The 115,343-nt window shown below is 38.6% G+C and carries 70 protein-coding genes and 2 tRNA genes (2 of these 72 only partly in view); 19 read left to right on the top strand and 53 right to left on the bottom strand.

Going from position 1 to position 115,343, the window contains the following annotated elements; genetic code table 11:
• A protein-coding gene (locus tag C9J51_RS03270; RefSeq protein ID WP_244907460.1) for an AraC family transcriptional regulator crosses the window boundary here: on the bottom strand, positions 1-895 show its 5' portion. Its footprint begins 53 nt before the window's first position; 895 of the gene's 948 nt are visible here — the first part of the coding sequence; its start codon is at positions 893-895; its stop codon lies beyond the left edge, outside the window.
• 210 nt (positions 896-1,105) lie between these two features.
• Between C9J51_RS03270 and C9J51_RS03265 the strand changes: the two genes are divergently transcribed.
• Positions 1,106-2,257, top strand: a complete 1,152-nt coding sequence (locus C9J51_RS03265; protein ID WP_045040904.1) for an iron-containing alcohol dehydrogenase — start codon at positions 1,106-1,108, stop codon at positions 2,255-2,257.
• Positions 2,258-2,640: 383 nt separating this feature from the next.
• On the opposite strand, the gene C9J51_RS03260 is transcribed toward C9J51_RS03265, so the two are convergent.
• Positions 2,641-3,648, bottom strand: a complete 1,008-nt coding sequence (locus tag C9J51_RS03260; protein WP_107274863.1) for a transposase — start codon at positions 3,646-3,648, stop codon at positions 2,641-2,643.
• A gap of 194 nt (positions 3,649-3,842) precedes the next feature.
• A complete protein-coding gene (locus tag C9J51_RS03255) occupies positions 3,843-4,310 on the bottom strand; it encodes a GNAT family N-acetyltransferase (RefSeq protein ID WP_107274862.1) in 468 nt (155 codons plus the stop codon).
• Positions 4,311-4,609: 299 nt separating this feature from the next.
• Here C9J51_RS03255 and agaV point away from each other — a divergent pair, with 299 nt between their 5' ends.
• From agaV to agaF, 4 genes are read left to right on the top strand one after another with little or no spacing between them, the layout of a single operon-like run.
• On the top strand, positions 4,610-5,083 hold the full coding sequence (gene agaV, locus C9J51_RS03250) for a PTS N-acetylgalactosamine transporter subunit IIB (protein ID WP_045040111.1): 474 nt from the start codon (positions 4,610-4,612) through the stop codon (positions 5,081-5,083).
• 12 nt (positions 5,084-5,095) lie between these two features.
• On the top strand, positions 5,096-5,872 hold the full coding sequence (gene agaW, locus C9J51_RS03245; protein WP_045035506.1) for a PTS N-acetylgalactosamine transporter subunit IIC: 777 nt from the start codon (positions 5,096-5,098) through the stop codon (positions 5,870-5,872).
• Positions 5,862-6,752, top strand: a complete 891-nt coding sequence (agaE, locus tag C9J51_RS03240; protein ID WP_045035505.1) for a PTS N-acetylgalactosamine transporter subunit IID — start codon at positions 5,862-5,864, stop codon at positions 6,750-6,752. Before agaW ends, agaE begins: the two co-directional genes overlap by 11 nt.
• A gap of 10 nt (positions 6,753-6,762) precedes the next feature.
• Entirely contained in the window at positions 6,763-7,203 is a 441-nt protein-coding gene (agaF, locus tag C9J51_RS03235; protein ID WP_045040110.1) for a PTS galactosamine/N-acetylgalactosamine transporter subunit IIA, read from the top strand.
• Between the two features lie 64 nt (positions 7,204-7,267).
• On the opposite strand, the gene lptA is transcribed toward agaF, so the two are convergent.
• Positions 7,268-7,756, bottom strand: a complete 489-nt coding sequence (gene lptA / locus C9J51_RS03230) for a lipopolysaccharide transport periplasmic protein LptA (protein WP_045040109.1) — start codon at positions 7,754-7,756, stop codon at positions 7,268-7,270.
• Between the two features lie 283 nt (positions 7,757-8,039).
• On the opposite strand from lptA, the gene C9J51_RS03225 reads away from it, so the two are divergent.
• The 5 genes from C9J51_RS03225 (at position 8,040) to C9J51_RS03205 (ending at position 12,432) form a co-directional block, all read left to right on the top strand.
• Complete coding sequence (locus C9J51_RS03225) at positions 8,040-9,089, top strand: HlyD family secretion protein (RefSeq protein WP_045040108.1); 1,050 nt, start codon at positions 8,040-8,042, stop codon at positions 9,087-9,089.
• A 13-nt stretch (positions 9,090-9,102) separates the two neighbouring features.
• Positions 9,103-10,089, top strand: a complete 987-nt coding sequence (locus tag C9J51_RS03220) for a DUF2955 domain-containing protein (protein ID WP_045040107.1) — start codon at positions 9,103-9,105, stop codon at positions 10,087-10,089.
• A complete protein-coding gene (locus C9J51_RS03215) occupies positions 10,089-10,553 on the top strand; it encodes a MarR family winged helix-turn-helix transcriptional regulator (protein ID WP_045035500.1) in 465 nt (154 codons plus the stop codon). The genes C9J51_RS03220 and C9J51_RS03215 overlap by 1 nt, the downstream gene beginning before the upstream one ends.
• Before the next feature lie 178 nt (positions 10,554-10,731).
• Positions 10,732-11,394: a DUF1007 family protein gene (locus tag C9J51_RS03210; RefSeq protein ID WP_045040106.1), complete on the top strand. Its 663-nt coding sequence runs from the start codon at positions 10,732-10,734 to the stop codon at positions 11,392-11,394.
• 21 nt (positions 11,395-11,415) lie between these two features.
• Positions 11,416-12,432 carry a nickel/cobalt transporter gene (locus C9J51_RS03205; protein ID WP_322788496.1) on the top strand — a complete coding sequence of 339 codons (1,017 nt, stop codon included), beginning with the start codon at positions 11,416-11,418 and terminating at the stop codon, positions 12,430-12,432.
• Positions 12,433-12,583: 151 nt separating this feature from the next.
• Here the strand turns inward: C9J51_RS03205 and C9J51_RS03200 are convergent, their stop codons facing one another.
• Positions 12,584-13,888 (bottom strand): lipopolysaccharide biosynthesis protein, encoded by a 1,305-nt coding sequence (locus tag C9J51_RS03200; protein WP_107274861.1) that lies wholly within the window; start codon positions 13,886-13,888, stop codon positions 12,584-12,586.
• A 112-nt stretch (positions 13,889-14,000) separates the two neighbouring features.
• A complete protein-coding gene (locus C9J51_RS03195) occupies positions 14,001-14,219 on the bottom strand; it encodes a hypothetical protein (protein ID WP_045040104.1) in 219 nt (72 codons plus the stop codon).
• Positions 14,220-14,479: 260 nt separating this feature from the next.
• Here C9J51_RS03195 and C9J51_RS03190 point away from each other — a divergent pair, with 260 nt between their 5' ends.
• A complete protein-coding gene (locus C9J51_RS03190; RefSeq protein ID WP_045035497.1) occupies positions 14,480-14,956 on the top strand; it encodes a GNAT family N-acetyltransferase in 477 nt (158 codons plus the stop codon).
• A 66-nt stretch (positions 14,957-15,022) separates the two neighbouring features.
• Here the strand turns inward: C9J51_RS03190 and C9J51_RS03185 are convergent, their stop codons facing one another.
• Positions 15,023-16,372, bottom strand: a complete 1,350-nt coding sequence (locus C9J51_RS03185) for a sensor domain-containing diguanylate cyclase (protein ID WP_164838164.1) — start codon at positions 16,370-16,372, stop codon at positions 15,023-15,025.
• A 380-nt stretch (positions 16,373-16,752) separates the two neighbouring features.
• Between C9J51_RS03185 and C9J51_RS03180 the strand changes: the two genes are divergently transcribed.
• A tRNA-Gly gene (locus tag C9J51_RS03180) sits at positions 16,753-16,826 on the top strand.
• A 301-nt stretch (positions 16,827-17,127) separates the two neighbouring features.
• On the opposite strand, the gene C9J51_RS03175 is transcribed toward C9J51_RS03180, so the two are convergent.
• Positions 17,128-17,604 (bottom strand): hypothetical protein, encoded by a 477-nt coding sequence (locus C9J51_RS03175; protein ID WP_045035495.1) that lies wholly within the window; start codon positions 17,602-17,604, stop codon positions 17,128-17,130.
• 478 nt (positions 17,605-18,082) lie between these two features.
• Between C9J51_RS03175 and C9J51_RS03170 the strand changes: the two genes are divergently transcribed.
• Positions 18,083-18,739 carry an acyl-homoserine-lactone synthase gene (locus C9J51_RS03170; protein ID WP_045035494.1) on the top strand — a complete coding sequence of 219 codons (657 nt, stop codon included), beginning with the start codon at positions 18,083-18,085 and terminating at the stop codon, positions 18,737-18,739.
• A 63-nt stretch (positions 18,740-18,802) separates the two neighbouring features.
• Here the strand turns inward: C9J51_RS03170 and C9J51_RS03165 are convergent, their stop codons facing one another.
• The 21 genes from C9J51_RS03165 to C9J51_RS03070 all read right to left on the bottom strand — a co-directional run bounded on the left by C9J51_RS03165 (position 18,803) and on the right by C9J51_RS03070 (position 42,465).
• Complete coding sequence (locus C9J51_RS03165; RefSeq protein ID WP_045040102.1) at positions 18,803-19,105, bottom strand: hypothetical protein; 303 nt, start codon at positions 19,103-19,105, stop codon at positions 18,803-18,805.
• A gap of 265 nt (positions 19,106-19,370) precedes the next feature.
• Positions 19,371-20,465 (bottom strand): hydrogenase nickel incorporation protein HypB, encoded by a 1,095-nt coding sequence (hypB, locus tag C9J51_RS03160; RefSeq protein WP_045035492.1) that lies wholly within the window; start codon positions 20,463-20,465, stop codon positions 19,371-19,373.
• 1 nt (position 20,466) lies between these two features.
• Positions 20,467-20,808 carry a hydrogenase maturation nickel metallochaperone HypA gene (gene hypA / locus C9J51_RS03155; protein WP_045035491.1) on the bottom strand — a complete coding sequence of 114 codons (342 nt, stop codon included), beginning with the start codon at positions 20,806-20,808 and terminating at the stop codon, positions 20,467-20,469.
• Between the two features lie 2 nt (positions 20,809-20,810).
• On the bottom strand, positions 20,811-23,210 hold the full coding sequence (gene hypF / locus C9J51_RS03150) for a carbamoyltransferase HypF (protein WP_045040101.1): 2,400 nt from the start codon (positions 23,208-23,210) through the stop codon (positions 20,811-20,813).
• Positions 23,211-23,228: 18 nt separating this feature from the next.
• On the bottom strand, positions 23,229-23,816 hold the full coding sequence (locus C9J51_RS03145) for a HupE/UreJ family protein (RefSeq protein ID WP_045035489.1): 588 nt from the start codon (positions 23,814-23,816) through the stop codon (positions 23,229-23,231).
• Positions 23,817-23,928: 112 nt separating this feature from the next.
• Positions 23,929-24,762, bottom strand: coding sequence for a formate dehydrogenase accessory sulfurtransferase FdhD (gene fdhD / locus C9J51_RS03140; protein WP_045040100.1), 834 nt, complete (start codon positions 24,760-24,762; stop codon positions 23,929-23,931).
• A gap of 50 nt (positions 24,763-24,812) precedes the next feature.
• The gene (locus C9J51_RS03135; protein ID WP_107237318.1) at positions 24,813-26,945 is read right to left on the bottom strand and encodes a sigma 54-interacting transcriptional regulator; all 2,133 of its coding nucleotides are present in this window, start codon (positions 26,943-26,945) and stop codon (positions 24,813-24,815) included.
• Positions 26,946-27,209: 264 nt separating this feature from the next.
• The gene (gene fdhF / locus C9J51_RS03130) at positions 27,210-29,354 is read right to left on the bottom strand and encodes a formate dehydrogenase subunit alpha (protein WP_082064109.1); all 2,145 of its coding nucleotides are present in this window, start codon (positions 29,352-29,354) and stop codon (positions 27,210-27,212) included.
• Positions 29,355-29,412: 58 nt separating this feature from the next.
• On the bottom strand, positions 29,413-29,961 hold the full coding sequence (locus C9J51_RS03125) for a 4Fe-4S dicluster domain-containing protein (protein WP_045035485.1): 549 nt from the start codon (positions 29,959-29,961) through the stop codon (positions 29,413-29,415).
• A gap of 258 nt (positions 29,962-30,219) precedes the next feature.
• A complete protein-coding gene (gene hycI / locus C9J51_RS03120; RefSeq protein WP_045035519.1) occupies positions 30,220-30,714 on the bottom strand; it encodes a hydrogenase maturation peptidase HycI in 495 nt (164 codons plus the stop codon).
• Between the two features lie 32 nt (positions 30,715-30,746).
• Positions 30,747-31,196, bottom strand: coding sequence for a formate hydrogenlyase maturation HycH family protein (locus tag C9J51_RS03115; RefSeq protein WP_045035484.1), 450 nt, complete (start codon positions 31,194-31,196; stop codon positions 30,747-30,749).
• The gene (locus C9J51_RS03110) at positions 31,193-32,032 is read right to left on the bottom strand and encodes an NADH-quinone oxidoreductase subunit B family protein (RefSeq protein WP_045040099.1); all 840 of its coding nucleotides are present in this window, start codon (positions 32,030-32,032) and stop codon (positions 31,193-31,195) included. The genes C9J51_RS03115 and C9J51_RS03110 overlap by 4 nt, the downstream gene beginning before the upstream one ends.
• A complete protein-coding gene (locus tag C9J51_RS03105) occupies positions 32,032-32,580 on the bottom strand; it encodes a formate hydrogenlyase complex iron-sulfur subunit (protein ID WP_045035482.1) in 549 nt (182 codons plus the stop codon). The genes C9J51_RS03110 and C9J51_RS03105 overlap by 1 nt, the downstream gene beginning before the upstream one ends.
• Positions 32,581-32,588: 8 nt before the next feature.
• Positions 32,589-34,343 (bottom strand): hydrogenase large subunit, encoded by a 1,755-nt coding sequence (locus C9J51_RS03100; protein WP_045040098.1) that lies wholly within the window; start codon positions 34,341-34,343, stop codon positions 32,589-32,591.
• 9 nt (positions 34,344-34,352) lie between these two features.
• Positions 34,353-35,306 (bottom strand): respiratory chain complex I subunit 1 family protein, encoded by a 954-nt coding sequence (locus tag C9J51_RS03095; protein ID WP_045040097.1) that lies wholly within the window; start codon positions 35,304-35,306, stop codon positions 34,353-34,355.
• Positions 35,306-37,237: a proton-conducting transporter transmembrane domain-containing protein gene (locus C9J51_RS03090; RefSeq protein WP_045040096.1), complete on the bottom strand. Its 1,932-nt coding sequence runs from the start codon at positions 37,235-37,237 to the stop codon at positions 35,306-35,308. Before C9J51_RS03090 ends, C9J51_RS03095 begins: the two co-directional genes overlap by 1 nt.
• Positions 37,234-37,848, bottom strand: a complete 615-nt coding sequence (locus C9J51_RS03085) for a 4Fe-4S dicluster domain-containing protein (RefSeq protein WP_045035478.1) — start codon at positions 37,846-37,848, stop codon at positions 37,234-37,236. The genes C9J51_RS03090 and C9J51_RS03085 overlap by 4 nt, the downstream gene beginning before the upstream one ends.
• A 365-nt stretch (positions 37,849-38,213) precedes the next feature.
• Positions 38,214-40,055, bottom strand: a complete 1,842-nt coding sequence (gene selB, locus C9J51_RS03080) for a selenocysteine-specific translation elongation factor (protein WP_045040095.1) — start codon at positions 40,053-40,055, stop codon at positions 38,214-38,216.
• Complete coding sequence (gene selA, locus C9J51_RS03075; RefSeq protein WP_045040094.1) at positions 40,055-41,464, bottom strand: L-seryl-tRNA(Sec) selenium transferase; 1,410 nt, start codon at positions 41,462-41,464, stop codon at positions 40,055-40,057. The genes selB and selA overlap by 1 nt, the downstream gene beginning before the upstream one ends.
• Before the next feature lie 100 nt (positions 41,465-41,564).
• Positions 41,565-41,656: transfer RNA gene (locus C9J51_RS19450), tRNA-Sec, on the bottom strand.
• 206 nt (positions 41,657-41,862) lie between these two features.
• Complete coding sequence (locus tag C9J51_RS03070; RefSeq protein WP_045035475.1) at positions 41,863-42,465, bottom strand: hypothetical protein; 603 nt, start codon at positions 42,463-42,465, stop codon at positions 41,863-41,865.
• Positions 42,466-42,527: 62 nt separating this feature from the next.
• Here C9J51_RS03070 and C9J51_RS03065 point away from each other — a divergent pair, with 62 nt between their 5' ends.
• Positions 42,528-43,649: an SEL1-like repeat protein gene (locus C9J51_RS03065; RefSeq protein WP_107274860.1), complete on the top strand. Its 1,122-nt coding sequence runs from the start codon at positions 42,528-42,530 to the stop codon at positions 43,647-43,649.
• Between the two features lie 119 nt (positions 43,650-43,768).
• Here the strand turns inward: C9J51_RS03065 and C9J51_RS03060 are convergent, their stop codons facing one another.
• The 9 genes from C9J51_RS03060 to C9J51_RS03020 all read right to left on the bottom strand — a co-directional run bounded on the left by C9J51_RS03060 (position 43,769) and on the right by C9J51_RS03020 (position 91,736).
• Complete coding sequence (locus C9J51_RS03060) at positions 43,769-46,528, bottom strand: hypothetical protein (protein WP_045040093.1); 2,760 nt, start codon at positions 46,526-46,528, stop codon at positions 43,769-43,771.
• Positions 46,529-46,545: 17 nt separating this feature from the next.
• On the bottom strand, positions 46,546-47,067 hold the full coding sequence (locus tag C9J51_RS03055; RefSeq protein ID WP_045040092.1) for an OmpA family protein: 522 nt from the start codon (positions 47,065-47,067) through the stop codon (positions 46,546-46,548).
• A gap of 17 nt (positions 47,068-47,084) precedes the next feature.
• Positions 47,085-53,666, bottom strand: a complete 6,582-nt coding sequence (locus C9J51_RS03050) for a hypothetical protein (RefSeq protein ID WP_107274859.1) — start codon at positions 53,664-53,666, stop codon at positions 47,085-47,087.
• A gap of 142 nt (positions 53,667-53,808) precedes the next feature.
• Positions 53,809-57,075, bottom strand: coding sequence for a beta strand repeat-containing protein (locus C9J51_RS03045; protein WP_045040091.1), 3,267 nt, complete (start codon positions 57,073-57,075; stop codon positions 53,809-53,811).
• An 88-nt stretch (positions 57,076-57,163) separates the two neighbouring features.
• Entirely contained in the window at positions 57,164-57,646 is a 483-nt protein-coding gene (locus C9J51_RS03040) for a DUF11 domain-containing protein (protein WP_045035469.1), read from the bottom strand.
• Between the two features lie 469 nt (positions 57,647-58,115).
• Complete coding sequence (locus C9J51_RS03035; protein ID WP_107274858.1) at positions 58,116-67,055, bottom strand: GEVED domain-containing protein; 8,940 nt, start codon at positions 67,053-67,055, stop codon at positions 58,116-58,118.
• Between the two features lie 516 nt (positions 67,056-67,571).
• Positions 67,572-90,371, bottom strand: a complete 22,800-nt coding sequence (locus C9J51_RS03030) for a GEVED domain-containing protein (protein WP_146144929.1) — start codon at positions 90,369-90,371, stop codon at positions 67,572-67,574.
• 245 nt (positions 90,372-90,616) lie between these two features.
• Complete coding sequence (locus tag C9J51_RS03025) at positions 90,617-91,264, bottom strand: helix-turn-helix transcriptional regulator (RefSeq protein ID WP_045035467.1); 648 nt, start codon at positions 91,262-91,264, stop codon at positions 90,617-90,619.
• A gap of 271 nt (positions 91,265-91,535) precedes the next feature.
• On the bottom strand, positions 91,536-91,736 hold the full coding sequence (locus C9J51_RS03020) for a hypothetical protein (protein ID WP_045040088.1): 201 nt from the start codon (positions 91,734-91,736) through the stop codon (positions 91,536-91,538).
• A 641-nt stretch (positions 91,737-92,377) separates the two neighbouring features.
• Between C9J51_RS03020 and pdxY the strand changes: the two genes are divergently transcribed.
• Positions 92,378-93,235, top strand: a complete 858-nt coding sequence (gene pdxY / locus C9J51_RS03015; RefSeq protein WP_045035465.1) for a pyridoxal kinase PdxY — start codon at positions 92,378-92,380, stop codon at positions 93,233-93,235.
• 66 nt (positions 93,236-93,301) lie between these two features.
• On the opposite strand, the gene C9J51_RS03010 is transcribed toward pdxY, so the two are convergent.
• The 6 genes from C9J51_RS03010 to C9J51_RS02985 all read right to left on the bottom strand — a co-directional run bounded on the left by C9J51_RS03010 (position 93,302) and on the right by C9J51_RS02985 (position 101,424).
• Positions 93,302-94,081, bottom strand: coding sequence for an ABC transporter permease (locus C9J51_RS03010; RefSeq protein WP_107249917.1), 780 nt, complete (start codon positions 94,079-94,081; stop codon positions 93,302-93,304).
• Positions 94,078-94,743, bottom strand: coding sequence for an ABC transporter ATP-binding protein (locus tag C9J51_RS03005; protein ID WP_045040087.1), 666 nt, complete (start codon positions 94,741-94,743; stop codon positions 94,078-94,080). Before C9J51_RS03005 ends, C9J51_RS03010 begins: the two co-directional genes overlap by 4 nt.
• A gap of 209 nt (positions 94,744-94,952) precedes the next feature.
• On the bottom strand, positions 94,953-95,162 hold the full coding sequence (gene cspE, locus C9J51_RS03000; RefSeq protein ID WP_036792221.1) for a transcription antiterminator/RNA stability regulator CspE: 210 nt from the start codon (positions 95,160-95,162) through the stop codon (positions 94,953-94,955).
• 485 nt (positions 95,163-95,647) lie between these two features.
• The gene (locus C9J51_RS02995) at positions 95,648-97,639 is read right to left on the bottom strand and encodes a bifunctional metallophosphatase/5'-nucleotidase (RefSeq protein ID WP_045035463.1); all 1,992 of its coding nucleotides are present in this window, start codon (positions 97,637-97,639) and stop codon (positions 95,648-95,650) included.
• 159 nt (positions 97,640-97,798) lie between these two features.
• Positions 97,799-99,205, bottom strand: a complete 1,407-nt coding sequence (locus C9J51_RS02990; RefSeq protein WP_045040086.1) for a cytochrome-c peroxidase — start codon at positions 99,203-99,205, stop codon at positions 97,799-97,801.
• 377 nt (positions 99,206-99,582) lie between these two features.
• Positions 99,583-101,424 (bottom strand): hybrid-cluster NAD(P)-dependent oxidoreductase, encoded by a 1,842-nt coding sequence (locus tag C9J51_RS02985; protein ID WP_107274856.1) that lies wholly within the window; start codon positions 101,422-101,424, stop codon positions 99,583-99,585.
• Positions 101,425-101,622: 198 nt separating this feature from the next.
• Between C9J51_RS02985 and C9J51_RS02980 the strand changes: the two genes are divergently transcribed.
• The gene (locus C9J51_RS02980; protein ID WP_107274855.1) at positions 101,623-102,195 is read left to right on the top strand and encodes a cytochrome b/b6 domain-containing protein; all 573 of its coding nucleotides are present in this window, start codon (positions 101,623-101,625) and stop codon (positions 102,193-102,195) included.
• Between the two features lie 71 nt (positions 102,196-102,266).
• Here the strand turns inward: C9J51_RS02980 and C9J51_RS02975 are convergent, their stop codons facing one another.
• The 8 genes from C9J51_RS02975 to katG form a co-directional block, all read right to left on the bottom strand.
• A complete protein-coding gene (locus tag C9J51_RS02975) occupies positions 102,267-103,031 on the bottom strand; it encodes a TerC family protein (protein ID WP_045040085.1) in 765 nt (254 codons plus the stop codon).
• Positions 103,032-103,290: 259 nt separating this feature from the next.
• On the bottom strand, positions 103,291-103,938 hold the full coding sequence (locus C9J51_RS02970; protein WP_107274854.1) for a hypothetical protein: 648 nt from the start codon (positions 103,936-103,938) through the stop codon (positions 103,291-103,293).
• A gap of 383 nt (positions 103,939-104,321) precedes the next feature.
• Entirely contained in the window at positions 104,322-105,329 is a 1,008-nt protein-coding gene (locus tag C9J51_RS02965; protein ID WP_107274853.1) for a transposase, read from the bottom strand.
• A 275-nt stretch (positions 105,330-105,604) separates the two neighbouring features.
• Positions 105,605-106,135, bottom strand: a complete 531-nt coding sequence (locus C9J51_RS02960; RefSeq protein WP_045040084.1) for a phosphoribosyltransferase — start codon at positions 106,133-106,135, stop codon at positions 105,605-105,607.
• Positions 106,136-106,181: 46 nt separating this feature from the next.
• The gene (locus C9J51_RS02955) at positions 106,182-106,604 is read right to left on the bottom strand and encodes a VOC family protein (protein WP_045040083.1); all 423 of its coding nucleotides are present in this window, start codon (positions 106,602-106,604) and stop codon (positions 106,182-106,184) included.
• 43 nt (positions 106,605-106,647) lie between these two features.
• The gene (locus C9J51_RS02950; protein WP_045040082.1) at positions 106,648-107,016 is read right to left on the bottom strand and encodes a hypothetical protein; all 369 of its coding nucleotides are present in this window, start codon (positions 107,014-107,016) and stop codon (positions 106,648-106,650) included.
• A gap of 573 nt (positions 107,017-107,589) precedes the next feature.
• Positions 107,590-108,474, bottom strand: a complete 885-nt coding sequence (locus C9J51_RS02945) for a hypothetical protein (protein ID WP_045040081.1) — start codon at positions 108,472-108,474, stop codon at positions 107,590-107,592.
• Between the two features lie 507 nt (positions 108,475-108,981).
• Positions 108,982-111,165 carry a catalase/peroxidase HPI gene (gene katG / locus C9J51_RS02940; RefSeq protein ID WP_045040080.1) on the bottom strand — a complete coding sequence of 728 codons (2,184 nt, stop codon included), beginning with the start codon at positions 111,163-111,165 and terminating at the stop codon, positions 108,982-108,984.
• A 417-nt stretch (positions 111,166-111,582) separates the two neighbouring features.
• On the opposite strand from katG, the gene mltC reads away from it, so the two are divergent.
• Positions 111,583-112,713, top strand: a complete 1,131-nt coding sequence (gene mltC / locus C9J51_RS02935; RefSeq protein WP_045040079.1) for a membrane-bound lytic murein transglycosylase MltC — start codon at positions 111,583-111,585, stop codon at positions 112,711-112,713.
• Positions 112,714-112,789: 76 nt separating this feature from the next.
• On the opposite strand, the gene murQ is transcribed toward mltC, so the two are convergent.
• On the bottom strand, positions 112,790-113,695 hold the full coding sequence (gene murQ, locus C9J51_RS02930; RefSeq protein ID WP_045040078.1) for an N-acetylmuramic acid 6-phosphate etherase: 906 nt from the start codon (positions 113,693-113,695) through the stop codon (positions 112,790-112,792).
• 197 nt (positions 113,696-113,892) lie between these two features.
• On the opposite strand from murQ, the gene C9J51_RS02925 reads away from it, so the two are divergent.
• Both C9J51_RS02925 and C9J51_RS02920 read left to right on the top strand, forming a co-directional pair.
• Positions 113,893-114,735, top strand: coding sequence for a MurR/RpiR family transcriptional regulator (locus C9J51_RS02925; RefSeq protein ID WP_045040077.1), 843 nt, complete (start codon positions 113,893-113,895; stop codon positions 114,733-114,735).
• A gap of 234 nt (positions 114,736-114,969) precedes the next feature.
• Positions 114,970-115,343, top strand: partial view of an AsmA family protein gene (locus tag C9J51_RS02920; RefSeq protein ID WP_107274852.1) — the beginning only. The gene runs 3,541 nt beyond the window's last position; only the first 374 of its 3,915 coding nucleotides appear in the window; the start codon lies at positions 114,970-114,972; the stop codon falls past the right edge of the window.

Here is a 115,343-nt window from a genome sequence, read left to right as displayed (position 1 = left end):
AGCGTTTAAATTCACGGCTAAACTGCGCGGGGCTCTCATACCCCACCAGCCCCGCTGCAATATTAGCAGCCATACCTTGTTGTAAGATTAACGTCTTGGCATTATTTAATCGTATTTTCTTAATATATTGCAACGGTGGATCAGTCACGACCTGTTTAAACACTTTATGAAAAACAGACACACTCATACCCGCCATTGCCGCTAACTCATGCACTTGTAATTTAGTATCATAATGTAATTGTACATAATCAATTACTGATGAAATTTTAGCTAACGCACTATCCTGTTCACAATATTGCGCTAATAAATACCCCTGATCGCCTTGCAGTAAATAATAAAATAACTGTCGAATCAGTGATGGGCCCACAACCATCGCATCAAGAGGATCGTGCAATACTTCTAATAATTGCTCGACACTACGATACATACGTTCTGTCATCTTTGCGGTCGCCACACCACAACTGCCCTCATAATTAAATTGATGTTGTTGGTCAGATTCAATCATGGTGACTAACTGGCGAATAACGGTTAGATCAAAATCAATATTAATTCCAATCAATGGTTGCTGTTGAGAGGCAAAGGTTTCACAAACAATGGGATAAGGTGTGGTAACTAATAAACATCGCTGTGGATCATAATTAAATTGATGTTGATTTAAATGGCCTGTTTTGTGGCCTTGAAGAATAATAACAATACCTTGCTCATACATTTGCGGACTATATTTATGATAACTATCAATCCTAAATAACCGTACTCCAGCAAGATTGGTATCCACGCGAGCAGATTGGTGCGCTAACCCATAATACTCACATAACGAATAGGCTAAAGTTATTATAGATGAGGGTATAACGGCGGATTGAGGTTCAGCCATCTTTGCAATGCTTTCACTTTTCATGATTACCTACCCACGAATTTATTTTCATCACCTTAGCAGATATTCACTATTAATAGCAGTAACAAAAGAGGAATAGGCAAGCATTAAAGAGAATTATGTATTAAGTAAAACCGTATTATCCCCTAGACTGGAGACATCTAAGATACTCAGTATCTGATAACTAAAATCATTATAATAATCAGCTCAGTTTGCTGTTCTAAGGAAAATAAAATGGACAAATTTACGTATCAAAGCCCTACAAAAATTCATTTTGGTGAAGGTCAAATTGCTGAAATTGCCAATGATATTCCGAAAGATAAGAAGATCTTAGTCATCTACGGTGGCGGCTCAATTAAAAGTAACGGTGTCTATGAGCAAGTTTCTGCTGCGCTAACTGGTTTTAATTGGAGTGAGTTTTCAGGCATCGAGCCAAACCCACAATATGACACTCTAATGCAAGCTGTTGCTAAAGTGAAAGCAGAAGGCTATGACTTCCTATTAGCAGTGGGTGGTGGTTCTGTGGTTGATGGCACCAAATTCATTGCCGCTGCTGCATGTTATGAAGGCGCTGATCCATGGGAAATTTTACATGACCAAGCACCAGTAACAGCTGCGCTACCTATCGGTTGTGTATTAACATTACCAGCAACAGGCTCTGAAACTAACGGTGGTGCCGTGGTTTCTCGTGGTCACGATAAGCTGTTCTTTGGCTCAGCATTAGTGAAGCCTACGTTTGCTATCTTAGATCCACAAACTACATTAAGCCTATCTCCTCGCCAAGTGTCTAATGGTGTTGTGGATGCTTTTGTTCACACCATGGAGCAATACTTAACTTTCCCTGTGAATGCTAAAGTCCAAGATCGTTTTGCTGAAGGTCTATTGCTAACGCTTATCGAAGAAGGCCCGAAAGCACTAGCAACTCCAGATGATATCGCGGTTCGTGCCAATATCATGTGGTCTGCAACTCAAGCGTTGAATGGCTTAATTGGTGTGGGTGTTCCACAAGATTGGGCTACACATATGATTGGCCATGAACTTACTGGTAACTACAGTATCGATCATGCCCGTACATTAAGCATCGTGCTACCTGCGGTAATGCAAGTGTGTCGTAAAGAGAAACAAGCAAAATTAGTTCAATATGCAGAACGCGTATTTGGTATTACTACCGGCACAACTGACGAGCGTATTGATGCAGCAATCGCACGCACAATTGCTTTCTTTAAAGAAATGGACGTTCCAACGTCACTGGCTGATGTTGAACTAGGCACTGCTGATATTGATGTATTAGTTGCTAGCCTTGAGAAACACGGAAGAACAGCACTCGGTGAACACGGCAAACTGACTATTGCAGACAGCCGCAAAATTTTAGAGACTGCGTTATAATCATCACTGAATGATATAACCATAAATTTAAAGGCTAGGTATTTTATATCTAGCCTTTTTTATGCGTGGTTTTCAGAGTTTATAATAAACATCTTAGACAAAACATTTTGGAGACAAAACATTTTGGACAGCCAAATATTTCTAGCGGTACAACTGACGGCAAGAGAACATCTTAGAACATCTTGGACAGCCAAATGTTTTAACCCTTAAATAGAGTCCTCAAAAAGCAAACCATTCCACCAGCAATAATCTCTCAAATCTAAAATTTACAGCTCATTATTTATAATTCTTCGTTAAATCGATTCTGTTACCATATTTCAGGATCGACAGAACCCACAATCCTGACGGTTATTGCAGTATTTTCTTTCGATTATAAAAAGTATTTAACTAGGATGTAACTGATGACTCGCTGATTTCCCTTTACACCAATGCCCACCTGCATGTTGTTTAAATGCACACATTCGGGACCATTTACCGCTTACATTGGCGTAATGTTCCATAAATTGTTCACTGTGCTCAAGCCAAGCATCCGGTGTTATTCCCATTTTCTGTAAAATCTTTGGCTGATTAGGTGCAATAAAACCTTTTTTATCATTTCGAATACACCGACCAGTCCAGTCAATCAGTTCAAGATAATCGACAAAAGCAAAGTTTATTCCCGCTTTTTTAGCTTGATGTTCAGCACTAACAAAGGGTAATAATTGAAAACGAGAGGTATTTGATGATGATTGTTGTGTAGGTATTTTCGTTTGATGATGTTCACGAATACGTTGTTGAATAGAGGTAAAATCTGATTGATCTAGTGACGGTGTAATGCCTGCTCTAATAGGATTTAAGTCAACGTACATCATGCAAGATAATAACGCTTGCTCATCCAGTAGTGCCTGAGACTTAAACCGCCCTTCCCAAAATGCACCTTTACATTGATCTTCTTTATTGGCTTTTCGCGCGATTTCTTCATTAAGACAGCGCATAAACCAGCTAATACTGCCTAATCGTTGCTGCCATTCAGTCACTAATGTTGATAGTGCTTGTTGTTTATCTGCGGCTATTTGACCCTCTTTTAAAAAATCGACCGCGATAGGATGACCATTAAATAACTGTAACCAACGCGATATCACCGCTTCCGGGGTTAACTTTTGTTGTTGCTCGGTATCTATTCTTAGCACTAAATGATAATGGTTACTCATCACAGCATAAGCACACACATCAATACAAAACACAGCGGCTAATTGTTTGATTTTATTTACTATCCAACCGCGACGGTGTTGATAGTTTTTACCATTATACGGATCATCCCCACACAAATATGCACGACGTACACAACGATTAATCACATGATAAAAAGGCGTAATTTGAGGCTCGATCAATTTGCGTCTTGAGATTGTCATTCGTTTCACCATAAGCAACTTGAAGCTTAAGTGTAGTTACTCATAGTTGATGTGCAAAGTTATGGCTGTCCTTTAATCTGTTTAATCTTAAATAACGCTCATCGGTTTAAAATATCTCAGCTAAAATAAAACCCCTATCATTGAATAAATAATAGGGGTTTTATTTAATATATTACTATTTAAGCAACTGCGAATTAAGCGGTGGTTTTAAAACATTGGCGGGTGACATCACCCCAGTATTCATCGTGATAAATGTCTTCAACAAATACTTCATTGGTGTAACTGCCAATCGCACGTCGCCAAAATGCAATCGCGTGATCAGCGCCTGCAATCTGCTTGCTTTGCCATAGACCCGGCATCATATCAAATAGCGTATGGGCAAAACGTTGACCAGCTTTGTTCTTACGAAATACGGGTACAACGTAAAAATCACACACTTCGTAATGATCAACACTCTCGTTAGCAATAGCAGCTAATCCTGCGGGTTTACCTTCGATATACAATAAATAACCAGTGACATTACCCTCAATTGAAGTGTCTAAAGCAAACTTACCCTCATCATCAGGCATTTTTTTTGTTAACGGTGAAAATTCAGCTTCATAAGCTTGAGTTAAATTTAAATAGATCGCTAGATTGCTCGCATTCACTGTAACTAATTCCACTGTGTATCCTTTTTTATTGGTAAATCCTCGTCATAGAATACCGCATATAACAAAATCAAACAGCTTCATCTGCTCACATCATAACCACACCTGCTCAATTAACATTCATATTCATCAAGTTCCTGATGCTTTATTTATTTAGTGACACACATCAAAAGCAAAAGCACAAAAACAACAAAACGAAAGGTGTATATTTTCGAATTACTTCAAACTGTGATGTAAAATACAAAAAACGATCGAAAAACATGTTTTTATAAAAATAAGAAAACAAATGAAAACCAAACAACAGAGGTCTATATATGTCAAATATAGTGTTAAGTCGTATCGATGAGCGTTTAGTTCATGGTCAAGTAGGTGTGCAATGGGTTGGATTCGCTGACGTAAATATTGTCGTTGTTGCCAATGATGAGGTTGCCAATGATGAAATACAGCAAAATCTAATGGAGATGGTTATTGCTGACGGTATCAGTATTCGATTCTGGACCCTTCAAAAAACAATTGAAACCATTCATAAAGCTAACGATAAGCAAAGAATTTTACTTGTTTGTAAAACACCAACAGATTTTCAGTACCTTATTGAAGGTGGTGTACCCATTACTGCGATTAATGTTGGCAATATGCATTATTGTGCCAATAAAAATCAAATAGCGAAAACAGTCTCGGTTGATAACGATGATATCGCCGCTTTTCATTACCTTAAAGATCATCAAATTGCATGTTATATCCAAGGTGTTCCAACAGAAACGGCAACGGATATTTTTACTCTACTGTAAAAGGATAACGTCATGGAAATAGGATTTCTACAAGCAGTACTACTCGGTATTCTCGCCTTTTTCGCAGGGCTAGATTTATTTAATGGCTTAACACATTTCCACCGTCCCGTTGTTCTCGGGCCACTTGTCGGACTGATACTTGGCGATCTTCAAACTGGTATTTTAGTTGGCGGTACTTTAGAACTGATTTGGATGGGATTAGCTCCACTAGCAGGCGCACAACCCCCTAATGTCATTATTGGCACTATCGTAGGTACCGCTTTTGCCATTACAACAAAGGTTGAACCTAATGTAGCAGTTGGTGTAGCGGTGCCTTTCGCTGTTGCCGTACAAATGGGGATCACCTTACTGTTCTCAGCAATGTCAGCCGTGATGTCAAAATGTGACCAAATGGCAGAAAATGCAGATACCAAAGGAATTGAAACCGTTAACTATTTAGCATTATTAGTGCTTGGATCTTTCTATTTCTTATGTGCATTCTTACCTGTGTACTTTGGCGCTGAACATGCGGGTACCATGGTGCAAATGCTACCTCAACAACTGATTGATGGTTTAGGCGTTGCAGGAGGCATCATGCCTGCGGTTGGTTTTGCGGTATTAATGAAAATCATGATGAAAAATATCTACATTCCTTATTTCATCCTTGGATTCGTTGCCGCAGCTTGGCTACAACTTCCTATTCTAGCCATTGCCTCCGCCGCGACAGCAATGGCAATTATTGACTTCATGCGTAAACCCGAACCAGCACAACCAACTAAACCACAAGAGGATTGCGAAGATGGTATCTAATACTCACACTCACCCAGCAACTTCTATTCCTGCCGAAAACCCTGATGTACGTCCAGCACCTGGTATTGGTGAAGATGAATACGAAGATAAAAGCACAGGCGCAGAACTCACATCTGCTGATATAAACCGTATGGCATGGCGTTCAATGCTACTCCAAGCATCATTTAATTATGAACGTATGCAAGCTTCTGGTTGGTTATATGGTTTATTGCCCGGTCTATCTAAAATTCATACCAATAAAGCTGACTTAGCCAAATCAATGAAAGGTCATATGGGCTTTTTCAATACTCACCCATTTTTAGTAACATTTGTCATGGGTATTATTTTGGCAATGGAGCGTTCAAAACAAAACGTTAACAGTATCCAAAGCACGAAAATCGCCGTTGGCGCACCGATGGGAGGTATTGGTGACGCTATGTTCTGGTTAACACTACTGCCTATTTGTGCCGGTATTGGTGCTGATCTTGCTTTGCAAGGTTCAATCATGGGGGCGGTTGTATTCTTATTGTTATTCAATAGCGTACATTTTGGATTACGATTCGGACTCGCACACTATGCTTACAAAATGGGCGTGGCTGCAATTCCAATGATCAAAGCAAATACTAAAAAAGTAGGTCATGCTGCCTCGATTGTCGGAATGACCGTTATTGGTGCATTGGTTGCCACTTATGTTCGTCTATCAACAACGGCTGAAATTGAAGCAGGCGATGCCGTTGTGAAATTACAGGCAGATGTACTGGATAAGTTAATGCCTGCATTTTTACCTTTGCTGTACACCCTACTCATGTATGCCTTAGTTAAACGGGGTTGGAGCCCACTAAAACTTATTGGTGTAACGGTTGTAATAAGCATTGCAGGACGTTTTGGTGGCATTCTTTAAGGAATAAACAATGATATCTATAATTATTACAGGTCACGGCGCTTTTGCATCTGGCATGGAACAAGCATTACAGCAAATCATTGGCCACCAGCCTCAACTTACCTGTATCGATTTTCCAGAAGCCATGAGTACAGCGCAGCTAGAGCAAAAAATAGAATTGGCACTCAATCAATTACCACTTGATGATGGTGTTGTTTTTATGACAGACCTATTAGGAGGTACGCCTTTTAGATGTGCGTCACTTCTCAGTCAGCATAATGAAAAGATAAAAGTATTAACAGGTACGAATCTACAAATGGCAGCAGAAATGCTACTTGAGCGAGATGAATATACTTTAACTGATTTTTGCCAACAAGCATTAACATCTGCACATAGAGGAATAACAAGTTTAGATAAACAACTTCAGCAACAAAAGAAACCCAAATTAGTTCCTGAAGAAGATGGTATCTAAAGACATTAAAAAAGCACCGTTAATTCGGTGCTTTTGTATAGTGGCAGTCTGCTCTGAAATATATTTACTTCGTTTCTGGTAATAATTTGGTTTTAACTTGCTGAGACTTAGTACCTGTCGCCTTCATAAACTGCGCTTTAAGATTATAACTGATGGTATTGGCGCGAATAATATTACCATCTTGGGTTATTTTAGCGTTTTTCTTTAATACCATCATGCTATTAGAAGGGGTATAGATGCCGTAACTCGATTCACCATTAATGACTTTGCCGTCTTTCATTACACGTTTGAAGTGAGCATGCTTGCCATACACTTCAATCGTTTTTAATTCTTTAGTTTTACTATTTAATTTAATTACCGCTTTATCTGCTTTAATGGTGATACCACCTTGAACAATATCCACTTTACCAATTAACGTCGTCGTATTATTTACAACATCTACATCTTGAGTAACAGATGATAATTGGATTGGCAGTGCTGTTTCTGCCGTTGCCGCAAAGACAGAGGCACTCAAAAGTAAGAGTAACGTCGCAGTAAATAGCTTTATTTTCATTATTTATTATTCTCATCATGTGATGCTAATTTTCCGCGATAATTCCAAGAAAAGTAAGACGCTATAGCCCCTCTTCTTTATACACTTAAAATATATCGCTCTTCTTATATTCTAACTGATTTTTACAGTTTTATCTTAAAGCTATTTTTTTGTTTCATTTTATGCCTTATCACCAATAAAATATTCCATATAATCAATGCGTTATAAAATCATGTCAATTTATTGTTGCACACACAACAAATTAGCGTTAGATTACCACCTTTATTGTTGTATAGGTAACAAAATGAAAGAAAAAATGTATCAATATATTATTTATAGCGTACTCACTATCGTCGCTTGTTTTTCCCTCTTTTTATTGATCAGTGATAACGTGGCCCCCTTTACAACCCAATCAACCTTGTACCGAGCGGTTGCTAATATCTCACCACAAGTTTCAGGTGTGATCACCAATGTGGCAGTTGAGAATGGTCAAAAAATCAATAAAGGTGAGCTACTGTTTACCATTGATCCTGCTCCCTATGCGCTTAAAGTACGTCAAGCACAAGCAGATTTAGCCCAAGCGGATCAAAATTATTCAGCACAAACTCAACAGTTAGTTACAGCTAATCAATTATTAAAACAACGCCAATTACAATCACATAATGCGGCTATCTCATTAGCTAGATTTGAACGATTAATTAATAAAGGCTTAGTGACTCGCCAACAATTTGATGATGCACAAACACAAGCAGCAGTCGCAAAAAGTGCTTATCAGGGGGCTAAAGCGGAAGTATTACGTATAAAAGCGTTGTTAAATGGAAAATCTAACAATGCCGCTGTTGAATTGGCCCAAGTTAAACTTGCTCAGGCACAATTAGATTTAACACATACCCGTGTGATTGCCCAAACCACAGGTACGATCACCAACCTACAACTACAAGTGGGGAGTTATATTAATCAAGCTACCCCCGCTCTGTTTATCGTTAATGAAAACAATGTCTGGTTAAGTGCCGATTTTAATGAAAAAGGGATGACTCAGTTACAACCTCAACATTTAGTCTACATTGCGTTTGATGCGATTCCTGGCAAAGTATTTACGGGTGAAATAAGCAGTCAAGATAGGGCTGAATTTGATGCTGAAAATCCTAATAACCAACTTTCAAGCGTGACTAACGATAAGCATTGGATCCGTGAACTACAGAAAATTCGCACTCGTATTTCGGTTAAAGATCTTGATCCTGCTTTGATTTCAGGTGCTCGTGCCAGTGTTATGGTGCAAAGCAATAATCCAATTATCAATACAATAGCGCAAGTGTGGATCAAGTTAGTCGCTATTTTTCACTATATTTACTAGCGAGTAAGGCGTTATGACGTTTAATAAAAATGACACGAATAGCGCACTACGGATCGCGCTAACCATCACCTTTTGTATGTTAATTGGCAAGTTGGCTAATTTTAATTCACCGGTTTATTTTGCACTTTATCCAACACTATTAATGACCAAAGGACGTCAATTTTCATGGTCTGGTATTGCCACCATGTTTTTACCCACATTTATGGCGGCAAGTGCAGCATTAATAGTCAATAATCTTTTTTATAATCACCCCTTTATTATTTGGAGTATCAGCTTATTTTTCTTTGATTTTATGCGGCGTCGAGCCAATACGCCGGCGAAATTAAATCAACTATTAATGCCAACGTTTAATTGGATTTTAATCATTATTTTTGCTCAACATACTGATATGAATATGCCCATGAGGATCCATGAAATATTACTGGCGATGATTATTACTGCGGTAGTTGCCAAAACAATGATATGGCTATTTCCGGTTACTCAAAAACAGCCACCCTTTACCCCGATGCCAACATTTAATATCAGTTATCAACATCGTTTTATTACTCTAAGTTTGCTCGGTATTAGTGTCGCATTTCTTATGGTTGTTAATTTAATTTCAGCTGTCTTCTGTCTGGTACCTGTTATTGCCGCAGCAACACAAATAAGTCGAGCTAATTATATAAAAACCGTGAAGTTACGATTCATCACGCAGATTGGGGGTTGTATGATTGCCCTGATTTTTTCAGTTATCATAATGGGACATCAGACCATTATTCCTTATTATGCATTTATTCTTGGGGGGCTGATCTTTACTTTAGCGATGATGATGAGTACCAGTAACGGCCCAGAACGAGATATTCATGCTGATACTATTTTAGCGACAGTCTTACCGATTCAGCTCTATTTAGGGAATAATACTCTTAATTTAAACAGTACCTTTCTACGCAGCTGGGAACTGGCGGTGACTTTAGGTATATTGTTTTTGATCCATTTTTTATGTTCAACAAAGAGAACCTAATGCATTCTGTTATTACTAATATACCCGAATTGGATAGTAGCCTAAGCTTTACCATTGGGATTACTTACAAACAATTTAGAACCCTTGCGAACCAATCACTCAGTTCTAAATTTGATATTACTCTTGAAATGTTAGGCGCATTACGGGTATTAGATCATTTAGGTGAAATTCCTCAGCAAACCGTTGCCGAAGCATTACAACGAGAGCGTTCAGTAACAAAACGTTTAATCGATAATTGTATTAAACGTGAATTAGTTGAAGCAAAGAAAAGTGCTGACAATAAAAAAGCCCGTTATTTAACGCTTACGCCGAAAGGGATAACGGTCAAGCAACAAGCAGATATCATCATTAAAGCGCTTACAGTTGATTTTTATGCTCCCCTTAACGCACAAGAGTGTGAACAATTATTATCCCTTTGCCGCCGGCTAGTAAAAACCGATTTCATTTTAGGCAATGACAATTAATCCCTTTAATAATGCAATGAGCTGTTAGTACTCTATAGTTAACAGCTCAATATTCTTCAAATAATGCCCATATCTTCATCTAGATTCATTAATAGCTCTATGTTATAACATAACAAGAATATTGCTATTTACCCTGAATCATTATCACTCATCAATGATGAATATGGAGTCTACTTAGATGCGTTTGAATGCCCTTCCCTGTTTTATATTATCCATTGCAGCGTTATTACCGATAACCAGTCAAGCACACCCCCATTCTTGGATAAGTATGAAAACCTACATTGAGGGAAATAGCACTCAAATTACAGGGTTTAAAATGGTATGGACATTTGATGCCATGACCACCGCCTATATGCTTGATGGTGAGAATATGTCGCCCGAACACAAAGACCAAACATTAAAAGACACCGCGCAATCTGTGATGGAAAACATGAAAAATGCGCACTATTTTACCTATTTTTATGATAATGAAACCCCCATTAAATACCATATTCCTGCTGGTGGTGAATTGGTTAAACCTCGCGCCAAAGCCACACTGACCTTTGAATTACCACTAGCAAAACCTAAAACTATCACTAAAGATTCGTTAAAATTATTGATCTTTGAACCAAGCTATTATGTTGATATGTCATGGGATAATAAAAGTGACATTATCTTGTCACCCGAATTAGCAAAAACATGTCGTTTTACATTAGTTGAGCCAAATCCAACACCAGAACAAGTTACTTTTGCGATGTCGATTCCAGCAGATGCCGATCCTGATAATCAATTAGGGCAAGTGTTTACACAATCAGTAAAACTACACTGCGATGTCAACACCACGACACCTTCCACCAAATAGTTTTAATTTAGGATCTACCCCATGAAATCCGGCAATCATTTACCTTTAGAGGCTGATAATCCCCCGTCAATATCATCTTGCTCTCATCACCAACATTCCCATGAACAAGCAGAGACGCGCGCTACACCGATCTCATGGGTAATACGAATGAGTGTTCTAGTGTTATTTATAGCGACTGGCTATGTTTTATGGCAACAATGGCCAACAATGCTAATGGAAAGTATTAAATGGCAACGCGATATTAATGGTCAATTAAGTGATTTACTTTACGATGCGCAACAAAATATCACCGCCGCTTATTCATTGGCGGGCTTGAGTTTTCTGTACGGTATTTTTCATTCGCTAGGCCCCGGTCATGGCAAGATGATTGTCACTACTTATCTCGCTACTAACCCTGCAAAAATAAAAGCCAGTTTGATCATGACCGTGGTTTCGGCTTTTGTACAAGCCGTTGTTGCTATTACACTCGTTAGCATTCTGTTGGTGTTTTTCAAATCATCAATGCGACAAGTAAACGATGCGGCTGATCAATTTATTAGCTACAGCTTTATGGCAATGTTATTACTTGGGGTGATTGTTATTTACCGTAGCTTAAAGCAAGCATGGCAACTTAGAACGGCACAGCTGCACCACCATGATCATGGCGATAACTGTGGTTGTGGTCATAAACATTTCGCGAATGCTGATGAAATCAATCAGGCTACCAGTTTACGAGAATATATCGTCATCATATTCAGTATTGGTATCCGTCCCTGCACTGGCGCTATTTTAGTATTGTTATTTGCCAATATGGTTGGACTGTATTGGCTAGGTGTTATAAGCGCAATACTAATGGCTGTAGGGACAGCGCTGACTACATCAGCCATCGCATTACTGACCTTATCCGGTAAAAAAATCGTGAGTCGCTATTTAGCTACAAATGATCGCCAACGGACAATGACCAGTATTATTCTAAAATTATTCGGTGGCGTACTGTTGGTGTTGTTAGGCTTACTACTGCTTAACGGTCACAGCTATGGTATGTCGCCCGTCTTATAATCAAAAGATAACCAACAAGAACGACTAGCTTGATCTAGAAAATAAAAAGGTTGAGTGGTGATCACTTTCAATAAGTAAGTAAGTAAGAAAGAAATAACGACACACTCAACCTTCTTTATTGACTCACATCAGGTGATTTAATCACTCAATATCAATCAACACTAACACCTTGGTGTCGATATTCACGTAGAATTTGCTGCTCTGCGATGGTCGATAAAATAAACATCATTACATAACCGAAGCCTAGCGCAACGATAATCGCCACCACATTAGCAGTAAATAATGCTAACAAATAATAGCTGATAACTAAGGTTACAATGCCACTTAATCGAATCATTAAACTCAGTGTAAATTTACCGTGGGCTTTAATATATGCTAACTGATAAGCATTGAGCATCATAAAAATAAAGAAAATAGAGAAATGAAATAATACAATCTCTGCGCCTTTATATTGTGCAGGGAAAATAAACCCAATAATATCTTTGCCCCCAATAAGCATAACCAAGAAAAAACTCACACTCACAATGACAGCTAATCGATATATCCAACGGCGGATAGCACGTATTTGAGCGTGTTCACCTTTACGTACACTTTGCGATAACTCTGGCAATACAAACCGATAAATAGGAAATACAAATAGCATTGTCATATAGGTAAAAATCGGCCGAACGACCACTTGGAAATCACCTAATTCATCTAAACTAAAATGAGTGATCGTTAGCAAAACCGCCGCGTAAATCATTAAAATACTGGCTCCAGCTTCTAAAGATGCCGTAAAACTTTTACGAACATAATTACGCATATTCGGATCCAGCTGCACCGTGGTTAGCGGTTTGGTCGCTATTTGTTTTCTGCGCTTCCAATACATAAAATGCGCCACAATCAATGAGGACGCCATAACGCTATAAAAAAGAGAAGCTAATGCGGTAAAATGAAACACGTAATAACAGCAGACAAAGGTGATAACATTTGATGTCGGTTCAATCCATGTCACTTTATTTGAGACGTCATATAAACGGTACATGGCGATTAAATTGGTAAAGTATATTTTTAACCCCATACCAAAAATAACACCGACCATTTCAAAATAGCCGACATTGATATGCAATTCATGCTTTATATAGGGTAAAACTAATCCCCATGTAATAAGTACAACGATAATTAAACTAAAGCGGAATATATTTATAATGTCATGATCATTATGCGTCTGGCTGTAGGTAACAACCATTGATGATCGAAAGCCTGTCATTAAAATCAATGATAACGATACAATATCAATAACACTATTAAATAGCGCTAAATCATCTTTTGCTACCCATTGTGCCAGCCAAACTTTAAACAAAAAGCCAATCGAAATACTGGCTAATGTTGCCCAAATACCCGCAACAAATGCTTTTTTTAATCGTGTTAATGTATCAACATCGTCAACTAAAGGAATGGCTTGCGATTCTTTCATGCGTAATAACTATAAATAAACATATAGATATGATACTGGATTTTCTGTATGAGATCTCAAGCGAATAACAGATTTAATCATTCACACCTAAAAAATATTATTATCATTTAATTTATAATGATTTTGTATCACCTAACAACGCATAAATCACTTCAAATTCAATACAATAACGTTCTAAATGATGTAATAAAAAATTCAGGTTTTTATTGATTCCATGGCTCACACAATAACGAATCGTTTTTTCCATTGCTTTGATTTTTAATCGAGCAATAATTAATCGATATTTTAATTGTTGATGCGGTAATAAGAAAAAACCCACAAGAGAAGCCATCTTGAATCCAAAGAATAATATAACGTAATATTTTTACGCATTCTAACAACTTTTAGAATAGAGTTAATAAGTTAAAATGAAATCAAAATTCTTGAAAATATTTTATAAACTCACAACTATATTCGAATTAATCTTTATTCTGACAAAGATTACAAATACAATTCTGGTTACAATTTAGTCTATATTAAATAGAATGTTCAGATTGCAATCTTAACAATGGCTCGGTATAACTAGATTTAAGCCTAATTACGAGCAGAACAATGAAAATAAGCCCCATAACATCATCACATTGGCAGCAAATTGAACGTATTCAACATCTAGCCTATGATGATGATTTACCCGAAAGTATTACCGTATTAAAAAGTAAAGTCGCAATATCACCGCAAACATGTTTTGTCTGTATTGATGAACAACAGATCGTTGGCTATCTCATTAGCCATCCTTACCATAGAGGCTCAACACCCAAGTTACATCAAATCAGTACCGCAATAGACAGTGCACATCTCCATCTGCATGATTTAGCCATCACACCAACAGCACAAGGACAGGGATTACCGAAATTATTACTGAACCATCTATTTACAATACTCAGCACAATGGACTATCAATCAGTCTCATTAATTTCAGTTCAAGATTCTATGAAATTTTGGCAAAAATATAACTTTGTTATTGATAAGAACTTAACGCCACCAACAAACTATGGTGATAATGCAGTATGTATGTATCGCGCAATATAAATATTGAGTAATAACATCAATACCCTTTAATATATAAATAAAAATAATACATATCACATGAATAAATTATATTACCGTAATGCAATTACGCCCATTATTTTTTGAATGGTAAACCGCCTTATCAATATTTTGAAGCACCAACTCAATTTGATCATTTTGTGGTGAAAATGACGTTAACCCAATCGATACAGTAATATGAATAGCCTGATCGTTATATAAGAAAGGATGTTGATTAACCGCAGTTAGAATTCGAGAACACACTTCCTCTGCATTAATTTTATTGGTTTGATCCATAAATAAAATAAACTCTTCACCACCCCAACGAGCAATAACATCCGTAGTTCGTATATTATTTAAGCATATTTCACTAAATATTCTTAAAATTTCATCTCCAGCATCATGACCATAAGTATCATTAACTCTTTTAAAATGATCGATATCTAAAAAAGCAATACTGTGTGTTAACGTAATATTAGCGAAAAATATCTGTCTCATTACTTTATTCATGTATCTACGATTATAAATATTGGTTAACTCATCAGTAAAAGTCGCTCGTTTCAAAATATTATTTGTATTGTTAATCCGTGTATTCGTCACAAAAATCTGACGTTCACGCTTATAAACATAGCAGAAAAAACCAATAACAATGACATATAACAATAGATGAATAATATAATATTTTTGAGCATTATATTTTTTATTTTGTATTGAAAACATCCACTTACCATTAGGTACAGGAACATTAAAAACGGTTATATCACCCGCCGTCTTATCAATAATATTATCAAATATCGTTAACATTCCACCATCGGGATTAAACCCTTGTATTTTATAAAACAAATGACCAGACGGTAACTTATTACTTATATTATCTAAGTCACTAAGAGCAATCAGAAAACCTATAAATTCTAATTGTTCATTAAAAATTGGCAGCCTTAAAATAAAAGATAATCGATTATTTTGGATTAATTTCACCGGCCCGATCAAGGTAAGAGATTGATTTTCAATTGATAATAATACGCCCTTGTGTCTTTTTGTTAATCGATTTAAATCATGCCCAATGGCCGAGTTATGCTTTGATTCAGGATATGTAAATCCAATAATCCCCTGCGGAGCAAATTGCAGCTCGGATATACTACTATTAGTTGATATAACTTCTTTTGCTAACACACTGAACTTATCAACATCATAACTTTTTGATTTAAATAATAAATTAAAGGTTTTCAAACTAACCACTAGGTTATTAATTTCATTATTAATAATCTTCGATACGTCTTGTTCAAAAACTAAATCATTTTTCTTATTCAGTAATTCATATTGTTTTTTTTCATTTAAAAAAAACATTTCCACAACGACTACAGTTAACAATAAAGAAATAATTATTGCTAAACTTGATGGGGTAATTTTTAACTTCATTATTAATACTTCAGGATGCATTAAAAAGTAAGATGAGTTCATCACATAACGATTAAACAGTGCTTATAATAACATTCATATGCTCGCACTTGTTATATTAGCTTATATACAAAGTTATGAATATAAAATACTCTCAAAATACATATTTCGTCACAATTTCAACGTCAATTTACAATATTTTAAGTAAATAATCCTTGAAAAGTAAATAATACAATAAAATTTATAAAATCGGAACAATAAATTCAATATTATAATTGCTCTTTTTTTAAACACTCATTACTGAATATCTTACATATTATTCATATTTTTGTACTAATTACATAATTTATAATAGTTTTTATTGACCCAATAACTGCAAATGTTTATTCTAAATGGGTAAAGCGGATATCGTATAATGGTATTACCTTAGCTTCCCAAGCTAATGACACGGGTTCGATTCCCGTTATCCGCTCCAATTCTATAAAATAATAACGTCCTACTTTTATCAAGATCATCTTTATTTTAACGATGGTAAAAGTGATTATTATTCTTATCTATAGCTGATTTAGCTTATCAACTCCGTAATCAAACCCTTTGTCTTCTGTGCTCAGACATAACGCTATCAATCGAATAACAACCTATAATAATGTCGTTTTTATAATCTATACCTGAGTATTTTATATAATCATATTTTTATTATAAAAAAAACGATATCAATAATTTGATATCGTCCTTTAACTTTTACTGTATATCGCATATGTACGTTAAAGTAACCTTTATGATTTATTCCATGCTTGAACAAATCCATCAGCTGAAATCTTAAAATTTAAATCTGCTTTTTGATTATAGACATTAACAAAAACATTATGGATGTTAACAATTTCAGTATATTTAAATTGTGTAATTAAGAAGGCTAATCCTTCATTTGTTGTTGGCGTAAAAACCCAATAATTTTTGCTATCTTCAGTTCTACGACAAATTTTATCCATTGTCACTTTGTGACCATTGATCGTCATTAAAACCGTTTTATCAAAACCATTTTTGTTACATTGACTTAGAAATCGCTCAAAACCATTATTGTTATATTTTGCTTTATAAAGCGAAAAAAAAATTTTTTGTTGTCCCTGCTGTTCATCAATCAATGATGATAAAACATAATGCCCATCAATCCCTGAAGAATTCCATTCAGTGGCATTTGCATGAACAGGTAATATTGCGGCACAAACCCAAGCAAGCCAAAAAAATTTACTCATATTATTCCTTTAACATCAATAAAATAAACAATACCTGCACGACATTGTTTTATCCAAACTTAATTTTTATTACATCCGTGTTTAAAAAACACTCCAACATAATAACGACAAATTTAGCAATGAGAATATTAAATAAAAACGAATCAGGGCTGATCACAAATAAAAATTTAACACGGTTTAAAACCACATCATTTTTGCGACTGATATCATCATAACTCGCACCCCATTACATTATGCAACAATATGATTACATTCATCGATTCTTTAATTTAATAAAGACAATCCTCATCATTAAAAATACTTTTACAACATACAAGTATTGCTTATCAATGCTAAAATGGCGCATAATACACAAATTATAAAATAGACATGGATTTTATTTGATGATAATCACACTATATACATGCCAGTGCATTAATTAGCGAATGAATTACTTATCATCCATCCATAAATCATTTCTTCTCAAGTCGGTTATTGAATGTACACCAATGTAATCAAGAATTCAGCTATCCCTTTAAGCTCTCATCATCAACTAACATTGCAGACAAATTTCCTGCGATTTATTGATGAGCATATCCATTTAAATGACGATAATGATTTCTTTGCTACATTAGTTTCGACTCGAATACAGACAATTAATCACTTAATGCCACTACAAACCGACAACCTATACCAATGTATTACTAGTGATTACGCACAAGAAATTAATGGTATTGTACCTCTAGAAAAGCTTGATCCTTATTATATTGAAATTGAAAAACAAGCCATTGCATTATTCGGTAATATTTTATATTGCTGGGCTGAATATGAAAGTTATTCTATTATCCAACGAGTGATTAAACATCCATTAACAAAAAATAATACCGCACACTTAATCTATAATGATGAAGATATAACAGAAGTAGTGCCGCAAATTGAAGAGGATAAACGCTTATTTATAACGCCATATTGTGATCTTCCAATAACATTAAGTAATGCAATTACATTAAAAACGATTGAAAATTTTGTGAAGAAAAAGCATTGTTATGAACTACTTTATTTTTTAGCTATGGCCATTAATGGTGAGTACGTTATCAGTTATCAGTATGATAAACATACACTGTTTCCAAAACTACTTACAAGTGCACACCTTTAGATCAAAATCCATGCATACAAAAATGCTCATACTATCAATAAGTATGAGCATCTTAATAATCATTTATAAGCCAGTCCACATCGCAGCACCTGCGGCCCAAACCTCAACATAATTTACGTTACATCGAAACTTTAAATAACCACGATTGTTATCTTTTTGATAATTAACGTATACCCAACCACGGTTATCCTTCGATTTATTGTCCACACTGTTATCAGACATTGCAGTAACGATATAATTTGTTTTAACAGCGATCCGTTGTTGGCACATTTCAATATCTTTAGCCGTCGGCGGTAGACGTGTTTCAGTTGTAATATCACAGCCGGCTAATAATAATAATGCGGTAACAAAAGCGTATTTTTTCATTGGCTACTTACGTTATTGATCATCAAGATTGTTACTAATAAGAGACATAACGTAGGTGCACGCTTGGGCTCTGTTAGCTTGTTTGCGCGGGATTGTATAGATAAATAAAAAAAATGATAGTAATAATTTGTTTATTTTAATGGTTTTTTGAACACTATCACTAATTAACTTTAAATATCTCTCACATATTTAAAATATTAAAAATGCTGTATATATACAAAGTATATTTACAGCATTTTAATAACAAATAAAATACGTTACGTAATTACAATTGTTGTCTGTTTTCGTTTAACCAGTTAAACCATGCATCCATCCCTTCACCGGTTTTTGCTGATAATTTAATAACCTGAATAGTAGGATTCACTTTCCGTGCATTAGCAATGCAATCATCTATATTGACATCAACATAAGGCAATAAATCAACTTTATTGATAATCATTAAATCAGCGGCTGCAAACATATTTGGGTATTTAAGCGGTTTATCCTCACCTTCCGTCACCGATAAAATCGCAACTTTAGAGGCTTCACCGAGATCAAAGCTTGCAGGGCAAACTAAATTACCTACATTTTCAATAAACAAAAAACCAGGTTCATTAATTGCAAGTTGATGATAAGCATCATGGATCATTTGTGCATCAAGGTGACAACCTTTACCTGTATTAACCTGAATAGCAGGAACAGCGGTTGCTCGAATACGATCGGCATCATTGCTAGTTTGTTGATCACCTTCGATCACAGCACAAGCACACTGATCTTTTAGTATCATTAAGGTTTCGGTTAATAAGGTTGTTTTACCAGAACCGGGACTTGAGACTAAATTAAGCACTAATTGTCGGTTTTCAATAAAATGCTCACGGTTATGCGCCGCTAGCTGATTATTATTACCCAGAATGTCCATTTCTAATGTTAATAACTGTCGCTGTGATACGCCAGCCACATGAACTTCCGCTTCACCTTTTCCATAGTGTAAATCACCCGTTTCTAAATGCTCAGGTTGATGCTGTACTTGATGATGGTGATGATCGGCATGATGATCATGGTTATGGTCGTGATCATGTGAATGTACGTGATCATTTTCATGCTCATGATGATGTCCATGCGTGTCTTGCTGTGGCATAACACCAGCAGGCAAAGAATAATGAACATGATGATGAACATCACCCTGATGGTGATAGTGGTGGTGAATCACAACTGATTGTGGTACTTCTGCCGCTAATTGATCGTTATGCTGGTGTGGATGTTCGTGATGATGATGTTCATCATGGCTGTGATCATGATGCTCATGTCTATCTTCGTGAGAATGGTGTTCATGAGAATGACCTTCAATTCGACTATCGCCGCAGCCGCATACGTTACACATATTATTCAACCTCGATATGTTTAATCATTAATTCTTCTCCAGTTTCAACTTTAAGTTGATAACCATGACAGCGTGGGCAACTAACTCCCCGCTCAGGAATTTCTACATGTTGCTGACAATCTAAACACCAGACCCGCGCAGCAACAGGTTCAATCTTCAATATTGCATCTTCTGCAATAGTGCCACGACTTGCAAACTCAAACCCAGTCGCTAGTGCTTGAGGTTCAATACATGACAATGTACCGATAGCAAGAGTCACACTTGTCACTCGTTTAAACCCTTGTTTCTTAGCTTGTTCAACCACGGTATCAACCGTATTTATACTTAGTGATAATTCATGCATGACTACGATTCCTGAGATTCGACGATCGAATCGATATGATGATGGTGAAGTGCACACCACAGTTGTCCCGCTGCAATTGCACCATCATTTGACGGTAGTTTTTCACCACAATATAACGGTTGTGGGTGTGTAGAGAATTGATCATAAATTTGATCAACTAATACTCGATTTTGAAAAACACCACCGCCAAGAACAACCGCATAATGAGGATACTGTTCCGCAATAGTGACCATCATTTTTGCGATCGCCATAAAAACACTATGCGCTAAACTGTTAATCCAGATCTGACGCTGTTCGTCCTTTATTTCACCCACAAGCGGTAATACATGTGCTAATAACGGCTGCCAATCAATGATACCATTCTCGGTAATCTGAAAAGATAAGGGGATATGGCACAGTTCTTGTTTGGCTGCTTGTTCTAACAGCAACCCACATTGACCTTCATAATCAACCTTATCAACCAGCCCCAATAAGCAAGCCCAAGCATCAATAAATCGCCCCATTGATGAGGTATAAGGTGAACGGCTACCACTTTGCCATAATCGATATAAATTATTGAAATAAAAGTCATTCCATGAAGAAAAAGCACTGAGTTGCATCGCTTTAATATCATCAAGGCAATAACATTCAAGTAACATCGCAAATAATAATCGTGCAGGTTCTTTGATTGCTTTTTCACCGCCTAAAAGACGAAATGGACGTAAATAACCAATGCGCTGATAATCTTGGCATGATGTTAATAACACCTCACCGCCCCACACCGTGCCATCATCCCCTTGACCGGTGCCATCAAAGGTAAAGCCAAGCACTGGCTGAGTGAGATTAAATTCAGCCATCACCGCTAAAACATGCGCATGATGATGCTGTACTTGCAATAATTTTAATGGTGCTTTAGACTTTGAAATCAATTGCTTAGAATAATCTGAAGAAAAGTAACTCGCATGCTTATCACACACAAGTTGTGGCGCTGTCACTTGATATAACCCTTGCAGATCTATCACGGTTTGCTGATAACGCTGCTCTGTATCAAGGTTATTAAGATCACCAATATAAGGCGACAAGACCCATTGTTGAGGTAAGGCTAAGGCTATCGTTGATTTTTGTTGTGCGCCTAATGCTAACGTTATTGTCTCGGATTTATGACCAAATTGACTATAAGGTGCATAACCACGCGCCATACGTAAAGTACGCATTTTCCCACCCGCATAGTGAACCACACTGTCATCACAGGCATGAACAATCGGACGATTATGATCAAGTACGCTATCAATCGCACCCCAAAATTGGTGTTTAATTTGCTCAATATCTGTCGCAATAGGCATGCCAGACACATTAGCGCTAGTCATGACTAACACTGGGGTAGCATTAATTTCCGCCAATGCGGTAAACAATAAATAATGCAGTGGTGTATAAGGCAGCATTACCCCTAAATAAGGCACATTCGGTGCTACATTCATCGCGACATTAACGGCAACATCATCGTCACAGGTACTATAAGTCACGGCTTGAGGCTTATGCATCAACACGATAGGACGAGCTTGAGAATCCAATGCTTGCCATTCAATCTGCTCACCTATCACCAATTGTTGTGCGGTCTCAATATCGGCGACCATCACTGCTAATGGTTTTTGTTGGCGATGCTTAATATGCCGTAACTGTGCAACAGCATCAGTATTAGTGCCATCACAAACAAGATGAAAACCGCCCAATCCTTTAATCGCAACCACCGCCCCTGCTTGAAGACGTTTGGCTAATTGATTAATGGCCGCTTGTTGGGTTAATTCATCTGATACAACATCATCATGGTAATCAATAAACCGCGTCCACGGCCCACAAACAGCACAACTTATTGGCTGAGCATGATAACGACGATCGAGTGGATTTTCATACGCTTGCTGGCAATCACTGCACAATGCAAAACGTGCCATACTGGTCGATACACGGTCGTAGGGCAACGCACGAGTAATGCTATAACGAGGTCCACAATGGGTACAATTAGTAAAAGGATAGTGGTAATAACGCGAGGTAGGATTCGCAATGTCTTGTTTACAGGCATTACAAAGCCCTTGATCGGGAGAAACACACACCGTGGTACTATCACAATGCTGACTTTTCTCGATACTAAATACTGTTGGCTTTTCTGCGACGAGCCATAATGATAATGGCGTCACTGTCATTTGATCGATACGACTTAACGGTGGCGCTTGTTGCTGAAGTTCAATAATAAATTGTTCAAGATTATCAGTGCAACCTTGAGCATCTATTTTTACCCCTTCTGAATCATTAATTACCCACCCAACTAACGCATATTGCAGCGCCAGTTGGTAGACAAAGGGGCGGAAACCGACCCCTTGTACAATGCCGGTAATATGAATATATTGTCGTGCAAAGTTGTCTTTCACTGCGATTTTCCAGCTAAATTACGACAGCATTAATATGCCACCAAAGGCTGCCATAACAATGCCAACTACGCGCATTACACGTTGATTGATTGCTGATGTCATGACGAACTTACCTAATGCAATACCTGATACATGTAAGATTGCCGTTGCTACAACAAAACCACTAAAATACTCTAGTGCTTGTGCATCAAGAGGCATTTCCATACCATGTGCCATACCGTGGAATAATGCGAATGCCATTACTAAGCCCGTTGCCAGTTTCTCTGACATACGACCACCAGCTAATAACATTGCACCCATTCCAATAACAGATAAAGCGATACCCATTTCAATACCAGGTAACACCATACCAGCCACACCTAATGCGCCACCAACAACCATAATCCCAACAAATGCCATTGGTAAACGTGATACTGCTTTACCGCCAATCAACGCCGCCAATAAACCAACACCGATCATTACAGATAAGTGATCAAGCCCCGTAAATGGATGTACAAAACCTGTCATAAAACCAGTGGTTGTATGAGAACCGATGTGACCTGGGTGTGCTAAAACGAGGGGTGAAAAAAGAGTAAGCGCACCGGCAACAAGATGTTTAAATTTCATTTATATTTATCCTTAGTATAATAGAATGAAAACCCGATTTAACGGGCTATTTATTACTAATCAGTAATAGGAGGACTTACTCATTAGTATTAAATTCAATGCCTAAGCGTGATTAAATCATCCCTGTAATACGCTCAGAATGCGTATAAGCATCTGCACGACCATTACGACAATGACCCAATAACGTTAGATTAAGTTTTTCTGCCAAATCCACCGCCATTTTAGTTGCTGATGAAATCGCTAGCAGCACTTCAACACCCGCAGCGGCTGCTTTTTGAACCATTTCAAAACTAGCGCGACTAGTGACTAAAACCACCCCACCCGTTAACTGTCGTTGATGGATACAGCCCACTAATTTATCTAATGCAATGTGACGCCCTACATCTTCAAAAATTGCAGCGACTTGACCTTGATTATCAATATACACCGCAGCATGTGCTGAGCCTGTTAATTGATTCAATTGTTGTTTACGTAATAATTGTTGTAATACAGAATCAAGGTAACTCAAATCAAAGTGTACTGATGATGGTACTGGGTCTAATACTCGGCATACCGTTTCTAATTTTTCTTCGCCACAAATACCACATCCTGTTAGCCCGGCTAATGAGCGACGTTTTTGTTGTAAACGTGCAACACAGCGGTTAGCAATAGTGACATTAATATTAATACCATCACAGGTTGGTGTCATTTCAATATCATGAATATCACGATGATGATCGATAATTCCTTCTGATAACGAAAAACCAATCGCAAACTGTTCTAGATCATTAGGTGTACACATCATTACAGTGTAAGCAACACCATTAAAAGCAATGGCAACCGGCGTTTCTTCAATGATGTAATCAAGTTCATTACAATCACTTTTACCTTTACGGTAACGTACAATAGGACGTTCACTCGCATTACAAAACATCGATTCCGGTAACGCTTCTAAGGTGTTCAACATCTTTTTCCTTTACTTATCTATTACGACATTCATTGTTTTATTTATAATATTCAGTTAATCAAACGATAATCTTGGCTATTTAAGCCCATTTTTTGCATGCGAGATAATAGCGTTGTCCGCTTTAATCCCAATTGATTAGCTGCACCGTTGGGACCTGCAATTACACCACCACAACGTATTAATGCATCCACTATCATTTGCTTATCAATCATCGGTGATGGTGATTTAACAGATGTTGGTAATATGATCGATTCGGTGACAGGTTCAATGACTGTAGTTACCAATGTTGACGGTAACGACACCAATTCTTGTGTTGGCACATTAAGCACCTGCCCACGGGTTAAAATAACCGACCGTTCAATCACATTACGTAATTCACGCACATTACCCGGCCATGAAAATTGCTGCATAACATGCATATCTTCAACCGCAATTGAGGTAATGTTTTTTCCCATTTTCTTCGCTAATTCACGGGTAAAATGTTTAACCAATAAGGGAATATCTTCTGCTCGCTCACGTAACGGCGGAATCTCAATCGGGAAAACATTTAAGCGATAATACAAATCGTTGCGAAATTGTTTCTGTTGTACCATTTCCAATAAATTGACATTGGTCGCCACAACAACGCGTACATCGATACTGATCAACTGGTTTTTGCCGAGTCGTTCAATTTCATTTTCTTGTAAAACACGTAATAATTTGGGCTGTAACTCTAATGGCATATCACCAATTTCATCAAGAAATAGTGTGCCTTTATGCGCTTGCTCAAACCGACCGACACGTTGCGTGACTGCACCTGTAAATGCGCCACGTTCGTGACCAAATAATTCACTTTCAAATAGGCCACTAGGGATCGCGGCACAGTTCATCTTGACCATGTCAGTTTTACTGCGATGACTCATTTTATGAATCGCACGCGCAATCAATTCTTTACCGGTACCTGACTCACCTAAAATCAACACAGTACTGTCACAACTTGCGACTAATGCAACTTGCTCCAATACCTTGTTCATCACTTCACTTTGACTGATGATGTCATCAAAAATAGTATGTTCATCATAACTGTCTTCAATACTAATAAACTTGGTCTTAGATCGATGTGGTGTTGCTGATTGATGCACTTTTATACTGTGTATCGCTAATGCGACCCGAGCTGATATTTGTTTAAATAATTCAATTTCAGTCAGTTGAAATGGTGTTTCTACGGGTTTGACATAACAAATATAACCGATGGTAAGACCTCGAAATATCATGGGTATGATACAAGCTCTTTTCGCCAAAGATGAAAAATAAGGACTATTGTCATCGTGGTTTAATTTATAAATATCAGTAGCCGTCAAAATAACTGCTTGATTATTTTCAATAGCGTTTTTGATCATACTATCATCAGTGAAAAAATGGCATTGATAATCCATTTCACCATCAGCGTCAGCATTACCACTAGAATATTGATTATAATGACCATCTTGAGACTGTATAATTGACAGTTCATTCATTCCAAAACGTTGATATAAAAAACACAATAACGAACCAATCAGTTCTTTTTTTGAACTCTGATTAATAACCGCATTAGTAATATCAACTAAAAACTGAAAATCCTTATGCTCATTACTTAATTGTTGTGTCAACGAAGACGCAATTTGATGCTCAAGAATATGTTCGATCATTGCAGCAACCATATTATTGAACAGCTTAAATTGTTTTTCCACATCAGCATGATCAGGTAAGCGAAGATTAATATATTCAATAGCACCTAACTGTTGATTAGCTATTAGTAGCGGTATTTTACAGTAAGTTTTAATATTAGTGTATGCAGGATGGAGAGATAACTGAGGAAAAGTACGATAAAGTTCTTCACCATTAATATAATGGCTATATTCACACGAAACAACATGATGAAGACTTAAACTATCTTCTGAATAATCATAGCGTTGAAACTTTTTATCTGCATTTTGATAATATAAAATTGATTGAGCGCTTATATCATCTTTTAAAATAATATTAACACGATCAGCATCGATAAATAACAAACGTTCATTATTTAAAAAATCAATTACACCTGATATATCATTTATCGACAATAATGCCTTAGAAAATATCATTAAATCGCTTTCAAAGTTTTCCATGCTGACATTAACTCTTACTGATAATATGCCTCGAATAGCGAATAATAATTCGCGCATTTGTTATACAATTCTCAATCATTTTAATAACCAAGTATTGATCCATATCAATCAATAATTACTAACAACAACATCATCATTAAAATAAAGTTAATAGTAATGCAAATCTTTGAGCTTATAAATAAATTAGAACGATTATTTTGATAATAAAAACATAAGGCTCCAAGATAAAAATAATCAATCTTTTATCTTGGAAACCTTATTTTCATTTATGCTGCTATACAGTAAATATAAACCTTAATAGGTCTTATTTAAACAATGTATTTACGCATTCTTAACATGGTTTTTTAAGCGTGCTTTCAAATTACTGTACTCAGTTTGTACATAATTTTCAGCCCACGGTTGATCATCAATATTTTCTACTTTAACAGCACAATATTTAAATTCAGGCGTACCTGAAATAGGATCAACATGTTCAATGGTTAATTCATTACATGCACCAATCCACCATTGGTATGTCATGTATACAACACCTTTGTTAACACGCTCATTGTAGTTAGCACGAGAGACAACTTTACCACGACGAGAAGAAACCCAAACTAATTGTTGATCATCGATCCCCAATGCTTTGGCATCATCTGGATGCATTTGCACATAACCAGGTTCATCCGCCAATGTTTGTAATGCAGAACAGTTACCTGTCATTGAACGACAAGAGTAGTGACCTACTTCACGTACAGTTGATAATACTAACGGATAATCAGCATCGGGTTGCTCTTGCGGTGGACGCCAATCTGCACCGATAAAGATACCTTTACCTGATGGTGTAGTGAACTTGTTATCTTTAAATAAGTAAGATGTACCTGGATGATCTTCTGTTGGACAAGGCCATTGTACAGATTTCAGATCAGCCATTTTTTCATACGTTACACCAGCATAATCAGGGCATAATGCACGTAATTCATCCCAGATTTCTTCAGTATTATTGTACGACATAGGGTAACCCATGTACGTTGCTAACAAACTAAAGATTTCCCAGTCAGGCTTCACATTACCCGTTGGGATCACTGCTTTATAAAAGCGTTGGAAACCACGGTCAGCACTACTGTAAACACCTTCATGTTCGCCCCAACTTGTCGCTGGGAAGATAACATCAGCAAATTCAGCTGTTTGAGTCATGAAGATATCTTGTACGATAACAAGATCCATCTTGCGCATAGTATCGCGCATTACGGCTAGATCTGCTTCGGTTTGTGCTGGATCTTCACCAAAGATATAGAAAGCTTTACAAACGCCTTCGTTAACCTTGTGACCTAATTCAGTTAAGCGATAACCTGGCTTACCTGAAAGCTCAACACCCCACGCTTTTTCAAACTTTTCGCGATTGGCATCAATGTTTACATCTTGATAGCCAGGGAATTGATGCGGCAACATACCCATGTCACAGGTACCTTGAACGTTGTTTTGACCACGAACCGGACCACAACCTACACCTGGACGACCAAAGTTACCGGTTAACAGTGCAAGACCCGCTAAACCGCGAACTACGTCAACAGCCTGACCGTACTGAGTAACACCCATACCCCAAAGAATCATTGCTTCAGGTGCCGCAGCGTAAGTACGTGCAGCCAAACGGATATCCGCAGCTTTAAGACCCGTTACTTCTTCCACTGTTTCTGGTGTGTAACGTGAAGCAATTTCACGGAACTCATCAAAACCTTCAGTGTTGTATTGTACGAACGCTTTATCGTAGAGATTTTCTTCGATAATCACATTTGCTAACGCATTAACAAGTGCCATGTTCGAACCGTTATTCAACGCTAACCATTGATCAGCAACACGCGCAGATTCGATCTTACGTGGGTCACATACAATAATTTTAGCGCCATTTGCACGGGCTTTAAGAATATGTCGTGCTACAACTGGGTGAGAATCAGCCGCGTTGTAACCGAAGATGAGTAAGCATTTAGTAAGTTGAATTTCGGGAATAGCGTTACTCATTGCGCCATTACCTACTGTTGTCTCCAGACCGGAGACTGATGGTGCGTGTCACACCCTAGCACAGTGGTCAACATTGTTGGTTCCGATCACCGCCCTTGCGAGTTTTTGCATCACATAGTTGGCTTCGTTACCCGGACCGCGGGCTGAACCTGTTGTCATTATCGCATCTGGACCATACTGCTTTTTAATTGCCATTAGCTTATCGCCGGCAAATTGAATAGCTTCGTCCCAAGACACGGCTTCTAATGCTGATTCACGTGTACGGCGAATCATTGGTTGCTTCAAGCGAGGCGTTAATAAGTTGGTATCGTTGAGGAAATCCCAACCATAGTAGCCTTTCAAACAAAGTTGGCCTTCATTGGTACGACCCATTGCTGGTTCTGCTGCCACGACTTTGTTATTTTCGACAACCAACTTTAGTTTGCACCCAGTACCGCAGTAGGGACAAACAACAATTGATTTTTTCATACTAACCTTTTTGGCTATAATTGTTATTAATGTGTATTTTAAACCAAGGGTTTAAACACTAACGAATGATTGCTACAGCATCATTGAGCGCTGCTGCTTCACGTTTTTGTTTACTGGTTTCTGTCAGTGTTTCAGGTTCAATAATCTGAATGGCGTTTGTTGGACAAACTTCCACACATGCAGGACCAGCATCACGATGGGAACACAAGTCACACTTTAGTGCTTGAGACTGAGGAACCATACGCTTAAATAGCGACGCGCCTTTAGATTCTTCAACCATCTTAGTCACAACATTCATTGCGCCGAAAGGACAAGCAATGACACAGGTTTTACACCCGATACAACGTGACTGAATCACTTTTACATAACCATCTTCTAAAACGATGGCATTATTAGGGCAAACCTGGGCACAAGGTGCATCATCACATTGACGACACATGACTGGTGTCGTTACATGTGCATTTTTCACTAAGACTAAACGAGGCGTAAACTCTTTTGAGTCAACACTCGAAAGCATTCCGTCTACTTGGTGAGAAACAACACATGCAATTTCACAGGTTCGACACCCAATACACAGATTTGGATCTGCAAAAACAAACCGGTTCATGGCCTATACCTTGTTAATGTCGATACATCACAGCATGGTGTTATGCTGCAATGCCTTATAAGCATTTATTGTACCAAAAATATCTAAAAATCGAATTTATTTTTAACCTAATGAAATTTAGTTAAAAAAAAAGAAAGTGCGAGCACTGTCACGCTTTCTTTTTTTAGAGTGTCGATAATCAGTTTCGATTAATTAAACACATCGACATTTTTCGTCAATATTATCGACACATTGTCGACACTGATGACAGTTTATAACTTAACAATGCTCAAAACCGCCAGAACCTTGCCATTCAGGCAAACGCTGATAAATGGTTTTAACCGCTGTTTGCACCATCTCAGTTAACGGAAATGAAAATGCGACAATAGCAGGCTGAATACCCACAAAAATAACCTCAGGCACAAAGGTTTTTAAATCATCAATCAAAAAATTGAGCGGTAAGCTATGGGTCGAAACCACATACATATCAACAATAGTTTCTGGATCAATAATTCTCACTTCACCCGCCTGTTCACCAATATCAGCCGCATCAACCACAATCACACGTTGCGGTTGAGCTTTGCGAATAAGGTGCAAACAATCTTCAGGCATCGAGCCGCCTTCCAGCACACTCCAACCTGAAATCGGATTGTCTTTGATCATTTTAGCTAATAATGGCCCAGCACCATCATCACCCATCATGCTATTACCGACAGTAAGCACAATATTACTAACCGATAAATCAACATCATCGTTAGAGACACTTTCGCCCATCACTGTTGACAGATTCACTTCCTGTAACATAGTTAGCGTATTCCTCGAATCATCATATACATGGTCGGTTCGCGGTGAATATCCCCAAGCGCAGTAATAAAATCACGGGTCAATTGCTGTGATCGCGCATTTTGAGTTGAACTATCAATCCGATCAAACGCTAACGCCAACATATTAAGATGTTCAGGATAAATGGTGATTTCACCAAACACAAAATAGCCTTTCATTTTATTAAATGCTTCACTGTCTTGTGGTAAACCACTGATCCAGTTTAAATATTCATCACCTTCACATTCAATAACCGCTTTTAGACAATCGACCACGCCTAAATGGTGACCAATTGCCAAGCTGTAGTACATGATCTGTTTAGCTTCTTCTGGCACATCATAGCTTTCATCAACAAACTTACGTCCTAATGTATAAAAGTAGACGTGACCTTGAAAATGACGCGACTGTGTTAATTCCGCTAAAACATCACTCATTGGTGACAACCTCCGCACGATGGCTGACCTTGTTGTGCACTAGGACAAGTATCGACACCGGTTAATGCTGCCATGGTTTTTGACAATAAAATATTCACGATTTCAGTAAGTCGTGGATCATTTTTAGTCGCAAGATACGCACTGATTTTTTGATCAACATCATCAGCGCTACAGGTTGCTAAAACATCCATCACGTCATCGGCAATACGTTGTCCATGCAAATAACCAGCAAGCACACGTGCTTGACGTTCAATCATCACTTTGATATCTAATGGAATCTCAGTGTGTTTTAAACTCGCTTTTTGTACTTCAGGTTGATGTACTTTGGCTTTTAATTTTTGATCAAGTAACCCTAATGCAACCGCAAAACCATAAATAGTCGCTGCTGGCGTTGGTGGGCAACCAGGAATATAGACATCCACCGGTACAATTTTATCTGTCCCACCCCATACACAATAAAGGTCGTGGAAAATACCACCATCACAACCACATGCACCGTATGAAATCACAATCTTAGGATCAGGTGCGGCTTCATAAGCTCGTAAAGCTGGCGCTCGCATTGCACGGGTTACTGAACCGGTATAAAGCAAAATATCCGCATGACGTGGTGAAGCCACAATTTTAATACCAAAACGCTCAGTATCAAAAATCGGTGTCGTTGCTGCAAAAATTTCAATCTCACACGCGTTACAACCACCGCAGTCAACACGGTAGACATACGCTGAACGACGAATTTCCTTAAGCAGCGCATCTTTTAGCTTTTGACTATTCGGTGGCAATTCAACCGGTACGGTTTCAGTATGGGCAGTGCCTACTAGTTGTTTAATACCTTTCATTACTTTTGATCCCCAAGGTAACGTAGGTGACTGACATTTTCGCTATCTAACATATTGTTGCGACGACGACATTCAGGGCAGGTTTCGATTTGCTTACGACGTTCTTGAAGTTGATCACCGCTTACACCACTGTGCGCTAAAGTATCCATAACATATTCAAGTAACTTACGTGCGACAAATGGACGATCACATTGACGACAATTCGCCAACGTAAACACTGCTTCATCATAAAGGTCGGCTTTACTGGTCACCGCTAGCTCAAAATTTTGAGTCAATTTAATTGCTTTTGTTGGGCACACTTCTTCACAACGACCACAGAAAATACAGCGTGCCGTTGAAAGCTCCCAACGACGAGTACCCGCTTTAGTATCCGTTTCCATGATCAAAGCATTAGCAGGGCAAGCACGCGTACATGCACCGCAAGATAAACACTGATCGGCGTCTAATTCTGGCTTACCACGAAAATCCTCACTCATTTCCATCGGAGCAAAAGGATATTTAGTGGTAACTGAACCTGTTTTAATTACTGTTTTTAATAACTTAAACACATGACCTCCTAAAGCTTGAATGGCGAGTTCTTGCGGTCAATGCTGTATTGCTCAATCGCTTTATAAGGAACTGTTTTACTACGTTGTTTTTTAGTATCAACAATAGTGACACGGTCAGTACATGAGTAACATGGATCTAAACTACCAATGATTAACGGCGCATCAGCAACAGTGTTACCACGTAGCATATAACGCAATGTAGGCCAGTTTGCATACGTTGCTGCACGACAACGCCAGCGGAATAACTTCTGGTTATCGCCTGTCATGCTCCAGTGAACGTTTTCACCACGTGGTGCTTCAGTAAAGCCCAGTGCAAACTTATTCGGTTTATAGTCAAAACCTTCCGTTAAAATCGCACCTGGTGGCAAGTGATCCAAACCATATTCAATCACATTTAATGATTCAAACACTTCACGTACACGTACCATAACGCGTGAGAACACATCACCATTTTCCATCACTTGAATATCAATCGGTACGCTACCGTATGACTCTAATGATTGACCATGCACAATACGTACATCGCGGTTAAAACCACTCGCACGAATCATTGGACCTACTGGGCTGAAATCACGTGCAATTTGCTTTGATAAAATACCGACGCCTTCAGTACGGCTACCAATATTAGGTGTTGAAAGTAAAACATCCACCAGCTCAGAGAACTTCTGACGGACTTCTTTTACCATCGCAATACCTTGCACGCGCTGCTGTTTTAGAAAATCACGACGCACGCCACCAATTAAGTTCATACCATATGTTTTACGGGCACCCGTTAATAACTCGGCCAATTCCATGGTCTTTTCACGCACACGGAAAAATTGCATAAAGCCAGAGTCAAAACCAACGAAATGGCTTGATAAACCAATGTTTAATAAGTGACTGTGCAGACGTTCAACTTCAAGTAATACGGTACGGATCATCTTGGCGCGGAATGGCACATCAACCGATAATGCGTTTTCAATAGTATTGCTGTAACCCACACTGTGAGTAAAACCACAGATACCACATACGCGGTCAGTTAGCTGTGCCACTTCATGATAACCCATGCGTGTTTCAGCTAATTTTTCCATGCCACGGTGAACATAGAACATACGGTAATCCGCATCAACAATGTCTTCACCATCAACGAACAAACGGAAGTGACCCGGTTCATCCGACGTAATATGTAACGGACCCACAGGCACGATACGGTTACTGTCGTTACCGAGCTGATTATCAAACTGATAGGTTTCAGTTTCTGTTGTTGGTTGTGGACGCTGACGGTAATCCATTGCATCTTTACGCAATGGGTGAAGGTTTTCAGGCCAATCATCGGGTAGAACTAAACGACGTTCATCAGGCAAACCTACTGGGCGTAGACCATACATATCACGGATTTCACGCTCGCCCCATACCGCAGCAGGAATGGTTGGAGTAATAGAGATAAACTCTTGGCTATTAGCATCAACTAAGACTTTTACCGTTATCCAGCTTTTTACTTCACCTTCCATAGAAAGCGCATGATAAACCGCAAAGTGACCATTAAGGCTACGTTCATCATTACCAAAAGTAACCGTTAACCAGCCGCCTTGATCGTAATAAAGCCATTTCATCACCTCAACCAACGAAGTCATTTTAACGGTGATAGTCACTTGGTTTTCGGTCTGCCACTCTTCATCAATAATTGCGGATGGAAAGAAATGATTCACACCATCGACATAATTTTTACCAATACGACCCGCTTGTGGCTGCGAGTGAAATTGTTGAGATGTATTGTTTGTCATATCTATTACTTACCAACCAAAAATTAAAAATATCAGTGCCAATACAGCCACTAAAAACGCAGGGAAAATCGTGCGATGAATTTGAGTAAAACGTACACGTGCCATGGTGTTTTCAACTAAACCTGCAATCAAGAACACTACAAACAATTTAATTAGCAAAATGATGGAAGCTGAAAATAAGCCGCCAAAACTCAAGCTACTTGCTTTACCCCAAGGAATAAAAATCGCAAGGAATAACTGTGCAACAACAAGCTGTTTTAAACCTAAACCCAATTTCACCATCGCCAATGCAGAACCTGAATATTCTGTTACTGGACCTTCTTGAAGCTCTTGCTCTGCTTCTGCACTATCAAACGGTACTTTGCCCATTTCGATAAACAATGCAAACGCACACACAAGACCTGCAAGAATAACGGTTAATGGATGCTGCCAATAATTATTCGCTAGTGCGTGGCTGATATAACCTAAGTCAGTGGTACCAACGCTTAACGCAACCACCACAATCGCAAGAATTAGAATCGGTTCAACTAAGATGCCCAACGTCAATTCACGACTACTACCGATACCTGCAAACATGCTGTTTGAATCAATACCTGATAATGCGAAGAAGAAACGGAAAATCGCTAACAAGTAAATATCGGTAATAATGTCACCCGAAATTGGAAACGGTGACACTTGCGTAATAGTAGGTAATGCCATACCAATTAATAGCATTGTCACAATAAGTACCCATGGCATTATCCAAAAAAGAAAACCAGAGTTTGCAGGCGCTACCGATTGACGACGCAATAATTTGGCAATATCACGGTAATCTTGTAATACACCAGGCCCTTGACGCGAATGAATTTTAGCGCGAATAACGCGAGAAAAACCCGTTGCCAGAGGCGCTAACATCAGCATTAAAATGGCTTGGACAATCGCTAAAACAATCCAACCCGCTGTTGGCATTTCAAGTGGGGACATTAGAGACTAACTCCTGAAATGAGAGGAACAAACAACACCACAACCACCACCGCAATAACGCAGAAGCGACACACCTTACGACTATCTAGTGTTGGATTTTCACCACCTTCACTTAAATGAGGTAGTACAAAACGCTCAGTCAATGATGCTTGGCGGTTGTTATAAATAAAACCAAACATATTACGCATCGGACGAGTAATACTTGCAGCAGAAACCGTCATACGTTGTTCGTATTGGTAACCACAAGCCCAAGGATCACCTTGATGACGACGCGGAAGACGACGTTGACGGAAAGCGTAAAGTAACGCCGCAGGTACTAAGGTTAATAGTGCCAGCGCAATGGCAATGACAGGTGTTGAAAGGATCGCTTGATCAGCAACTGCTGGGTAAACGGTTAAACCATGAGCAACCGTTAACGGTGCCATATTTAACATTGATGAAGCAATTGATGAGAAGTAAGGTGCAATCCATGGCGCACACACACCTAACACAATACATAATATTGCCAATGATGTTGTGGCGGTGATCATTGCAGGACCCACTTCACGGGTATTGGCAGCGCGTTCTGTTTTAGGTGCACCGGTAAAACAAATACCGTATACCTTCACAAAACACATACATGCTAATGCACCCGTAAAGGCGAGCATTACCATACCAAATGGACCAAAGACTAAGTTAGCAACCGTACCAACTTTACCCATGCTAAATAGCGATTGGTAAATAAACCATTCTGAGACAAAACCATTTAATGGTGGCAATGCACAAATTGCTAACGTACCAATCAAAAATGCCGCGGCTGTTTTAGGCATTGTTTTCGCCAAACCGCCCATATCATCCATGTCTTTGGTATGCATACGGAATACAATTGAACCAGAGCCTAAACATAACAGGCCTTTGAACACAGCGTGGTTTAATAAGTGATATAGACCACCTAGAAGGCCAAGCAATGCTAATACTGGATGATGTGAAGCAATACCAATCATACTCACACCCACACCAATTAAAATGATGCCGATATTTTCAATAGTATGGTATGCCAATAATCGTTTGATATCGTGTTCTGCTAGTGCGTACATTACGCCAAGCACAGAAGACACTGCACCAAAGATTAACACCAAGAAGCCCCACCATAATTGGGTTGCACCAAGAAATAAAATCGCAAACTTCAAAATACCGTAGATGCCGATCTTAACCATGACACAAGAAATTAAGGTTGAGCAATATGACGGTGCAATGGGGTAAGCTTTAGGTAACCAACCATGTAAACCAATACCAGCCGCTTTAATACCAAAACCAACTAAGGCTAATAAGAACACCAATGATGCTGTTGTTCCAGTAACAGGGTTATGCATGATAGCGCTAAATTGATAGCTATTAGCATGAGAGGCAACAATCATAAATGCCACTACAACTAAAAAGCTGGCAGCATGATCAGCAATAAAATATTGCAAACCGGCTTTTTTACTTTTCGCACTACCATCACTAGTAACAATTAACCAAGAAGCCAGTGAAATGATCTCCATAAAGACAATAAAGACCATTACATTGGCTGACACTACAAGAGCTGTCATCGCTGCGGCAAAAATATTGAACAGGATATTAACCTTCCAACCCCCTTTGCCATAGTATTCTTCTAAGTAGTTAATCGAATAAACAGACGCTGCCATGGTAACGACAGAGATAACCACCACCATCAGTGCTGATAACATGTCCATGCTAAACCAATGACCGATTGCCGCCGTCGCATCCGCTGTATCGAAACCCGAAACAATCGTACTGACTCCAGCAATGATGCCAAATAGGCCACCAAACGCACTGATCACACCAGCAAGGCGTAAACTTTCTTGCTCATGTTTACGCCCTTGATACGATAAAATCGCAGCCACGGCATAACTAATTAAAGCAAAACAAACTAAAACTAATGGGCTCATCGTGTTACTGCTCCACCTTTGGCTGATGCTGAACTATCTGCCGCACTCTCACGTTTAATATCACGTGTTTTCGCAATACTTGCTTCATCAATCATGATAATCGCTTGAGTTGGACATACTTCGGCACAAGCAGGTCCTTGTTCACGGAAACCACACAAATCACATTTAACCGCAATGCTCTTTACTCCCGGCTCCCAAGCTAAAATATCTTGACCAAACATGCTTGGAATCGAAGTTGAAGGGTTACTTGAACGGATAGTTGAAGGGATATAAGTATCGTAGCTATTTGCCATCGCAATAGGTCGACTACCATCAAATGCGATTGCACCAAAAGGACAAGCAACAGCACATAAAGTACAACCAACACACAACGTTTCATTCAGCATGACACGATCTTGTTGCTTGGTGATCGCTTGTACTGGACATACTGTGGCACAAGGTGCATCTTCACAATGACGACACATCACCGGCGCGGTGGCATCATCTCGTTTAACCACGGTTAGGCGGGGATGGCTTTGCAGTCCTTGTTGTTTATGTACTGTCGAACATGCTGCCATGCAGGTGCCACAACCAATACACTTCTCAGGATCTGCAATTACAAAGCTTTTCATTGTCTACCTAGTCAATCGCAAAAAAAACTATTCAAGCAAGAAATATGCCATACAAGCATGTTAAATATAATTCTATTTATATCAATAGCTTAATAAATAATAATAGTAAAAAAATACTTTTCGATATGACAATATATTAATTGTGGTACCGTCGGCGGTAGCTTCGACACGGGCATGTCGACACACTTCGACAGTTAAGTGTCGAACCATCATCTTGAAGTGCGATGTTTATATTAGAAAAAGTAACATACAAAAAAGCCCTCTACCTATATTTTACATAAGTAAAGGGCCTTTATTGCTACTCTAAATAGGATGCTGCATGGTATTAACAATGTTGCTTGCTAGCCTATATTTACCGTTATCTGTTAATGCCATGCTTTTAAAATAATGCGCTCATCATCATCACGTTTAACCCAACCATCTTTTTCCATGCGGTTCGCTAGCGGAATAGAATATTTACGACTGAGATCGGTACGATCTTTAATATCCGTCATGGTAATACGATCATGGGGTTGATGATCTGCAATCACTGCTTTCACAAGATCTAAATAGACCCCCATATCAAAATAGATATTCTCATCAAGCGCGGTAATGTATTTTTGATGACTTAATTGGCGCAACCACTTTTTACCACCTACAATTTTGACTTTATTTAGCTCAAGCCCTGCTTTGCCAAACTGACGAATTTGATGCAGTATATCAAGCGCATCTTGAGGTAGATCATCTTCATTATCCCCTTGCCCAACACACCATTTTCCGTAACTTAAATGCACTTTCTGTTGCAACTTCAAACGCTGCATAACCAACTCAATCACAGCATCATTGATCCGTAATCGACTACATAATTCCGCCGAAGCCATAGAGATACCCGCACTCAGTAATGTTTCAAGCTGTTGCGACATATCAGCTAACCATTGGTTATCAAAACAAAATGGTGCAATGAAGGTTTGTTGTTCCGTTGGTTTAAAATCAACGTCATGACATTCAAAATAACCTTGCAGCACTAGCAACATCTGTCGTTGTGACTCAGGTTGTAATTGCTGAGGTAAATTATCTAATACGTCGTATAAGCGACGTTTTTGATAACCAAAAATATAATCCGTCCACACCACTTCTGCGCCATGCTGTAAACCACTGCCACCTTTTTGGATCATCGCCAATCGCTGTCCAAATAATAATGGAATTGGCTTCTCAAATACTAATCGCGCCAACTCTGTATTGGGAATGTAGCTCAAACGCGCCGTGCCGTGCCAAGTACCCATTGCCACTTCTACTTGACGCTGCTTTTTTACTTTTAATTTTGTGGCGGTTTTGGTTAGTCGTACGATACATTGGTCACGTAATGTCATTGGTTGATTGATACCAGTGATCAAATGTCCTCTGCCAATATCTTTACGCCCAACCCCTTTAACATTCACCGCGACACGGCATGTTGCTGAAACTGAAGTTAATTGCTGGTGATAAGCCTGAATTGATCGCACTGTTCCAACAAGATTTGATGGGTGACAACGTACTTTATCGCCAATCGCTAATTGCCCTTGTGCAAGTGTGCCCGTTAGCACCGTACCAATTCCGTTAACAACAAACACCCGATCAATATACATCAGAGGATCTGTCGCAGGCTCAAGCACTGCAATATTATCACTGTTTGCTGGCGCGATAACTTTATGACGTGCAATGTTGACCTGTACGGTATCAATTAAAAGTTGGCGCAGCGCTTCAATGTTATCTTTTTTCAATGCAGAAACAGTCACAATTTCAGGTAACAACCCGCTACGTTCCATGACTTGTTCTAACACTTGGTCTTCTATTTCAGCTAATTGCTCTGCATTGACTTTATCGCGTTTATTAATACAAACGACAATATCTTCAATCCCCATCGCATGCGCAACATCAAGGTGTGAAGTGGTCATTGGCATCCAACCTTCATCGGCCGCTACCACTAATAACAACACATTTAAATGCCACACACCCGCGACCATATTACGCAAATAACGTTCATGTCCTGGTACATCAACCACGCCAATAGTATTGCCATGATCATCTTGAAAATGGGCAAAACCTAAATCTTGAGTCATGCCTAATTGCTGCTCATGAGGACGCGCAGTGAGCATGCCCGTTAACGCTTCAATCAACGCTGTTTTACCATGGTCAACATGCCCAGCAAGACCAACTACAGCTTGATATTGTGTCGATATTACTGCCATTATTTAGCCTCAACATGGGTATAAGATTGAATATAATCGTCAAGTTGGGCAATAAAGACCGCATGATCGCTATCTAATAAGGTTGCGACATTTAATAGCAACTGATTACTATTAACATAACCAATAATAGGGATTGGCAAATCACGTAGCGCATCTAAATGTGCTTGTGCTTTACCCGGTAAGGTAAGTTTAAGACCATAGCAAGGATAAGTTTCACTAGGAATGGCACCGCCACCGACTTGCATTACCAGAGGAACAGCTTGAGCATAAGATTTCCAGCGTAGCGCCCATTGTTGAGCTAATGATTGACTCACTTTAGCGCGATCTAGCGCCTGTTGCGCGACACCAAAAGCCGCAGGATCACGGTTTAACTTCTGAACCAATAACTGCTCAAGCATTGATAAAACAATACGTCCCGAACGGAAAGTTCGCATCATCGGGTTTTTGGCTAATTGCTGGCAAAGTTTTGAACACCCAGCAATAATACCCGCTTGCGGTCCGCCAATGATTTTATCACCAGAGAAACACACTAAATCAACACCCATTTGTAAATAGCGCGGTAATGACACTTCACTTTGCGCATATTGTTCAGACGATAAACCAGAGCCTTGATCGATCACCAATGAAACATGTTCAGGTAAACGTTCAGCGACATCCTGAATATCAGGTGATTCAGTAAACCCCTGCATAGAAAAGTTAGACTGATGCACCATTAAGACCATCGCGGTATTTTCAGTGATCGCATTAATATAGTCATCACTGGTGGTGATATTGGTTGTCCCCACTTCAACAAGTTTGCACCCAGAAAGGGCTAAAATATCAGGGATACGAAAACCACCGCCAATTTGAACTTGCTCACCGCGAGAGACAATAACTTCTTTACCTGCCGCTAACGCATGTAACACTAAATACACTGACGCTGCATTATTGTTCACAACCACACAATCTTCAGCGCCAATCCAGCTCTGAATCAAGGTCGGTAATAAACCATTACGATCACCACGCTTGCCATCACTTAATTTCAGCTCAAGGTTGTTATACCCTGTATTAACGGCTTTCACGCTGTCCCAAATTTGTTCATTAATTGGAGAACGTCCAAGGTTGGTATGTACTGCTATACCGGTGGCATTGATTACTCGTTGTTGACGACGACGATATAACTGACGGCAACTATCAAGCACTAACGCCATAATATCGAGATCATTAACACCTTGAGTTTTAAAATCAGGATGCTGACGAATAGACGCAAAAAGTTGTCGGAGTGTATTCGTCACAACAGGGCGACTTAATAAGCGCACATAATCAGCTAAATCTGAATGCTGAAGAAGTTGTTCAATTTGAGGTAAACGGTAATTGATTGTTGGAGCGAGTGATGCAGAAGGTAGATCTGGCGATGTTATTGTCGTCACGGTAAGTTCCTTGGCTGAATTGCAGACAACAGCACTCATACCCTAACCTTAAACAGGAAAAGTAATGAGTGTCAGAGGAACCATTTAAACGCGCGAAAAATGGCGGAAGAGGCAGGAATTGAACCTACCAAAGCTTATACAGCTCACATCGGTTTTGAAGACCGAGAAGGCCACCAGACCTCATCTCATTCCGAAATTCTTTTGAATGATAATGTAACTATCAGGGTTATTATTTGATTTATATCAATTCGTAGTACAAATATTACTATCCCAACAAGGTATTCATTTAAATGCGTAATATTTCATCATACAAAAGTTAAATTCCGTTATCATTATGCACAAAAAAAGCCCTACGCTACCGTAAGGCTTAAACAAAAAAAGACAATATGCTTATGTTGTTATCTTACAACCCCATTTTCTTGTAAGTTTTCAATTAGAATATGTGTCAATTCTGAAATAATATCGTTCATATTATTGGGATCAACAGACTCTGATGATGTTGACCAGATAGGCTTATGGCTTTTAGTGTCAAACAAGGTAAATTCAACATTTACAAATTCATAAGAAACCGTATAACTGTCGTCATAAATATAACTATACGAACTATTATAGTAATTATGAAAAGACATACTGCCGCCATAACCATAGCTATTATTATTACCTGGGTAACGAATATTTTTATCTTCAATATTAACTAACTTAGCCACAAACACGGTTTGGGTGCCATTTTTCTGAATATAACTCGATAGATCCGCTTTTGATGGTAATTTATTAGGGTATATTTGAGAACTTGAAATAGCATTAACCCCCTTATTTTGTAATTCTTTAACCATATCATCTTCAAATATTCGTCTAACACGTAAATTATCCGACATCGCAACCACTAATGAACTTTTTATTGGAACATTTGAATAATTCCTATCTACCCATGATGACGTTAAATTACTAGAAGCACATGATGTTAATAACATTGTTAATATAAAAATAAAGATTGAACGCATAATACATCCCTTTAAGTTATGTTCTAAAATTAACAATAGTACAGGGATAGGAGAAAGCAATAATGAAAAAAATGATCGTATCAACTTTAATAATACTTTGCGGATGTGCGACAGAAAACAATGAATCGAATCGATTAAATGAGTCTGAATCAAATAAACCAACCTCTATTTCAAAAAATAATGCACTACAAACACTATCACCATTATCTCAATCAATATTAAATATTGAAAATGCAGATACATCTAACCAAGAAAAGAGAAATGAAATAAAAAAAATAGAATTTATAGCTGAAGATGATCCTGATGCCATGATTTATTTAGCCGCATTATATGAAGAAGGGGAACTCGTCACAAAATCAGAAAAGAAAGCACGTGAACTCTATAAAAAAGCAGCGGATAAAGATCATCTTCTTGCTCGCTATTATTATGCATTAATGCTTATTGATGGTAGAGGCGGTAGTGCAGATTATAAAGCAGCAGAATCAAATTTATTAATTAACGTTAAAAATCAGCATGATCCATCTTCCTATTCATTAGGTTATTTATATTTCATACAAGAAAGACATCAAGATGTAATTGATATTTTAAGTAAAAATGATAATACCAATAATGAATATTCAAATTATTTATTGGCTATTTCATTATTAGCGTTAAAGAAAGACACGCCACAAGCTATTCGTTTATTACAACAATCAGCTCAAAAAGGTCATCCTTATTCTCATTTAGTATTAGGTGATATCTATCGCCGAGGACTGTATGATATAGAAGTAGATACAACCAAAAGTTTTAAACATCTTAACATTGCGGCTAAAGAGAATAATCCAAAAGCTTTATTTGATCTAGCAACATTAAGTATAGAAAACTTAACACTTATCGAAAATAATATTGGGATTGCTATTGAACAACTCAAATCAGCAGATAAAAATGGATATCCAGCCGCAAGTTTTGAATTGGCAAAATTATACGATAAAGGTAGCCTTATTGAGCAAGATTTTAATAAAGCTATTTATTGGTATAAACGTTCAGCCTCACAAGGGAATAATAGAGCAATGTATAATTTAGCCAGTATTTACATTAATGGAGATGGCGTCGATGTTTCTATTGAGAAAGCTGAATACTGGTTAATAAAATCAGCAAAGAATGGTAACAATCGAGCTAAAGAACTTCTTAAAGAAAATAAATGATTTTTTAAATTATTTACAATTAAAAAGCCCAATAATATATATTGGGCTTTTTCTTATTCATAAAAAAAACTTGCTTGATATAACATCAAGCAAGCATTGCCGCTACAAGTAAACGATAACTAGTTATCAATACGAATACCGAAAATCAATTCCTCTGATTCACCAGGAGCGACACTTCCAATCGTTCCTATAATTGCCCCTGTAGAACCATTAGTAATCGTATTTATTGTCCCTTCAGATATGTTGGGTAACGTTCCTATAACATTAAATGTTGTATAAGCAGGTGTGGCATCAGTTAAGGTCACGTTACGAGCTTCTTCAATTGCAATATTTTCTGTTGTTAATCGATACATAATGCACTGTCCAGGTGCTATAGCGAAGTTTGTAGTAACATAAACATTAGTATCTGATAGCCCATCACAATTTAAATCAGGTGTCTGTTCTTTAGTTACCTTCATATTCGTATTAGCAACGGTTGTTGTATCAATCACTTGTAATGTTCCACAGCTAACAATAGTTTCAACGGTTGTAATGTTATCCGTTCCCTGTGGGGTATTCGCTGGTACAAGAACCTTTATAAATAAAACTTTCTGCGCACCACCAGCAAGAGAAGCCACTGACGTTATCGCATTATCAGCCCCTGTCAGTACATTATCATTATCAGTATCTTCATAAATAACAGTAGAAAAACCAGCATTTGAGTTAGCAACAGTAAGCGCTATATTTAAGAACTCATCATTACTGAGATTATTTAATATATGTTTATAAACAATGCTCCCTCCTGCAAAAGTCACCCCATTTGAATTAGGAGGACCAAAGGCTAGACATTGATTACTATTATCAACCATGACCGCATCATGTTTAATATCTTCTGCGTTTGTCGTTGGAGAAAACACTTTAAAATAAATATCTTGAGTGACAGATTCTGCATCCACGGGAACCGTTACATCCGCATAAACAACGACCGCATCATCAGGACCTAATACTGGAATATTGGTAATTACTTCATTGTCAGCATTTTTAAACACAACAGTCCAATCAACAGGCATGGTATTGACCGCAAAATTTGAGCCACTGTATTGCAACTCATAACTTTCAGCTGCGTCTGACTTATTAGTGACATATAACGTAAACCGAGTAGTTGCACCAGGTAGTGCGGTATTTGTTGTAACAGCCGCCGCTTCAGGACCCGCACCAAAGCCACAATTATCATCAACAGCATCACAGTTATCTTCAACGGTTAACCCAGTTTCTGCTCTCAGATTATTAGTTAAATCAACTGTACTTGCCACGATTTCGCCCAAACGATCAATAACAGTATTTGTTTTTGAGGTATCGTTTGACGATCTTGCACGTTTAACCGTTTGGTATGGGCCACCTGTAGCTGAAGCGGGAAGTGTTGCAATCAGTATAACTTTATATCCACACACACCATTACTATCAGTCACTAAGTATGATGGACATGTTTCGCCAACAGCAGGAATAATACCCGTATCAGGATTACTGTCATTATCAGTGTCAATTAATGGGGTTACGCCATCACTTTTGTATAAGAAAAAACTGGTACCACTCGGAAATGTTGACGATTCAATAGTGACATTAAAAATATCTTCATCATTACCTGTATTCCAAATGTAATTGGTAAAACTGACTCGCGCACCTTGCGAGGCGGATGCTATCTCAACAATCTCATGATTAGTGTCATCGAGTGCATCACAATTATTATCAGTACCAACGTCACAACCACCATTGTTAGCAATAACCGCATAATTAGACGTAATTAAAAATGGCACTCTATTAGTATTCGTTGAATCTAACTCACCAGTATCAACGGTACCGTTATTATCTTCATCAAAACCATAAATACCTTGGTTATACAATGTTGTTGCAGAAAGGCCTGACTCTATATTCACTTCAAATGTTATTGTCGCTGATTCATCGGCAGCTAAACCATCCATTACAAATTGAATTTCATCATTATCAGAACAAAGCCCACTCGGTGCTATACACGTCGTAAAGAGTAAATCTTGATCGCCTGTTGTTTCACTTCCACCTATCGTTGCACCAGAAGCGGTGATTGTTGTTCCTGATAAACTCCAAGATACCGCACCATTAAAGCGCATCCCTTCGGGCAGAACATCCTTTAAAATAACACCATTAGTCTGTAACGGATCCATATCAGTAAGACCCACATTCGTGTACGTAAATGTTACTGTATGTGGTCCACTTGGTGATGCACCAACATTGGCACTTAATGCTTTCGAAATTTCAACAATCGGTAAATTGGTTGCTGTTACGGTATCAGTATTTGTCTGTATTCCTACACCGCCATTTGCCACAGAAATACCATCAACACTCACCGCTTGGCTAGTTGCAGTCACCGTTAGCGCATCCGATGAATTAATTGTCGCAGTAGCATCAATATCAGCCACAATAACAAATTCAAAACTTTCACCCGCAGCTAATGGACCAATCACAGAACCTGAAGCTATTGGTGATGAACCAGGATCAGCAACACCATCGTTATTTTCATCAGGATAAATAGTTGCAGCACTAATAACAGAAGCAGGTATAACAACATCAAGTACAAAAGAATCGGTATTATTACCGGTATTCGTTAATACATGATTGAATGTCACCGTTCGACCAGGAGCACCTAACTTCGATTGATCATTAATCAATGTCAGTGCAGCAACAGGCTGAACAAGGGTTTCAACTAAATTAGATGTTGTGCTACGTAAAATATTGGCACTATCCCGATACGTAGCACCAGCTTGATTTTTAATCACTGTACCAGATTCAGTTAAAGCCATTACAGCGAAGCTGGCACTAGCAACAACGGTTATACCTATTTTGGCGATTCCCTTGAAGACATTCATATGAAGCTCCCCCTTCCCTATTGTGCACTAGAATGACTAGCCACTGAGTTGTATTGCATACTAACCGGATTAAAATCGTCACCTAAAAGAATCAGTTGCGTGCGACGATTGACTCGATTGTTTGTTTGATTATTTGAGACAATAAACGGTTCTCTTGATCCTGAACCTAATGTCACGATACGGTGTGCAGCAAGCCCTTGCCGTTGTAAATAATTTGCAACAACGTTAGCGCGCGCTTTTGCTAATTGGTCGTTATATCCTGCTTTCCCTGAATTATCAGCAGAACCAATAACAGCCACATTTAATGTAGGATTCGCTTTCAATAATTGTGCAGCTTGATCTAATGCATGTTGTTGTTGTACATCTAGCGATTTTTTATCAAAGTCAAAATTAACGACGGTTGGCCAATAATGACCGTCGATAACTGTTGTTGTATTGCCACAAGCAAGATCACCATAGTCGGCATAAATAGCTTGATTAGAAACACAGCCTGAAATCCCTACACTTAAAAATAATAAAGAAGTTGTTAATAATTTCATGATTACATTCCTCACCACTATTCGCTTAACCAACCAAATAAGTCTTCATCAAGCTTAAACATCATTTCAAAGTAAAAACCTTGCAAGTTATAACCTTGTGGATCAAGGTCATTATCATCAAAACCTATTACGTTATAACCAATACCTGCACGTAGATTTTTCATAACAAGATAATTCAAACCAACACCGAAAGAGTAACGACGGCTATCAAACCAATCCGTACCTAACATGCCACCATGCACATCAACATCCCAACGTCGATTAATATAATAAATCACACGTCCATCAATAATGGTTGCTACTGAATCATAGTCTTGCTCATATTCAGTAAAGTCTTCCCACTTCAAGCCAACGCGTCCAGATATTGTCCAATCTGGCGATAATTGGTAATTCTGATGGGTTGAGAAAATATGTGCGGTACGGGTACTCTCATTACGCTCAGTTTTCCACTCATAAGCCCCTAATAAATGGTAACGATTGCTTAATCTTGGGCGATAAGCAAAACCTAAGCTGAAATGATTACTCCATGTGTTTTGTGCATTTTCTTTATCAATATAGCGGTACTCTTCACGTACAAGCCCACTCCAATCTTGACTTAAACGTGTTACCCAAGCGCCCAATACTCCATAATAATCTTCAGATTCACCATGGCGATATTCTATACGGCCTGTGGTTTTATAATTTGGATTACGTACATCAGCTAAACCAAGAGAGACTGCAACACCAGACGTCCCTTCACCTTCAATAACTTCGACATATTCAATCGCAGGATCAACACTGATACCCGGTATGACTTCAAACCGACCACGATAACCATTCGCTAATTCAAGACTACGACCATCAGATGCTCCTCGCTGTCTAAATTCACTGAACGTGCTGCCACCATTAAGCCAATCAACATCAATACCAGCAGTAAATAAGCTCGTCGAACCACTACCTAAATTACTAATACCACTTAAAGAATCAATATATTCATACTGAGTATAGATACTGGCTTGCTTATGTACTTTCCAATCTGCTTTTACATTAAAACGACGCTTACTATCATGACCAAAACTCTGCTCATATTCAGTATCTAACCGACCAGGGCGTCCCCATAAATTGAATGTGCGACCTAGACCCACTATTGCAGTGGTATATTCCTCAGAATCAGTTTCTGTTTCATTTTTAATATAACGAGAACCTAAACGTGTCACCCATTGTGATCCCAAAATCTTACTGTCGACAGTCGCCCCTATAGATTGTTGCTTCTCTTTATGCGCTAGAGATTCAGAATGGGTTGCTTCAATATTTAGATTCATTAATCCAGTTAATTTCTGGCGATGGCGAAGACGAAGTTCTTGACGAGCAGGCGTTACACCACCTGTTGTATTAGTAAACCCTTCTTCTGCATAAACATATTCAAGTTCAGTCGCGGCTTGCGCATGCCAATCACGATTAATGCGTAATTTATAAGCCATGCCGTTTTTAAGCTTATCTTGAGTGTCAGTGGTTAACGTACTGGCACTTTCATCACCCTTATGCGACATACTCGCAACAGAAGCGGTTATTTGAGTCTTATTATCAAAATCATAATTAACCCAAAGGCTGCCTATATCATAGCCCTCAACATCATTGTCGTTATATTCGTAGCTCAAACCAGCAAGTAAATAAGGGCTGAATAAATAAGAGAGTCTTGCACCTGCAACGGTATAGGCATCACCATCACCATCCACATCGTAAGCCACTCTCACTTTGATAGGATTAAGATTAGAATCGTAACTTGGAATAACACGATTAAAGCGCATGTCACCCGTAAAATAGTCAATGGTATAGTCAATATAACGGGTTAATAACTGCTGATTTAGAACAAGACCTGCATTATTTCGATCATAAGTCACTAAAGTAACAGTATCAGAATGACGTACAATGCGAGTGTCTCCGATACTGTAAAACATTGCCGTACCGTTACCATTAAACTCAATCACTTTATGTAAATCTTCAGGACGTGCACCATATAATTGTGCGGTAATTTTTCCATCGTTATACATACTATTGAAGCCATTAAGGATCTGACTTGTACGTCCAATATCAGACTCATCAGTTCCATCTGCGGTACTATAATCGCCCCACATTGCAAAATGGCGTTCTTTTTCAAGTTTCACATAGAGCTTACTGGTACTACGAGCATCATAACCTTTAATACTTGCATCACCTGGAATTGGGTAATAGCTGTCTGGTGATATTTCGCGATAAAATTCTTCATCAGACTTGTCACTGTCATAACTTAACGTTAAATGCATACCACCTTTAATATTACCTTTAATAAAGGCGGCGGCTCTTTCGTCATGGCTATAGGTTTTATTTTCATAACCGTCTAATTGAGCTGGCGGTCTTTCTCCACTAAAGCGGCCATAGCGTCCGGTATAATTTACAATACCTGAGACAAATAATGGGCGTTTAGCTGCAATTTGATAAAGTTTGATTTTGTCAGAGAAGTCTTCAACTGACGCTTGGATATTAATTTGGCCCGTATTTTCAGTACTGCGTAAATAAACGGTTTTTTCACCATTAATAACACGAACTTGATGACCCGTTTCATTCTCTTGAATATCAGGGTCTAACCAAGTATCACCTTGATCGGTATCTAGCGTTACAAAGTAAGTACCACGTGCCAAATTATTATTGTCATCATACAACTTAATAATAACTGGAATAACAGAACGACCACCGTCAGCACGTAATACATCACCATCAGCGACAACACTTATACGCTTTGCCGATTTCGGATGAGAAAACGTTTTGCCTAAAACAAGACGCTCGTTACCAAATGGATCAACCGTTTTAATTTCAACAACGTTATCGCCATCACTTAATGGGATACCATACCAACCAACAATTTGAGCATTCTCACGTTTATTAATAATACGCTCACCTAATTGATCAACATTGACTGCCTTGCCATTAACATACAGTGTCGGCTCAACATCACCTCGAATAACGGCAATGAAACGGCCATCATAGCTATAATCATTGGTTGGCCAATACCATGCGCCTGATTCTGCTTCTGCTCGAGTAATATTTTTCGCTTCACTTTCAGGCAATGGAATAACATCTTGTAGAATATTATCAATTCTAAACTTAGCTTCTTTCGGAATGTTATTGTATGCCGTTGGCACTATTTCAGTTTTAATTTTGTAAAGCGATAATGCCGTTCTCAAATCGTTAAGCTTTTCTTGTGAATCACTAAAGCCAAAACGAATGGATGATAATTTATCAGTGCTTGGATAAATATAAGCCTCATCTTGTACTGATTTTGGATATAACGTAATCATACTCGCAAGATCTTCGTTACTACCTTTACGTGACTCTAATGCATAACCTTTAAATACAGTTAAAGAGGAAGTAGATGCTGACGTTTGAGAAGCATTGTCAGCAGCGGTTGACGGCCCACTAATAACGCCGGCTTGTAATTCATCTGCTTTTAATGCTTTTGGTTTGGCATCATATTGTAATCCTTTAAAATTCTCTGCTGTTTTAAATAGCCACTCACCATTTATATTGGTGTTTCTTTCCTTTAATTCTTGATAAACCGCTTCTTGATTTTCTACCGGACATGGCGCGACAAAATCTGCACGATGCATTTCACCACGTCGCATATCAACAAATCGAGAATCGCCTTTTCCAGCATTACGTGTATCTGTTGGCTCTAATTCAATGCCTAAAGGTAGGGTTTGTTTGTCAACTTTCATGACATGATTACCCGCCTTAACACCAAACATTGAATACTGACCATTTTCATCAGTGATAACATAATCACCCGTTTCTAAATATATTTTCACTCCACCAATAGGCCACATCTGATTTTTCATGATGTCGTTACACTGTGCATCAACAAAAACTTTACCGAAAATAATGCCTCTATCTGACATCACTCCCGTTTGGGTAACCTTAACTTGGTATTTATCAATATTAGAAGTAAGACGGGAATCCGTAGTACCACCAAAGGTCGCTGCATTAACATAAACAGAGTTGATACCATCTGAATCTATAGCACCTGCTGTTAGTTGCAAAACATAGGTTAATTTATAGCTACCATTTTCAGGCGGTTGTGTACTGCCACTTAATGTCCCAATATCAAAACGATATGTATAAGTATCAATACGTACTGGATCTTTATAAGGTTGATCATTTAATCGAGTACTGCCTTCCATATATTTAAAACCATATGGCATTGAATCAAAAACTTGTGCATCAAATAATTGACTGTCTGGTAGGTTATTTTTAATCGTTACTGAATATTTAACGAAGCTACCAATTTCTGCGTTATCTTTATCAGCATCTTTTTGAATGGTTAATCTACGATCTAAACTTTTGGGGTCTAGCGGTATATCAAACGTATCAACCCGATCTCTCACCGTAATAGGGAATAAACCTGAATTTTCAATATCATCATTACCATATGGGCCATATGACATCGGGGTAACATTATGAATATTAAAATTCGCTAACGTTGTATAAGCCGATGGCCACACATGCGTTTGTGGTGGCTCAACCGAAATATAATATTGATTACCATTAATTGAGGCTAATTTAGGAAATAACACTCGACCATCAACATCTGATATCACTTCAGCAACAGGGACTAAGCCATCAACATTTGGCACTCGCACTTTTGCTGTTGGTGCTACATTATTTTCTGTTTGATAAAACTTCACTATCGCATTTTCTACACCGTTAAAATTAGTCGCATCAAAAACCACAAATTGAGGGCTGATATAAGCTAAATCGGTCAGAATAATTCTATTGTTATTTTTAGGATCAAAGACTTCAATCACTAATTCATCATTTGGATTTGATTGAATCTCACAATCATCTGCTGTCGAACCGTTTAGATCAAAACCTTTAAAATTAATGGTGTTATCAATATTAGACAATAATGCCGTGCGACTTATTTCACCTGTACGCCAAGGAATTGAAATATCATCTAAGCAATGGTTACCACCTGGTCGAATATAATTGTCCTTTGGCGATACCGCATGCACAGGAATAACACTTCTGAAAATACCGGTATTCGGGCCTGTTTCAGCAAAAATCCAATAAAACGAATCGCCTTCACTTGATCGTAATGTTACGGGATAATTGGAAGATTTAGGACCAATAATATCAATGGTGGACGCATGTTCATTACCTTGCGGAAGAATAATTTGGGCATGAACACCATCAAATTTTGAATCAAATCCAGCTGAACTTGAATGATAATAAAAGTTTGTAGGAATAAAATGTTCGTGATTACTGTATAAAATTGTAAAAGCACTATTTGGGTCTAATACATCATTATCAATAAGCTCAAAATCAATTAAATTATCATCTTCTTTACCTACTAAGGTATTACAGGCTTCACCACTTCTTGAAATATTTTCAGCTGTTGATGATAAATTAACTTCAGCTTCGCTGTATATTTTAAATGGAACAGTTCCTCGCACATCATTAACTTGCGCATAATAAGAGAAATGTCCTGATGTATTTGGTTTCATATAATCAGGCTTAACTAAAAAACCCACCTTTTCTACATTACCTAAACCATCCCAAGAGCTATATTCATACCAATCTAAATTATGGTCATCTTGTTCAAAAATAAAATTATTATTAATTCCGACTAATACCACACCGCCATCAAAATTGTATTCAGGAGAAACTAAGGTTATTGGTGAATGATCTTTAGCTGGCTGGCCATTAATCACTTTATCTTGTAATAAAGAAATATTAGCAGGCAGTTTTACTGAGATTAACACACCAGTATGGCTAACTTTTACTTGTGAACCTGCGGTTTCTGATTGAACGAAAATATTATACGGCAGTGCTGCCGATTCAGGCTTGGTGCGACCAACACTGGTATAATTGACTCTAAAGTCAATTTCAGAAAGTGATGTCACTTGTTGCTGACAAATAGGTGAATTTTCAATGGTTAAATTAACAATAGGCCCATTAATCACAGTCAGTTTAGTCGAACTGGTTTTTTCAACTGAAGGTTCATTGATTGATGTAACAACAGTATCAATATCATAGAAGTCGTTGTTTTTATCTGTTGTTGGAAGCTCAACAGTGTAAACAATATTAATAGATTCACCCGGCTTTAACTGGCCAGAAATATATTCTCCATCACTGTTTTTATTAAGCTCTGGCTCACCGGGATCATGAATACCATTACCATTAGTGTCAAAATATATCTTTATATTGTCTGCACTCGGTGATGTAAGATCCCCATTATCATCAGTTAGATTATTAACATTAATAATATAGCTATCTTTAATATTACCTGTATTAGTTACTGTATGAGGAATACTAACAATAGAACCAGGTGAAACATTTTTTTCTGTCTTATTATCTCCCGATGTATCAGGTGATAATGAAACATCATATACTTTTTCAACTTTAATATGGGATATATTCGAAAGCACTCGAATATTCTCACCCGTCGTTGAGTCAAAATAAGTCATGATGGCCTGATTCATTATTTTTGTACCAGCATTAGTTAACCCAAAAACTGTTGAACTCACACTTAATAATATAAAAACAATGAGGTACTTCATTTTAGTTATTACATCTAAGAGGGCCATAAGCACTCTCCAAAGGCTAGTAATTCAAAGATATGGATATAGGCTTATTGAACTTACTTGGTTTAATTACTTTTAAATATATATTTAAAATAAGCTCAATAAGCCCCCCTACAAGGTAGGGAGGGCTAGGTTATATTTGCTATTAATCAATCTTCACTACAAAGTTACCGACAGCTTTATCACCAGGAACAAGTGTTCCTACAGTAAAGGTAACAGTGTTACCGCTTACCGCACCAGTAACGTCAGTACCAGTAGTACCATCAGGGTTACATAAAGGACCTAAATCATCAGTCTCTAAAGGATATGTTGCATCAGCAAGTGCTACAACAGTGCCTGAATCGGTCGTATTACGACAACTTACTAAGCTACCACCCGCATGAAATTGAGAGTACTCAGTTAATTGGTCTGTAATAACCGTATTTAGCGCATTAGATGTACCTTCATTAACAGCAATCAGCTTCCAAACAACACACTGTCCAGGTTCAACATTTGTCGTTTGCTCTTTTAAGAAGGTCTTATCAGTATCAGCAACACCATCACAATCAGTATCTAAATCAGCATACTTATAAAGACGGACCTGACCTTTAACAACTTCTGAATTATCTTGACCTTGAGCAGTCACTGTTGGATCTGTTGTTGATACAGCAGTAATTGTTGTTAGGTTATTTGTACCAGATGTTGCATCTGTTGGTGCAAATACAGTGACTTCCATTGGAATGGTTTCACCAGGTTCTAACGTTAGTGTTGGAACTGTATCTGAGCCATCTGTTGCATCACACGTAACTTCTACACTTACAGTAGAACCATCCGCTTGCTGCACAATAATTGGCGTCGTTACAGGATCATCACATAAGTTACCAACTTCAGTATCAGGCGTACCATCACCATCAGTATCAACAGTAATTGTATTATTAAATCCAGTCATATTATTACCTGAACTTAAATCAACGGTTTCAGTTGTATTACCATTGTTACCTAACGTGTGGTCGTAAGTAACACTACCACCTGGTTCGATTTGGTTGCTTAATGATGCTGGCGTAATATCAATACTTGCATCAGTTGCGACATCAAATGCTTCAACCTTACGGTTAGATGCATTAGATGCGTCTGATGTAGCAACAAGTGAAATGATATAATCCATATCGCCATCACTATTAGCATCAATCGCTGCCGTTTGATCACTGTCAGCTAGAGCTTGAGTTGGATCAGAAGGAATAGTAATTTCAGCATTAACCCACAATACAGCACCTGCTGGAATAGTTGGTGTTGATGTAATCACATTCCCCGTTGCAGCAATATCTACCGTACCATCTGCATCAGTATCAATACCATTATGCTTGAATACTACAGTCCAGCCCGTTGGTAATGCAGTTTCCCAACTTGTACCGTTATAACTACCTTCTGCACTTAATAGGAATGAATCTGAACTACCGCCTTCATTGGCAATATAGATAGGCGCAGTAACCGTTGAACCTAAAGGCTCATCATTAAACACCGTAGCTACATCTGCACTAGTAAGCACACCACCCGCAAGAAGCACAGGATCGACATCTACAGCAGGATCAATAGTAGTAATTGCTGTGTTTGCAATATCAACAGTAGGACCTGTAATATTATCTAAACGCTCAGTTTTACTATCCGTTTGAGTGGCATCATTGAAAGAAGTTGCCGTTGTTGTTGCTTCAAATGGTGTTGGAGAATCAGCAGCATCTGATGGCAGATTGGCAACGACACGGAACAATGTCTCATTACAATTGACAGTAACACCATCAATAGTTACAGCGGCATCGATACATGTTGAAGGATCAACAGGACCACTATCAGGTGTTACATTACCATTAGTATCAACAAGTTGCGCTGTACCACCCGCATTCCAATATTCAAATGTTGTTCCTGTTGGGAAGCTAACATTTGCAGTCGAAAGATCAAAGCTATCGGTAGTATTACCGTTATTAATGATCTTGTTATAGAAGAATACTTCACTACCAGCAGCCGCTGAATCTACTGTCTGAATATTATCATCAGTACCATCAGAATCACCACCACCTGACGTTCCCGTTTCAGTACCAGTATCAGTGATACCTACACCAGTAGTCGTCGTTGTGGTTGTCGTGGTTGGATTTGATGGATCAGGACCCGCAGTTGTAGGATCTGGATCATTACATTCACCAGCATCATCGTAATCACCATCACCATTAAGATCTGAACATGAATAAGCAACGTTACCTATTTCGGTATCGCCCATCATTGTTTCAGGAGAATATGCTACATAAAAAGTCATGGAGATAGTTGTATTTGATGCTAATTGATCATCAACAGCATATACACCAGGTACGGCAGTATCCGTTGTCGTGCCGTTACTGTTAAGATCTAAGCCACCATCAATTTGATTTTCAGCGGTATCATTAGTGCCATCTTGGTCTAAATCAACTCCATGTGTAGATTCATCAACTAAATTAGCCGCAAAATCAATCGGTGTATCACCATTAACAGCTAACAAACCACTGCTAGATGCGTCATACAACCCACCGGTGCTGCTCGCAACATATACAGTTCCTTCAGGTATACCATCAAAGATAACCACATCTTTAGCGTCTGTATTACCTGTATTTGAAACAGTCACTGTATAGCGAATTAAACTCAACTCTCGGTTAGTACCGCCATCACCATCTAAATCAATACCTAATGCGGTTTCCGTACCAACATTCTCTAAGTGCGTCGCTGATTTGGTAATATTAACCACAGCATCGTTAGTCACTGTAATTAATGATGCGTTAGTATCAGGTAAGGCATCATTGTTATCACCAATATCAGTGACAGAGCCATCGACAGGAGAAAGTGTACCATCATGAGCTTCTGCTTCTAATGTCACACCTAATGTATCACCAGGAACAGCCGTTGTAGGCACTGCTGCTGCAAGCATTAAGTTCATTTGCTCACCAGCATTTAAGGTAACAGTATCACCAGAAGTAAACTCAGTTTCCCCCGCATCTGGCTGACCATTGTTATTTGCATCATTGAAGAGCTTCAATGTTGTCGCATCAATCGTATCTGTTCCTCGCGTATCAGTTCCAGGAAGATTCTGCGCAAATGTCAATGTATAAGTATCTGCACCATTACCTGTATTGGTTAATACATGAGGTAAATATACCGTTTGACCTGGAGAGCCAGTAGTATTGAGATCCTGCTCAATCGTTGCACTATAAATCTGAGCTACAGTTACAACCGCTTCATTAGATGTTGCGGTGTAACTATTTCCTGACTCATCTTCATAGGTTACTGTTGCTAAGTTTTTAATATCAGTTCCGGCGGCAGTAGCTGCAAGGGCTTGGCTAGATAGTAAACCTGCACCTACCGTTATGAGCCCCGCCGCAACCCATACACTGATAGGTTTTAAATGCGTATTCATAAAGTGGTTACCTTTTAAGGTCATTAATTTAATTACGATGTGTATAAATACCCTTGCAAAATCGCAGGGCGGTACATTTACTTAACGTTTATTTAACTTCGATGCGATAAGCAAAAACTTGTTTTTCCTTAGCATTAATAGGTGTTAATGGTATCCAACGAACGGCGGTATATTTTTCAGGTGGAATAATAATTTCAACTTTTTTTCCATCCTTCATTATTTCGCGCTTCACTGGCTCTTTTTCAAATGTTTTTCCTCCATCAATACTAACTAAAAAATTCGATTTAATTTTTGTGTTACTTGTATTAGCAATATAAAAAGTATTCTCAGGAATAGGTCCTGTGATAATTAAGCCATTCAAAGGCTTTTCGCTATTATTTGTGTAGGTTAACTTATATTCAATTTTATCTTTAGGTACCGCATTCTCTGCTTTTACTAATTTTTCCTCTCCTTTCTTATTTACTTCAACTATATATGCATCCATTTTACTTACGAGTAAGTTGTCATCTTCCGCATAAACAGAAAAAGACATCATCAAACAGCCAATCACTATCAATAATAAATTTTTCATATTACACCTCATCCTTTATGATCCATGAAATATATATAATGCGATAAGCATGCCAATAAAATATATTTTTACTCCATTAAAAAACAATAAGTTAATGACATGCGTTTATTTAAAAAGCAAAATAAAAAATCAATTATAATTTTGCGAATCATTATTTAAATGCGAAGTAAAACAAATTAAAAATATAAAGTTATAACCATCGAACCATGGAATAATGTTTTTAAAAGTAGCTCATTTGACATAGCGTGTATTACAAAAATAACAACTTAATTTAAAATAAATCCAACATCAATTAATTACGTAAAAACAATTATTAAATGTCAATTTATTTGATAACTTTATTGATTAATTTCTTAATTAAATAACAACTGTTTTATATTTAATACATACTACATTTATCAATGTAAAAAAGAACCATGTCGATATTTTATCGTATGGTTCTTTCCTAAAATATTAGCCAATGATGATATTATTTTATTTTTATTAAATAAACAGCTGTTCCTTGATCTCCTGGAGCTAAAGCGCCCGTCATATTCCAGCGCACCTCCCCCTCATAATCTACAATATTTGCCCCATTAGTAGTAACAGATATACAAGTGAGTGACGTTGGCACATTACCCGAGGTACAATCTATAGCTTGAGAGAGCCCCGTATAACTTGGCGTACTATCAAAAATACTTACTTCAGTTAGATCACCATCTCCAACGTTAGTAAAGGTTATAACGTATTCCAATATATCCCCAGGGCGGCCATTATTACTCACTCCAACAGCCGTTCCTTGAGTAATATTTCGTACCGTTTTCTCAAGCTTTAACTCACCAGCACCACGGAACGTCGCTTTGACAGTGTCTTTACCTAACACTTGACGCGTAATACCGTGTCCCGTTCCTGCACTATCACTAAAGATCATATCTGCTGCTATATCGTAATGATATTGGGCATTAAGTGGCGCATTCGCTGGCACAAACACTTTACTGAGTAAACATACTGCTGTATTACCATTTGCTACTGTCGGATTAATAACTTGAGCATCCGTACCATCTATTATTCCATTACAATTATTATCTAAATAAAGAATGGTATTCCAGCCGTCATTTGCTGGAGCAACCTCTGGATTTATAGTGGAAAAGTTCACACTCCCCGAGGTTGCAGCAGTAAACTTATGTGGGAATAATACTGCCTTTCCGGGTTCAACTTCACTGAAATTATCAGGCTCCATTCTTGGCTCACGTACCTTACCAAAATCAAGACCACTGATATCATCCCCCGCACTGGCGTTAACAGCCATCTGACTATCAATCACACTGCTACTAGTCACTTGTGGGATCGCAGTGACATTAGCTTCACTGATATCAATCCAATCTGCTTGTTTAATTACATCAAGTAGTAAGTTTTTACCTGAGAAATCAACACCCAGAATAAATTTATAGCTACCATCACCCGATGTAATGTCCGTGGCTACCACATCACCCGTTGTTACCCCTGTAACGCCAGCATCATTAAAGGTTACGGTAACAGTAAAGTTACCTAAGCCCATTTCAGTGCCGTCTTGAATACCATCGTGCGCTGCTATTGCACCACCAACACCATTATCTTCAAACACCACGCCACTTAAAACAATCCGATTGAGCAATTCAAATAAATGATCTTCGACTTCACCATCAACGGCTGCACCATCAAACGTATTACAACTGTTAGCGGCTGAACATAAACGTACTCGCATTACAGTATTGCCATTAAACCCTTCAGCACTGGCGGCATCTAACGTTATTGCTATATTATTATTTCCTGCTGTAACAGCTTGATCGTTAATTAATAATTCATTGCTATCAGCAAAATCACCGTCATTATTTAAATCAACCCAAATACTCACAAACCCATTACCCACCACTTGAATCGGTAATGTAGTACTGGTTTCTACAATAATTTGAGCAGGAATATTCAGATCTTCATCATCCTGACCATGGGTATCATCCCCTGTTGCATCAGCACTGATCCACTGTGTAAATTCAGGATCCCAACGAGAGCCAAGCGCTAAATCTGCCACGCCATCTAATGCCGCATCTAAATACGCATGGCTGGCTTGGCCATATGTTGCGGCTGCATCACCATAATCGGTAGAATCATAACAACCAGCACCATCATTACCTTGCAAACTACTATTATTTGACGCTACAACAAACTCTATTTCAGCGGTTATTACATTGATGCGATAGACTACAGCACGCTCATTTAAGTCAATAATCCCATCTTGATTTGAGTCATGATTTCCGCCATTAGTCATGGCATACAAATTAATAGAGTTATCCATAATCAATGCCCCCGCTTGTAATTTCCCATTCGAATCCACAGTCGGTTTACCACTAAGATAAATCAAATCCTGACTGATAATACTGCCGGTATTAAGATCAACCTGATATAACTTCTCGCCGCGTAAATCAACAAGATAGGCTTGTCCATTTTGACTACTTATGGCTAAATCTGCACCTACATCAATAACAACACCAGTAAAGGAGTCATTCATGGCACTAATATCTAATGGAATAACGGTAAATGTTTGGTTATTAAGATCAATCTTAAACATGGAATTCCATCCCGTTCGCCAAGCGATAAGATAATTACCATCCGTCGTAACATCACCAGCGGTTGAAGCGGTAAAATTAAAGGTTGTCGATGAATAACCAATATTTCGTAATGCATCACCGGCATTAAATGAAAAGGTTTCACCATCACTAAGACGGCTCACTGACGCAGCATTTTCTGCTCGCATTGCACCTAAATCAATAAAGCTAGTACCCGTTTTATCGGTCACAAACAAGTGATGATTACGATTGGCTGAGGTCATATCGGTAAAGGTGCCGTAAATCAAGCCATTAACTCGATTAAAACCAATAGCGTTTATACTATTAATATTGGTTTGATTCGTAATCGAAATGGGATCTACAATATTAGAAAAAGTAATAGGATCAGACGTTGCATCCAATGACGTATAGGCATAATCACTACTACTCACAGGCTTAATTGTCTGTAAAATTAAATTACATTGATTATTTCCCACCAGATCTGATATCAACACCCGATAATCTTCGACTTCACCGTCATTCGCTAAGCCTACGGGGCTATCACAACCGACATCACTGCATAAGCGAACCCGTAAATAACTGTAACCAACAATAGCACTCGCTGGTATCGGTACACTAAAACTGTTATTACCTATTAATGCTGAAGCTTCAATAATGATTTGTTCGCCTGCATCATCCCAATCCCCATCAAGATTAAAATCAAGCCATGCATATAAACGTTGTCCTGTACTGGTGCGTGCCGCATCTTCAACAACATTTACAGTAATATCAAGGTCTTCACCTTTCGTCGCTGATAAAACAACCGTCACGCCATCTTCATCATCAAAGTTATCGTCATCATCAGCAATCGCACCAATATTTTGCAGATCACCTAAATCAGCATCCCACAAATTACCCATGCGTAAATCGATAAAGCCATTGTCATCACTATCTACCTGCACATGCGCCGCACCATCATTTTCATAAGTCGTGGTGTAGTTATTTATTCCAGTACCAACCGTTGTATCAGGCGCGTCACCTAAATCACTCCCTAATACATTGGGCGCTTTAGTAAAACACCCTTTTTGAAGGTTATAACCATCACCAGTACTACCCGTAAAACCAAACCGCACCATGTTATTACCAATATCATTACGAATATTACGAGTGAATTGACTAACCATGATGCCATCAAGATAATAAGTAAATTGATTGGTCGTTGGGTCCCATTCAAATTGCGCAATATGATAGCGTCCATCTTCTAATTCGCCCCCAGCAACAGACGTGGCAGGAACAAGGGTATTAGCAGCATCAGGGGTATATACATCACCATTGAGATAAACGGCTGTATGGTCAATAAATTGCCCTCCTACCGCATCGTCGGTAGCACCAATAAAGGTGTTATCAAAGGTATCGAACTCAAATACGACAGATGGCGAAACAGGGGTTGCACCAAAAATATCACCAACCCCTAATCCACCACCAAAGGCACCAAAAGCATTCAGATCTCGTGAATCCGCAGATAGCACAAACGTCATGCCATCAGCACCACTTTCAATTCCATTGGGACATCCGGTATTACACGTTCTATCACCTAAATACACCGCTAATTCGGCATACATGGGTTGGTTCAAGTCAATATATTCATAGCTCCATAAATACCCTTGTTGATTAGTGGTATTAGGGGTTACAACATATTCACCATTTGCGGCCAAATAAGCATCGCCGCCTTCAAATACAACGGGTGCTTCACAAATATTAGGTTGTACTGTATTAGAAATAATAGGGGTTACTATGTCGGTATCATCTTCACCATTACCAAAACCATTATTGGGGATTGAATCATTATCGTTGATACTGGTTTCTATGATTTCGGCATTGATTGCAGGTGCCGTAAGTGACTGAGGTGCTAAACGAATAACAGCATAATCATCAAACCCTAACCCTATAACACCGAGATCTAACTCTCCTGTTAATGGATCATAGGTGGTGATTTCCGTAACACCATCACCGGCATAAGCTTTAACAAAGCTGTACCCAGCTGGAATAGGAAGCGTTACTTTAGTATTAAGTGCTACCGTTGCCCCCATGTTTTCAACACTAACAACAACGTTAAAGGGAATACCTAAAGTTACATTTACACTAGGATCCATCGCTAACATTAATGCCAAATCACCCGGTGGTTTTAATGAAATTAAATGATCTTCAACTTCACCATCACCTGAACTTCCTGTTGGACTATCACACGTTTCCGTACTCGAACAAATCCGTAAACGGACATAGGTATCAATAATTTCAACATCAGCTGGCACGGTAAAGTTAAGCGTACTGTTACCCGAAGCAGCCACAGCAACTGTTGCGGTCTCATCTGTATCAAAGACACCATTTACGTCAAAATCAATCCAGCCATAAAAGTTATCACTGCCTGATGTAACCACAGGAACCGTCAAAGACAAACTATCCCCGCCGACTAAAATAGAAGGGATACTCGGTTGAATAAATCCATCTTCATCATCGGGTGTTATCCCATTAATATCATCACCATCAGCTGTCATTGTTGGCTGACCATCATTTTCATTATCAGGCGTGTTAGCTCCTAAATATGGCAAACCAACCTCAGTTTGATGTCGAGGTCCATCTTCTTTTAATTCAGTGAAATAGCCATCTGAAGTCGGTGCATCAGCCCAATCCAGAGGTACTGGAGCATAACGACAACGCGCACCATCATTACCAGCAGCTGATGCATTCGTTTGAGAAAAAAGAGTAGCGGTATAACTGCCCGCAGGCTTTGATCCATTCAATACATCAACACGATAGATTCGGCCGGGATTTGGATTTTCTGAAATATAGAAATACCCTTGATCATCAAAATACATTGCACCATATGGTCCATTAGCGATTCCAGGTAATACGCCCAATGAAGTACGAGCACCTGTCGTTGGGTCAAATCGATATAACGTTCGAGAGCCATCACTCGGCACAGAGTAAATAAAACCATCAACGGGGTTAAACGCAATATCAGCATAATTTAAACTCGTCGTCGGTAAGGTTCCAACTTGCGTTAAATAAGTTTCACTGTTTGGATTGGTATCAAATAAATAGAAATTGCCGTCCTTATGCGCATATAAAATACCATTATCATCTATATCACCATTATTAGCGGCACTTGGCATGGTTGAATTAGAGATAGGTAATGAATAAGTATTATAAGCACTGTCAAATAAGTTAAGCGTGTTTGTTCCCTGTATTCCGGCCAATGTATTTGTCACCATAGAATAACCCACAGCGCTACCTGCATTCACAGGGGAAACAAGGGCTGTCACCTCTCCTGTTGCTAAATTAATGGCATTTAGAATAGTCGAACCAGAACCATTGCCTTGGGTCAAATAAGCAGGGGTAGAACAAATATCAAAGGAGTTAATAACAAAATCGGCAAAGTTTATATCAGTTAAAGCGCCACCTATTGCTGTAACCGTCTTAATATTGGCACTGCTCGATTGATATGTGGCAGGATCCCCGATAGTACCGCCAACATAACTACCAGTATTGGTATCTAATATAGGTGCTGTTGGAGGACAAGTTGGAGACGCTATATTGGTTTCATTAATAGCTTCATAAACTTTATAAGTGCCCGGAGCCCCAACAGCTAGAGTATATGCTCCCGTTGTTATATCAGTCGTCGTTGCATAACATAGGCCTGTCGAGGGGTTGTAGGCAACGATCGGGACTCCAATACCTAATCCCGTTTCGGTTCCATCTTTAATACCATTGGTTGCCGTACCACCACCATTGCCATCATCATTAAATACAAAGCCTGAGATTTGTTGTGCAACAACGGTAATAAGATAATCTTCTACCTCACCATCATCTGCAAGCCCTATAGATGAATTACAATCAACATCAGAACAAACTCGAACACGTAAATAAGTATTACCAAGTATTGCATTTATCGGCACAGCTATCGTATAACTTTGAGTAGAACTCGTCGCTGCTATATCTGAAATAACCTGTTCATCACTATCAAGCCAATCACCGTCTTGATTCCAATCAGCCCATGCATATAATCGCAAGCCGGTTAACGTTGATTCAGGATCTTTTGTTATTGTTATTGAAAGATCACTATTACCACCACGAACAAAGCTATTAACCCAACTGACACCATCTTCATCATCACTGTCTAATATATCATCTGCATTTGCCGCGATATTTTGTAATGTCCCGTCATCACTATCCCATAACGTACCTAATACAATATCATTTTGATTATCCGTATCAGTATCATTAAAAGCATGACCTGCACCACCATCATCATATAATGTTTGATAATCACCTGTAGTGGTTCCAGTAGATGTATCTGGCGCATCACCTAAATCATACTCATTCGCTTGAAATATCGCGCCACCTAATGTACTAAACAACAAACGCACTGAGTGCATAGATGCATCATTTACAACACCTAATCCCCACTGCACCCCAATACCATTATCAGTGCCAGGATTAGTATTTAAAGTGTTATCAAGTAAAAATGGCGCCGCACTTAAATTAGATCCAAGCATGGTAGAATAAGGGCCTGAGAAATAACGATCCCAAGACTTATCTAATTCCATATATCCCATAAATTGATCAGTCGCAGTATAATTTTTAGTTACACCGACTAATGAATATGGTCCTGTATCTGGTTGATAATTTGCTGAATTATATGGAATAGCAAATGCAGCGCCTGCATCACCACCGTTTAAATACGTATCGAACCCTTGTACTAGTCCAATATTAGAACTATTCGAACCCTCTGCTGATTCTAAACAATAATGTTGATCAAAAAATTCATTACCATTTATATAAGTTATTTCAGTCACAATTTTAATATCATTATTATCAAAAATATTATTATTATTTCTATCCCAATATCGTGATGACCATACTGAAAAAGGATCAGCTTCAGTTCCAACACCACTGACAGTACTCATTAAAAATTCTTTATAATTACAATATTCGCCGACACTACCATCATTAAGATGCATGTAAGGAAAAGTACCACCACAGCTATAAGATGACTGCTGATATGATTGTTGCTGACCATCCTTAAATACACCATTCCCCCCTGCGGCAATGTGATGAATTTGTAATGGTGATCCATTAATTATTTCATATTGAATGTTTGTTTTTATTGCTGCACCAATTAATTCGGAGGTATCACAACTCGCAACTGCATCTCGCCAATCAATATTTCCTCCTGAATTCACATCAGCATCATTATCGGGAAAGTTATCATTTTGAGTATTATCAAAACTCCCGTTTACATCAATGTAATCATCACCATTATCATAATTATTATCTAAGCCATTATCGCCAACAATTCCAGAAAGTGTTAATCCCGCTTCAGTAGTATCGTCACCACCTTGATTATCTGAATCGAGATCTAAATAATCAGGTTCATCTGTTGCATCTGTATTAACAGGTGTTAAACCAGCACTGATCAATGCATTTGTATTTGCAGTATTACTGTCATATGCGTCATCAAGTCCATCATTATCAAGATCAATACCACTAGGTGCTATATAACCAATTGTTGATTGAGCCTCAATATTATCTGGAATACCATCATTATCTACATCAAGATCTATATGGTCAGGAATATCATCACTATCATTATAAAGATAGGCACAATAATCAGAAGTGGTAAATAAACCAACCTCACGCATCTGAAAATATGGTGCAGCCCCTCCGGTTCCCGGTCCTTCCCAAGGGGCCTCTATCACAAAATAAGAAATATTATTATATTCTTGTGTGAAATTATATTGTGTAACGGATGAGCTATTACTTGATAATCCCGTAAATGACTCAGTACCAATTATATTATCATCACTATCATAAAGAGTAACATTTGCAGATTTTATTCCATCGGGCATGGCACCATAATCATTTGCCAATGAAAATCCTCCAGCAGTTAACGGAGCAACTAAATTAAATGTAAATTTAATTGGAATACTTTGATCTTCCCAAGTAAAGGGTTGCCAACCTGATGCTGAATTACCGTCTACCCATTCTTCTGGTTTCGGAGCACCATAAGGTGTTGCTCCCACATTTACAATATCTACAGTCGAAAAATAAGTAGGCCCTATATAATTTGTTCCAGAAGGTACACAAAAAGCTTGTTCTATTTCATCAATAATACCATCATTATCATCGTCAATATCAATGGCATCAAATACTCCATCGTTATCACTATCTGTTGTAACAGGATCATAAGTTGCCGGATCATAAAGAATGCCAGAGTAATTTTCATAAATAGTCGGAAGAGAGGATAAGTGTTTTGATTTTTGATGTGTAATATATTCTAAATCCCAATCACCGCCTTTAATTTTATTTCCTGTCAGATTAATTGAAGCGGCAACAGATGCCCCTGTATATTCTGCAATTTTATCAATTAAGGCTTTACCATCCTCATTTTTTGCAACATCACAACCCAAGATATTAATATGACCAGAAGCAGATAACTTCTCACCAATAAAATTTAATTGTTTCTTATGATTATCTATATTATCAAGTGTTAGTATCTCTTTATCTAATATAATTTGACCATTTTCGCCATGAGAAACAAGATCAATCACATCATATTTATTATCTTTTAATTTGTCATTAATCAATTTAAGACTATCTATTTCGAAATGTTTTATACTAGATAAAGTAAAATATTTCTTATTTTGAATGTTAACATCAACTAAAACAATTCTTTCTATTTCATTTTCATGAAAAATATTTTTATAAATAAACAATACTGAAGTTATAAATAGAACACTAATCAACAATCTATTTAGCGTTGTTTTTTTTACGTTTTTATAAAACATGCTATATCCTTACTTCATGTATGCTATTAAAAAATAACTATAAATACCGATTTACCATGTCTACTTCCTATGTAATTCATGCCTATAACCAAAAAAATAAACTGTTATATTCATCTCATCTAATAACCAAGCATCATCCATGCCAAAAAAAAACCATTTTAAAACAAGCAATATATTATGCTTATTTCAAAATGGTTTTTATTTTTAGAATATTTATTGCATAACAAGACTGTGGTACAAGAATATCAAATTAGAGCCGTACTTTAATATTAACAAGAGCTATCATACTTTTAAATATTCTGAGAACTACGATAAAATCAAAATTCCGATAATAAAATATTCAAACTCCCAACGGCATTAATTAACATTTTTCTATCAGGATAACGAGTATTCGTTACTTACGGAAGGAATGAATGTGGTGAGATTAATCACCACAGCATTCTTATATAAGCCATTTACTATTGAATGGAAGTAATGACTAATGCTAGCAATTAGCTAACATGAGTACTGTTTCCACTATTTGATAGTAACTTGATAAATAACAGTTCCAGTTTCACTAGGATTTAAGGCTCCGGTCATTTCCCAGCGTACTTCACCTTCATAACCCGCAATATTTGCACCATTTGGTGTTAATACATTACATGTTAAACCAGCAGGTAGAACACCAGATGTACAATCAATCGCTAACGTTAAGTCAGTATAAGCAGGTGTAGTATCAAATATTGTGACTTCTGTTATTGGCCCACTCCCCACATTGGTAAACTCAATAGAATATTCTAAAATATCACCCGGTTTACCGTCATTACTGGTACTTACACCAGTAGCTTGAGTCAGATTTTCCACTGTTTTATTAAGCTTCAACTCACCAGCACCCGCGAAAGTAGCACGAACAGTATCGGTATCTATCACTTGTCGAGTAACATCATGACCTGTTGCAACACTATCCTCAAACGTCATATCAGCTTGAATATCATAATGATAAAGCGCATTTAATGGTGCATCAGCAGGAACAAATACTTTACTGATTAAACAAACACTACTATCACCACTTACAGCGACAGGGTTAGCTATCTGACTATCAGCCCCATCAATTGAACCATTACAGTCATTATCTTGATACAGTATTGCGCTCCAACCGTCATTTGCGGGCTCCGTAGAGATATTCATAATGGTAAAGTTAACACTACCTGCGGTTTCAGCTGTAAATTTATGACTAAAGAGCACTCCTTTACCCGGCTCAGTTTCAGTAAAGTTATCAGGCTCCATACGCGGTTCTTTCACTTTACCGAAGTTTAAGCCCGTTAAATAATCACCCGCAGCAGCATTAATTAACATCTGACTATCAATAACACTGGTATTGGTGACTTGAGTAAGCGCTGACACATCAGCTTCACTAATATCAATCCAATCAGCTTGTTTAACCACCTCAAGTACAAGATTTTCATTAGCAAGTGATACTGGTACGACTAATAGATAGCCACCATCACCCGAGGTCACCGTTGTTGCAACAACATCACCAGTTGTAAATCCACCAGCACCTGTGCCGTTATAAATAGCACGCACAACTGTATTACCAATACCAACTTCACCACCATCAAAAATACCATCATGAGCCGCGGTTGCGCCCGAGATACCATTATCTTCAAACACAAAACCACTGAGCACAATCTGATTAATTAACTCAAATTGATAATCTTCTACCTCTCCATCAGCGGCTTCACCTATTGGAGAATTACACGTTGCTGCCGTACTACATAAACGGAAACGAACAAATGTATCACCGTTATAACCTGCGGTAAGCCCTGCATCTAAATTGAAATCAAGATTCGTTGTGGCTGCTGTAATCAATTGGTCTTCAATAATCATCTCGCCAACATCAGCAAAATCACCATCGCCATTCAGATCAATAAATACATTTAAGAAACCCGCAGCTTGTGGCACAGATACGGTCACTGGAGTAGATGTTGCAACCGTAATACTAGCAGGAAGAGTTACGCCATCTTCATCATCAGAAGCTTGAAGATCATCGCCTGTTGCATCAAGGGAGAACTGACTAACAAACTCACTGTCCCAATTAGCACCCAACGTGAGATCTTGATCGCCATCAAGCGCAGCATCACCATCATTGCCTGTATCAGAGTAATTATGGAAAGCATCACCGTAAGAAATAGGTGCATCACCATAGTCTCGTGCGTAGTAACAACCAGCAGCATCATTACCTTGAACCGAGACATCAATACCTTCAGTTACAAACATCAACTCACCAGTAATCACATTCAATTGATAAACTGCCGTCTTATCAATCAGATCGTGAGCATTATCACCATCGGTATCGTGATCACCACCATTAGCAAAGGCATAAAGCATAATACCATCATCCATAATGGTTCCCCCCGCCCCAGCACTACCGGTATTCGTCACAGGAAGTAACCCGTTGAAGTTCAGAGGATTTATTGTCACCGCTCCTGTAGTTGGATTGATTTGAATATAGTTACCACCTGGTAGATCAACACCATATAACATACCGTCATTCGAGCTGAAGGAGAAATCGCCACCCATAGCTGGTGTTGAAGACAATGTGATCGTCGTAAACGTCTGAGTATTTAAGTCAATACGAACGAGAGAATCCCAATTCCCATTCATAATGTAGAGATACTGCCCATCAGGTGACACATCACCTCGAACAGGATAACTAATATTTGAACTACCGCCTAATCGAGATAATATTTGATTATTAGCAAAATTAGAGGTTCCATGTATCGAATGAATAATACTCTGTACGCCATCAGATCGTATCGTACCAAGAGAAACAAATTCAGTACCATCACGATCCGTTACAAATAAAATCACATCGTCATTAGTAGAGCTTCCATCAATAAAAGTACCGTAAAACAAACCACTTAGGCGATTAAAACCAATAGCATTAATATTTTCAGCATTTGGATAACCATTAATAACAATAGGACTCACAATATTATTTAATTGGGCAGGATTGGTGGTTGGATCAAATTCCGCAAAATCATAACCACTGGTATTATCACCTTTGGTTTCAACAATAATGTCACAAGTATTATCACCATTAAGGCTTGACACTAATACTCGATAATCTTCGATCTCGCCATCAGGTGCTGGCCCAATAGGATCTGGGAAGACATTACCATCAGCATCTAGTGGCGTATTTGTTGTTGTATTAAAATCAGAACTAATACGTAAACGATAACCCACCACACTGTTACTGATATTTGCCCCAGAAGTGCCCACATTATTCCATGTCAATGTTGCTGATGTTGCACCACTTGGAATAATAATCCATGCACTTTCATCATCATCAAATGAGCCGCTATTATCAAAGTCAATCCAACCAGATAAATACGCATCACTGCCTGTTGTATTTACCACAGGAACGGTTTGCGTCACAGTAGGACTTGATACATCGGCAGTAATTAATGCACTTAATACATCTTCATCATCAGGAGCTGTACCGTTATTATCATCACCTGCATAATCAGCATCTGGCTGACCATCATTTTCATTATCTGCCGCTACCGAACCAATATATAACCCTGTTTCTTCAGTTAAATGACGAGGGCCATTATTAGCCAATGTTGTAGGATAACCAGTGGTTTCAGGCGCATCACCAAAATCTAACGGCAGTGGAGCGAAACGACAACGCGCACCATCATTTTGGCTGGTTGCAGCATTCATCTGAGTGAAGTTGACTGCACTATAACCACCAGATGGAAGACTTGGGTCTGAAATATCAATTCGAACAATACGGCCAGGATTTGGATTTTGAGATGCGTAGAAGAAGCCTTGATCATCAAAGTATACCGCGCCCCATCCAGTACCAGTTTCGCCATTAACACCAACGTAACCCAAGTTAGTTCGCGTCCCTGTTATAGGATCAAATTTCACTAAATTTCCCGTAGGCGTTAAGGTATAAAGCATATTATCAATAGGATTAATCGCCATATCGGCCATCACTGGAGCAGAGACTGTAATCTCACCTATTTGCTGCAAATAAGTACTACTATTTGGATTAACATCAATACGATACATACTGGTGCCACTATTATTCATCAGCAATAGCACCCCGTTATCATCGATATCACCACTGTTATAGTTATTGATTGCCATCGTACTTCCTGTAATTGGTAACACGAAGGCAGATCCTGCACCATCAACCATTAAAACAGTGTCTTTATTTTTAATGTTATCGCCGATAAGTGTATTGGTAATAAAGTTATACCCCGTACCACCAAAGACACCAGTGCCTGTTGGCAAAACATCATCATATAACGGTGTTACTGTACCCATAGCCAAATTAATACTAGTAATATCGGTTGGGCTATTACGCAACAAATAACCATCACTGCTACAAGTTGGGAACGTCACAATGGTGAAATCAGCAAAGTTAACATCACTCACATCCGTTGTTAACGCAACTGATTGAATGTTAGGTGAGCTAGAATGAACATTGATTGGATCACCAATTGTCGCACCAGCATAACCACCAGCATTTGGATCTAGCGTTCCAATGGTTGGTGGACAGGTTGGATTAACTAAATCAGTTTCAAGTGCTGCTTCATAAACTTCATAGTTTCCACCAGGAATAGTCATTGAGTAAGCACCCGTTATTGCATCCGCTGTGGCAACAAAACACTCACTGGTTGTGGTGTTATAAGCAATCACAGGTACAGCAATACCAAGACCCGCTTCTGCTACATCTTTAATACCATTAACTGATGGTGCAGTGCTGCTGTCATCAAAGACAAAACCAGACAGTTCAAAGCTACACACGGCAGGCGCTGTTGGTAATGTCGCAGTATTGATCACTTGACCATCGCCACCGTCATCGCCACATAATAACTGCCCAGAACATGTTGCAGTACCTGCACTGACATTAGCAGTAGCACCTGAACTATTAAAGATAGCTGCACCACCACCGCCACCAGCAGAGCGACCATGACCACCAGATGAACTTGCACCATTACCACCGACAGCATTAACGGTTAGTGTTGATAGAGATGTACCATCGGTGTTGTATAGCAATACAGAGCCACCCGCACCACCACCACCGGGGCTATCGCCACCAGCATTTGGTGAAGTATTACCATTGGCATTAATAGTACCTGTTCCTGTCACTGTATTAGCTGTGATATATACGATACCACCACCATCAGCGCCATCACGACCGACACCATTATTTTCTTGACCTGCACCGCCACCGCCACCAAGAGTTAAACGAGTAGGATCAGCCAGCCCAATACCTGTACCTGGTTCTCCCGGATAAAAACTGGTTGAACTTGAATAATTGCCGCCTCTACCACCAGGGCCAACGTTACCACCACCACCACCACCAGAATTAAAGTTACCACCACCACCAGCATTTGCTGGCGCGCCGATACCATTATCACCATCGCTATAGCCTAAACCACCAAGACTCACTGGGGTTCCTGCAATACCTTCACCCTTACCACCATCGATATTGGTTACAGCCATAACGTAATTAAGTCCGGTCGCAATACCATTGGCGGTATTTTTTGTACCACCACGGAAGCCTTTACCGTTAACGTCAATAATATTGCCATTAAGATCTAGAGTGCCATTAATATAAAGCGACACAATACCGCCACTAGAACCATCCCAGTCAGCAGACGTAACCGTGCCAGTTAAACGTGCATCTTCATACATTGGAATACGTACAACTTGGAAAGAACTATTTCCGTCAGCAGTAAAGTTATTCGTTAAATTTTCACTTAATACTAAAGTCGGATCGGTAAAGCTAGCCACTGTCGCAAATTCATATTGACCCGTTGTGCCGTAATCAACCCAACCACTGGCATACCCACCAGCAACACCATTACCATAACTATCGGTATTAGTGGTATCAATTGAGGCATTTTGCATCTGAATGATCATCACCCGATCACCTGGATTTAAGGTCTCTGTCGTATTACCTGTTGCCGTACCAAGCGTAATACTATTCGTGCCCGTTAATGCATTTGCCGTTGCTGGGTAATAAGTATTAACCACACCCGTAATATCAACAGGTGTACCTGAAACACCTTCAATATTGCCAGAATTCAAACATTGCGCTATCACAACCGCAGGGGTTATTGGTTGAATTGGTCCTTTTAAAATTGGAATTTGATGATCTTCAACTTCACCATTAATAGCCGTGCCGTTGTAATCATCAACAGTTAATGTTTCAGATGTAATACGAAGACGCATGTAGGTTTCAGTTGCAACAGTAGTGGTATTTATTGAAGGGAAACTTAATGACGCACTACCATCAGTAACTGCATCGGCATCAGTACAAGCCGCTAGAGCAAATTCACCACTATCGGCAAAATCACCATCAGCATTAAAGTCAACCCAAGCATAGACATTTGCACCCATATCTGCGGTGCCATTATGATCATTACAAATCACATCTTGAGTAAAGCTCGTAGCACCTTGAGATAAGAAACCAACTGTAGAGATACCATCTTCATCATTGATATTTAACGTATCATCATCGGTTGCATCACCATTATCATCAACACCGTCACCAAAGCCGTCACTATCACCGTCACCAATAACAGAACCCAAGCTTAATGTCGTATTACCAATGCGATGACGCGCACCATTACTAGTAAATAAGGTGTTATATCCTAAGGTTTCAGGCGCATCACCATAATCATAAGCAACATCAAGAATGATACGATGATCTTCAACTTCACCGTCATTCGCTACATCATGAGGCGTTGAACATACCGTTGTGGTTGAACAAATACGAACACGAACATAACTACCACCATCAAGCACATCATTCGGTGTCGTAAAGGTTAATGTAACGTCAGTATCGTCATTCACTGCCGTAATACTCACTGGCGTTGCTGCTTCAGTCGCCACATCAAACACACCATCACGATCAAAGTCTAACCATGCATAAACAGTGGCATCAACATCAGTATGTACCCGTACCGTTAAGGTTTCTGTACTACTTGGCTCTGCCGACATTACAGCCGGAATAGTTACACCATCCTCATCATTAACACCCGCGAAGTCATCATCTTGAGCAAGGCCATTATCATCGATACCATCTACAAAGCCGTTAGCTTCAGCATCCGTAGCATTGGTACCAAGGAAAATGGTTGCACTAGGAATATGCATTGGGCCTATACCCTCACCACTGGCATTAGTACGATCGGTTCCATAGGTATCTGGCGCATCACCTAAATCAAATGTACCCATGACAATAAGATGATCTTCAACTTCACCATTAGTGGCGATTCCACCCATTGACGATGTTGTTAACACATCATTAGTAATACGAATACGTGAATAGGTAACTCCTGCCGTTAATCCTGTTAGCCCTGTCCAATTAAATACATATTGCACTTCTGAAGAGGCATCAGGTACGATTTGAATTTGCCCTTCGCCAGCCTCAAAGGTACCACTTTGGTTAAAATCAATCCAAACCGCGAGGTAAGCAACTGATCCTGAAGTATTTGACGCTTCAACGGTAAGACTATAATCACTCGCATTAATGTTAATCGGTGAAATGACATTAACGCCATCCTCATCATCAGGAGAGGCATTGGTATCATCGCCATCTGCCGTTGCTGTTGGTATACCATCAGGCTCACCATCACTGGCTTGATCGCCAAGGAATAACGACGTATCACCATAATGGAATGGACCTCCGCTTCCCGCTAAGGTTAAATACGTATCTGGCGCATCACCAAAATCTACATTATCAGAAACAGAAATCGCATACCCTTCAACTTCACCATTGGTCGCTTCACCAATAGCAGTACTACAGTCGGTAGTGGTATTACAAATTCTCACACGAACATAAACAGTATCACCATTGGTAATAGCCGTTGTGATTGGCCATGTCAGCACTTTTACGATATCTGTTTCACCATCAGCAACAGCGATAGTCTGCATTTCAGATGCTTCTAAATCACCATTTTTATTCCAATCAGCCCACGCATATACATTACCATCGGTACCCGTAGTATTGGTGGCTGTAACACGCACTGAATATTGAGTAGCGGTACTCGATAACGGTAATATCTCGACACCATCATCAGTATCACCATTGGCTGCAACCGTTGCATACGCATCAGTTTCACCATCTGGCGCTGTACCTATAAATATATTGGCACCAAGTTGGTGACGAGGACCATCAAATTGGAAGGCTGTTACATAATCACCTGTCGCAGTGCCTGCCCCTGAATCTGGTAAATCATCAAAATCAAGCTCTGTATTTGAACAATTGCCATTCACATTGGCATCATCTGCTAACCAATTATTACGCGCTAAGAACGCACTTTGATCTTCGTAGTAGTCATACACAAAATCCATTAACGCTTGGTAAGGCGTAAGATTGCTTGAATAGTAATTTGGCGTGAAATAGAACTGACGCTCACCAGAACCAACCCATGGACCTGTATGCGTACGAGGATATCCATAACCACCGGTTGTGGTTGGATCATATGGAATCAACCACGCCATCGCATCAACATTATTACAAGAGCCTGTTACCGTTGGCAGCGTATAAATAACACTACGGTGATCAATACCCGTAATCGTTGATAGCGTACCCGTAGTTGCTACTGTTGCTTGGGTTGATAATGCACCAGGGCCATCAGATGGATGGAAACGAGGTAGTGTTGTTGGTCCAGCATACCCTGCAAAACCCGTTGCACTTGTACCAGGGAACCCTACTTGTTGTCCCATGTATGCATTAATACGGGTCGTGGTTGCATCGGCAAATCGATCACCTTCAACAAGAGACAGCAGTACACCACCTTGATTACGATAATCAAGTAACGCATCAATTTCTGCAGTTGTATCAGGGCTTACGCCACCCGCTAAATCTGATTGATAAAGAATGAATTGATAATCACGCAAAGTGAAATCAGTGGTAATATTATCTGTCGGAACAAGAAGGTCGTAAGTTACATAACCAACCCCATAATTGTTTTCCATGAGAGCGACAGTATTATTTGCCGTATTGGGTAATGTATATTCAATCGCACCTGAATCTTGCTGGATTAACATATGGAAGGTGACTTTATGATAATGATCTTCTATCTCACCATCGGTCGCTGCGCCTTGTGAGCGTTCATCAATGGCTGTCGCGCCATCATCAACTAATGTATCGGTTGTTAAACGTAAACGAACATAACTATCACCAACATTACCGCCTTCGGCGTTAGATAGATTAATCCAAGCGACACTAATTGGAAGATCCGTTGCACCATCAGCAACCGCAACGCTGGTATATTCATCAAGTTGGAATTCACCATCTAAGTCATGATCAACCCATGCATGCAGTGTTGCTGCACCGCCAGTGTTATTTGTTACCGTGGTATCAAATGACCATGTTGTCATTGACGGAGAAAGAATAGGGAAAGTCGGAGCAGTTTCATCCGCCGTAGCATTATTATCATCACCATCAGCTGCCACACTTGGTTGACCATCAACATCAGCATCAGCCGCTGTCGTACCTATATAAAGGTTTGTTGAAGGCGCATGATTGGCACCATTATTTGTAGCTAAAGTATGATAAGCATCTGGGGCATCACCCCAATCTTGAGCGGTTAATACTGAGATTCTAAAGTCTTCAACCTCACCCGATGTTGCGGTGCCACCAGCATCAGAAACCGTTAAACCATCACTATTGGGCGCTAAACGTGCTCGTCCAAAATAATAGCCCGCAGTCACAGGTGTTAAACTGTTCCAACTAGGGTTATAAACAGTATTGGTTCCGTTTGAAGTCGCACTAATCACTTGCCCTTCAGCAGCATCAAAGACACCATTTTGATTCCAATCAATCCATACAATAAGATCTGCATTTGCACCTGTATTATTAAGTACATTTGCATCCAATGTATAACTGGTTGCGCTTAAGGCTAATGTCGGTAATGAAATACCATCTTCATCAGCAGTGGCTGTAATATCATCAAGTAACGCATCACTACTTCCATCAGCATCTTCACCATCAGTGGTTGCTGTACCTAAACGTAGCGTAGTACTAATAGGATGAATTGGACCACCGTCAGCAAAACGAACAAGGTATGAATCAGGGGCATCACCACCATCATATCGAACGCTATCACTTAATAAATAGTGATCTTCTATTTCACCATTTGATACGCCACCATAAGAACGAGGATCTTCATTAACGCCTGTTGCACTATCGGCTAATAATTCAGAAGTAATACGCACACGCATATAGCGATTTTGACCCGCGGCTAATCCTGTTGTTGCCGTCCAATCCAACTCAACAGAACTATTTGTTAAGCCTGTTGAAGTAACAATTGCACCACCAGTACCTGTACCATTATCAACAAATTCATCACGATCAAAACGACCATTACCATCGAAATCAATCCAAGCATAAATATAAGCATCACTGCCAGTATTATTCGTCACCATCGCATTTGCGCTATAGCTACCTTGGGTTGTGGTTAATGGTGGTAAAATTAAGCCATCTTCATCATCACTAGCTGTAATATCATCGCCTGATGCTTGAAGTGCTATCGTCGGTGTTTGAGCATCATTATCTGCATCTGGCACTATACCCATAAACAGATTGCTATCAACACCATGGAATGGCCCACTACCTGATTGGGTTGTACGGTAATTATTCGCCCCGACATTCGCAGCCTCATCAGGTGCATCACCGTAATCAAACTCACCCACAAAGACCATGTAATCTTCAACTTCACCATCTAATGCTTGGCCAGCCCAATCATTAGCGGTGAGATCTGTCAGGTAGCTAATTCGAATACGTAATGCCATCGAGCCATTTGTTAAGCCTGAAATACCATTCCATGTTAATACTGCGGTTTTAACACCATTAAAATATGGAATATTATCAGTGCTAAATGGCGCATCACCTGTCGTATCATAATTAATGGTTGATACAACTTCAGCAGCACTAAACTCACCATCTTGATTAGTATCAAGCCATGCGACTAAGGTTGCCGGATTACTGGCAAGCTCAGAATTACGTAAAGTAACAGGCACACTATAAGAGGTGGCTGCAATCGCAATATTTGCTAATGGTTGAGATAAACCATTCTCATCATCACTGCCATTGTTATCATCCCCAGACGCATCACTGGTTGGTTGACCATCTGTGTCTGCATCAATCGTTGCCGTACCAAGATAAACGGTGGCACTATTGCTACGTCCGTGGAATGGACCATCACTGGCACTTAAGGTTTGATAAGTATCAGGCGCATCACCCATATCTTGATCACCGATATAGATTAAATGATCTTCCACCTCACCATCGCTGGCACCAAATAATGAACGGGTATCTTCTGCTGCACCACTGTTACCGTTGACTAATCCATCAGTTGTTAAACGGAAACGGGTTAACGTAAAGCCTGTTGCAATACCCGTAAAGCTGTTCCATGTAATATCAACCGAACCATTAGTGCCCGTAGGTACGATAACTTCGGCCACTTCATCTGAACCAAATTGACCATTACGATCCCAATCAATCCAGCCATACAACGTTGCATCTTGTCCGGTATTATTGGTGACATTAACTGCTGCGGTATAACTGCTCGGTACAGGTGAATTATCTAATGCACGTAACGTCACGCCGTCTTCATCATCACTGCCTGTGGTATCGTCACCATCAGCCTTAATTGGGCCACTGCTTGGATTAGCATCGGCTTCACTATCAGGCACACTATTACCAATATAAATATTATTATTGATAACATGATATGGACCATCATCAGCTAAACGAGAACGGTAATCGCCCGATCCTGCTGCGGTTCCAGCTACACCATCTTCAGCATCACCAAAATCTAGCGCCCCGATATATATTTGATGATCTTCCACTTCACCATTAATAGCTTCGCCACCCCAATCATTAGCAGTTAAAACAGAGTTAGTTAAACGTAAGCGCATATAGGTGCTACCTGCGGTTAATCCACTGATTCCGGTCCACGTTAATTGGGTTGTTGGCGTTGCACTAGTACTGGTATTGGTTGCATTTACAATCGAGGTTAATTCAGTAAACTCGCCAGCATCAGCAAAATCACCATCTTGGTTAAAATCAATCCAACCATATAAATGTGCATCACTGCCTGTCGCATTATAAAGAGGAACACCAACAGTATAAGTGGTATCTGCAACGGCTAAAATTGGGAATGGAGTGAGATCATCGGCATTTTCATCATCAATACCGTCGGTATCATCACCGACCGCACCATTAGATGGCTGACCATCTTGATCATGACCATTATCATGGTTATTACTTCTAATATATAAATTAGCGGTATTATGACGATGGTAAGGTCCACCACTGGTGTATAAGGTGTCATAAGTATCAGGAGCATCACCACCATCATAGGTTTCTACTCGAATATAATAATCTTCAACTTCACCATCACTCGCGCCACCATAAGAACGTGAATCTTCAACTATAGCGCCATTTTCTGTGTCAGCTAATAAATCAGTTGTAAAACGAATACGAATATAAACATCAGTACCTGTTGCGATGCCTGGGAATGTATTCCAACCTAAGTTTGTTGTTGTATTAGTGTTACCGGTATTAATTTCTCTAGGCTCAGCGGTATTACCACCAAAGAATTCATCACGATCAAATCGACCATTGCGATCAAAATCAATCCAAGCATACAGATACCCTTTACTACCACTATTATTGGTTACCGTCACAGGAATATTGTAGGTCGTATTGGTATTGTTTAATGGTGGAATAAACGCACCATCTTCATCATTACTGCCAGTAATATTATCGCCTTGAGCAAAGGCAGTAGTTGGGTCATTGGCATCACTTTCACTATCGAGTAAAGCACCCATCAATATCGTATTATCGATACCATGATAAGCACCATTGTCACTCAAAGTGGTGCGGTAGTTATTAACACCTATGTTAGCCGCACTATCAATGGCATCACCAAAGTCAAATTGACCAACATAAACGACATAATCTTCAACTTCACCACCTTGGGCAATACCACCCCAATCATTGGCGGTTAAACTGGTATTAGCAACACGAATACGCAGTCCCATTGAACCTTGTGCTAACCCTGAAATACCATTCCACGTCAATGTCACTTTATTGGTTAAGTTATTACTGCTGGTTGGCAAATTATCAGACGCAAATGTAGCGTTACTAAATGGTGTACTTGTCGCAACGACATTTAGATCATCGACAACCTCATCTGCACTAAAGCTACCATCTTGATTGGTATCTAACCAAGCGACTAACGTTGCATTAGAGCCCGAGTAGTTGTAAACCGCAAGATCAACACTGTAGCTAGTAATACTGGTAGCAACTGTGGTCAATGGCTCAACTAATCCAGTCTCATCATCAACACCCGTATTATCATCACCTAATGCCGCTGCATCTGGGTACGCTTGATCGTCATCATCAATATTATTAGCACCTAGATACAGGTTACTAACATAGTAATGCGCCGGGCCGCCACTAACAGGTAAAGTTAAGTATGAATCAGGTAAATCACCTAAATCTGTGTTTTCAGCTGTGACAAAGAAATCTTCCACTTCACCATCTTGAGCGGCACCTAACGAACGCTCATCAACGGTTGCTGTTACATCACCATCAGTGAGTAACTCTGTTGTTAGTCGTAACCGTACGCCATAAGTTCTTGCATCTACTAATGCAGTGTCTGTCGTAAAAGTAACGGTATAAGTCTCTGTCCCCGTACTCGCAGGAATAGTTATCACACCATTATTAATCGCTTGGGTTGAACCAAGGCTATTAATTGATGCTTGTGCAATCTCATCACTTTCAAAATTACCATCACGATCCCAATCAATCCATGCATATAAATATGCGGTAGAGGTTGAACTGTTTGTCACCGTAATATTGGTGTCATAATTATCACCTGCATCTAAATCAGGTAAGGCAATATCTGCTAAGGCATTTTCATCATCAATCCCTGTGACATTATCACCTGTCGCATCAGTACTCTGTGGTGTTGCGCCATCAACATCAGGCGCTACAGTGCCTAGATATAGATTAGGCTCAGCGGCAACATTATGATAAGGCCCACCAAAGGTTAAATTCGTTTGATAATTATTCGCCACCGTTGCTGAAGAAGTATCGGGTAAATCACCTAAATCTTGACCACCAATTTGAATCATAAAGTCTTCGACTTCACCATCTGACGCACGGCCACCAACATCGGTCGTTGTTAATGGATCGGTCGTTAAACGGAAACGAATAAAGGTATTACCGACAGAGAGATTTTGCATCTGATTTGAATCAAATGAATAGGTATAAACACCATTCTGAGTCGTAGGAATAACATCAACTCGGCCTTCGATTTCATCAAAAATACCATTACGGTTACTGTCAATCCAACCCGCTAGATAGGCATCATTACCTGTTGTATTACGTACTGTGAGCTCTAAGCTATGGCTTGAACCGTTAATCGGAATTGAAGTTAATGGTTGGCTGGTACCATTTTCATCATCACTACCATTATTATCATCACCAAGAGCATCAACAGACGCTAATACAATTTCATCACCATCAATAGTTGAAGTACCTAAATACAAGTTGGTGTTATTGGTAATAATATGGTGAGGACCACCTAATAAAGGATCAACTAGATAACTCGCAGGCGCATCACCTAAATCTTGTAGACCAAAGAAAATACTATGATCTTCAACTTCACCACCCGCTTCACCGCCTAATGATGAAATATCACTGATTTGCCCGACTAAACGATTAGTTAAACGTAAACGCACAAATGAGGTTGTGTTATTGGTAACGGCAGGAATCGTCGCCCACTCAAGTTCTACTGGCGTATTACTTGATCCCGTTGGCACAACTGCAATTTGTCCTTCACTATCATCAAATTGACCATTTCGATTGAAATCGATCCATACTGCCAAGGTGGCAATATTACCCGTCGTATTTGTAACTGGCACAGTAATTTTGTATGAATCCATACCATTAAATAATGGCGGTAATGTAATTGGTCCTTCATCATCGGTTGCATCAAGATCATCGGCAGTTGCGGTTATATCTTGTAATGTTCCATCATCAATATCAGGCGCCGTATTACCAATATACAAACCATCTACGAATAAATGATAAGGGCCAAAATAGTTATAAAGTGTTTGATAGTTATTCGCCGCCGTTGTTGAAGAGGTATCTGGCGCATCACCAAAATCGGGATCGCCTACATAAACATAATGATCCTCAACTTCACCATTTTTGGCAATTCCACCCCAATCTGTCGCCGTTAAAATATCAGATGTTAAACGAAGGCGTAACGCCATATCACCTGTTGTTTGTCCACTGATACCCGCCCATGTTAACTGAGTCGTTGGGGCTGTTTGTGCTGAAGTATTCGTTCCATTAACAAGCCCTTCAAGTGAAGCAAACTCGCCAGCATCATCAAAATCACCATCTTGATTTAAATCTAACCAAGCATAAAGATTTGCGTCAGCCCCTGTTGCGTTATAAAGCGGAACCCCTACGGTATAACTGGTATCCGTCAATGTTAAAATAGGCAGTGGAACTAAACTGTCAGCATTTTCATCATCAGTGCCATCGTTATCATCACCATTTGCAGCAGCCGTTGGTTGTCCATCTTCATCATGATTATTATCATGGGTTGCATCTCGAATATATAAATTTGCATTGGTATGATAATGAGCTGGACCGCCGTTACTGTATGATGTTTGGTAGCTTTCAGGTAAATCACCACCATCATAGGTATCGACACGTAAATAATAGTCTTCAACTTCACCATCAACTGCACCACCAAATGAACGTGGATCTTCCGTTGTTCCTGTAACCGCATCACTTAATAACTCACTGGTTAAACGAACACGAACATAAACATCGGTGTTATTAGCAATACCAGGGAAACTATTCCAATTAATATTGGCGACAAAATTAGATACGCCTGAATTTACAACTATCGGCGCGCCCGCAGCACCACCCGCAAATTCATCACGATCGAAACGACCATTACGATCAAAATCTATCCATGCATAAATATATGCATCGCTGCCTGTATTATTGGTTACAACCGAGCGCACCCCATAATTAGTCACTGAGTTATGTAATGGCATAATAAAGACACCATCTTCATCATCACCATTGACATCATCATCGTCACCCAATGCCAGTATCGCAGGTGCATTGGCGTCATTTTCTGTATCAGGTACCGCAGCACCTAAATACAAATTATTATTCAGACCATGATAAGGGCCGCCATCATTTAACGTGGTTCGATAATTATTAGCTGCAACGCCATTTGTAGTATCTGGCGCATCACCAAAATCATAATCACCAATAAAGATTTGATGATCTTCTACTTCCCCATTAAGAGCAAAACCGCCCCAGTCACTAGCCGTTAACGTGTCATTAGTTAAACGAATACGAACATAAGTACTGCCTTGGGTTAAGCCACCAATACCATTCCAAACTAACTCAGTTGTCGGTGCCGTTTGATTTAAGGTATTGGTACCATTAATGATGTTTTCTAGTGAGGTAAATTCACCCGCATCAGCAAAATCACCATCTTGGTTAAAATCAATCCATGCATAAAGATTAGCATTAACGCCAGTTCCATTATAAAGCGGAACTCCTAACGTATATGTCGTATCTGAAACACCGAGCAATGGAATCTTTGTTAAGGAATCAACATCTTCATCATCAACACCATCATTATCATCACCATCAACGCCTACTGTTGGCAAACCATCGGTATCATGGGCATCATCATGGGTTGCACTACGAATATAAAGGTTGGCATTAACATGATAATGGGCAGGACCATCACTTAGGTATAACGTGTCATATGTATCTGGCGCATCACCACCATCATAGGTATCAACACGAATATAATAATCTTCAACTTCACCATCTGTAACACCACCATAAGAGCGAGGATCTTCCGTTGTACCTGTCACTGAATCGGACAATAAATCAGTAGTAATACGGAATCGGGCATAAACATCAGTATTCACTGCAATACCTGGAAAACTGTCCCAAATGGCATCAAGTGTGGCACTTGTTGTTCCTGTTGCTATTGTGATTGGAGAACCAGCCGCGCCTCCTACAAATTCATCACGGTCGAATCGACCATTGCGGTCAAAGTCAATCCACGCATAAAGGTAAGCATTAGCGCCACTATTATTGGTTGCTGTTACCGGAAGAGCATAAGTCGTTGCGGTATTGTGTAGCGGTAAAATAAAGACACCATCTTCATCATCACCGTTCGCATCTTGATCATCACCTAATGCATATATGGCTGGTGTATTAGCATTATTTTCAGTATCTGGCGCGGCAGCACCTAAATAAACAGCCGCATCTAAACCATGGTAAGCACCTTGATCATTAAAGTTAGTCCGATAATTATTCGCACTCACTCCGTTTGCGGTATCTGGTGCATCACCAAAATCAAAATCACCAATAAATATTTGATGATCTTCGACTTCACCATTTAAAGCGATACCACCCCAATCATCGGCCGTTAAAATATCACTGGTTAAACGAAGACGAACAAACGTACTACCTTGAGTTAACCCTGAAATACCCGTCCAAGTTAATTCGGTTGTTGGTGTTGTTTGTGCTGAAGTATTGGTACTATTTACAAGATTTTCTAATGATGTAAATTCACCAGCATCTGCAAAATCACCATCTTGGTTAAAATCAATCCAAGCATAAAGATGAGCATCGGCACCTGTTCCATTATAAAGTGGCACACCTAAGGTATAGGTAGTATCTAATACCCCTAATAATGGAATACGCGTTAGAGAATCCGCATTTTCATCATCTGTTCCATCGTTATCATCACCATCACCATTTGGCGTTGGTTGGCCGTCGGTATCATGAATATTGTCATGAGTTGCATCACGAATATACAAGTTGAGATTATTGTGATAATGCGACGGACCATTGCTGGTATATAACGTATCGTAACTATCTGGCGCATCCCCACCATCATAGGTATCAACCCGTAAATAATAATCTTCAACTTCACCATCAGTGGCAATACCAAATGAACGCGGATCTTCGGCAGTGCCTGTCGCTGAATCAGTTAATACATCAGAGGTTAAACGTAAACGAATATAGACATCAGTATTAATGGCAATACCAGGAAAACTATTCCATGAAATAGTGACGTTACCATTGTTGGTGCCTGTCGGTACGGTTATCGGAACTCCCGCTGCGCCACCAGCAAATTCATCGCGATCAAAACCTGTTGTACGGTCAAAATCAATCCATGCATAAATATATGCGTCACTACCAGTATTATTGGTAACCGTAACTGGTAAATCATATGACGTTGCACTTGAATGAAGTGGAATTAACAGCGCGCCATCTTCATCATCACCATTGGCATCAAGATCATCACCATCAGCACTATTGGCAGGATTATTTGCATCTTGCTCAGCATCAATAGCGGCACCGAAGAACAGTTGGTTGTTAAGACCATGACGAGGGCCATCATCACTCAATAATGTACGTTGATTATTAGCAGCAACACCTACGCCAGTATCTGGCGCATCACCAAAATCATAGCTACCAACAAGAACATAATGATCTTCGACCTCACCATCAGGTGCAGCACCGCCCCAACCTGTATTAGCTAACCCTGCGGTGGTATAACGTAAACGCAGTGCTGCATTACCATCACTTTGTCCTGAAATACCCGTAAACGTTAATGTAATAGGTGATGATACTGTTGTACCTGTTGGTACTGTTACTGCAACATATTCTGCCGCTTCAAACTGGTTATTTTGATTCCAATCTAACCAACCATAAAGGTAAGCATCAACACCAGTATTATTACGAACTGACACTTGTACAGAATAATTGGTCGCTGTTAACGGTAAAATAGGGGTTGGAGTACTAAAGGCATTTTCATCATCACTGCCAGTGAGATCATCACCATCCGCATTTGGCGTTGGTTGACCATCTCCATCACTATCAATAGTTGTATTACCAATATAGAGATTACTGATATTACTTAGACCATGGTAAGGACCGCCGCTAAGTCCTAACGTATCAAAACTATCTGGTAAATCACCAAAATCTTGATCAGCAACTTGCAGTGCGTAATCTTCGACTTCACCACCATCAACATAACCATAAGAGCGTGGATCTTCAACAGCCCCTGTCACAGCATCAGTTAGTGCAACCGGCGATAAACGGGTACGCAAATATACCGTGGTATTATTGGTCGGTGGTGTAATTGTCCCCCAAGATAATGGCATCGCGGTTGCACTTGCACCATTAGCAACAACTATCGCGCCACCTGGACCTGCACCATTTGAAATAAACTCATCACGATCAAATTCACCATCACGGTTCACATCTAACCATGCATATAAATAAGCATCAGCACCAGAAGTATTCGTCACCGTTGTTTGCGTATTATAAACCGTTGCGCCACTGGTTAACGGTTGAATTAATAAACTGTCTTCATCATCAATACCGTCTGAATTATCACCAGAGGCGGTAACGTTTTGTAAGCCATCAACTTCAGTATCTGTTGCATTGGTCCCTAAGAATAAGTCATCATCAATAGAGTGACGAGGGCCATCATCTGCTAACGTGGTTCGATAATTTCCCGTCCCAATACCGACCCCGGTATCTGGCGCATCACCGAAATCAATACTGATGATCACTTCACCATAATCTTCGACCTCACCGTCAATACTTGGGCCATTGGGCGTATTACAATCATTGGTTGAACATAACCGAAAACGCGCATAGGTATTGCCTAAAATAGCATTCACAGGCGTCGTTATGGTATAAGTTGTCATACCAACGGTGGCTGTTGTATTACTAATTATCTGTTCGTTTGCATCATCCCAATCACCGTCTCGGTTCCAGTCAATCCAGCCATAAATATGGAAGCTAGTACCCGCATAATCAGGATCCTTACCAATTGTGATCTCAATATCGCGGTCACGATTGAGCACATAAATACCATTCGCAGTCACGCCATCTTCATCAGCAAGATCAACTAAATTATCACCATCGGCGATAGTAGTAGGCTGCCCATCAATATCAGTATCTAATAACACCCCTAAAAACAGATCGGGGTTATTATCAGTATCACCATCAATAACAATATGGTTGGCACCACCATTAGCTCTTAATGTTTGGTAATCACCCATTGCGGTTGACATCGATGTATCAGGTGCATCACCCCAGTCTTTGTTATCAACATCAACAACAATATTGGCACTAAATTCTGAAGTATCTTGTAATTCACCACTCCCACCCGTTGTCGTACGTTGAGCAATGACAGTAATTTCATCGCCAACATTAATGCTCGACGTTGCAAATAAACTATCAAATGTTGAACCTGATTGGCTCGTAATGCTGCCTAAATATGTTAAGCCTTCACCTGCATTTAACCCATCACTGCCCAATTCACCGGTACCAACACTCGCTTTATAGACTTCAAAAGTAAATTCACCCGTGGCACACATATCACCAATAACACGTAGATTTGCGCCTTCTAAAAAAGCATAAGTAATTTGTGGGCGAGCTACATTATTATTGGCACCTGTGCCCGTGTCGTTATTACATAAATCAGTATTTAGTGAAACGCCTTCACCCGTTGCGAGATTATGAAGGTCAATGGCATTATCAGTATTATTATCAAAACTATTTTTAGTAATTAAATACCCTTCAATATTGGTATTACCATCAATAGAAACCCCTGAATCACCATTATTATGAATAATATTACATTCGATTATCGATAACTGACCACTTTGGAAATGCACTCCATTATCGTCCGCATTTTGAATGTTATTACTGGTGATAGTTTGGAATAAATCAACATTCGATGTATTACGTTGATATATTGCATCGCTGGTTGCATCACGCATTATATTACCAGCAATATTAAGATAAGCAGGCACACCGTAACGAATATAAACATTGTGATACGGTGTTGCTGTGGTCGAGGTTGAACCCAATAATTGATTTTGTATTACTTGCCAATTAACAACATTGGTTTGGCTATTTAGATTATTTAAGGTGATATTATTATGCGCTGTTTTTATTGCATTATAACGAATAATACCACTGTCACCATTAAGCGAGCCATTACCTGCATTTGCAATCGCAATACCCGCACACCCTAATGATGTACCACAGGTTTCTTGTCCAATAACCGCATCATTACCCGCAGGATCAATACCAATTAAGTTTTGCTCAATTAAGGTGTCAGTAATGCCCGCCGAGTAAATATTAATACCTAAAGAACCACCCGTCAGAGAGACATTTCGTACTGTAGTATTATCCGCATTAATAATTAATAATTCAGCGGCATAAGCACTGGCGTTAGTTGGCATATCAATTTGTAATTCAGGTTTTGCTAATGCAGGAATGGTTTCAACACTACATCCATCAGAGCTACCGACGGTTTGTACTTCTGAATAATTACCAGCGTTTGAATCGATGATCGTTGTACCGTCAGCATTGCTGTATGCCGTACCATCAATGATAGTATTTGCGCCATTGGTGCCCGTTATTGTGGTTAAAGAGGTCGTTGGAGAAACAACCCACCAATCGCTAGCAGGATCAGTATCGTTTGCAGGAACTGTTGGTACAAAACGCATTTCATTAGCGCCAACAATTCTGTTGGCATTAATAATAAATTGATTTAAAGAACCTTGCGCTGATGTATTGGTATTAGTAACAACGTTATATGAGAAACCAAAATCAACATTAGTCTGATTGGTTGAAGTAAATGATAAATCAACCTTAGATATGTGTTCACGCGTGGTTGAATTGGTGATTGCATCAGCACGATCGCCATCAATACCACCATAACAAGCGCCAGAAGCCATTAAAGGTGTATCACCTGAGGTTGCATCACCATTGCTATCACAAAAAGCATTGGTATAGGTATTACTGGCCGCATAAGTTTGCTCGGAAATCGCAGTGCTATTCGTCGGTGGTGCTGTTGCGACAAAATATGTATCAATCGGTAGTTCAGTGAAAGAATAAGCGCCACTTGCGGTAGTCACTTGTTGTAGATAAGTATCGCCCGCACTCGGCACACCATCATTATCATCATCTCGATAAAGTCTTACTATTACTTCATTTGGCGTTACGCTATCAGAGGAAATATCACTGTCGCCATTTTCATCTAAATAAACCGTACCGCTAATATCAAAACAACCAATACAGAATCGATAATCTTCCACTTCACCACTATCAACTGTGGTTGAAATTGTTGACGTCGTTAATGCCGCATTTGAGATTCTAAACCGAGAGAAAAAATATCCAGTATTACTTCGATCTGCCACATCAACAATATAATCGACATTACACGTAAAGTTAGATCCTGATGTATTAGTACAATCTGCATTAGAAGAGCCCGCAGCAGGAACCGTTATCGCGACACCTTCATCAGCTTGAAAGGCATTATCTTGATCCCAATCAACCCAGCCAACAAATGTACGCGGTGAGCCAGTATTGTTATAAACGCTAGCAGAAACTGAAACGGCCCCTGTGCCGGCATCAATTTCAGACTGAGGAAAACCAGTTATACCATCATCAAAAGTATCTGAATTTGCTAATGCACTATTGCGATTTGCAGTTTCAAAACTAACATTCGTCCCAAAACGCAAATTAATTCCGGTTAAATCGACATTATGACGAGCAACGCCATAACTACTTGGTGCATCTGTTGCTTCGAAGTTACACGCATAACCAGAGGTATTAACTCTTACACCACCGTCATCACCCGCTCCGCCTGATGAACCACCCGATGCTGGTGTTTGGGTTCCTTCAATTTGAATACTGGTAATCGATGTCATCCAAGAAGGTAATAATATTTGTGAACTATGAGGATATTGACCAAAACTTGTTACACCAACATTACCGCCACCACTCAACATTGAAGCGCCACCTTGTGACGATAAAGTTGCATTATTTTGGCTATCACTTGGGGTCACTAATTCAGCAACGGTAGTTCCATTAACCTTAACCCGTATCCTGATTGTTTCTGTAAAATCACCACGGCTAGTCCACTGATTACCGTTGTTCCACCCCCAATTGGCACTAATAATTATTCGACCACCAGAGCCAGTACCGCCGGTTAAATTGGTATTATAAACCCCGATATTTCGGGTTCCCCAGCCATTACCGCCATCACCATCAAAATAGTAATTACCGCCAGAAGTTGTCGGTGAAGCGTAACTTTGAGAACACTGTTGAGCCTGAGCAATCGAGGTGTTGAACAACAACCCGCCACAAAAGCAAACAAGCATTAATACTCTACGGATAATTTTCATCTTTTCCATAACTCAACCAACGTAGTTAATCAGGGAACGAAAAAGAATGCAAAAACCACGCCTGTTATTTAAGCACGTTTATTGATGGGGATTAATGAGTAGCGGAAGGTCTAAAATAAGCAGAGTATCAATTAAAGAAACATCATGAAAAATATAAAAAAATATGTTTTTTTAAAATAAAAACGTTATCGATTATTTATAATAATAAACAATGACACTATCCGATGAAATAATGTCATTGTTTAATTACATATTTAATTTGCACGTATTTCTCGCAAATAGCGATAAATAGTATGAATGGAAATATCCAACCCTTTTGCTGCTATTTGAGCACTGTCTTTGAGATCAAAAATACCAAGATCATGTAATCGCGTTACAATTTCTCGACTTTTCTTTGAGGGAGGGATCGAACTATCACTCGTTACCTGCTCACGAACATTTTCAATCGAACTATGCATCATTTCATCACTATTACGCGCAAATGTTTCTGCGGTAACACCATGATCACAATAAGTACCAATTGTTGGCATTAAACTATGGATCATAGATTGAAATGGTGCGTCTAAATTAAAATTAACACAGAGTAAACCAATCGCTTGCTGCTGCTTATTACGGATCACTGTTGTTAATGAACGTAACATTTTACCATCCGGCGCTTTAGTAATATAAGCATCAGAAACATCTTTGCCTTCATTTAACTTTACTAATGCAATATTGGTGATTGGTGCACCAACTTCACGTCCCGTAATATGTCCATTGGCAATTTTCATAATTGACGGATGGCGGGAATCTAAACAATGCAATAAGACTTCAGTATGCTCCCCCCACATTGCCGCAATACCATCAACAATATTTTCCATAGCGTGAAGAATATCATAATCACTTTCTGTCAATTCATGCATTTTTTCTACCTTTTTTAAGCATCAAACTACTTACTCAGCAGTTTTATCATATTATCAATAATGACAGTATCTGTATTTTCCATCAACAATATTAATATTTCATCAAAATACGCAATAATGATATCAGTATTATTAGTAATAATACTTTAATTATCCATTAGAATTAGCATTGTAATTACTCAAATAAAAAAATCCCGACCAAGGCCGGGATTATTTATTTAATTATGGAGGAACGTTACATTTTCAGTAAACATTCAACTCATTAACTAAATCAGATAAAACGAATTTTAACCGCTTTAAGTTTATTGCTTGAATCATCTAACGTAAATTCAACCATACTACCAGATGAAGGTTGTGAACGACTGCAAACTTGTGAAGCGTCGAAACGAATATCGCCACCAAGATCGCTAGTAATTAAACCAATTCTTTCAACTGGGTTGAAGCTACGAATAATACCTGTTTGTGAAGTCATAGTTTATATTTCCTTTACGCCCAAATATTGCTTTTTTTATCAGCATATATATTTGAGGCTATCAATTTGAGTTTAAATAGTTTTATACCAAACGGTTAATTAACCTTGGTATAGAGCTTTACTCATTGACCTACTACTTCTTAACTATAAGATCACCCTTCTTATAGCCTTGCACTGCTACTACGTTTGCAACATAAACGGATAACAATGATTAGAAATGACATTGTGGTTTTATTTAAAACACATTAGGTCTGAGTAACAGACGGATCGAACATTAACGTCTATTTTTGATGCTGTAAATATTTTTTTTATTAAATTCGATAATAAATTGTGGATAACCACTTAATAAATATACATCTAATTGTTTTTAAACAAAAAAATAACTATCAAAAAAATACATAAAAACCTGTTATGTGTTCAAAAAACAAACAAAACAACCAATAAAACAGATTACAATTAGATAACTTATTCTATATATTGCACATTGAATGAAATTATCGTTTTTTGTCGAACAATAAATAGTCTGCATTTTTGCAAGGAATAATTACGATATAAAATGACTAGGTTTCTGATATCAGCACATGTAAAGTATACTTATATATACGATAGTTATAAATATACGATAGTTATAAGGAACCTCGATGAAAGGTATTCTATCAATACAGTCACATGTTGTTTACGGTCACGCTGGTAACAGTTCTGCAGTATTTCCTCTTCAACGTATGGGGTTTGAAGTTTGGCCATTACATACCGTACAGTTTTCTAACCATACTCAATACAAACAAGGTTGGACAGGTAAAGCTTTCCCTGCCTCTGATTTGATTGAGCTAGTTAAAGGCATCAACAACATTGATCAGCTAAAAAACTGTGAAGCAGTCCTTACCGGATATCAAGGTAGTGCTGATCAATGTTTAGCCATTATTGATACCGTTAAAACAGTAAAACAACAAAATCCTAATGCTATCTATATTTGTGATCCTGTAATGGGCGATCCTGAAAAAGGATGCATCGTCGCTGATGGTATCTCTGAACACCTGATCAATGATGTAATGCCACTGGCTGATGTAATTGTTCCTAATCAATTTGAATTGAGTCAATTTGTTGGAATGACAATCAATACATTGGAAGATGCCGTTAAAGCTTGTCAGCACGCGCTAACACTTGGCCCTAAAATGGTATTGGTAAAACATCTTCATAGTTTATCGACTGATAAATTTTCGATGATGCTAGCAACAAAAGAGGGCTGCTATCTAGCACAACGTCCACATTTGGCATTTGATAACCAGCCTGTTGGTGTGGGTGATTTAATTTCAGCATTATTTACTGGCGGTTTATTGAAAGGTTGGTCAGCAGAACAAGCCTTTGAGCATGCTCACAATGCTTGTTATGCAGTATTAAAAGAAACCCACCGCCGTGGCGAATGGGAACTGCAAACAATCGCAGCTCAAGATGAAATTGTCGCGCCGACTGAAATTTTTCCAATTACAGAAATTAAATAAATAGCCCAGTCATCAGATTATAAAAAAGCAGCTTATAACGCTGCTTTTTTGTTTTATTCTGTTAAATTACAACACATTACCATAAGCATCAAATGAACGACGTTTTACAAGTGTCAATGTCGTCGCAACAGAAAGCACACCGGATACAAATATCGCGACCATGATCACTAACTGGTATTTAACGGCGACCAGTGGCATTGCTCCGCCTAAAATTTGTCCCGTCATCATACCCGGTAGGCTCACAATACCTAACGTTGCCATTGAAGCTAATTGTGGCGCTAATGCCGCTTTAAAAGCAGTACGAATAAAAGGCTGAGCAGGATTAGGCGCTCCCATCGTTAAATAATATTGATATTCTTGATGATTCTCTTTCAGTAAACTTCCCCAACGAGACAATGCCAACACATTCGCGGTTAAGCTATTACCTAATAACATCCCTGCTATCGGGATCATGTATTGTGCTTGCCACCATGGTGAAACTTGAATAACACCCGCCAAAACCGCAGGTAATGCCACCGATAATGCGATAACTTGCCCACAAATAACGGCGGGGATCACGCGAAATAGATTAACATCAGAACGCTTACAAATGGTGTAACTGGCAAACAATGCCATAACGGTTAACCAAACCACGTTAAGGCTCAGGCTTTGCCAACCAAATAAAGTATGTAAATAAATACCAACCACGGATAACTGTAAAGTCATCCGTAATACAGACATGATCAGTGTGCGGCTCAGCCCTAATTGCCAACGCTGAAAAAGTATTAATGGGATCAGTAATAGTAAGTAAAACCCCGCCATCGCGGACCAATGCAAATCGATAGTATGATTAATGGTTGCTGTCATTGTTCTATTCCTGATGCTATATCCATATTGTAAACCTGATCAGCTGTCGCCAGCCATACCGGATCATGAGAAACGGACACACAGATAATATTCAGTGATTTAATTAATCCAATAATCTTGTTGCGCGCAGCAGGATCTAATGCAGATGTTGGTTCATCCATTAGCCACACCGGACGTTGCATCAATATTGCTCTCGCAATGGCTAATCGTTGCTTTTCACCGCCAGATAATAATGCGACTTCTTTATCAAGTGCGACCATCAACCCAGACTGCACTAATGCCAACTGACAATATTCTTCAGTAGGCTTTATTTGAGACACCAGCATCGCTTTAAGATGCCACGGTAATAACAATACCTCAAAGACAGTATCAGCGCCCATCACCGCTTGTTGCGGTAAATAACAGATTTTCTGACGCCAAAATGGCAGTGCGGTAATATCAATTTGATGCTGTTGATAATTAAAATGCCCATTTTTAGACGGCTTTAGTCCAGCAATAACGTGTAATAAACTACTTTTTCCACAACCAGACGCACCTGACAACGCGAAATGCTGCCCAGGTAAGATATCAACCGTTAATGGATGTAATTGAGGATTTTCAAAACCTGATCGTAACTGAGAAATATGTAATGCATTAGCAGCGATTGAAGGTGAATTTGTCATGGCACTTAACACTAATAACGACTGAAGGTGATAAGTGTATAAAAACTAAAAAATTACTCAAATGATTTACGTTAATAATCGCTATGAATAAGATCAATACAAGACAATATCAACGCCATTAATGAAATAATTACATAGCGCAGAAATATACAGACAAAAAAATACCGACATTATGTCGGTATTTAAAAAACGTTTAACGCGAGTGCGAATTAAGCAGCTTCAACGTTTGCAGCTTGAGGACCTTTCTGGCCTTGTTCTACGTCAAAAGAAACCTTCTGACCTTCAGCTAGCGTTTTGAAGCCTTCGCCAGTGATAGCACGGAAGTGAACAAATACGTCAGCGCCGCCATTGTCTTGAGTGATGAAACCGAAACCTTTCTCTTCATTAAACCACTTAACGATACCAGTTGATTTAGACATGACTGTCTCCAATTTTTAATTAAATAATTCGCAAAATTGCGTAATGTAGCCAGAAAAAGAATTATTTATGTTACAGCTTATGCGTGGAAAGCTTCATGACACTGGTAAAGCGTTACAAAGAAAGTTTTCTAAAACATAACGTTACATATAAATAGGTCTGAATTACAGGCCGATATCTATATTAATGAAATTAATTTGATTGTATAGCATTTTTTTTAATTTTTAACGTTCTACAAACAAAACTTTCATTTATTACTGAGTATGAAAAATATTAATTACAAACAATAAGGTCGTTATTCAGACAAAATAAATATAACCCAATGAAAATATTAATTTTTAATTTTATAACGCAATAATATAACTCATATTATACCGAAAAATAAATATGAATAGATTTCCACTTACCGCTCTTTATTATTAATAACAAAGCATAAAAAAAGCAATATGCCTAAACATATTGCTCATTACGTTATATTAACTGTCTACTATTTGGTTATTATTCGGTCTAATGTCACTACAGAATATGGTAAAGGTACTAATTGATGACGCGTTTGTGAAACATAGTCAATAAAGGCTTGCGCGTCAGTATCACAATCGGTGTTTACTGCTTTACAATTAGGGGCTTTACCTTGATAAATAACTTGATATTTATCACCCTGTTTTTCGATATTTTTAACTTTGTAACCCACTAATTTCCCATTCACATCAATAAGATCGATACGAGTAGAGTGTTTGTTTTGAGCCGTAAATATCGGAGTCCAACCATCATTACCCGTAGCGTTATAATTATTAATCACAACATTGTAGGTTTTATTGTTTTGTAATGGTGTCCATATTGGGTGTTTTTCAGTGCCAGTCATCACATCAACACTGGTTAAATGACCCGCTTTATGTGCTTTAGTTTCATCAAAAGTGTAACGAATATGACCGCCGTATGGGTATTTACCCGCATGTGCGCCTTCAGGTAACGTTGCCGTGATCGTATCTTGCAATAATTGCTTAACCGTTGAACCTTTTAATGACAACACTGATAAATAATTAGAAAACGGTAGCATTTCTAAACGAACATTACCTTCACGGTATTCGCCTTCATTAATATTAGTACGAATACCACCCGCACCAATTAATGCAAAATCAACCTTTTTACCTGTTACTTTTTGAACTTGCGGTAAATTAGCCCAATAATACTGGCTTTCTGCAATTAATGGCGCAACGGCTGAACCATGCTTATCCGCTGCACCACTGTCTCCTGGGCGACGCTCATGTATAATTTCAGTCGGTACTTGAGCGATGATGTTGCCATAGGCTTTTTCTACAGCAGGTTTGTATTTAGTATCGATTTCATGACGAAGCTGGCTATCTTCATTAATAATAACGATGTTCTTTTGCTTAGCAATAAACTGCTCTACTTGTGCCGTTTGTGCCGCAGTAAACTTATCTTGTGGTTTACGATCAGATTTATGATAAAACACATCGTTACTTAGTAGCGTATTATGCCCAGCGCAGTTGGTTACTTCACCTTGACTGTTAAAGCTAACATTTACCTTACCAATAGCTTCTGCATATTTCCCAGCTTGCACAATACAGGTTGACGCTTTGCCATTTGGATTTTTCACCATTTGTGCATAGGGACCAAAATTACTCCAACCGATATTCGTGAAATCGCCTAATAATGTATGAGAGTGACCACCAACAATTAAATCAATGCCGTTCACTTTTTCGGCTAAAGCAATATCCGTTGCATTACCAATATGAGTTAATGCAATAACGTCATTAACCCCTTTTGATTTAAGAAAATCAACCGTTGATTGTGCTGTTTTTACTTCATTAAGGAACTTTACATCCCCCGTATGAGGGGCAATATTTGGCATGTCTTGTAAAGATAAACCAAACACCGCAACTAAATTTTTATGCTTTGGTAAGTTATTAATATCTTTTACAACGGTCTTATGATCACCATCAAAGGCAAAAATTTGATAAGGTAAAATGTTTGTCTGCCCATTGAAATTAGTGTCATGGCTAACATCAACATTTGTTGCAATAATAGGGAAATCTAAACTACTCACAAAACGATTTAATTTTTGATTATTAAGATCAAATTCGTGATTACCTAATGCCATGCCATCTAACCCCATTTGGTCAAGAAGATCAGCATTCATCGCACCTTGGTTTATTTTAAAATAAGCACTGCCTTGGAAAGCATCACCCGCATCTAAAAATAACAAACTCTGGTCATTCTTTTGTGCTTGCGCTTTATATTGTTTAACCATTGCTTGCAGGCGAGGATAACCGCCAAACTCATTAAAAACTTCAACACCGTTCGCAGAAAAACTAGACTTCACCGGATCAAAATGCGAGTGCGTGTCATTAATATGAGCAACAGTCAGTGTAAAAGGTTGATGTTGAACGGCTGGCGTTGTAACACACCCAGAAAGAGCTAAAGTGATAGATAATGCGATAAGTGGCTTACTAAACATACGAAATCCTTACTACGTTGTAATCGTTTGCGCCGCAGCATACTCCAGATTAAATTCCTTTTCAGCATTATATATCACAATAATATTCTCTAAATTTGAATTTTTATTTTGACTGATATAAAACGGCTCCTTCACTAAGAAACCGTTTCTATAGCAAATTTATTGCAACAACTTACCGTTATACTCACCAGTTAGCGTTTTAAGATAAGCCGTAATTTTATCAATCTCATCAGGACTTAACTTCACACCAACTTGGTACAGCCCCATATCATTCACCGCTTGCTCTAATGTTTTCGCACTTGCATCATGAAAATAAGGGGCTGTTAATGCAATATTGCGTAATGTTGGTACTTTAAAGCGATGCATATCGTTGTCATCTTTCGTGACGTTAAAACGGCCACTATCAACGTCAGTAATATTACCTCTATCACCAAAGTAGTCATCTTTAAGACCCATGACTTCAAATGATAAGCCCCCCATCGCCTGACCACTATGGCATGTTTGACACTTATTCTGTTTAAACAGCGCATAACCTTGTTGTTCTTTTGTTGTTAGCGCCGTTTTATCTCCCTTTAGAAATTTATCAAACGGGCTATTTGGTGTAACTAAGGTTTTCTCAAACTCAGCAATCGCATTAGTAATACTGTATTCGCTGATCCCTTTCTGTGGGTAAATGGCATCAAATTGTGCTTTAAGTGCGGAATCTTTATCTAATTTTTTAATAATATTCGTCCATGATCCAGCTCCCATCTCAATTGGATTCATCGGCGGCCCTCCCGCTTGAGCTTGTAAATCACTTGCACGACCATCCCAGAATTGGTGAATATTAAACACCGAGTTAAATACCGTTGGGGCGTTGATTGGCCCTTTTGAACCATTAATTCCCGTTGAGGTTTTTAGGTTATCAACCCCGCCCGTTGTCAGACTATGGCAAGTTGAACACGCAACAGTATTATCACCAGATAAACGGGTATCATGATAAAGCACTTCACCTAATTGTACTTTCGCCTGATCCACTTTAAATGTGGCAGAAATAGGCTGCACAGCATCATTTTGATACTCACTGCTCACGAGAGGATCTGAATAATATTGGTGACGTTCTTGCTTAACCCAGTCTAATAAAGTATTGGTTTCTTGCTTGGATAAATCTGAACGCCAGTGCATTAATAAAAATTGTTTCGGTGGCATTGCATGGTCATTTAACACTGATTCAAGCTTGGCTAATTCAACCTGAGAAACAGGGGTATTATGCTGTACTTGCTCCATAAGCATCGATATATTGAACTGGCGTAAAGCATGATCAATATCGCGCTGCATCAATTGTTTAGCTCCTGGAACATCCGCATAAAATGGCATTTCACTATTTTTTGTATGGCAGTACTGACAACCATTTTGGTTAAAGATATTAAAAGCTTGCTGTGAAAGAGGATCGGCTTTAACCAAATTTGTTTGAGATAAATAGTTTTTATGTCGTGTTTCATCGCCTTGATCAACGGCATATACCGTCGCTAAATAACCTGCGACACCGGCACTGATCGCGCACGCAATATATGATAATTTTTTCATTAAGATTCCCTCTAAATATATTTTAAAAGAAAATAATCGCTTCTAAGGAAGAGTTCAAAACGAAAAAAACGGATGCTTTAATTGAGAAATTCGATTAAATATTATTTCACGCGTAAATTAACAATATATTCTTTTAATATCATGAGGATAATAATTGCTGTTAATAATTAACAAATAAAGCGGCTAAATTTAACTTATGGTTTTATTGTTTTAGATCAATTACTGAAATATTCATTATTTACTGTTTAGTGCCGTTTATTTTTAAATATCACCACAAATAAAGCATCCACTATTTAAATTTTAAATAACAATTTATTAAACAGTAAAATAAAAGAGCAATGACAATAATATCAATGCTCTTTTTTCAAGATAAAGACTTATTTTGTTATTTTAAGATCTGTTTTAGGGATACAACAACATGCTAATATTTTACCTTGCTGCCTTTCTTGCGGTAATAACGCAGGGACATCAGGCTGTTCAACCTGCCCCGAAGTTAAAGTTACTTTACACGCGCCACAAAAACCAGCACGACAGCCATAATTAAGTTCAACACCCGCAGTCTCTGCTTGTTCTAATAACGTTTGCTGATTATTACCATTAAAAATATGGCCATCAATATTAAGCTTTACAGCTTGTTTTGATGTTGATGACCCACCTAAAGGACCAAATGCTTCTTGATGATAACGTGCAGGAGATACGCCCATTTTCAATAATAATTTTTTAGCCGTATCCATAAAGGCATTGGGGCCACACACAAACACTTGGCGCTGATCTAAATCGCTGATCATTGCTAAATGGCTCAAACTTAGTCGCCCTGACTCACCTTGCCAATCTCGTCGTGGCTGGCTAAGCACAATCCGTAAATCAAGCGATGGGTGCATCTTTTCAAGTTGATGTAATTCTTGTAGTGAGGGAATATCCGCTTCAGTGCTGCATTGATGATAAAACACAACATCACGAATATTATCGTTATCAGATAAATACCGCAGCATAGATAGCATCGGCGTAATACCACTTCCCGCAGACAATAATAATAACTTATCAGTATGAATCCCTAAGTGGAAATCACCACCGGGTTTATCAGCAGCAAGTACATCCCCAACCTGAAAATGCTGATGTAACCAATTAGAAATTCGGCCATCATCAATTCGTTTTACTGAAATAGCATAACGCCCAGGGCGAGACGGACTGGAAGATAACGTATAGTAGCGAGTAATAAACTCACCATTAATCTCAAGTTGTAACGGCAAATGCTGCCCTGGTAAATAAGGCGGTAACGGTAATTGCTGATGAGACTCAAACCAAAACGTTGTAAAATCAGCGGCAATGTCTTCTCGTTCAACGCAAGTAAGTAATAACTTAGTTTCAGCATTATCAACATAAACTTGTTTGGGTTGCGTTTCTAAAACTTCAATGACATCCCCTGCGCGAATCATACCTTCATTTAAAGCCACTAAATTTTGTCCAAAAAAGACATCTCCTGCCGCATCAGCGCGAAACGTCGCCATGGTTTTTAATGGCTCTTTTAGCGCATTAAACTCGCCAGTTAGTGGATCTACAGTTGTTAGAATACACCGCGCACAAGGTTTAACAATTTCAAACTCAACCTCACCAATGCGGATCCGTTTCCATTCATCTTCAGCAAAGGCATCAGTATTAGACACCACTAAATTAGTTCTAAACTGCGCCATGGTGTGATGGTCACGACTACGTTCATTTAACGCAGCCAATGAGGCCTCACTGATGACCAATAATGGATAGCCATCGGCAAAACTAACATTATGACCAATTTTTGAGCGTACTCGATTAGATTGTTGACCACAAAAAAGTAACTGCACCGAATGACCAATAATATCGCTAAACCATTGATTCGCGATCACCGTTGTTGTGTAAGCACTAAAATTATCATTCCACACAGTCGCTGGCACATCAACCATTGCAAAATCAGCATACTGTAAAACTAAATCGGTTTTATTTGGGTATTGCAGCACTAATCCGGTCATCGTTAGTGTTGCAGTGATTTTTACCATTTGTGGATATTTACGGGCAGTGATCATCGCACCTTCGTCACTCGCTACCATAAAACGACGATCAAAGGCTAACCCCTGCTTTTCTACCCAAGCGTGAGATTGTGTTAATGCTGCTGTCGATTTTACTGGATAAACATGTATCTGTGATAATGTCGGTACGACTAAGGATTGGCTCACGGGAATCTCCATATATAAAAACAATATTAACAAAACCTAGAGTAATTATTTAATATTCACAGACAAATAGACACCCTTATCATTATTAATGAATAATTATTTTTCGTTATGACAGTAATTTATTACGTATACAATATTACAGCTTATGCTAAATTTATAAAAATTCCGTTTGTATTATTCATACTATCAATATTGTTATTTGGAGACGCTATGCCCCTTTTACGTTCTTTTTGGCGTTATATTACCCACTACTTTCCTAACGTTGGTCTGCGTCATCTGCATACCACGCTTGCTGGATTAATTATTCTTCAAATATTAAACAGTAATTTAGTACATATGACGCATGCTGGTGCCGTAAAAGTAGGCATGTCTAATACTATTTTCTTGTGGTTGCATATTATTCTTGGCTCATTAACCATACTTGCTACCATTGGTATGATTATTTTCATGCTAACTAAACAATCATTTCGACAATTTTTTCCGTATCTTTTCGGTGATAATGCTGTTTTAAAAGATGATATAAAGCAGATAATGAAAGGAAAGTTACCTGAACCTCGTGAAAAAGGCTTAGGTAATATTATTCAAGGTTTAGGTATTGGTGCATTAATCTTAATTGAAACGGCAGCATTAGTTTGGTTAGTGTTATGGTTAAGCCATTCTCCTTATGCCAACGAAGCGCGCGAAATACATAAATCATTAACAGGGCTAATTGAAGCTTATTTAATTGGTCATGGTGGTATGGCGTTACTGCATTTCTTTGTGGAACGTAAACGTTTTAGTTAATGTTTAGAAGAAAGAAATAGATAAGACAATAAAAAACGCAGAGCTTCTAGCTCTGCGTTTTTATTTAAGGCTTACTTGGCTTTTACCGCCCAACCACAGGGTTGAGGATATACCCGTCTAATTATTTTCTTATTCTGCTTTTTAAGCACAATATGACAAGTTTCGATAATTAAACCAAAGGCCATCGCAAAATACACATATCCTTTGTTCAAGTGAATAGCAAACCCTTCTGCCATTAACATACCGCCCAACATCACTAAGAACAGTAGTGCTAACGTTTTCAATCCCGGATAACGCATCACATAATCGTTAATTTTCTCAGCACACAACACCATAATAACTGCTGACGCTAAAATAGCCGCAACCATCAATGGAACTTCGCTGGTTAAACCCACCGCAGTGATCACAGAGTCCATTGAGAAGACCGCATCAACGGCGACAATCTGCAATAACACTAATGCAATACCGGCTCTTACTGTACTTGCTTGTTGCTGATGGGTGTGACTAAAGCACATCCACAATTCTTTTAAGCTTTTCGCTAATAAGAATGCACCACCACCAATCATGATCAGATCACGCCCAGAAAAATCATAACTCAACACATTCACTAATGGTTGTGTTAATGACATTACCCAGCTAATAGAAAACACTAATCCGATGCGGGCAACAACAGCCAACGCAATACCTAGATTACGCGCCATTTTACGCTGATGTAGTGGGAGACGTTCACAAAGTACAGAGATGAATACGATATTGTCGACGCCTAATACCACTTCAAGTGCAAATAGGGTCGCAAAGATCATTAACGCTTCAGGCTGAAGAAATAACTCTAGCATTGAACAAACTCCATAGAAAAGGAGTTAGGAATTAAAGAACAACTCGAGGGGTCGTCCATATGTGTTTTGATACCTCAATAAAGAATGAGGCTGTATTTGAGCAGTAAATACGGAAAATGAACACACATCAAATGTAACTAAATGTAATGGATTTATTGGTTCACGTTAAAATGTTGGCTTAGCAACATATATCCTTATTTATCATAAGGGAAGATGCATTTTAAAACGTAGTTATAATCATGTATGAATTTAAAAACAATCAAATACAGACAAAAAAATTACAATTATTAGATAACAATATTGGTATTACTGGCCACAACATTAACAAACTTAAGTTATTCGTCCATTTAGATTGAAGTTCATTAGAAGAGCTTATTTGACGATGCTTCAGAAATTGATATTTAAAAGCATTATTTAATTCATATCCAGATATTGTACTTTCATAACCAGCAATAGAAAATACAGGATAATACAATGTATTTAGATCTGGGTGGTGTACAAATACACGAGTTAGTTCCCAAGCTACATCACAAGGAACGGATCGTTTACTAATTACATATTTTTCATTAATGTCAGCGCCTTTATATACTAATGTTTCATAGCTATATCCAGTATAACTTTCTTCGTATTGTATTGCCTCCCAACCACAACTCGCAATAAATTCATTACCAATCCAAGGGTATATGATTTTATTATTTTCGTGTTTCCAAGCTAATGGCATTATAATAATAGCAGCAATAATAATCGAAACTATTTTCGTTTTTATTAAAACACCCTTCAACGCATAAATAAAAATAATGACAAAAGGTAAAGAAAGAAAAAAACTGCTAAATCCTTGATTTACGGCTCCTGCTGCAATAAAAATCACGCTAATAGCTAGAATTAAAAACCGTTTTATCTTTCTCATAATCTAAATACCCATTGCTTTTAGATAGGCATCAACTGCGCGACATATAGACACTATGCCCTCTTCACCCAACGTAGATAACAATATCAATGCTTCTTGATAAGAAGAAGCGAATAGTAACATATCAAATAATGGCATCAGGGTAAACGCATGAGTTATGAGCTAATTTAAAGAGCTAATTTAGACAGCCAAATATTTCAGTTCTTAAATAGCGCTCCAAAAAATAAACTATTCCACCAACAACAAACTCTTTTACTATAAAAATTGCAGCTTATTATTTAAATTCTTTGTTTAATCAATCCTATTCCCATATTTCAGGATCAACAAAACCCACAATCCTGACAGTTATTGCGGTATTTTTATCTCATACTAAGAATCTATATCTAATTAGGATGTAACTGATTACTCGCTGATTTCCCTTTGCACCAATGCCCACCAGCATGTTGTTTGAAAGCACACATTCGGGACCATTTGCCACTTACATTGGCATAATGTTCCATAAATTGTTCACTATGCTCAAGCCAAGCATCAGGCGTTATTCCCAATTGTTGCAAAATCTTTGGTTGGCTAGATGCAATAAAACCTTTTTTATCATTTCGAATACAGCGACCAGTCCAATCAATAAGTTCGAGATAATCGGAAAAAGCAAAGTGTATCCCTGCTATTTTTTCCTGATGTTCAGCACCAACAAAGGGTAATAATTGAAAATGACCTTTATTTGATGGTGATTGTTTAGCGGAGGTTTTCGGTTGCTGATATTCACGAATGCGCTGCTGAATTGAAGTAAAATCAGACTGTTCGAGTGATGGTGTAACACCAGCCCTAATAGGATTTAAATCAACATACATCATGCACGATAATAATGCTTGTTCATCTAGCAAAGCTTGAGATTTAAACCGTCCTTCCCAAAACGCCCCCTTGCATTGATCTTCTTTATTGGCTTTGCGGGCAATTTCTTCATTAAGACAGCGCATAAACCAGCTAATACTGCCTAATCGTTGTTGCCATTCAACCACTAAATTTGATAATGCTTGTTGTTTATCTGCGCCTATTTGCCCTTCTTTTAAGAAATCAACCGCAATAGGATGGCCATTAAATAACTGTAACCAACGCGATATCACCGCTTCTTGAGTTAACTTTTGTTGTTGCTCAGTATCTATTTTTAGCACCAAGTGATAATGGTTACTCATCACCGCATAAGCACAAACATCAATACAAAACACAGCTGCTAATTGTTTGATTTTATTTACTATCCAACCTCGACGGTGATGATAGTTTTTGCCGTTATACGGATCGTCACCACACAAATATGCACGCCGTACACAGCGATTAATTACATGATAAAAAGGCGTGATTTGAGGCTCGATCAATTTCCGTCTTGAGATTGTCATTCGTTTCACCATAAGCAACTTGAAGCTTAAGTGTAGTTACTCATGATTGATGTGCAAGGATATGGCTGTCCTTTATTTTCTCATGATTGATGTGCAAGGATATGGCTGTCCTTTATTTTTTTAAATACGGAAAATGAACACACATCAAATGTAACTAAATGTAATGGATTTATTGGTTCTAGCTAAAATAATACCTCTATCTATTCAACACGTTGGGTCGGTGTGACGAGGTATTATTTAGAAAAAAACTTATGGGTGTCCTATTTTTTCCTCTTTTATTTCTCGTTTTCATTAACCAATTTTGAGACATAAGGCACGTTTCTTAATTTGTTTTGCCACGGTAAACCATAACCTACAAGCAAATCATCATTTTTCATTTCATACGCAAAATATTGAGGCACAGCAATATCAACCCGACTTGGCTTAACAAACAGTGTCGCGATAGATAATGAATTAACGTGATAATTATCTGAAATATGCTGGATTAAGCGTTTCATTGTACCACCCGACTCAATAGCATCATCAATCACAATCACGTCTCGATGTTCAATATTAATATTATGATGATAAACAATCTTCGAATTATTATTACTATCACCGGGTGTATGTGGACATGAAATATAATCCATACAAATATCAAACGTTAATTCACGAACTAAATCTGCTGTAAACAATATACCACCGGGAACCACACTAATAATGACCGCATCTTGAAAACGTTCATTCAGCTTTTTAGCAACAATACTTACACCCTCTTTGATTTGCTGCTGGCTTAAAACCAATTCACCAATATAATTATTTTTCATCAAACATCCTTAATTTTTATTAACTGAGTGACACCATCTTTATTTGTTATAGCGTTCTAATCGCCATTGGATGATCGGCACTTAATTCCAATAAGTCCCAAAGATTACCGTATAGATCTTCGAAAACGGCTACTGTCCCATAATCTTGAACTTGTGGTTCACGAACAAATTTAATGCCGTCAGAAACCATACGATTATAGTCTCGCCAAAAATCATCCGTACTTAAAAATAAGAAGACTCGCCCACCAGATTGATTACCAATAAAATTATCTTGCTCTGGTTTTGATGCGCGTGCCAACAATAACGTCATTCCCTTTGAACCAGGAGGCGAAATAACCACCCACCGTTTATCTTGCTCAGCTTGATAAGTATCTTCAACCAATTCAAACTTCAACTTATTCACATAGAAATCAATGGCTTCATCATAATCTTTCACAACTAAAGCAACATGGATGATTGACTGTTTCATTAATATTATCCTGTTATTTTCTTACATCTAAATGCTAACAATATTATACGAAATACTGCATCTTCTTTTTTGTCACCAAAAACAAAATAATACCACCCATTAAACCAGACAGTGAGCCAATTAGCCCAACACCAATATACAGGTTGATTAAAAGACCGAAGATGACAACAATATAAAAACCATATATTGCTCGCTTTTTCCACATCCATATTCCAATCGCTAAAAATACATTAAGCAGGCACACACTACCTAGTAAATAAACTAACCCTAACGATATATTTGGAAATGCAGTTATGACCATGTCTGGATTTAAAAAATAATTAAATACAGACAAGGCATTTGCGACCACCATTAAAATCAAGAATGCTGTTAACCAAACGCCACGCTTTCTTTCTTCAATCACTGCTACCATCTGAACTATTTCCTTCAAATTTAATTAAACTCATAATAGTTTATTATATTAATAATATATCCATATTTGATCTTTGAACTCAGCCCGTATTGTCCTCGAAATAATACAAAAATATTATAAATCTGATACATTTTTACTTATAGAATACGATAACAATCACAAAATTGGGATTGGTTATTATTCGTCATCTCGGAAGCGAAGCATGAGCTATCCGTGATCTATTCATCACGTGATCGAGCTTAAAAGACATCAATGAAATAGTAATTCTACAACACGCTGATGGTAGATTCCCTATCGCCCTAGCGGACATTCACTGTAAGGAATGACGGATATTTTTCGCCCCAGATAAAAGCGTAAAATAATAAGGATAATGGCATTAACACGTAATAATTAAAGAGGTTCTAATTATAAATCAATAACGTAAATTGATTGGTTCACGCCAAGGATAACGCTCGACTTCTTATCAGCATCACCCTTAATGATATTCGCAATATTTACTTCTAAAGCGGGTCGGACTTGTTCAATACTTGAATAGGTGTCAGCTGCGTGACACATATCCTTTATCTGTTATATTTAATCTTCGACTGTGCAGTTAAAACAAGAGTCCTCTATCAGATACCCACCGCAGTCATCACATGGAACCATGTCTGTTTTAACTGATTCCATACAATCGGCACATCTATGCCAAAGACACATACCAGCTCCCAGCTTTTCATCATAAATTACCGAAGGAGCCGAACACTCAGGACAGTCATAAAACTCTGACATATCGATATTAGTACGTTCAAAACCACAAGTCGTACAATAACAAGCAATTGGAAATGACTCGCCATCGTAGATTACGAAGAGTGAATAGTTCTCGCAGTGACAACAACCACCTTTTGTAAATTCATCTCGCTTGTTAACGTTTAAGAATGATTCTTCTACATCTGTTGCTTGTTCATCAAAGTTTATTCTATTGATCCCTTCGACAAATGTATCCAATGCAGCTTTCTCGCCCGCTATTTTCATCGCTGGTTTTATAACCATTAGATAGAGCTTAAGTAATGATGCTTTCAAGTCATTTGGGGTAGTTTCAAACGCAAAGTGCTGAATTTTATTGCGCTCTTTAGCTAAATCTTGAATAACTTTCAGATTCGCTCTTTGAAATTGTTCCGGATAATGATTTTTAAGTTCTTGGCAAATGCCATTAATATCGATGGATTTGCAGTCGAATAACTCCTCTATGGTTGGCTGAAGTGGTGATTTACAATTACGAAACAATGAATTTTTATCAAAAATAATTATTGGATCTATCTGTACTAAGATTTCTTTAAGAATTAACTCTGCACCTTGAAAAAGTGAAAGAAGTGCCTTTTTATAGTGGCTTGGGCTTTGTTTCCGCTCTGCATAGTCAAGGTAATCCATACCAGACTTGATGGAATCTAAGGAATTTTCTATCAATGTAAACTTAATCATTATTTACTCTTTGCTTACTTTTTAAATATAACAACTTATTATATTAACAACTTGCCCGAATTTGTTCTTTGAACATGCGCCCGTATTTCTCTCTGCATAATATAAAAAACATTATAAATCAGATACATTTTTACTTATAAATATCGATAATCATCACAAAATCGAGCATTTGCCATTTAGTTTGTGGTTTTTCTGCTAATAATCATCACGATGCAAAAGATCTGTATCAAACAGCAATATAGAACGTCAATATCAATGAAATAGTCACTCTACAACGCGCTAATAGTAGATTCCCTATCGCTCTCGCGGGCATTCACTATAGGGAATGACGGTGGATGGTTCGCATTCATTGTAGGCAAGAAATATCGGGGGAAGTTTGGTCGTCATAGTAGAAAAATGACGGGAAAGTTAAGCAATGACGGAATAGCAGCCATAAAAAAAGAGGCGCTGATAATCAGCGCCTCTTCATTAAATATTATCTAGTAGTGACACTACCGAGTTGTAACCTTATTTTTTAAGGTCAAAACGGTCAGCGTTCATTACTTTAACCCATGCATTGATAAAGTCATTAGTGAACTTCTCTTCTGCATCAGCACAAGCATATACTTCAGCGATTGCACGTAGTTGAGAGTTAGAACCAAATACTAAGTCAACACGTGTTGCCATCCACTTCTGATTGCCAGTCTTACGATCAGTACCTGCGAAGATATCTTGGTCAACAGAAGTTGGTTTCCATACTGTTGCCATATCAAGTAAGTTTACAAAGAAATCATTGGTTAATGTTTCTTTACGGTCGGTGAATACACCAAACTCACTGTGCTCATAGTTAGTATCAAGAACACGCATACCACCAATTAACACTGTCATTTCAGGCGCTGTTAAGGTTAGTAACTGTGCGCGGTCAAGAAGCAATTCTTCCATTGCAACTGTGTATTTTGCTTTTTCAAAGTTACGGAAGCCATCAGCGATAGGCTCAAGAACAGAGAAAGAATCTACATCAGTTTGTGCTTGAGTTGCATCAGCACGACCAGCAGCAAACGGTACAGATACATCACGGCCCGCTTTTTTAGCTGCCATTTCAATACCAACACCACCAGCAAGAACAATTAAGTCTGCAATAGACACTTCTTTAGCGAAGTTTGCTTTAATGCTTTCAAGTACAGTTAATACTTTATCTAGTTGAGCTGGCTCATTAGCTACCCAATCTTTTTGAGGGGCTAAACGAACACGTGCACCATTAGCACCACCACGCATATCAGAACCACGGAATGTTGATGCTGATGCCCATGCTGTTGATACAAGCTCACGAACTGATAAGCCAGAATCTGCGATTGCTACTTTTAATGCTGCAATATCAGCATCGTTAACAACATCATATTCAACAGCAGGGATCAGATCTTGCCAGATGAATTCTTGTGTTGGAATTTCAGAACCCAAGTAACGAGCACGAGGTCCCATATCACGGTGAGTCAATTTGAACCAAGCGCGAGCAAATACTGCTGCAAATTCTTCTGGGTTCTCGTAGAAACGACGTGAGATTTTCGCATAAACAGGATCAACAAGTAATGAGATATCTGTTGTTAGCATTGTGCCTTGATGCATACCTTCACCAAATGCATCTGGGTATTCATCACGACCGTCTTTAGCGATCCATTGGTGCGCGCCAGCTGGGCTCTTCTCTAGTTTCCACTCATGGCTAAATAAGCTGTGGAAGAAACCATTGCTCCATTGTGTTGGCGTTGTAGTCCAAGTTACTTCTAAGCCACTTGAAATAGTATCAGCAGCATTACCACAACCGTAGCTTGATGCCCAACCGAAACCTTGTTCTTCAATAGCAGCCGCTTCTGGTTCAGCACCAACTTGAGCTGCATCACCAGCACCGTGAGTCTTACCAAATGTATGACCACCAGCGATTAACGCTACAGTTTCTTCATCATCCATTGCCATACGAGCAAATGTTTGACGAATATCATCAGCTGCAAGTAGTGGATCTGGGTTACCGTCTGGACCTTCTGGGTTTACATAGATTAGACCCATTTGAACAGCAGCTAATGGATTTTCTAGCTCACGTACTGCGTCATCTTTTTCGTAACGAGTATCATCAGCTAACCATGTTTTTTCTTTACCCCAATAAACGTCTAGCTCAGGTTCCCAGATATCAACACGACCACCAGCGAAACCGATAGTTTCAAAGCCCATTGATTCTAGAGCAACGTTACCAGTCAGGATAATTAAGTCAGCCCAAGAGATTTTATTGCCGTATTTTTGTTTGATAGGCCAAACTAAACGACGTGCTTTATCAAGGTTAACGTTATCAGGCCAGCTGTTTAGAGGCGCAAAACGTTGGTTACCAGTACTTGCACCACCGCGACCATCAGAAGTACGGTAAGTACCTGCGCTGTGCCAAGCCATACGAACAAAGAAAGGACCATAATGACCAAAGTCAGCAGGCCACCAATCTTGTGAATCAGTCATTAGATCACGAAGATCTTGTTTAACTGCTTCTAGGTTTAATGTTTTAAATGCTGCTGCATAATCGAAATCTTCACCCATTGGGTTTGATTTAACATTATGTTGGTGAAGTAAACCTAATTTTAGTTGGTTTGGCCACCACTCGCTAGGAGAAGTACCATTACCAGGGTTAATTGATGGATTAACCGTTTGTGTCTGATTGAATGGACATTTTGACATTATTATTATCCTAATTGTTCGTATGATTATTGATAATCATTAAATATCATATTGTGTATAAACATAGCCTAATCAAAAAACATAGTAACGTTGTTTTTGTGGGTAAATATAAAATCTAATAACTTAATTTTATCCACTGACATTGGCGGCTCGTTTATTCGTTGGAGCTAATTTATAACACTAAAAGAAATAAAGACAATATTAGTTTTCTATCAGTTCAATAGGTAATAGTTATCAAAAAACAATCACGTAACCGATAGATAGATTTTATCGACACCATAAAAACATTCTTCACCAAGAAATAAATACCTTAGGTAAACTAAGCACTTATAATCAATGTCATTACGTACTTCGTATCACAAAATGTTATTGATATTTTAGAGGCAGATCCATTATTCATAAAAATTAAGGATAATAATGAAAAAGGCTTGGCTCACAATTGCTGCTTGTTTATTAACAGTGTCATGTTCATCAACACCCACACCTGATTGTATTTATAATTGTGCACCATCAATTGATATTGGCAATAATAATACTAATGATAATAATAATTATATCGCACTGACTGAAACCCAACGCCAAGCATTATTAAAATACCTTGAGAGCCAAGTTAAACAGCAATGGGGTGACGATAATTATTTACAGGCGGGTAAACACCGTTATGTGAAATACTTTGATGGCTATCGCACTCGTGCACATATTGATTTTGATAATGGTAAAATTTATGTCTCAACCGTTGCTAACAATGCCCCTCAACACGCTCTCAAACAAGCGATTGAAGAAACATTATTAATGCCAGCGGATCCATCTCAAGTTGATATCTTTAGCGATAAATCCATTCCTCTTAATGGTAAACCTTTTTTATTAGGCCAAGTAAAAGATCATCAAAACCAAGATATTCAATGGCCATGGCGTGCAGGTCAATATGCTGACTATTTAATAGCGAATAAATTAAAAACCCAACAACTCCAACGCGGTACGGCATACTATGTTGAAATTGATATGGTAGAAGACCACCTTGAGCAGCGAGAATATCAATACGCCGATCTTATTCGTCAAGCGGCTAAACGCTACGATATTGATGAAAATTTAATTTACGCGATAGTTAAAACAGAAAGTAGCTTTAATCCTTATGCCGTCAGCCATGCAGGTGCTTATGGATTAATGCAGGTTATTCCTAAAACAGCGGGTGCGGATGTATTTAATTTGGTTAAAAATAAACCCGGTATTCCAACCAAAGAATATTTATTTAATCCTGCCAATAATATTGATACTGGCACTGCTTATTTTTATATTTTGAAAAATCGTTACTTAAAAGAAGTTCAACACCCTACAACAAAACATTACACCATGATTTCAGCTTATAACGGTGGTACTGGTGGCGTTCTAGCAACCTTTGATGTTGATAGAAAACAAGCGATGAAGGATCTTAACAACTTACAACCCAATCAAGCCTATTGGGCATTAACGAACAAACATCCTAAAGCTGAAGCGCGACGTTATTTAGAAAAAGTACTCAATTTTCAAAAAGAATTTGAAGCAATGTGATTAAATATCAATATAATTTTTTAAGTTAAACACACAATAATAGTGTGTGTTTAACTTATCGGTATTACATTATGTCTTAACTACGTTCAGCAATTGCAAGACGAATATAACCTTTATTTTGCTGTAAAAGTACCTTCGCAGTATCACTATCAACACCCGTTAAAATCATCACAATCGCTGTTTTACAGTGACCCTCACACGCATTAAGCGCAATTTCAGCGTGTTCACGATCACAATCAGTGGCTTGCATCACAATCTGTTTTTGACGTTCAACTAATTTGGCATTGGTTGCTTCTACATCTACCATCAGATTGCCATAAATTTTACCAAGTCGAATCATAGCGCCAGTTGTGAGCATATTAAGCACTAACTTTTGCGCTGTACCCGCTTTCATTCGAGACGATCCCGTGACAACTTCCGCCCCCACAACAGCCGTGATCACAATATCAGCAGCCTCAGTCATCGGGCTTTGAGGATTACAACTCACACAAGCAACCGTTGCATTCATTGAACGCGCATAAGCCATCGCGCCTAACACATAAGGAGTACGTCCACTGGCGGCGATCCCAACCAACACGTCCTTGGCTGAAAAATGGATCGCTTTTAAATCATCAGCGCCCATTTCAACATTATCTTCTGCGTTTTCAACTGCTTTTAAAATAGCTTGATGTCCACCCGCAATTAAACCCACCACTTGCTCAGGCGCACTACCATACGTTGGTGGACACTCACTTGCATCAAGAATACCTAATCGGCCCGATGTTCCCGCTCCGATATAAATTAACCGTCCACCTTGTGAAAAAGCAGCAGCGATGGCATCCACGGCTTGAGCAATCGCGGGTAATGTTTGTTCAACAGCCAATGCGACTTTTTTATCTTCATTATTGATAACTTTCAGCATCTCTAACGTTGATAATGTGTCTATCGCTTCACTGGCATTATTGCGGCTTTCAGTAACTAATTTCGTTAAATCAATTTGCATGGTAACGCTCTAAAATCAATAACATTAGTGATAGCATAACGTATTCATGTTGCTATTAAATAATAATTTCACATTCAAAACATCACGATTGAATGAATAAACAGGCAAGTAAATAAGCCGATAAATACAAAATCATCATACTTTTATTTACAGCTATCGATTATGCTAACACCACCACCTCGACAACAACCAAACCTATGACGATCCTTGCCAATATTGCTAACATCAAACCACAGTTATCACCTAGCGCCCAAAAAATTGCCGTACTAATATTGCAACAACCCAAATTAGTGGTAACGCTGTCATCGCAGCAACTCGCACAACAAGCCAATGTTGGGCAATCAAGCATCGTTAAATTTACTCAAAAGCTAGGATTTAAAGGTTTTCCGGCATTCAAAAGTGCCATAATTGCAGAATTAGATCGTCAACAAGCCATTGGTAATAATCCACAACAATTACACGATCAAATTAATCAGAGCGATACTTTTATTACTATTGCGCAAAAATTAGCTCATCAAAAAACAGATGCTATCATTGAAACAACCCATGCCATTGATACACTCTCTTTTGAAAAAATTGTGGCTTTATTTACTCATGCTCAGCGTATTCAATTAATCGGTTTAGGCGATGCAACGCTTATTGCTAAAGATTTTAGTACCAAGCTACTCACGCTTGGTATGGCTGTAATTGCAGAACAAGAGACTCACCTTCAAATGACCATAGTACAAACACTACAACCCTGTGATGTGTTGTGCATTATTGGCGAAGAAAGTCCTCATCAAAATGTCTTATTGGCAGCCCATCATGCAAAAACAAATGGCGTACCATTAGTTACCTTAACGTCCCCTTACTCGACTACATTGCGCCAACTGGCACAATTTACACTTGATACTTTAGCGGTAGAAACATCAATGTGTAGCGACTCTCAAAAATATAATTATTCAATTGCATTGCAAGCAGCACAACAGACCTTAACCGATCTATTATTTATGGCTATTGCACAACAATCGCTCAAAAATAATTCCTCAAATAATAATTAAATTAATTTAAGATCTGCATAACGTCATATTGTTGCTAAAAACACGACAGTTATGCATTTATAAACATCGAAATACGAAAAAAGAATGGAACCACAGACAGAGCGGAATGTCACACTGTATAATAACATTGATAAATAATGCTCCAGCGATAACTATAAAAAAGTAAAACACCCTTTTACAAATAATCACTGCTGGATTTGTCTTTCATGACTACGGATAGAAACTGAATAAGTAATGACTCAAGATACCCCCAAAACAACGTCTAATACCCACAAAAAAAAGACATTAAAAAAAGTGGCACTATGGACATTGATCGCACTATTAACCCCTATTATCACTGTATCTGGCGTACTCGCATATGGCGTTAAGCTTGATCTTAGTTCACATCGTAACGACATCAATCAATGGTTAACTAAAACCCTCGATCGACAAACAGAGATTAAAGGCAACATGGCTGTCACTCTTTCATTTAGTCCTGAAATAGAACTAAGTGACGTTACCATTGCTAATTTAAAATCAATGCCATGGCAGCCCATGCTAAAATCTGGCTATATTGCAGCTAAGATTTCCGTCTTGCCGTTGTTACAAAATACACTCAAGATTGATTA

This window comes from Photobacterium iliopiscarium (assembly GCF_003026395.1).
In the GTDB taxonomy this organism is placed as follows: domain Bacteria; phylum Pseudomonadota; class Gammaproteobacteria; order Enterobacterales; family Vibrionaceae; genus Photobacterium; species Photobacterium iliopiscarium.
Note: the sequence above shows the minus strand (reverse complement) of the source record. Positions and strands in the feature narration are given on the sequence as shown.

Bases quoted from the DNA above. Each gene is read 5' to 3' on its own strand.
- C9J51_RS03265 (WP_045040904.1), top strand. From the start codon at position 1,106: ATGGACAAATTTACGTATCAAAGCCCTACAAAAATTCATTTTGGTGAA.
- C9J51_RS03260 (WP_107274863.1), bottom strand. From the start codon at position 3,648: ATGACAATCTCAAGACGCAAATTGATCGAGCCTCAAATTACGCCTTTT.
- agaV (WP_045040111.1), top strand. From the start codon at position 4,610: ATGTCAAATATAGTGTTAAGTCGTATCGATGAGCGTTTAGTTCATGGT.
- agaW (WP_045035506.1), top strand. From the start codon at position 5,096: ATGGAAATAGGATTTCTACAAGCAGTACTACTCGGTATTCTCGCCTTT.
- agaE (WP_045035505.1), top strand. From the start codon at position 5,862: ATGGTATCTAATACTCACACTCACCCAGCAACTTCTATTCCTGCCGAA.
- agaF (WP_045040110.1), top strand. From the start codon at position 6,763: ATGATATCTATAATTATTACAGGTCACGGCGCTTTTGCATCTGGCATG.
- lptA (WP_045040109.1), bottom strand. From the start codon at position 7,756: ATGAAAATAAAGCTATTTACTGCGACGTTACTCTTACTTTTGAGTGCC.
- C9J51_RS03225 (WP_045040108.1), top strand. From the start codon at position 8,040: ATGAAAGAAAAAATGTATCAATATATTATTTATAGCGTACTCACTATC.
- C9J51_RS03220 (WP_045040107.1), top strand. From the start codon at position 9,103: ATGACGTTTAATAAAAATGACACGAATAGCGCACTACGGATCGCGCTA.
- C9J51_RS03215 (WP_045035500.1), top strand. From the start codon at position 10,089: ATGCATTCTGTTATTACTAATATACCCGAATTGGATAGTAGCCTAAGC.
- C9J51_RS03210 (WP_045040106.1), top strand. From the start codon at position 10,732: ATGCGTTTGAATGCCCTTCCCTGTTTTATATTATCCATTGCAGCGTTA.
- C9J51_RS03205 (WP_322788496.1), top strand. From the start codon at position 11,416: ATGAAATCCGGCAATCATTTACCTTTAGAGGCTGATAATCCCCCGTCA.
- C9J51_RS03200 (WP_107274861.1), bottom strand. From the start codon at position 13,888: ATGAAAGAATCGCAAGCCATTCCTTTAGTTGACGATGTTGATACATTA.
- C9J51_RS03195 (WP_045040104.1), bottom strand. From the start codon at position 14,219: ATGGCTTCTCTTGTGGGTTTTTTCTTATTACCGCATCAACAATTAAAA.
- C9J51_RS03190 (WP_045035497.1), top strand. From the start codon at position 14,480: ATGAAAATAAGCCCCATAACATCATCACATTGGCAGCAAATTGAACGT.
- C9J51_RS03185 (WP_164838164.1), bottom strand. From the start codon at position 16,372: ATGAAGTTAAAAATTACCCCATCAAGTTTAGCAATAATTATTTCTTTA.
- C9J51_RS03175 (WP_045035495.1), bottom strand. From the start codon at position 17,604: ATGAGTAAATTTTTTTGGCTTGCTTGGGTTTGTGCCGCAATATTACCT.
- C9J51_RS03170 (WP_045035494.1), top strand. From the start codon at position 18,083: ATGTACACCAATGTAATCAAGAATTCAGCTATCCCTTTAAGCTCTCAT.
- C9J51_RS03165 (WP_045040102.1), bottom strand. From the start codon at position 19,105: ATGAAAAAATACGCTTTTGTTACCGCATTATTATTATTAGCCGGCTGT.
- hypB (WP_045035492.1), bottom strand. From the start codon at position 20,465: ATGTGTAACGTATGCGGCTGCGGCGATAGTCGAATTGAAGGTCATTCT.
- hypA (WP_045035491.1), bottom strand. From the start codon at position 20,808: ATGCATGAATTATCACTAAGTATAAATACGGTTGATACCGTGGTTGAA.
- C9J51_RS03145 (WP_045035489.1), bottom strand. From the start codon at position 23,816: ATGAAATTTAAACATCTTGTTGCCGGTGCGCTTACTCTTTTTTCACCC.
- fdhD (WP_045040100.1), bottom strand. From the start codon at position 24,762: ATGTTGAACACCTTAGAAGCGTTACCGGAATCGATGTTTTGTAATGCG.
- C9J51_RS03135 (WP_107237318.1), bottom strand. From the start codon at position 26,945: ATGCGCGAATTATTATTCGCTATTCGAGGCATATTATCAGTAAGAGTT.
- C9J51_RS03125 (WP_045035485.1), bottom strand. From the start codon at position 29,961: ATGAACCGGTTTGTTTTTGCAGATCCAAATCTGTGTATTGGGTGTCGA.
- hycI (WP_045035519.1), bottom strand. From the start codon at position 30,714: ATGGGCGAAAGTGTCTCTAACGATGATGTTGATTTATCGGTTAGTAAT.
- C9J51_RS03115 (WP_045035484.1), bottom strand. From the start codon at position 31,196: ATGAGTGATGTTTTAGCGGAATTAACACAGTCGCGTCATTTTCAAGGT.
- C9J51_RS03110 (WP_045040099.1), bottom strand. From the start codon at position 32,032: ATGAAAGGTATTAAACAACTAGTAGGCACTGCCCATACTGAAACCGTA.
- C9J51_RS03100 (WP_045040098.1), bottom strand. From the start codon at position 34,343: ATGACAAACAATACATCTCAACAATTTCACTCGCAGCCACAAGCGGGT.
- C9J51_RS03095 (WP_045040097.1), bottom strand. From the start codon at position 35,306: ATGTCCCCACTTGAAATGCCAACAGCGGGTTGGATTGTTTTAGCGATT.
- C9J51_RS03090 (WP_045040096.1), bottom strand. From the start codon at position 37,237: ATGAGCCCATTAGTTTTAGTTTGTTTTGCTTTAATTAGTTATGCCGTG.
- C9J51_RS03085 (WP_045035478.1), bottom strand. From the start codon at position 37,848: ATGAAAAGCTTTGTAATTGCAGATCCTGAGAAGTGTATTGGTTGTGGC.
- selB (WP_045040095.1), bottom strand. From the start codon at position 40,055: ATGGCAGTAATATCGACACAATATCAAGCTGTAGTTGGTCTTGCTGGG.
- C9J51_RS03070 (WP_045035475.1), bottom strand. From the start codon at position 42,465: ATGCGTTCAATCTTTATTTTTATATTAACAATGTTATTAACATCATGT.
- C9J51_RS03065 (WP_107274860.1), top strand. From the start codon at position 42,528: ATGAAAAAAATGATCGTATCAACTTTAATAATACTTTGCGGATGTGCG.
- C9J51_RS03060 (WP_045040093.1), bottom strand. From the start codon at position 46,528: ATGAATGTCTTCAAGGGAATCGCCAAAATAGGTATAACCGTTGTTGCT.
- C9J51_RS03055 (WP_045040092.1), bottom strand. From the start codon at position 47,067: ATGAAATTATTAACAACTTCTTTATTATTTTTAAGTGTAGGGATTTCA.
- C9J51_RS03050 (WP_107274859.1), bottom strand. From the start codon at position 53,666: ATGGCCCTCTTAGATGTAATAACTAAAATGAAGTACCTCATTGTTTTT.
- C9J51_RS03045 (WP_045040091.1), bottom strand. From the start codon at position 57,075: ATGAATACGCATTTAAAACCTATCAGTGTATGGGTTGCGGCGGGGCTC.
- C9J51_RS03040 (WP_045035469.1), bottom strand. From the start codon at position 57,646: ATGAAAAATTTATTATTGATAGTGATTGGCTGTTTGATGATGTCTTTT.
- C9J51_RS03035 (WP_107274858.1), bottom strand. From the start codon at position 67,055: ATGTTTTATAAAAACGTAAAAAAAACAACGCTAAATAGATTGTTGATT.
- C9J51_RS03030 (WP_146144929.1), bottom strand. From the start codon at position 90,371: ATGGAAAAGATGAAAATTATCCGTAGAGTATTAATGCTTGTTTGCTTT.
- C9J51_RS03025 (WP_045035467.1), bottom strand. From the start codon at position 91,264: ATGCATGAATTGACAGAAAGTGATTATGATATTCTTCACGCTATGGAA.
- C9J51_RS03020 (WP_045040088.1), bottom strand. From the start codon at position 91,736: ATGACTTCACAAACAGGTATTATTCGTAGCTTCAACCCAGTTGAAAGA.
- pdxY (WP_045035465.1), top strand. From the start codon at position 92,378: ATGAAAGGTATTCTATCAATACAGTCACATGTTGTTTACGGTCACGCT.
- C9J51_RS03010 (WP_107249917.1), bottom strand. From the start codon at position 94,081: ATGACAGCAACCATTAATCATACTATCGATTTGCATTGGTCCGCGATG.
- C9J51_RS03005 (WP_045040087.1), bottom strand. From the start codon at position 94,743: ATGACAAATTCACCTTCAATCGCTGCTAATGCATTACATATTTCTCAG.
- cspE (WP_036792221.1), bottom strand. From the start codon at position 95,162: ATGTCTAAATCAACTGGTATCGTTAAGTGGTTTAATGAAGAGAAAGGT.
- C9J51_RS02995 (WP_045035463.1), bottom strand. From the start codon at position 97,639: ATGTTTAGTAAGCCACTTATCGCATTATCTATCACTTTAGCTCTTTCT.
- C9J51_RS02990 (WP_045040086.1), bottom strand. From the start codon at position 99,205: ATGAAAAAATTATCATATATTGCGTGCGCGATCAGTGCCGGTGTCGCA.
- C9J51_RS02985 (WP_107274856.1), bottom strand. From the start codon at position 101,424: ATGGAGATTCCCGTGAGCCAATCCTTAGTCGTACCGACATTATCACAG.
- C9J51_RS02980 (WP_107274855.1), top strand. From the start codon at position 101,623: ATGCCCCTTTTACGTTCTTTTTGGCGTTATATTACCCACTACTTTCCT.
- C9J51_RS02975 (WP_045040085.1), bottom strand. From the start codon at position 103,031: ATGCTAGAGTTATTTCTTCAGCCTGAAGCGTTAATGATCTTTGCGACC.
- C9J51_RS02970 (WP_107274854.1), bottom strand. From the start codon at position 103,938: ATGAGAAAGATAAAACGGTTTTTAATTCTAGCTATTAGCGTGATTTTT.
- C9J51_RS02965 (WP_107274853.1), bottom strand. From the start codon at position 105,329: ATGACAATCTCAAGACGGAAATTGATCGAGCCTCAAATCACGCCTTTT.
- C9J51_RS02960 (WP_045040084.1), bottom strand. From the start codon at position 106,135: ATGAAAAATAATTATATTGGTGAATTGGTTTTAAGCCAGCAGCAAATC.
- C9J51_RS02955 (WP_045040083.1), bottom strand. From the start codon at position 106,604: ATGAAACAGTCAATCATCCATGTTGCTTTAGTTGTGAAAGATTATGAT.
- C9J51_RS02950 (WP_045040082.1), bottom strand. From the start codon at position 107,016: ATGGTAGCAGTGATTGAAGAAAGAAAGCGTGGCGTTTGGTTAACAGCA.
- C9J51_RS02945 (WP_045040081.1), bottom strand. From the start codon at position 108,474: ATGATTAAGTTTACATTGATAGAAAATTCCTTAGATTCCATCAAGTCT.
- katG (WP_045040080.1), bottom strand. From the start codon at position 111,165: ATGTCAAAATGTCCATTCAATCAGACACAAACGGTTAATCCATCAATT.
- mltC (WP_045040079.1), top strand. From the start codon at position 111,583: ATGAAAAAGGCTTGGCTCACAATTGCTGCTTGTTTATTAACAGTGTCA.
- murQ (WP_045040078.1), bottom strand. From the start codon at position 113,695: ATGCAAATTGATTTAACGAAATTAGTTACTGAAAGCCGCAATAATGCC.
- C9J51_RS02925 (WP_045040077.1), top strand. From the start codon at position 113,893: ATGACGATCCTTGCCAATATTGCTAACATCAAACCACAGTTATCACCT.